Consider the following 112001-nt stretch of genomic DNA (forward strand, 5'->3'; position numbering starts at 1 on the left):
GGTCGATGCTCTTTACGATCATGGCCGCCCTCGGGCAAATGGAACACGAGATCAAGCGCGAACGTGTCACCGACTCCATCAATAAACGCAGAGAAGCTGGAAAGGACCTCGGCGGCCGACCCCGCCGGGTCACTGACAGTCAGATTCGAAGCGCAGTCCACCTGGTAGAAAATGGCGAGCCCGCGGCGCAGGTCGCCCGCGACTTCGGAATGTCTAGGGCAACGTTCTATAGACGCTCCCGAGCACTTATGAACCAACAGGGTGCCATTTAGCGCTGGCAAAACCGCGCCATTTGCCGCTGCGATTCACAGGGACTGTTCACATGTTGCTCATACCGTCTTGCCAAAAAATCCATAGATGAGACGGGATCGGGGCGTCGAACGGCCGACCCGCTACTGTCATGTATCACTGACAGGAGAACGGCGTACCGAAGGCGAAAAGCACCTGTGCAAGTAGCTACGCCGCGGGTACAAAGGAAGCCCGCCGATGGGGGACCGGCGGGCATTCCGGGTCAGAGGCTATCGGCGACTGATCTAGACACCGAGTGGAGCGATTTCCTCAGTTGGGGGACGACACCTGGAAGGCCCATATGCACGAGAACGGACCTCCCTACACGTCAGTAGAAAGAGATGAGTTCGACAAGTTCGCCAACTTTATCCTCCGGGTAGTTGCGAGCGACGTCCGCCTGGGTAAGTATCCCAACCAGGTCATGGCCGTCAATTACCGGCAGCCGGCGCACCTGATGCTCTCCCATTACCCTGATCGCTTCTTCGACGGAATCGCCGGCACCTATTGTCACCGGCTTGCCCTGACCAAACTCCCCGGCCTTCGCAGTACGTGGATCTCCGCCCTCCGCGAAGCATTTAATCACGATGTCCCGGTCCGTGATCATGCCCTTGAGGCGGTTGTCCTCTCCACAAATTGGCAGGGCGCCGACGTTTAGATCTTTCATCTTCCGTGCCGCTGCCTCCAAAGTCTCGTTTTCACCGATGCATTCAACGCCGCCGGTCATAATTTCACGTGCTGTGGTCATGGCATTCTCCTCTTTAGCTTGTGCCCGGGGGGCGCCAGGCATTCCAGGTATCGGGCGTTCCCCTGACTTCAGGATCCACGACCGGTCTCCTGCCGCGTGATTCGATGAAGTCGGTGATTTTCCGCAGGTGACCTCGACCTGCTTGGCAGTGCAATACAGCTCCGTCCCAGATCTCCTAAATAATTTGCCTCCTGTTCTTTTGCAGCTTCTGCTTCAGTTCGGCTCCGTACGGGCCTCGATTAAGGCATTGCTGAGCCTCCAGAGGGCCAGCCTGGCGCAGGCCGCCAACCGGCCCCGAGCAGGAAGGGACCATCAGGCTCTGGGGCGATGGTCCCGATTGCGCTGGACTGCTCGGCCTGGCCCCTGTAGATATGCAGGACGAAGGAGTTGATCAGGATGTATGCAAGGCCCATGAAGACGAATCCGGTGCGGGCCAGGATCCGCAGGGCGGGGCTTTGGTCTGCCGGGGCCCCTTCGGAGAGCACCTGACTAGCCTTCCCCGTTGCACTGCCCATGACTGGCCCTTCCCGACGTGTACCCGGTTTTCCGTGGTCCGCTCAGCAGCGCCAGCCCGTAAGCATCGCGGACTGCTCCAGTCTAGATCCGTGCGAATCGTCCCGACAGACCCTGCTGGCTGCGACAGCGGAACATGACGCCCACTGTTGCCCGCGGTCTTGAACCACTTGAGCCAAAGTGCGACTTCGCCGTTGGCTACTAGCCCCGCACGGGCTGCCTCGGGAAGTAGTGCCAATTGGGAGGAGCTTCCTGTCAGGCCAGTATCCGTATCTTTGCCCTCACGGTGTGGTTTCTTCGGCCAATCCCGGATCCGAGAAGACCTCCGACTCCGAAGTCGTCCCGGTCTCGGGGGCAGGCTCCATGCTCTGTTCGGTTTCGGGGGCTAGTTCCGCCGGCAGGGGGTCGCCTAATTCATTCGCTCCCGGCTCTTCGGTTCCGGTCGAGCCGCTGTCCCCGCCGGGGCTGCCGTTCGTGGTCAGGCCACCTTCTTCGTTGAAGCCGTCCTCAACTTGCCCAGGCACCTGCCCCACGTCCTCAGTCGATTTGTCTGTCTCGCGGGGAACAGTCGTATTGCCGCTCAGTGCTTTGCCGAGCGTCGTCGTGCGCTCGGCCGCACCGTCGTCGATGTTCGACGTCGAGGAGACAAGGCTGGAGATGGGCTGATTGGTTCCAAACTCGACCGCAGTAAGACCCACCATCGCGAGAACGAATGCGGCAGCACTGACTGCCCCGACCTTGATCCAGGTCTTGGGGGTGAGGCGTCTATTCGCAGGTTTGGCTCGAGGTTCATCGCTCCTGGCCCGAACGCCGGCGGCGAGCACGTCGCCGTCGTCAGCTCGCAGGCCCTGTCTGCCTCGCTGGGGGATTTTCGTGAGTGCCATGGTGGCGGCCGAACTGAGTGTTCGGGCATACAAAGCGGCGCCTACTGTGGCGACAATAGAGCCGAGTGCGGCGCCGATAAGTGTTCCGGCAACACCGAGAAAAGACCCCACCAAGGCAGAGGTCACCGCGGCCAAAGCTGAGCCAATAGTTTGAGTGCCACTTAGTCCAAGGAACTGTTTTGGCTTGTCTTCTTCTATAGCGGGGTCCGCAGGCATCTATTCACACGCAATTCAGTCGGGATTGTTACGAACAGATAACGATACCAGCCCTGGAGTTGGTTCCTGAGACGCCACACTTGCTGGAGGCGGGGCGGCCAGCCACTCGACGCCAACGGACCCCCGCGGTGACTTGGCGCGGGCGGGAACCCTTGGGGTTCGGGTTGCCGGGGACATCAGGGTGGGGGGACGAGGGGCTGGATGCACGTAAATTGTGCGATCGGAGCCCCCAATGTGGGTGGCTTCACACGCCAACCAGCCGCTGGCACAAGGTTTTTACGAGGATCCCATCGGACGATGGCACCGTTCTATCCCCCTCCTAGCGGTAGGTGTCCCTTGAAACTCTTTGGCTGGAAGTCAGACGGGGGCGCGGATCAAAGTCGATCCGGAGCCCTCACGGATCTACCTTTAAACCGGCGGCTACGACGCAACAAACGGCGTCAGCAGCCGGTTTCCTTCAGGGTGGTTGCTGCGGCAACCACCCTTGTGATGCCCGCGGCGATGGGATTGCCCGTGGTGGCGGCCAACGCGGTACAGGCACCCGTAGGCGCCGGATTCACCGTAACCCCCTCAGATCTGTCCTTCATCCTGAAACAGATCAAAATCGCCGAGGCCCACGTCGTGAACACGACGTCGGAAACGGGACCCTGCGGCGCCCTCGTGGGCACCGGCCCGAACCAGCTGGCCAGCCCGCTGCTGTCTTTCGGTCTCCGGACCGTGGACGGGAGCTGCAACAACCTCCAGCCGGGCCAGGAAACCTTCGGCGCCGCCGACCTGGTATTCCCGCGTCTGACCTCGAAGTCGTTCCGCGACGCTGAAAGCGGCACTGCCAATCCGCGCGGAACCGCGGTGGACACGAGCTACTCGCAGAAATCCGGGGACGTCTTCGACTCCCAGCCGCGCGTCATCAGCAACCTGATCGTGGACCAGACGTCGACCAACCCGGCCGCTGTTTCCGCTGCCGGCAATCCCGTCCGCACTCAGGGCAACGAAGGCGTCAAGCCCTGCGCCACGGACCCCGATCCGCTCGCAGAACCGCCGGTGGCCGCGAATCCGGCCGGTTGCGTCCCGTCCCACAGCACGCTCTTTATCCCCAACGTCACCACCGATGTCGGTTTATCGCCGCCCTACAACTCCATGTTCACCCTGTTCGGGCAGTTCTTTGACCACGGCATTGACCAGACGGTGAAGGGAGGAGGAACGGTTTACGTTCCACTGAAGGCCGATGATCCGCTGATCGCCGGTCCGGACCACAACATGGCCACGACGGCTGATAATCTTCCGCCCCAGCTCCGCTTCATGGTCCTGACCCGCGGCCAGAACCAGGACAACGGCACTCCGGGCGACACCAGCGACGACGTGCAGGACGCCCTGAACACGGACTCCCCATGGGTGGATCAGAGCCAGACATACACCTCGCACGCGTCCCACCAAGTCTTCCTGCGCGAATACGCCAAGAACGCTGCCGGCCAGCCTGTGTCCACCGGCAAGATGCTCGGGGGCATGCCCGGCACGCCGGAAGCAAGCGGTATGGCAACGTGGGAATCCACGAAGAAGCAGGCCCGCGACCTGCTCGGAATCCAACTGCTGGACAAGGACGTCCTGAACGTTCCGATGCTCGCCGTCGACCTTTACGGAAATTTCATTCCGGGAGCCAACGGTTACCCGAAGTTCGTAACGGCAACGGGGGAAGTGGAAGTCGACCCGGCTGCTAACGGAGGCGCAGGGACCCTTGTTCCGGCAAACGTGCGTTACTTCAACACCCCATTCCTGACCGATATCGCGCATAATGCCGACCCGTCGGCCAAGGACACGGACCACCGACCGGACACCCCGCCTGTTGCCCCGCAGCCGGACGGGGACACGGCGGCCTCGGCTGACTTCGCCAGCCAGCCCGCGGGTACGTACGACGATGAGATGCTCAACGCCCACTTCATTGCCGGTGACGGGCGTGTGAACGAGAACATCGGCCTGACGGCCATTCACCAGGTGTTCCATTCAGAGCACGACCGCTTGGTCGATGACGTCAAGGCCACGCTGGCGAAGCCGGAGAATGCCGCACTTCGCGCCAGCTATGAGGCGGTCGGCGATTCCACGTTCGACTACGGGGAGCGCATCTTCCAGGCAGCCCGCTTCATCACGGAGATGGAATACCAGCACATTGTGTTCGAGGACTTCGCCCGCAAGGTACAACCGGCCATCAACCCGTTCCAGCCATTCGCCTTCACCGAAACCGATATCAACCCGGCCGTCACGGCCGAGTTTGCCCACGCCGTCTACCGGTTCGGCCACTCGATGCTCACCGAGACCATCTCCCGACGCAACGAACACAAACCCGGAACCGACGGGACCTACGGGACCTCGGATGACGTCGCCGGTTCGGTGAATGACATCTCACTGCTGGAGGGTTTCCTCAATCCGCCGGCCTACTTTGACGGCGGCGATGCCGGCAAACTGACCCCGGACCAGGCTGCGGGCAGCATCGTCATGGGCATGTCCGACCAGACCGGCAACGAACTGGACGAATACGTCACGGATACACTACGGAACAACCTGCTGGGCCTCCCTCTGGACCTTGCCGCCATCAACATCACCCGCGCCCGCTCCGAAGGCATCCCCAGACTGAACGCGCTGCGTAAGGAAATCCACGAAGCCACCAACGACGGCCAGCTCAAGCCCTACGTGAACTGGATCGATTTCGGGGAGAACCTCAAGCACCCCCAGTCCCTGATCAACTTCGTGGCAGCCTACGGCAAGCACCCAACCATCACGGAGGCATCAACGCTGGCAGCAAAGCGCGCAGCTGCCCGCGCCATCGTCAACCCGGATACGATCGCAGGGGATGTTCCACCGGCGGACGCTGCAGCGTTCATGAACGGTACCGGCGAAACATGGGCCGATGCAGAAGGATCGACAAGGACGGGTCTTGAAGACGTCGACCTTTGGGTCGGCGGCCTGGCAGAGCGGACCAACCTGTTCGGCGGGCTGCTGGGCAGCACGTTCAACTACGTGTTCGAGAAGCAGATGACTGAACTGCAGAACGGGGACCGTTTATACTACTTGGCGCGTACCCCTGGCATGAACCTGCGGGCACAGCTGGAAGGCAACTCTTTCGCTGAACTGGTGATGCGCAACACCAATGCCCAGGCGCTGAAGGCTGACGCCTTCGCCACCGCCGACTGCAAGTTCGAACTGAAGAACCTCGCCGGCACCCGGGACGGCTTCAACAGCTTCGGCAACACCGTCGCGAACGACGCGGACTCGGAGTGCAACGAAACCGCGGTTCTTATCCGCATGCCCGACGGCACGATCAAGTACCGCGCCTCAAACACCGAGGACCCCGCCGGCATCAACGGCCAAGGGGTTTACAACGGCACTGCAGGAGCCGACCGTATCTACGGTGGCGTCGACAATGACACCTTCTGGGGTGGTGAAGGCAACGACATCATGGAGGGCGGCGACGGGGCCGACGTCGCGCTCGGCGGCGCAGGCAGCGACATCATCACTGACATCGCCGGGGACGACATCCACAAGGGCGGCCCGGGCAACGACGCGATCGACGGCGGCCCGGGACTGGACATCGTGATGGGCGGCGACGGCAGTGACTTCACCAACGGCGGGGAGAACGACAATGAAACCTTCGCCGGTGAAGGCAATGACTTCGCCATTGCCGGCAAGGGTCTGGACGCGGTCATCGCCGGAGGCGGCGACGACTGGATGGAAGGTGGCGAAAGCGCCGATCTGCTGATCGGTGACTCCAGCAACCTGTTCTTCCTGGACGATTCGGAAAAGCCGGGCCATGACATCCTGATCGGCCAGGGCGGCGACGATGACTACGACATGGAAGGCGGGGACGACATTGGACTCGCAGGCCCAGGCATCGAAAAGGCCGCTGGTGGTTCCGGCTACGACTGGGAAATCGGCCTGCACGATCCCCAGCCGCAGGACGCCGACCTCAGCCTGCCGATCCTGCCCCTGGATGTCCTTCAGATTGGCGTCCGCGACCGTTACAACGAAGTGGAGGCGCTCTCCGGAGGCCCCCTGAATGACAAGCTGCGGGGTGACGACATCATCCCGAGCGAACGCGGGGGCGAAGGCTTTATCGGCTGCAACGTCCTGGATGAGCACGGGGTGAACCGCATTGCCGGCCTCAGCGAACTGATCCCGGCAGAAGCGCGGACCACTCGCATCGCGGACGTTATTGCGGCCTCGGCCTCCCAGGGCTGCCCGGTTCTGGACTCCTCGGAGAACGCCATGGCTTGGGCTGACGGCAACATCCTCCTCGGCGGCGGCGGCAGCGACATCATCGAAGGCCGTGGAGGCAACGACATCATCGACGGTGACCGCTACCTGAACGTCCGGCTCAGCGTCAAGAACGACGCCGGCGAAGTGATCGGCAGTGCCACGGGAATGACCACGCAGTACCTGAAGAACGAGGCCGGTGCCCTGACCGGAGCGACCCTCCAAGCGGACGTATACGCCGGCAAGGTCGATCCGGGCAACATCCAGGTAGTGAGGGAACTCCTCTCCACCAGTGGTGGCACCGACAAGGCCGTGTTCTCCGACATCGAGGTGAATTACACCGTCACGGAACAGAACGGAGTAACCACGGTGACCCACAACAACGCGGGTCCTGACGGAACTGACACCCTTCGGAACATCGAAACCCTGGTCTTTGCGGACTCGGTTGCACCAAGCGCACCCACCGGCGTCTCCGCCGTCAGGGGCAACGGTGAGGCAACGTTGAGCTTCTCTGCTTCTGAAGCAGGCGGCATCACCGAAGCGTTTGAGATCAAGGTCGTCAACGTCGCAACGGGTGCCCAGGTCGGCGCGCTACGCAGTGCAGAAGGTGATGCCACCAGCCTGGTGGTTACCGACCTGACCAACGGTGTTGCGGTCCGCTTCGAGGTCACGGCCACGAACGTCCACGGATCCAGCCCGGTGGTGGCGTCTAACGCGGTAACTCCTGCCGTGCCGGTGCTGGTGACGGCTGCCCCGACTATTACGGGAGCTGCCGTCGTCGGAGGCCTGCTGAGCGCCAACACTGGTGTTTGGGGACCTGCTCCGGTGACGCTGACCTTCCAGTGGTTCGCAAACGGCACAGCAATCAGCGGAGCCACGGCATCCAGCTACACCCTGAAGGCAGGAGACGCGGGCAAGGCAATCACCGTCACGGTCACCGGTTCCAAGGCCGGGTATGCGACGGCAGCCCAGACCTCGGCCGCGGTAACGGCAGCCAACGTAGTGGGCATCACGACCGCACTCCGGGACTTCAACAGTGACGGCAACGCGGACCTGTTGGCCAGGGACTCGAGCGGAGTGCTCTGGACCTACCTGGGCAACGCAGCTGGAGCATTCCCGACGCGCGTCCGGGTTGGTGCCGGCTGGAACACCATGAATGTCATCAGCGCCTCCGGCGATGTGAACGGTGACGGCCGGGCTGACCTGTTGGCCAGGGACTCGAGCGGTGTGCTGTGGTCCTACCTGGGCAACGGCGCCGGAATCTTCCCGAACCGGATCCGCGTTGGTGCCGGCTGGAACACCATGAATGTCATCAGCGCCTCCGGCGATGTGAACGGTGACGGCCGGGCCGATCTGTTGGCGAGGGATTCGAGCGGTGTGCTGTGGTCCTACCTGGGCAACGGCGCCGGAATCTTCCCGAACCGGATCCGCGTTGGTGCCGGCTGGAACACCATGAACGCCATCACTTCCTCCCGCGACCTGAACGGCGACGGCCGGGCTGACCTGTTGGCCAGGGATTCGAGCGGCGTGCTGTGGTCCTACCTGGGCAACGGCGCCGGAATCTTCCCGAACCGGATCCGCGTCGGTGCCGGCTGGAACACCATGAATGTCATCAGCGGTGCCGGTGACCTGAACGGCGACGGCCGGGCTGACCTGGTCGCCAGGGACTCGAGCGGCACGCTCTGGTCCTACCTGGGCAACGGTGCCGGAATCTTCCCGACACGGGTCTCGGCCGGCACCGGATGGAACACCATGAACGCCATCAGCTAGTACGCTTACCAGCCGCCGCCCGGGCCCGGAAGGGCCCGGGCGGCGGCTCCACCCCGTATCTGTCTTCATTGCGTATGCGGGCCCAAGACGCCACGCCCGGACCTCCCACCACACCGCGCAGCCACAGCGCGGGGGAGGCCGGGTGTGTTTTGTGCCGCCGGGGTCCATGGAGGGACGTGGGTGGTAATAGTCATTTCCGCTTAGTAGAAAGCTCCCAATAAAAACCGATTGGCTGGGTCACCAGGAACCAGCTGCCCAGCCCCTCACCACCGGTGTCTGCTGCCTGTCCTGCCGGGCTTTCATCAGCTGCCGGGAGCGGAGCGATGGACGATCCCTAACACGCGCAGTGGGTTTGGGACGGCCTACTCTGGCCGGGTTCTTCCTTCGTTCGGTCGACGGCATCGCCACCAAGAGGGTGCCCACGCCGAAGTTCTGGGATCGCACCCAGTCGAAAAAGCTCATCGAGCCCAATGGCGGAACCTCAGAAAGCTGAGCAGTCTCTGCCGGCCGCACGGAAATTGCCATCGTGCCGAGAAATAGGTCCAGTGACCAAAAGGCGGTCTGGCAGGATCTCGAAGTTCGGGCAAGGCTACGAAGAAGGACCCGATGACGGCCGCAGGCATGATAGCCAGAATGGCATCCGCCGCCTACGGCCGCATTAGACGGTAGGTGTTGATCCACCATCCCAGAACAGAATGACGCAGCCCTGGATAAGGGCCATGGCAGCGAACCCTGCGGTGAACGCCGCAACTCGGCCGCTTTAAGCTCTCTGCGACGATGTACCTCGCCACACGGCAGTTCGGGATAGCGCCTCTAATGGAACGACTATTCCGTGGAGGTTCCCTCAGTTGGTACTCGCCCAAGGTCGTGTTTCTCCCACCGTTCAGCCCTTCAGAGCAGCGAATCTGGGTTGGGTGAGGGTAGCATCGTGATACTTGAGAGCCTGGAGGGGGCAGCGCCATCAAATACCGCAAATTTCCACTTCTAATTGCTGTGCTCTTACCGGGATTGTTTCTCAGCAGCTGTTCGGACGCCTCGGGGTTCAAAGCACTGGAGCGTCCCGCCACAGCTGACGACGCCCTTCCTAATGGCGCCAGCTTCGGTCCGGAGACAAAGCTGGACAAAGTCCTCCTTGTGGCCGAAGCCAACGGCAAGAAATACTTCCTCGGCCAGGACGATCAGAAACTTCGGGCATGCCTCGGCACCTTTCCTGTAGACAACCCAGCGGGGTGGCACAGCGGATGCGCAAGCGCCGGTACACCGAAGGGAGAGATCCTCAAAACCTATGGACCGGATCAGGAAGCGTCCATTCTTGTTACAGACGGGTACGACACGAAAGAGCTTGAAACGTCCGGCTGGACTCTAATCCATGACAATATTCTGGTCTCCGAGTCAGTGAGAAGCCCGTAGAGGGTTCGGTTTAAGTGGTGTCCGTTATCCCAAACGCAGTGTTCAGAAGGAGGTCTCGGTTGTTACGACAACGGCGAGCACCACAACGGTCAAGAACATCCCTTTCACGGACCGGACCAAGAAAGAATCGACGAGTTCCTGGATGAGTACCTCGTGGCAGCTGGGTTTGACCTCGCAAAACTCTATACGGACTGATGGTGCCTAGGCGAGGCATCCCAGGCAGCGTTCCTTCAGGAGGAACAGAATCGCAACTGAGAAGCTACTGCTCACGATCGCGAAATCGATCCACAGCTTGTAAACAAATAGCACAGCAAGGCGGCACATTAGGAGCATATTCCCAGTGACCGCGGGCTTTCTTGCCGGTCGGGTAAGGTGCGTAGGCGAGCACTTACCGGGGGGAATCATGAAACTGTTTAGGCTTGCCCTAATTTCAGGCGCCGTTTTTGGGTGCCTGACGGGCTGCACCTACTCCGACCCGCCGTCACCGGCAGTAACTCCCCACACGGATTCCCCTTCGTCTCCGAGTTTGGACCCGTCCATGACGCCCATGATTCTCCAGGGTAAGTTTGAGTCTCAAGCCTTTGTTACCAGTGGTTTGGCGACTATTCGCGTCAGCGAAACAGGTGCGGTGCTGCAGTTGGACGACTTTTCTACCGGTTCTGGTGAAAACCTCCGTCTCATGCTTAGCCCCGGTACCCTCAGCCCAAGTGACAAAGGGGAACCCGGACTAAGTTCTACCTCCCTTATCGACCTGGGGCCGCTTAATGAAGGGCCTAGTCAGCGGCTCGAGATGGACATCAAAATGTGGTCCGCGATCCAAACACCTGTTCGGAGTGTTGTTGTTTTCAACTACGCAGATAAGGTCGCGTACGGCACCGCCAACCTTACGGAGCTGCAGCCCGAAGCGGGCAGCGGCTTATGAGCAGGGCGACATCGTTTCACTCGCCGTCGGTCCAAACCAACCGCCGGCGGTTAACCTTCGGTTGCATGTCCGCGTTTACTTCCCTGTTCATAGGGGTCACCGCCCATGCGTGCCTTGCTTTGACTCTTGAAGCGGGTGTGGAGCGTCTGGTTTATGTCGTACTGCCGGATTGGGGCCTCATTTTCTGTGCGCATTTCATCAGCGGCGCGACAGCGGTGACAGCACTTGCCTTGCTGATACCACCCCTCATCAGACGAATATCGCGAACCTGGCTTCGCCGGCTAACTGCCGTTCTGGTGGGCTTGATCGCTGCCGCGGCGACCTTGCCGTGGCTCTTGTACTTCGTGGGTATCGGTATAAACGCTGCAACTTCTTACACTATGGTCACGGCTGAAAACGGCGAAAAAGTGCTCGTCCAAGGACCGGGCTTCGACCCAGCGGATTTCACCGTGTATCGACAGGAATCCTTTTTCGTGTACCAAAGGAGCGCGGTCGGGACGTCCGTCTCAGACATCTTCGAATCCGATGAGTGCACGCTCACAGCTCGCAGCGCCGAACTCCTGCTCACCTGCGCAGCCGACAGCATTCCTCGTCCGCCCCTCTCTTGATGCCACTCCCGTTGCCATCTGGACACGGGCAGGTCCTGGTGGGGTCCCAGAGATATGTCAGCAGCAGCAGCAGCTTCGCCGGCGACGGCCGGCTACAACAGGATGGCAGTCGTGTCAGTGGCTGTGCTTTGGTGGCCATGGCCGGATTCTTCTTCGGGAGCTTCACGACCCTGGCAGTCTTCGCCGTCGGCGCTGGTCACGTTGCCCTCAACCAGGTCAACCGTGACGGCGGCCAGGCGGCAGCTCGCGCGGGCTCCCTTGCTGTCGGTTATGCCATTGGTATCTTCCGTCTGCTCATCACCGTCATGTCCGTTTTCTGGGCCTACACCTAAGAATTCGCTGTAATTGTCCGGTCGCAACGGGATGCAAGCGGGCCTACCGAACCATGACCGGTCATGGTTCCCCTGCAGCCGCCGGCTGGAGCTAGTCGGCCTGGCTCGGTAACGTGCAACGCATGGCCATCAAATTTGAGAACGTCGGCATCGCCGTTCGCGACCTCGAAGCAGCGATCTCCTTTTTCACCGACCTCGGTCTCACGGTCATCGGCCGTGACACGGTCAGTGGCGAGTGGACCGACACTGCCGTCGGGCTTGACGGCAACCACGCCAACATAGTTATGCTCCAAACGCCTGACGGTCACGGTCGCCTTGAGCTCTTCGAGTACATTCACCCCGAAGCGATTGAGTCGGAGCCCACTCGTCCTAACGAGATCGGCATGCACCGCGTTGCGTTCTCAGTCGACGACATGGACCAGGCCTTGGAGATAGCCGCAAGGCACGGCTGCCATCCGCTTCGGGGCGTTGCGACCTATAAGGACGTCTACAAGCTCACGTATGTCCGCGGTCCCAGCGGCATCATCGTGATGCTCGCCGAGGAACTCAAGAAAAGCTGAGGACCGCGTACGCGCAAATAAGAGCGCCGCTGACAGCCTGATTCCTACCGTGTGGTTACAGCGGAGTGCCGTCAGCAGCCAATATGCCATCAAGCTGGGCGGCTTGATGTGCCTGAAACGCCTTGTCCGCATTGGCGTTTGTGCTCGCGAGCATCGGTATGTCGAGGCTCGCGTTGCAGCCTCGGCACCGGATCTCATCCGTCCACACCCAACTGTATGCCGCGTGCCATTCCTGTACTCGTCGCATGGCTGCGGTGATTGTTTCAGTTTTGGCCGCAAAGTGCGCTGCGTCCTCGCCGCTGAGGCTTGTCCCGATCTCGATATCGATGCTCATCTTGCCTCTTTCGCCGCGCCCCAAATGGTGCTGTTGACAGTAATGGGTACAGCACCACGAAGGAACAGGCCGAAGGTCACGGTTGCCTAACCCTTCAGGCAGAACCCCAACCGGCTGATGGAGCACGCCGTTCCTTCGGGAAGCGAACCCCAGAGCGACGGGTTCCGTGAGGGCAGTTGAAGTTGAGGTGATGCCCTTGAGTGCGCTGGCGTTCAGCTCTCGGAAATAGCGTTTGCCTCCTAAGATTATGTCTCGGAGCACGAACAGGGCGCCGCAACGGCAGAACGCCTCGAATGACGCGTTGATCGGGCACCGGGACCGCGGCTCACCCGCTTCGCCCATAGAGCTTGCAATCTGCTGCCGCCAGCTAATACCGTCTCGACCAGCGGGCTGCAAACAACAAGCGGAAGGCTTTTCATGCTGAAGGAAGTCGCTGAGGGCGTTCTAGTGCACGAGAGTGAGTTCATTCAGAGTAATTCCGTTGTCGTGCAGGGCCGGGACGGTGTGTTGCTCATCGACCCCGGGGCATAACGGGCGACGAAATGGCGGCACGCGCGTACGACCTTCGCAAGTTGGGCCAGCCCGTCGTAGCAGGCTTTTCGACACATTCTGACCGGGACCACGTGCTCTGGCACGCGAACTTCGGCGACGCGCCCCGTTACGGCACAGCCCGCTGCGCCGCCTCCATCCACGAGCTGCTGTCTCACGCGGACTGGAAGGGCCGCATAGCAGTGGGACTCCCGCCGGAGTACGCCGAGGAAATCCCGATGGATCTGCTCGGTCTCATCACCGGTTTGCCCGCCGAAGCTGCGCAATTTCCTTGGGACGGCCGGCGGAGCTGAGCAGCTACGAGCACGAATAGAACAGGATCGCGCGTACGTGCAGGACCTGCGAGACGGCGGTGTTCCTGAAGACCCGCGGGTCGGTCCATCGACCACGCTGGGATGGTTGCCCGACGTGCATAGATGGCAACTCCAGCGGCTTGCCCAAAGAGGGCAGAACGAGTCGTTCGAATAGCGGTCGCGTACGGCGCACTAAACCCATACATGGTTCGCTTACGAGGAACGGCGAGACCGCCCATGCTCACGCGCCGAAGTGAGCTAAGCCCTTTTAGCGTCCGGTTCGACTTCGGTAAGCAGGTGGAACAGAAACTCCGAAAGCACCGACCAGGTGGTGCTCTCGCGCGGGCGGATCCGTGATCTCCGATCACAGGCCACAAGACGCTGACTTTCCACCGGGGAGGGCGAGCTGGTCACCGGTGAGACTCTGGCCTGGACGAGGACGTCGTCCAGTTCTGCAGAAATTGGAACCTCTATACATCACCAAACTTCTCTTTATGCCTACAGGACCGAGTCATTACGAGTAAGACGCCCAGACAGCCCTGGCAGTGAGAACTACGTCTCGAAGAGGAAGATGGCAGGATCGGTTCAGTGTCCACTCGCGCGCCATACACATTTGGTTCCTGGCCTCGGTGTTTTCAACGCTGAAGAGGAACTGTTGCCCCAACTCGTCCATCAATTGATCGATGAGACGAGTAATCGATCCGAAGGCCAGCACGTTCTGCTGGAAATGTCCCCGCTTTCTGCTGGCGTCCGCAAGCATGTGCTGTTCAAGTACTCTCGTGGGAGCGTTCAGGCGAAGGATTCCAGAGAACCTGATGTCTGCCGTTTGAGAGGCGGCAGCCGTCTCCTCGAAAAGTTTTGTCAGCGCCGAATCGAGTCCGAACCGCAACTGCGCGAAGGCAAGCAGATACATGACGCCCGAATCGATTACAGCCCCTTCCCCGGCCAAGGCTGCTTGAGCGAGCACATGGTTGATCACGGCCTGCTGGCGCCCTATGCCAGGTTCAGCCGGAAGCCAGCGATGGTCTTCGGTAACGTGGCGCGGGATCCTGACCAGCCGGCGCTGATCGTCATTGTCCCGCCAGCCGGCGCCGTGGGCCGAGCCGATTCATTGTTGATCTTCTACCCCCTCTAAGACCAATGTCTTCTGTAGAAGGGATGCGAAGCGGGGGAAGGAAGTTCCCCAGGGCGCAACGCTGCGCGCGGGTAGTAGGAAGGCCACGCGGGAGGCCCGGAAGGGAATCTTGGTGTGGTGCTTTGAAATCGAGCAGTCCAGCGAGCTAGAGAACAAGTGGACGAGTGATGGAAGGGCAATCAATGACCAATAGCGGATGGGTGAACGTGCCCAATGCCAAAATCTATTGGGAAGCGGCTGGAGAACCTTCAAACATCCCAGTCCTTTTCCTTCACGGTGGCCCTGGTGGTTCCCTTGGCCAAGGCGGTTACCGAAAACGCCACGACCACAACCGGTTCCGTGTTATCGGCCTGGACCAGCGCGGTTGTGGCAAGAGCACTCCCGCCGCCCAGGACGACCTTGACCACTTGGCGGAGAACACGACGCAAGCGTTGATCAGGGACATCGAGGCCGTCAGAGAGCACCTGGGCATAGAAAGATGGATCGTCACCGGGGCTTCCTGGGGTAGCACGCTGGCGCTCGCCTATGCCCTGGAACATCCCGACCGGCTCCTCGGCGTCGCAGTGGTGGCGGTGACAACAAGCAGCCGGGAAGAGATCCAATGGATCACGGAAGATGTCGGCCGCATCTTCCCCGAAGCCTGGGACAACTTTGCGGAGGCGGCCAAGGCGGCACCCGGTGAACGTGTGGTGGAGGCCTACGCCCGTCGTATGGCAGGACAGGATCGCGACGACGCCCGGCTGGCGGCGCTGTCTTGGGACCGATGGGAATCCACCCACGTTTCGCTGGACCCCAACTGGTTTCCGGGCCCGTTGTTCAACGACGAGCGAGAGCGAATGACGTTCGCTCTGCTAGTTACCCACTACTGGGCGAATGACGGATTCCTCATCGACGGACAGGAGATCATCCCGCGGGTCCACAAGCTCAACGGCATCCCCGGTTACCTTATCCATGGCCGGCGGGACATCAGCGGTCCTGTAGTCACCGCGTGGCAGCTACACCGGCGGTGGAAGTCAAGCCAACTCGTTGTCATCGAGGAGGATGGGCATGGCGGGCCTGCCTCCATGGCGGCACTGACGCAGGCAGTCGAAGACATCGCTGCAACGATCTGAGTTCAGGCGGCATTCTGAGATGCCACACTCCTCGAAGCCGACGATCCGGCCTGGGCTCGCGGCAGCACCAGCATGTAGCCGGTCGGAAGGTCGCTGCTCCAGCGTCGCGGCTCGCGGACAACGAACTGCGCGGCCAACTGCTCAGGGGTAAGCAGGCTGTTGGGGGCGGGCGACGGACCCCATTGCCCGCTGCCGTGCGGGTACAGCGGATCCTGGACGCGGATTCCCGTGACCGAAAACTCCGGGAACTGCATCGGATCGCCAAGGGACTCGAACCCGCTCATCACCCACGCGTGACGGCCCCTCCACATAACCAGCCCTACTGGCCGGCCTGTCTCAGCGATGGCACGCGCCGCGGTCTGCAGCGCGTCGTCGTAGTCGGCGACGCTGACGACGGAGTACGGCCCCATTCCAACTTCGGTCAGTACCTGCGCCCAGCCCAGCGGGTTGGCACCGTTGAACGAGTTGGACGACCGTGTTCGGGCCATTTCCCACAGTTTGCCCTGATGTGCGGAATCCGTCCACGTGCCGCCCCCGGTGTCGTCGATGAGGTTATGCGCGATCTGGATGCTCGCCGCAACACACCAGTCGAAGGTGTACTGCGGCACGAAGTCACCCTCCTGGTAGAGGTTAAAAGCAAACGGCCGGGGCGGCACCAGAATAGGTGTGGTAACCGGCGCCGGGGCAGATTGGGGGGCGAGGGCTACGTCACTCGCGGCTGGCGGGGCAGGGGATGCAGTGGTGGGACGCTCAGTGTCCGCGTCATCAAGGCCGATCGGGGGCGCGCAGCCCGCGAGGAAGGCCGCCAGGGCGATGAGCCAGGCCAGAAGACGTGTACGGGCACCGATCATGGTCGGTCCAGTCTAGCGCGCTGCCACGGGCCCCGGGCAGGGGATGGGGTCCCAAAACTGGGGGCCACAGCGCCAATTCGGGAGGCGACGGCGCGGTACCGCAGGCCGTGAGGTGCCCCGGCGGGGCGGGGTAACGGCGTCGTCCGTTTTGAACATCAGAAGGCGTAGCGGATTCGGCAGTAGGGCGCTATGTCCTCAATAAGCGCGGTCAGTTGGCGCACATAGCGCCCCTTGCTTCCTGAACGGTAGCGGACGTTGGTGAAGCCGTTGGACGAGACCTTCGATTCCTGAAGGTCCGGACGCCACAGCACCTTCTCGGCCTGCGGATGCCACCCCATATTGACCTCGTGGAGCTGCTCGTTGTGGGTCAGGAAGATGACTTCAGCCGCGAGCTGGGCCTTTGCGGCTGCTGTGAGGGTGGCATCGAGCTGGCGCAGCAGCTGCTCCCAATCGCTGAGCCAGGTGTCCGTAATGATGACGGGGGAGAAGTTCACGTGCACCTCGTACCCGGCATCGACGAAGTCGTTGATGGCAGCCATGCGTTGAGCCACCGGCGAAGTCCGAACGTCAATGGACTTCGCCAGATCCGCGGGCATGAGGGAGAAGCGGACCCTGGTGTGGCCGCCGTGGTCCCAGTTGAGCATTGCCGGGTTCACGTACTTGGTGGCGAAGGACAATTTGGCGGTGGGCAGGTCGCGGAAGAGCGTGACGAGATCCTCCACGTTGTCGCTGATCAAGGCGTCCACTGAGCAGTCACTGTTTTCGCCGATGTCGTAAACCCACAGTTCCGGGTCGCACTGGTTGGGTTCCAGCTTCATGCCTTGGCGAGTGACGTGCCGCTCGAGCGCCCCGGCGATCTGGTCGATGTTCGCGAACACGGTTACCGGGTTGCTGTACCCCTTATGCCGGGGCACGTAGCAGTAGGCGCATGCCATCGCGCAGCCGTTCGCGGTTGACGGGGCAATAAAATCCGCGGACCGGCCGTTTGGCTTGACGGTCAGCGCCTTCTTGACGCCGAGGACCAGCGACTCCGTCTTTATCCGGGACCAGCGCGGAACATTCGTTTCATCACCGTGGACCTCGGGAATGTTCCAATGATTGTCGACCAGCACGACGCCGGCGTCCGGCCAGCATTCGACAATCTCCTTGCCCCTGGGAAGCTCCAGCGCAGCAGGCTGCGCATAGATGCGCCGTATCTGCAGAAGCCGGTTGAATTCCATCAGTTCATTCTCCCAAGACGGTGAAGATACCGCGGGAGATTAAGCCCACGGCATCATGTTTCCGCGCCTCTGGGCCAGAAGCCTGCCAGCTGATGTCCCGGTCCGAAGATTCGGAAAACCCGCAGCAGCCCCCCCCCGAAAATGACAACAGCTGAGCGGTTACTCGGCGGGTGGCCGCCTCCGTTGCTGCTTCGTTGCAGACCGCCTTTCCTTGGCCGCGAGCCGGCGACGGTTCGAGCCGCGGGTGGGTTTAGTCGCCCGGCGGCCAGGCGCTTCCGGGGCAAGGCCCCCTGCCACAAGGTCGGCGAGTTTGGCCAGGGCGATCTCGCGATTGCGCAGTTGGGAGCGGTACTCTGACGCCGTAACGGTAATTGCTCCGGAAATGAAACGCGATCCGAGACGCCGGACCAGAACCGTCCGTTGACTGCCCGAAAGAACCGCGGAGTCCCTGACGTTCCAAGAAAGTTGCACGCGGCTGTCCGAGGTGTTGACGTGCTGACCGCCTGGCCCGGACGAACGCGAAAACCGCCAGTCGAGTTCTGACGCGGGAATAGTGAGCGCGGGCGATACCTCCAAATCCATGCAATCAGCGTTGCACATAATCGAACCTTCACAAGGCGGTCAATCCACCATCGCTCTCTAACCTTCGTTGATATGGAAGTCCAAGGTGTTCATAACCGCGCCTCGTTCGTGGTTAGTGGCGGCAGCGCCAGCTGGTAGGTCCGGTCCTGCTGCTCGTCCGAGTAGTCCAGCTCCAGCTCCGGGGAATCACGCGGCGCCAGGTAACTGATCAGTAGGTGCTCCGAGGAGCGCGGTGCTATCGGTCCGGGATTGCGGTCGGAGTCCTGCGGAGTCACAGTTACAGCCGATGGACTCAGCTTCAACCGGAGCTGGCCCGGACTGAAAAGCACCGGCTCAGCCCCGGCATTCTGAAGTTGCACTTCGAGCACCACGACGTCGGCCCAGGTGAGGTTCAACGGTTCCGGCCCCGCGGGGTCACCCAACGACCCCTCGTCGTGGCCATGTGCGTCGGGGTCGGGCTGTCCCGCATTGCTGACACGCTGGATTTGCATGCCGCCTCCGACGCCCCCACCGGCCTTCATGCGCGAAGCAGCGGCCGCCAAGGTCTTGAAAGCTGGTTGCCCTTGGGCATCGAGCCGGGCAAGGCGTCCGGCCCTGACAATTGCCAGGGATCCAAATGCGGTGGCCACACTCGTGGTTGTGTTCTGCGGACTCCGTCCGGCAACTCCATAGGTACCTCCGGCCAGCAGCAGGAAAGCACCACCACTCAGGACCAACCCGAACTGGCGGCGGCTTAGGCCTCGATTAGTGAAATTGCTTGGTTGAGAGTTCATGTCGTCTCCATGTAGTCGCGGAGTAGGGTCATCCTGCTGGCCGGAAAGGGGGAAGGTTCGCAACGACATCGCGCCCCTTCCGCCGGTCTACTTGCCCTGATCCCGTGGTCTCAACACCGGGGCTCTAATGTTTTGTAATCTTGACCTGCGGCGCTTGGGAAATTCTTGGCACGGTCCTCGACTACTACGAGGTTCTTCCATGGCCGCAGGCGCTGGCGCAATTGGCGCCCTGGCTGCCACTCTGAGTCATGACCCCTGCTGACCACCCGTCGCCTGAACCGGGCGGGCTGCCCCGCCAACTTTCCGCCGGTGGTGTCGATGCCCTCCTGCAAAGGATCGCTTCGGCCGCAAACATTCCGGGAATGTCCATCGCGGTGGCCGCTCCGGACAGGGTCCTCTACGTCGGTGCCGTCGGTTACGCCGATCTGGCGCAACGGCGTCGAGCCCGGCCCGAGGACCAGTACCTGTGGTTTTCCATGACCAAAATTGCCACCGCGACTGCCGCGATGAAGCTGCACGCCGACGGCCACCTCGACCTCGACGCTCCCATCGGCACCTACCTGCCCGGCTACCGGCCGCACCGGAGGCACGGCCACCCCACCACACGCCAGTTGCCTACGCACACTGCCGGACCGGGGAACCCGCTGCCCGTACGCTGGGTCCGCCCCGAGCATCAACCGGCGGACCCGGGTTCGCTCACCCGCATCCTTAGCAAGCACGGCACGCCGCGCAGGAGGGTCGGCACACGGGCCGCCTACTCAAACATCGGCTACTTACTGGCAGGCGAGGTTATGCAGGCCGCTACTGGCGCCCCGGTTGAGGAGTGCGTCCAGGACCTGGTGCTCAACCCCTTGCGCATGACCGCGACGGGATACAACTACGACGGCGCCGCTCCCCGCGCCGTAGGGTATGTGCGAATGGCACGTGGGCTGCGACCAGTGCTGGTTCGGATCCTGCCCGAAGGGGTAGTTGGGCCGACGGTGGGGCGGTACACCAGCCTGAACCCGTTCCTGGTCAACGGCGCCGCGTACGGAGGTCTGGTTGGCACCGCCACCGACGCCTCCCGGTTGGCTGCGGCGCACGCAGCCGCGGCCGCGGACCCGCACCGTGTCCTGGGGCAGGGCCACATTGAGGAGATGCGAACCATAAAAGCCCGGGGCAAGCGGTTCGACCATGGCATCGGCTGGTTCCGCAGGCCCGCAGATGCCAACCGGTGCCCTGCATTCGTCGAGCACTATGGGACCGGAGGTGGCTTCTGGAACGCGATGCGCATCTACCCGGAGGACCGGCTCGCCATGGTCGCGATGGCCAACACAACTGCCGCTTGGGATGTGGACCGGCTCTTTACCCGGCTCAAAAGCCTGCCCTGGGCCTGATCCAGTTCGGTTAGCGCCACTCAGATCCCACGGATGGAAGCACCCGCCAGGTGGCGGTTGCGCGTCTCGATGAGTTTCTGAAGGTAGCGGGCCAGGACCAGCCTTTCGGCCAGCCGTCCCAGGAATCCGAGAGGAGCCGCGAACTCGATGCGGTCTATCATCACGGTTCCGGCGGGGTCGTCTTTGAACTCATGCACGTGGCGGAAGCGGCGAAAAGGGCCCTTGATTTGCTCATCCACAAAGTAGCTGGGAGCTTCCATCTCGGAGATGCGGCTCGTCATCCTGAGCGGAAAGCCGAAGTGCCACGCCCGCCACGTCACTTCCTCACCCAGGGAGATGAGGCCGGACGTCACACCGGCAACGGCTTCCTCGCGGGACCCCGCCATCGATTCCTTATGGGCGTCGACGCTCCGGGCCAGGTCAAACAGCTCCCGTCGGGACAAGCTGGTCCTCGTGATGCACTCAAAGTTGACGGCCATGATCAGAGTATTTCAGTTCTCCGGCTCGAAACGGGGCAGCCGCGGACGCCAATGGGTGTTCGACCCCGGAAACCGCACAGTCCTCACCAGCACCGCGGTTCTGCACTGAAGGCGCGGACGGTAGACTTGGGTGGGCCGTTCTCCGGCCATTGCCGCCCACGCCCACCACAGACGCTCTGGGCTGCGGCTTATCCCTGCTGTGAAAGGCTTTACCTGCTGTGATTACTGTCCAGGATCTTGAACTGCGCGCCGGCGCCCGGCTCCTGATGGACCAGGTGAGCTTCCGCATCGACAAGGGAGACAAGATCGGCCTGGTGGGCCGCAACGGTGCCGGGAAAACGACGCTGACACGGGTCCTGGCAGGGGAGGGGCTCCCTGCTGCCGGCAAAGTCACCCGCACCGGCGAGATCGGCTACCTGCCCCAGGATCCCCGCACCCCGGACATGGAGCAGCTCGCACGGGACCGCATCCTGTCCGTCCGCGGCCTGGACATCGCCGTCGGCAAGCTCCGCCTCGCCCACGAAGAGATGGCCAGCGAGGATGCCGCGGTCCAGCGCAAGGCGATGAACCGCTATGACCGGCTCGAATCTGAGTTTCTGGCGGCCGGCGGTTACGCGGCAGAAGCCGAGGCCGCGGCAATCTGCTCCAACCTCGCGCTGCCGGACCGCCTGTTGAACCAGCCTCTCAAAACCCTTTCCGGTGGCCAGCGGCGCCGCGTGGAGCTGGCCCGGATTCTCTACTCGGACGCCGAGACCATGCTCCTCGATGAGCCCACCAACCACCTCGACGCTGATTCCATCGCCTGGCTCCGTGACTTCCTGAAAAACCACCAGGGCGGGCTCATCGTGATCAGCCACGACACCGAGCTGCTCGAGGCCACCGTCAACAAGGTCTTCCTGCTCGATGCGAACCGCGCGCAGATCGACTTTTACAACATGGACTGGAAGCGCTACCTCACACAGCGCGAAACGGATGAGCGTGCCCGCAAGCGTGAACGCGCCAATGCCGAAAAAAAGGCCCAGGTCCTGTTCGACCAGGCCAACAAGATGCGCGCCAAGGCAACCAAGGCCGTGGCCGCACAGAACATGGCCAAGCGCGCCGAGCGCCTGCTGAGCGGACTGGAAGCTGTCCGCGAAAACGACCGCGTGGCAGCCCTGCGCTTCCCGGACCCGTCGCCCTGTGGCCGGACTCCGCTCACTGCCGAAGGCCTCAGCAAGTCGTACGGTTCACTGGAGATCTTCACCGACGTGGACCTCGCAATCGACCGCGGCTCCAAGGTGGTCATCCTTGGCCTCAACGGCGCCGGGAAGACCACGCTCCTGCGGATGCTGGCCGGCGTCGACACGCCTGACACCGGCGACGTCATCGCCGGGCATGGCCTCAAGGTGGGCTACTACGCCCAGGAACACGAAACGCTGGACGTCGACCGCACCGTCCTCGAGAACATGCGCTCCTCCGCGCCGGACATGAAGGACGCAGAGGTGCGCGGCATCCTGGGCTCCTTCCTGTTCTCCGGCGACGACGTGGACAAGCCCGCCGGTGTCCTCTCCGGCGGCGAGAAGACCCGCCTGGCCCTGGCCACCATCGTCGCCTCCAGCGCCAACGTCCTACTCCTGGACGAACCCACCAACAACCTCGATCCCGCCAGCCGCGCCGAAATCCTGGGCGCCCTCAGGAACTACAGCGGCGCCGTCGTCCTGGTCAGCCACGACGAAGGGGCAGTCGAGGCCCTCAACCCGGAGCGCGTCGTCCTGCTGCCCGACGGCATCGAGGACCACTGGAACGAAGACTACCTGGACCTGATCACGCTGGCTTAGGCGTTCCCCTTGGCTGGGTTCGTTGCGCAGCGGACGGAACACAGGCAGCGAACGCAACCGAAAGGGTTAACGCCACCGAGGAACGGCGCCTCAGAACCCCTGCGCGTCGAGCAGGGCGTCTTCCTCTTCTTCCGCCGTCGCCTTCTTCCGCTTCCGCGGGGCGGGCGGACGACGGCGGGCTGCCGCGGCAGCCGAATGGAGCACACCTTCAGATGACTCGGCGTCGGCCTCGGCGTCAATCTCAGCGTTGCGCGCCTGCTGGCGGGCAGCGTATCCAAAACCCACGAACATCAGCACGCCGAACGCGAACCACTGCAGCGAGTAGGACAGGTGCGTGCCCTCCTCGGTGGAAGGCTTCGGGAACGGCAGTGGCATCTCCGCGGCTGGCGGAGTCTCGGAGGCGAGCTGGCCGTATGCCCCGGTGAGCAGGGGATACCCGAGCTGCGTTGAGTAGGCGGCGAGATCGATGGAGGCCAGCTGGCCTTCCGGTGCGCCGCGCTGCAGTTCCGGCTCCGGATGCTTCAACCGGACGACGGCGGTGACGTCACCTGCCGGAGGGGCCGGCACCGAGTCGGGGCTGCCGGGATTATCGTTGCCGATCGGCAGCCACCCCCGGTCAACCACCACGGTTTCGCCCGTTGCGAGGCGGAACGGGACCACCACTTCGTAGCCGGGCTGGCCGTTGAGGGGACGGTTCCGGACTACACGCTGCCCGTCAACAAGGTACGAGCCCTTCAACTCCACCTGGGTCCACTCCATGGCGGGGTCCAGCCGGTTGAACTGTTCCCGGGCATCAGCAAAGGGGATCGGCGTCGCCGAGTAGTTGGTGACAACACGGTTGATCTCCGCCAGAGTCTCCGCGCGCCGGTCCATCTGCCAGCGGCCCAGGAAAACGCAGGCTGAGGCGAAGATGGCAGCCAGCAAAAGATAGCCCAGCCACTTGCTGGAAAAGAGGAAACGGTACATTCAGTTGTCCTGCTCAAGGGAACCGGGAGGGGGGACAGCGTCCAGCACGACTGTTTCCTTCCAGAGCCCCCGCGTCTGCAGGTAATCCTCCAGCCAGTCCCGGTGCTCTCCGCAGGCCAGCCAGATCTTGCGGCGCTCGGGGGTGTGGATCTTCGGGTTGTTCCACAGGAGCTGCCAGGAGGCCTGGGACCGGCACGCCTTCCGGGAGCAGACCGCCGCGGCTTCCACCGCGGTTGGACCCGTTCCTGCAGCGAAGTCGAAAATACTCATGATGCCCTCCGCTCCTGCCCGGATGTTGTTTCGTCGTCGTCAATAATTAACTCGCCCTGCAGGACCTCGCTGCCGTGCTCATCGTCTTCGGACGGAGCGGGCTGGCTTTCAATCTCTGCCAATGGCGCAGAATCCAGCAACAGGTCGCTGTGGCCTTCGGCTTTGTCATTGCCGTTAGCTATAACAACTGCAATCCAAGGCAGGAACACTGCACCGGCTACCGCAATAATCTTGAACCAGCCGTCCACCACAAAGATCATGATCAGGCACACCATACGGATTCCCATGGCCACCGCGTACTTGATCATGCGCTGGCGCATGTCCTCAGAATGGGCCGCCCCAGCATCTGTGATGCTGTGAACTTCCGCGTCACCGGAGAACCGGTCCGGTTCTCCGGGCGCGGTTTGTCCCGCATGGTTTTCAAGGGTCACGGCGATTATCACGCTCCAAAGGCTTGCGTTAATTCTCTCACCAACGGCAGTGGCACCCAAACCGGGCCGTGGGCGGACGCTAAGATCGAAGTCAGCCAAATCACCCCCTTCCACCGCGGCCCAGCGCGCCGCAGAAACCAGGAGATTTTTACATGACTGAAGCAGCCACCGCCCCCCGCAGTGTCCTTATCACCGGCGGCAACCGCGGCATCGGCCTGGCCATCGCCGAAGCGTTTCTGGCCAACGGGGACAAGGTTGCCGTGACCTACCGCAGCGAGTCGAAGCTGCCGGAGGGAATCCTGGGCGTCAAGGCCGACGTCACGGATGAGGCGTCCGTGGACGCAGCCTTTAAGGAAGTGGAAGCTGCCCACGGCCCGGTGGAGGTCCTGGTGGCCAACGCCGGCATCACCAAGGACACCCTGCTGCTGCGGATGAGCGAAGACGACTTCACCTCGGTCATCGACACCAACCTCACCGGCGCGTTCCGGGTTATCAAGCGAGCCTCCAGGGGCATGATCCGCCTGCGCAAGGGCCGCGTTGTCCTAATCTCCTCCGTGTCCGGCCTGTACGGCGCTCCCGGCCAAATCAACTACTCCGCCTCGAAGGCAGGCCTGGTGGGCATCGCCCGTTCCCTGACCCGCGAACTTGGTTCGCGCGGCATCACCGCAAACGTGGTGGCTCCAGGGTTTATCAACACGGACATGACCGCTGAACTCCCCGAAGCGACCCAGAAGGACTACCTGTCCAGCATCCCGGCAGGCCGTTTTGCCGAGGCCACCGAGGTTGCCAACGTGGTGCGCTGGATCTCCAGCGATGAGGCCGCCTACATCTCGGGCGCTGTCATCCCCGTGGACGGCGGCCTGGGCATGGGCCACTGACCCGGTTCCAAGCCCAGAATAAAGACCTTTAGGCGGCGGCCGCGAACGCTTCCGCCAGCCAACCGGCCACCTCGTCGTCCACCTCGGCCACCGTGCCCAGCTCAAGGTGGTGCATCCAGATTCCGGGGGACGGATTGACGATTTCCTTGAAGCGGCCGGATTCCAGGCGCCGCGGCAGGGCAATGGAGAGCACCGCCGGAACGTTGGTTTTAAGGTAACGGCGCGGGTTCCAGACGTAGGCGAACCCGCGCCGGTGACGAAAAGCCACTTGACTGGCGGTGGTCCGCGCCGTCGCCTGAAGATGGCGGGCGATGAGGCGTTGCACGGCCGAGCAGATCTGCAGCCCCTCAGGCGAGCCGTCGAAGACCTGCTCCGGAGTGGCCTCTGCACCGGGCAGACCGGCCTGCTTTCCCATAGGGGGAGCCTACGCCGGGTCACGGTTGGGAGTCGCGGCCAACCCGGACCTTGCGCCCGGCCGCGGTCCGCCGCACTAGCAGTCGCCGCCTTCTTTGTGGAACCCGGACAGGGGAATCAGCGCTGGCCGCTGGCATGATGGACTGCAGACCATCAGGAATTTAGACGTTTCGAACAAAGGGAGCCCGTATGGGACTGCTGGATAACAAGACTGCCATCGTCACCGGATCATCGCGCGGCATTGGCGCTGATGTGGCCAAGAACCTCGCAGGCCAGGGTGCCTCCGTCGTGGTCAACTACCGCCAGAAAGCGCCGCGTGCCAACAAGGTGGTTCAGGGTATTGAAGCCGCAGGTGGGCGTGCCGTAGCCGTCGGCGCGGACCTCACCACCCAGGAAGGCGTCCAGGCCCTTGCCTCCGCTGCCATGGAGAACTTTGGGACGCTGGACATCCTGGTGCTGAACGCCTCCGGTGGTATGGAAACCGGCATGGGGGAGGACTACGCACTCAAACTGAACCGCGACGCGCAGGTCAACATGCTCAACGCGGCGGTGCCCCTGATGAAGGAAGGCTCCCGCGTGGTGTTCGTCACCAGCCACCAGGCCCACTTCATCAACACCGTGCCCACCATGGAGGCGTACGAGCCTGTTGCCCGCAGCAAGCGCGCCGGGGAGGACGCACTGCGCGACCTCATCCCCAGCCTGGCTGAGAAGGGCATCACCCTGGTGGTTGTGTCCGGCGACATGATCGAGGGCACCGTCACCGCAACGCTCCTTGACCGCTCCACCCCGGGTGCCATCGAAGCGCGCCGGGCGGAAGCAGGCAAGCTGTACTCCGTGGAAGAGTTCGCGGACGTGGTGGCCAGCATGGTAACCGCCGACGTCGAGTCCGGCCACACCGAGTATGCGGGCGGCGCAGACTACTTCGGCAAGGGCGCCGGCAAGCCTACGAGCTAGCCTTCACGCTAAGCGGGTGCGCCCGTGCCGTCAGGGAACCCTGCGGCACGGGCGCATTTTGCGTTTGAGGGGGATCAGACGCCGGCGATGTGACGGACCGCGTCGAGGTACGGCATGGTGACGGCAGCATCAGCCGCGGCCAGCACGGCCGGCTTGGCGTTGAATGCCACACCGATTCCCGCAGCGCCGAGCATGTCGAGGTCGTTGGCGCCGTCGCCCACGGCGATGGTGTGTTCCAGGGCAATGCCCTCACCCGCTGCCCATTCGCGCAGGTACTTTTCCTTTGCTGCCCGGTCCACCACCGCACCGAGCACCTTGCCGGTCAACGCGCCGTCGACGATCTCCAGCTCATTGGCCTGCCAGTAGTCCAGGCCCAGCTCGCCGGCAATCGGCTCCAGGGTCTGGTTGAACCCGCCGGACACCACAGCCACCACGTGCCCCGCAGCCTTAAAAGCTGCCACAAGTTCGGCGGCCCCCTCGCTGAGTTTCACTTGGTCACTTACGGAATGGACGACGTCGGCCGGCAGCCCTGCGAGGACCTCAACCCGGGTGTGAAGGCTCTGGGTGAAGTCCAACTCTCCACGCATGGCAGCCTCGGTAACGGCCGTCACCTCTTCCTCCTTGCCGGCGTAGGCGGCAAGGAGTTCGATGACCTCCTGCTGGATCAGGGTGGAATCCACGTCCAGGATCAGGAGCTTGCGTTCGGCCGAACGGAGGCCGGCAGGAACCAGTGCTGTGTCGAGCCCGCTGATCTGCGCCTCGGCGACGGCCCGCCGGAGCACGGCGAGGCCTGCCGCGGTTGCGTCCGGAAGCTGAAGCTCGGCAACATGGACCTGGTACCGTTCGTCGCCGCCGTCGTTTTCGGTGACCACTGAGGCGCCGTGCGCCGTGAGGATGGAACGCAGCTGCTCCAGCGCGGTGGGGGTCACATTCAGGCCATAGCTGACAGCAGTCACGTTCGGAGTCATGCCTACAATCTTAGTCCGCGGGGGACGGGACCCTTGAATTCATTGCGGTCTTCCGGGCGATGATCGTGTAAGTACAAGGCACAAGAGCACGCTCTGATTCTGGCCATGCGAAGCCCTCCGGCACTTCCACCATGCGGGGCGAAAACTTCCACGGGAGGGTTGTGCCCTCGTCGACGCGAAGGATCTGAAGACCCGCCGCGATGAGGGCGTTCATGATTTCGGACAAAGCGTGCGCCCATTGGTACGTCCGGGAATGGGTCACCTTGCCGTCGCCTGCGTAGGTCGACTCGTCGTTCGATTGCTGCGGCCCGCCGTTGCCAAAGTACGGATATCGAAGCTGGAGTCCGTGGGCGTGCTCATCGATGGCGTAGAGAGCGGGGTGACCGTCGCGGATGTAGAACGTTCCGCCAGTCCTCAGGAGTCCTGCTACCTGAGCCGCCCAACGGTCCAGGTCCGGGAGCCAGTTGATGGTTCCTATGCTTGTGTAGACGAGGTCAAAGTCACCGTCTACAGCGGCGCGCGCCTCCAGAACGTCGGTCTCCACCATGTGGCGTCAAGGCCCAGGCGCCGCGCCAGCCGGCCTGCAGATGCCAATGCGCCGGGGGAGAAGTCCACGCCGGTGACGTTTGCCCCTGCTCTGGCGAGGGAAAGCGTGTCGGTGCCTATGTGGCACTGGAGATGACACACATCCAGGTCGGCGACCGTTCCGCGCGGGAGGAATGGTGCCAGGGCTGCCAAATCCGTGCGGATGACCTCAGTTAGATGATGAGGATCGTCCAAGTCACTGACCCGGTAGGCCACTTCGTGCAGGGGGACCCGGTCTTCCCAGTTGTCTCGGTTGGTGGCGCGCGCAGATTCCCAATCGACCGAAACACTGCTATCACTCATGGGGCGAGTTTATGCAAGGGCGCCGACATGACCATTTCTCTGTCCGTGTTGGGGCGTGGCGGGCCTGCTGCCAGGCGCGCGCTGATTGCCGCATGCGGCCAGTGGCCGGGGTCGGTTCGTCGCTCAATTGCGACGGTTTCAAAACCTGCCGCGGCAAGCATCTTCGTGAATTCTCCAACAGGCCAGGAGTACGCAGGCGCTACTGCATGCCGGAATTTCTCGACCTCTTCTCCTTCAAACATGCCGATTAGGAGAGCCCCACCAGGGACGAGGCGTAGCGCCAACTCCTGGAGAGCGGGAACAACCTCGTCAGGCCGAAAGTGGATCAGTGAGTACCAGGCAAGAATGCCCGAAGCATATGCTTTCGGGACCCCCAGACTGTTGAGCGAGGCGACTCTGAACGGGATACCGGGGAAGCGCGCCTTTGCGTGCTCTATGAATGACTGCACCACATCGATCCCTTCGACGGCTGCCCCCTGGTCCGCGAGGAACTTCGTCCACTGGCCTGGCCCGCATCCCACGTCCAGCACTGGGCCCACGATGGGTGCTGCCCAGTCACCTATAAGCGTCCGATCAGCTTGATGTGCAGAATTGATCGACCCGAACCTGGCAATGTACTCCGCAGCACGCTTTGAGTAGACGGCCTCGACTTCTGCGTCCGTCATGCAGCCACAGCTTGCGACAAGATCAATGTGTTCCCCCAAATCACCCGGCGATGCCGTAACCCTACATCCAGTGATTCTGCACCCACAGAGATCGGCGGGACTTCCGTAACCTAGGGTGCATGGAATCGTGGCACCGAAACCGCCTGGGCGTTGGACAGTCCGCACTTGTCCGGACCTGGCTGCCAGGCGTACGTGTACTGAATGATCTTTCTTGGGGACTGGTGGACACGGCGGTTCTTGAAGTGGCCAGCGAAGATCGCAGATACGTCGTCAAAGCTGCAGGAACTTCCAACACCCATATTGGGCGCGAGATCGCTGCCCATCAGTCCGCCGTTGGGGTGTGGGCCCGTGAGAACCGCGCGCCCAGGCTCATCCATGCCGACCGTGCCATGAACATCCTGGTCACCGAATTCCTGGAAGGTTCCCTTGTGCAGGGAACGTCAGCTGAGTATGAAGAGGAAACTTACCGGCAAGCCGGGAGGCTACTGGGCGAGTTTCACGCTCAAACCCAACACACCGACGCCCACTATGAAATGGAAGCCACTACTAAGGCGCTGTCTTGGCTGGACACACCGCACCGCATAGAGGAATCTGCTGCAGAGAGAACCAGGGCTGTACTCAACGGATATCAGCCCCGCCCCGTCTCAGTGGTTCCCACCCACGGCGACTGGCAGCCCCGCAATTGGCTCCTGGCAGGCAGGGATGTGAAAATCATCGACTTCGGCCGGTTCGACTTCAGGCCGGCCATGAGCGATTTCTGCCGGTTGGCCGCGCAGCAGTGGCACTCCCACCCTCATCTGGAGACCGCCTTTTTCGAGGGGTACTGCACCGACCCCAGAGACAGCGACCTCTGGAACATCGCGATGCTGCGCGAAGCCGTCTCGACGGCTGCCTGGGCTTACCAGGTGGGGGACGAGAAGTTCGAGAAACAGGGCCACCGGATGCTACATAAGGCTCTGGCCAACTTCTGAACGGCCATCCACCCTTCATCAGCCACGTGCCGCAACTCGCGGCACTGATCCTTCGCCGTTAGCGCTCAGCCCGTCGCTGGCGGGTCTTGACAACTGGCGAGCGGGCTTGCGGCGCTGTGCGACACCGGGTTATCAGTCAGCCTCTTTTTTGTCCTAGTGTCTACTCCTATGAGTGATGTTCTGGAATTGGCTTCCGTCAGCGTTGTCCGAGGTAAAAAGACCCTGCTGGACAAAGTCGACTGGGAAGTCAATGAAGGCGAACGCTGGGTCATCCTCGGCCCCAACGGCGCAGGCAAAACCACTCTCCTTCAGATTGCCGCCGCGCGCATGCATCCGAGCAGTGGCAAGGCCGGGATTTTGGACGAGATCCTGGGCAGGGTGGACGTCTTCGAACTCCGCCCCCGCATTGGCCTCTCCTCCGCCGCCCTCGCCACCCAGATCCCGGAACACGAAAACGTCCTCAACGTGGTGGTCACGGCCGCCTACGGCGTCACCGGCCGCTGGCGTGAGGGATACGAGCGTGACGACGAGCGGAGGGCTTTCCGCTTGCTCAACGACTGGGGGATGGGCCCGCTCCTGAACAGGACCTTCGCAACGTTGTCCGAGGGTGAGCGCAAGCGGGTCCAAATCGCCCGCGCCCTTATGACCGACCCTGAACTGCTGCTGCTTGACGAGCCCGCCGCCGGCCTGGACCTCGGCGGCCGGGAGGAGCTCGTCCACAAGCTGGGAGAACTGGCGCAGGACGAGGCAGCACCGGCTATGGTCCTCGTAACGCACCATCTTGAGGAAGTACCGCCGGGATTCACGCACGCCATGCTGCTGCGCGACGGCGGAGTGGTCGCCGCAGGCCCCATCACCGAGGTGCTGACGGCCGAACACCTCAGCACAACGTTCGGGCTGGACCTGGACGTGTCCGTCAACGCGGGCCGGTACACCGCCATCGCCAGCCGCTAGGCAGCAGCGCAGCACCTTGGACCTTCTCAGCAGCATCTTTGTGTCCATCGCCGGCCTGTGGGCCGGCACCATCAACGCCGTTGTTGGCTCCGGCACACTGGTAACCTTCCCCGTGCTCATCGCCCTGGGGGTTACCCCGGTGGTGGCTTCCATGAGCAACGCCATGGGGCTTGTCTTTGGTACCGCGGCCGGCGCCTTCGGCTACCGGCGTGAACTGAAGGGCCACGGCCGGCAACTGATGCGGCTGCTCCCTGCTTCGCTCCTGGGCGGCATCTCCGGCGCCTGGTTGCTCCTGCACCTGCCCGAAAAAGTCTTTCACTACGTTGCGCCCGTCCTTCTGGTGCTGGCCCTCCTGATGGTGGTGTTCCAGCCGCGCATGCAGGCCTGGGTCCGCAACCGGGAGGAGAACCCGGAGCACGCCGTGCGGGACAAGCGGCACGGTGTCCTCCTGGTGGTCCTGGTCTACCTCGCCGGTGTTTATGGCGGCTACTTCGTGGCTGCCCAGGGAATTCTGCTGGTGGGCATCCTGGGGGTCTTCCTCACCGGCACCATCCAGAACGCCAATGCCATGAAAAACATCCTGGTGCTCGGCGTAAACCTGGTGGCCGCCGTCTCCTATCTGCTGTTCGCGTTCGACCGGATCAACTGGCTCGTGGTGCTGCTGATCGCCGTCAGCTCGAGTATCGGCGGCATCCTGGGCTCCAAAGTGGGGCGGCGGCTGTCCCCGAAGGTGCTGCGCGCCGTGATCTTCGTCCTGGGGCTGGTGGCTCTGGGATTCATGATCGCGAATCTGCTGAAATAATCACCCGGTGACAATCCACTATCTCGAATCCGCCGCGGACCCCCGGGTCTCCGACTACACCCAGCTCACCGATGTGCACCTGCGCAAGCTCCGGGAGCCCGCGGAGGGCATGTACATCGCCGAGTCATCGCGCGTGCTGCGCCGCGCCCTGGCCGCAGGGCACCAGCCCCGGTCCTTTTTCCTCGCCGAAAAGTGGCTGGACGACCTTCAGGACATCCTCGGCGCCTACCCCCACGTCCCGGCCTTCATCGGCAGCGCGGCCTTGCTGGAGGAGATCACCGGTTTCCACCTTCACCGCGGTGCCATGGCCGCCATGCAGCGTCCTGAGCCGGTACCCCTGCCGGAACTGCTGGCAGGTGCGCGCAGGGTGGCCGTCCTGGAGGACATCGTGGACCACACCAACGTGGGCGCCATCTTCAGATCCGCAGCCGCCCTGGACATCGACGCCGTCCTGGTCTCGCCGCGCTGCGGCGACCCCCTCTACCGCCGGAGCGTCCGGGTCAGCATGGGCGCCGTCTTCCAGGTCCCGTGGGCCCGGCTCACCAGTTGGCCGGAAGACCTCCATGTGCTCAAGGAGCAGGGATTCACCGTTGCTGCCCTGGAGCTGACGCCGGACGCGCAGGACGTGGACAAGGTCGCTGGACAGAACCCCGGGCGGCTCGCTTTGGTGCTCGGCACCGAAGGCTCCGGCATGAGCGCTGAGACGCTCGCCGCCGTCGACCTCGCCGTCAAAATCCCCATGCGCAACGGCGTGGATTCGCTTAATGTTGCAGCGGCATCAGCCGTTGCTTTTTGGGAGCTACGGCACCGCGATTAGGCGACGCGCGCTGTTCGCGGGCACCCGAAGTTTCCGCTATTATTGATAGCTGGCTGCCCTGCGTCATTTGGGCACGGATGCGGCCATCCCATTCATACCTGGCAGCTGGCAAAATCCAGTTGTGCGAACAAAGGTCCCATTATGAAGTCTGATTCCCACCCGAAGTACGAAGCTGTTGTTTTCAACGACCTGGCTTCCGGCGTCAAGTTCCTGACCAAGTCCACCGTGTCTTCCAAGAAGACCATCGAGTGGGAAGACGGAAACACCTACCCGGTTATTGACGTCGAAATCTCCTCCGAGTCCCACCCGTTCTACACGGGCAAGCAGCGCATCATGGACTCTGCAGGCCGCGTCGAGCGCTTCAACGCTCGCTTCAAGGGCTTCGGCGGCAAGAAGTAATTCACTTCCCCCAAGCTTCAAAAGGAAAGCCCGCACCGGCAACGGTGCGGGCTTTTCGCGTTTACGGCAGGCCGCGTTTCAGGGCCCCGCCCTATCTGGGGCAGGATGGAACACATGACTGCCCCGCCCGTCCCAGCTGATGATTCCAACTTCCGCCGCCATGGGGAGTACAAAGTGCCCGGCGGCAAACTCGTGGTGGTTGACCTGGAAGTCGTGGACGGCCGGCTCGCCGATGTCTCCGTCAGCGGTGACTTCTTCCTGGAGCCCGACGAAGCGCTCCTGGACATCAACCGGGGACTGGCAGGCTTGCCGGACACGACGACGGCGTCCGAACTTTCCGCCGTCGTCACCGCTTCGCTGCCGGAGGGCGCAGCCCTGTTCGGCTTCTCTGCCGACGCCGTGGCCATTACGGTCCGGCGTGCCCTGGCGAAAGCCACGTCCTGGGCGGACCACCACTGGAACCTCATTCCGCCCACGGTCCTGCCCACCGAAATCAACGTGGCCCTCGACGAGGTCCTCACCGAGGAGGTGGGCGCCGGCCGCCGCAATCCTACGCTTCGTTTTTGGGACTGGCGGGAACCGTCAACAGTGATCGGCAGCTTCCAGTCCTACCGCAACGAGGTGGACCCCGCCGGCGTGGCCAAGCACGGCATCAACGTGGTCCGCCGTATCAGCGGCGGGGGAGCGATGTTTATGGAGGCGGGCAACTGCATCACCTACTCGCTGTACCTGCCACAGACCCTGGTGGACGGACTCAGCTTCGCCGACTCCTACCCCTTCCTCGACGCGTGGGTCATGGCGGCACTGGAAAAACTGGGCATCACGGCCTTCTACGTCCCGCTGAACGACATCGCCACGGACCAGGGCAAGATCGGCGGCGCGGCCCAGAAACGCCTCGCCAACGGCGGCATGCTGCACCACGTCACCATGAGCTACGACATCGACGCCGACAAGATGGTGGAGGTACTCCGCATCGGCAAGGAAAAGCTCTCGGACAAAGGCACCCGCAGCGCGAAGAAGCGGGTGGACCCCCTCCGCCGGCAGACCGGCCTGGCGCGCGCCGAGATCATCGCGGCCATGATCGAAGTCTTCAGCGAGCGGTACGGTGCCACTCCGTCAGAGCTCACCGAGACGGAACTGGCCACCGCCCGCGAGCGCGTGGGAACCAAGTTCGGCACCGAGGAATGGCTCCACCGGGTCCCCTGAGTTACGGAGCAGCGGACGGGGTTTTGACGACGGCGGCCTGCGCCGTCAGCGCCCGCAGCAGGTGGCTGCGCTGCTCGATGACAATCCGGCGCAGGGCGCGGGGTGCCTCGGCGTTCCCGGCCAGCCATTCGTCCGTCCGCAGAATGACCGGATGGTCCGCCGGTTCCGCCCCCTCGGCCAAGTCCCGCGCCAGCGGGTACAGGCCCCGGACGATCCGGCTCGCGATCTCGATGCTGCGCCCGTCCCAGACTGCGCGAAGGCAGTCAAAATACGGCTCCACGTACGGTTCAAGCAATTCCTGCGGGGCCGAGATGAAGCCGCTGATGGTGGCAGTCAGCAGCTGGTTGGACAGGTCGTTCCCGTGCACGGCCGCTTTCCATGCCGCTGCCTTAACTTCCGGATCGGGCCGGGCAGCGAGCGCAGTGGCGTGCCCGGCGCGTCCTGAGGCTGTGGTGTCGCGGGCCAGTTCGGCGTCGAGCTCGGCAACCGTTGCCTGTCCGTTGGCCGCCAAGGCGTGCCAGAGCTGCCAGCGCAGCTCGGCGTCCACTGCCAGGCCTGTTACCGGGGACGTTCCGTCCAACAGGCCGCTAAGCAGGTGCAGCATCGCGTCATCGTGCCTGCTAAGGGCGGCAAGCGTACGAGCCCACGCCAGCTGCTGGTCCGAGCCCGGCTGGGCGCCGTCCAGTTCTGCAGCAGCGGTTGCGAGGAAGGAGGCCCGCACGGCTTTCCGGTCGGCCGCAGAGGTGTAGCGTTCGACGGCGGTTCTTGCGTTGTCGAGGATGTTCAACAGGACACCGATGCCCGTTTCCGCAGGAGCGAAGTTGGCCACGGCGTCAACGTACCGCGCAGCCGGGCTTTCACCGTCCCGGACCGAGTTCCAGAGCGCCGTCCAGCACAGGGCGCGGGCCATGGGGTCCGTGATCCTTTCCAGGGAGGTCAGGACCGTGGCCTCGGATGCCGGGTCGAGCCGGGCTTTGGCATAGGTAAGGTCGTCGTCGTTCACGAGCAGGAGCGCGGGCCGCGGCTGTCCCGTCAGCTCTGCAAGCTCTGTCCGTGCACCCACAACGTCGGTTTCGATACTTCCGGTCCGCACCAAAGCGCCGTCGGCATCAAAATCATAGGAACCCACGCGCAGCCGGTGGGGACGCAGTTCTTCCCGCCCGGTGACCGGGTCCATCGCCTTCTGGAGGATTGCCACCCGGCCCAGCACGCCGTCGTCGGCTGCAGCATCCGCGGCGATGTCCAGGGACAGCGTGGAGATGCCCGAGGTCTGCAGCCACTGCTGCGCCCACCCGGCCAGGTCCCGCCCGGAGGAGGCGCTGAGGGCCGCCAGCAGATCGGCCAGGGACGTGTTTCCGTAAGCGTGCTTGCGGAAGTACTCGCGGGAGCCGGCGATAAACGCCTCGAACCCCACGTACGCCACCAGCTGCTTCAGAACCGAAGCCCCCTTGGCATAGGTGATGCCATCGAAATTCTGCTTAGCGGCCTCAAGGTCCGGGATGTCCGCCACAATCGGGTGGGTGGTGGGCAGCTGGTCCTGGACGTAGGCCCAGGCCTTGCGCTTGTTGGCGAAGTTGACCCATGCGGTGTCCCAATCGGTGGCCCGGTCAACGCCCAAAGTCCCCATGTAGTCCGCGAAGGATTCCTTGAGCCATAGGTCATCCCACCACTGCATGGTCACCAGGTCCCCAAACCACATGTGCGCCATCTCGTGCATGAGGGTGTTGGCACGGCCCTGGTACTGGGCCTCGGTTGCACGCGAGGTGAAGACGTAGTTCTCGGTGAAAGTCACGAGGCCGGGGTTCTCCATAGCGCCGAGATTGTATTCGGGAACAAAGGCCTGGTCGTACTTGCCCCAGGGGTAGGGGTAGTCAAAGAGCCGGTTGAAGAAGTCCAGGCCGTTCTTGGTGAGCCGGAAGAGCTCACCGGTGTCGAAGGAATCCGCCATGGACGCCCGGCAGTACAGGGCGAGCGGCACGTCGAGGTGGGTGCCGTCGTCGAGCCTTGCCTGCCAGCGGTCCTCTGCCTTGAAGTAGGGGCCGGCCAGCACGGTGGTGATGTACGTGGACATGGGTTCGGTTCTGGCGAAGTCCCAACCTGCCGCGGCCGGGTCATTGGAAAGGAGCGTCCGGTTCACTTCCGCGCCGTTGGAGGCCACGTGCCAGTCGGCTGGTGCCGTCACATGGAAGGTGAAGGTGGCCTTGAGGTCGGGCTGTTCAAAGTTCGCGAACACCTGGCGGGCATCCGCGGGCTCGTACTGTGTGTAGAGGTAGCACTGGCCGTCAGCGGGATCCACGAAGCGGTGCATGCCCTCGCCGGAGCGGCTGTACAAGGCGGTACCGGTGACGGTCACCTGGTTCTCTGCCTGCAGGTTGTCCAGCTTGATCCGGGCGCCGCCCACCACGTGCTCCGCGCAGAGTTCCTGGCCGTTCAGGAGCACACTCTGGACCTCGCCGATGAAATCCAGGAACGTCGAGGCACCCGGCTCGGCGGTGAAGTTGATAATGCTGCGGCTTGGATAACCTGCAACATCCGGGTCCGCGGCCCGGCGCACGTCCAGCGATACGTCGTACCGGGTGGTGCTGATCAGGGCTGAACGTTCGGCGGCTTCGTTGCGCTGCAGATTCTCATTTGACACCCAGCTATCTAAGCACGGGGCCGGTGTTCAAAATCACGCGGCAATCAGCAGGGCGGCCGCCAGCCCCAGGAGGGCAATCAGGAGCCAGGACATCAGGGCCGCCAGGAGCGCACGGCCACCGGTGTGCAGCAGTACGCGGATCCGCACCGCCGAGCCCAAACCAAACAGGGCGGCGCCCAGCAGGATGTCCTGAAGCGCCGCCCCCGCCCCCAGCCATCCTGCCGGCAGCCAACCGGTGGAGCGGAGGCCCACCATGGCGACGAAGCCCAGGACAAACAGGGGCACCACTGGCGGGAGCTTCGCCTTGCCATCCACCCCCGGGCCGGGCTTGGCAGTCAGGCGCTGGTGCGCTCCCGCGATGGCCACCACGGGTGCGAGCAGCAGCACGCGGGTGAGCTTGACGACGACGGCGATGCCGAGTGCCGCAGTCCCGGCGGTTTGCGCCGTGGCCACCACCTGGCCGACGTCGTGCACCGAGGCGCCAATCCAGGCTCCGAAAACCGGTGCGCTGAGCTGCAGGGGATGAACCAGCAGTGGCATGACACCGATAGCGAGGGTCCCGCAGAGCGTCACCAGCGCCACCGGCAGGACGGTGTCCACGTGCCGGATGCGGCGGACGGCTGCCATCGCGCCGATGGCGGAAGCCCCGCAGATCGAAAACCCCGTTGCCACCAGCAGCGACGTCACCGGCGGAAGCCGGAACAGCCGGGAGATGAGGTAGGTTCCGCCGAAGCCCGCGGCCACCACCGCCGCGATCAGCAACAGGGCAAGCCAGCCCAGTCCCAGTACGTCCATAACGCTCACCTTCAGGCCCAGCAGGACAATCCCGCCGCGCATAAGGTGCTTTCCGGCGAAGTCCAGCCCCGGGCGTGCCCTGCCGGCAGTCCAGACGCCCGTCGCCGGCAGGTTGGCCGCCAGGACGCCCAGGACCACGGCCAGGGTCATGGCCGGGAGGACTGGGACGAGCCAGTGGATCAGGAACGCGCATGCCATCGCAACAGCCGCCGTGGCAAGGCCCGGGAGCAGCCGGTCAGCGCCTCCGGGGACGCCCGGACCAGGGGTGAGGAGTCTTCTGCTGGCTGACACTCACCTACTGTGCCGGAAAAGACACGGGATGCACGAACCGGACCGCGTCCGCCAACACGCCAGAATGGATGGCAGTAATGAATTCGAAACAAAAAGATGGTTGGCTATTGGACATGTCAGACCTATTCCAGGATTACTCCGTGGCCGCCGGCCGGACCGGAGCCTACGACGAGATGTTCGCCCCCGGGCAACAGGCCCGTGACTCTTATGAGCAGGTGGCGGACGCCCTTCGGAAGCTCTCCCTTGCCGATGTCAGTGCCCGTGCCGACTCCATGGCGCGCACCTTCCTGGACCGCGGTGTCACCTTCGACTTTGCCGGCGAGGAGCGTCCCTTCCCGCTCGATATCGTTCCCCGGGTCATTCCCGCGGCCGAATGGGATGTGCTTGAACGCGGCGTCGCCCAGCGGGTGCACGCGCTTGAGGCGTTCCTCAACGACGTGTACGACAAGATGAACGTGGTGTCCGACGGCGTGATACCCCGGCAACTGGTGACCACCAGCGCACACTTCCACCGACAGGTCCACGGCTTCGAACCGGCAGGCGGCGTGCGGGTGCACATCTCCGGCATCGACGTCGTCCGTGATGCCGCCGGAACCTTCAGGGTCCTTGAGGACAACGTGCGTGTGCCTTCCGGCGTGAGCTACGTCCTGGAAAACCGGCGCGCCATGGCGAAGGGCCTGCCCGAAGCCTTCGGCCAGCAGCTCATCCGCCCGGTTGAGGAATACCCCCGCCGGCTCCTCTCGGCCCTGCGCAAAACCGCACCGGCAGGCGTGGACGATCCCACCGTCGTCGTCCTGACCCCCGGCGTGTTCAACAGCGCCTACTTCGAGCACACCCTGCTCGCCGGCCTGATGGGTGTGGAACTCGTGGAGGGCCGCGACCTTATCTGCCGTGGAAACCGCGTCTACATGCGCACCACCGCCGGAGAACAGCGAGTGGACGTCATCTACAAGCGGATCGACGACGACTTCCTGGACCCGCTGCAGTTCCGGGCCGACTCCATGCTCGGCTGCCCCGGGCTTGTCAACGCCGCCCGGGCAGGCGGGGTGACCATTGCCAACGCAGTGGGCAACGGCGTCGCGGATGACAAACTGGTCTACAGTTACGTCCCAGACCTCATCCGCTACTACCTCAACGAGGAACCCATCATCGCGAACGTGGACACCTTCCGCCTGGAGGAGAAGGAAGCCCGCGAGTACACCCTGGACAACCTGTCAGAACTCGTGGTCAAGCCTGTGGACGGCTCCGGCGGCAAGGGATTGGTCATCGGCCCGGACGCCTCCAAGGACGAACTGGACGCCCTCCGCCAGCGGGTCATCGCAGACCCCCGCGGCTGGATCGCGCAGCCGGTGCTTCAGCTCTCCACCGTCCCCACGCTGGGCGGAGACAAGTTTGGCCCCCGCCACGTGGACCTGCGGCCTTTCGCAGTGAACGATGGCGACAACGTCTGGGTGCTGCCCGGCGGCCTTACCCGCGTGGCACTCAAGGAGGGTTCGCTGATCGTGAATTCCAGCCAGGGCGGCGGGTCCAAGGACACGTGGGTCCTTGCCGATTCGCCCCAAGTGCCGGTGGAGACCCTGCCCCGGCCTTCCATTTCGGTGCGCGAACGCGTGTCCGTGTGGCCGGTTGAAAGCAACTGGCGCGACCGCCAGCCGGAGCAGCAGCAGTGAGCCGGGCCGTGATTCAACGAGTGTCTTTTCCAGTGTCGGGCCCGCAGGAGGTAGCCGCGAATGCTTAGCCGTATTGCCGAGTCCCTTTTCTGGATCGGCCGTTATGTGGAGCGTGCCGACGGCACGGCGCGCATTCTCGATGTGCACCTGGAGCGGCTGAACCACCTGCCCATGGACGAACGAAAAAGCGTGGCGCAGGAACTCCTGGCTGTTATGGGCGCCCGCCCGCAGAGCGAGGACTTCGGCCTGCCGGAACTGCTCCATGCCCTGGCGTACGACAAGACCAGCGCCACCTCCATTGCGGGATCCCTGGGAGCCGCTCGCGAGAACGCCCGCCGCGCCCGCGAGACGGTTTCCTCCGGCCTGTGGGAGAGCCTCAACACCACCTACTACGGGTTGAGCCAGCACCGCAAGGACGTGGTGGGCACGTACCGGTTCTGCAACTGGACGCTTGAACGCACCGCCATGGTAAGCGGCCTCGCGGACACGACGGTGAGCCATGACGAAAGCTGGCTGTTCCTGGTGCTGGGACGCTCCCTGGAGCGGGCCGACATGACCGCCCGCATGCTGTCCACCCGCGACGTCCTGTCCGCAGGCATGTCCTGGGTCAACATGCTCCGGTGCGCCGGCGCCTACGAATCCTTCCTGCGCACCCGCCGGGCCGCCTTCGGCGACCAACACGCCGCCGAATTCCTGCTCCTGGACCGGCTGTTCCCGCGGTCCATTGTGTACGCGCTGCGGGATGCCGACGAGTGCCTCGCAAAACTGGATCCCTCCGCCCAGCGCGTGGGCTTCATCAACGACGCCCGCCGGATCGTGGGGCAGGCCCGCACATTCCTTGAATTCCACCGCACGGACGACCTCATGTCCGAGCTCCCCGAACACATGGAACGCGTGCAGAAGGCAGTGTCCCAGGCTTCCGATGCCATTTCCCGTAAGTACTTCAATCAGGCGGACGAACTGGCCTGGGTGGGAGAAGTTTCATGACCCGGCTGAGCATCGTCCACAAGACGGCCTACAAGTACAACAAGCGGGTCACCCTGTCCTACAACGAGGCCCGCATGACGCCCCTGACGGATTCCCAGCAGGTGGTGCTCGAATCGGTGGTCAAGGTCTCACCGTCGCAGGCCGCAGTGAGCACCTACCGGGACTATTGGGGGACCAGGGTCACGGCCTTCGACATGCAGATGCCGCACGAACACCTGGAAGTGGTCTCCAACATCACGGTGGAAGTGCACCGGGCCGAAAAGATTCCCACCGAGGCGGACATTGCGGGCTGGGACGTCCTCGCCTCACCAGAGACCCTCAATACATTCAGCGACTGGCTTCCCCAGTCCAGGTTGAGCGGTCCCGGGGACGAAGTCCTGGGCATCATCCCTGGGGTGGTGGCAGGAAAGAATCCGCACGACGCCGCAATGGCTGTGTTTGAGTGGATGCGCGGCGAGATGACGTACATGTCCGGATCCACCGCCGTCACCACCAATGCCGAGGAGGCCTGGGGCCAGCGCCAGGGCGTCTGCCAGGACCTCGCCCACCTCGCCGTCGGTGCGCTGCGCAGCTGCGGCATCCCGGCCCGGTACGTCTCGGGCTACCTGCACCCGCGTTCCAGTGCCGGCATCGGTGAAACAGTGGCCGGGCAGTCGCACGCCTGGCTGGAATTCTGGGACGGCGACTGGCGGAGCTGGGATCCCACCAACCACAAGCCTGCCGGCGACTTCCACGTCACCGTGGCCCGGGGCAGGGACTACCGCGACGTGCCCCCGCTGAAGGGCATTCTGTCCGGCGGCGGCGGGTCAGCACTGAACGTCAGCGTGGAGATCACGCAGCTGGCCTGATGCCGCCCGGCTTTGGCCGGCAACTGTCCACGAGGCGTCCGCATCAGCGGACGCCTCGTGCGTTTATACGCCTACCAGGGGCTTGGCATGTAGTCCTTGAGGAACACTCCGTACTGGTCCTCGCCGTGCTCACCCATCACGATCGGATCGTAGACCCGCGCGGCCCCGTCCACCAGGTCCAGGGGTGCATGGAAGCCTTCCTCCATCAGCCGGACCTTGGTGAAGTGGGGACGCTCGTCGGTGATCCAGCCGGTGTCGACGGCGGTCATCAGGATGCCGTCGGTGTCCAGCATTTCCTGGGCACTGGTCCGGGTCATCATGTTCAGCGCCGCTTTGGCCATGTTGGTATGCGGGTGGCCGGGGCCCTTGTAGGCGCGCGAGAACTGGCCCTCCATGGCGGAGACGTTCACAATGTACTTCCGCTGCGCGGTGGACCGCTTCATGGCGGGGCGGAGCCGGCTGACCAGCAGGAAGGGGGCCGTGACGTTGCAGAGCTGGACCTCGAGCATTTCCAGCGGGTCCACCTCGTCCACTACCTGCGTCCAGCTGTTGATGGTGGCCAGATCCGGGACCAGCCCGCCGGCGTCGATCGCTGTTCCCGAGGCGATGCGTTCCAGCGAGGCGGAACCGGTGGAGAGCGCCAGTGAGGTGATGGCGTCGCCGGCGAGGACCGGATGCTCGGTGACGCTGCTGGCCAGGGCCAAGGGGTGCTTGTCGTGGGCGTGCCCGAAGGTCACGAGCTCCGGGCCGCCGTTGGCCTGGTCGAGGGCCGCGGGAAGCGGTTCGTCCTCAGCGTCCACCAATGGCTTGTAGGCGTTGCCGGACCGTCGCACCGTCTGGGCTGCGTTGTTGATGATGATGTCCAGGGGGCCGGCCTCGTTGAGCGAGTCGGTCAGTGCCATTACCTGGGCGGGGTCGCGCAGGTCGATGCCCACAATGCGGAGCCGGTGCAGCCACTCACCGCTGTCCTCCATGGCGGCAAAGCGGCGGGCTGCGTCCTTGGGGAACCGGGTGGTGATGGTGGTGTGGGCGCCGTCGCGGAGCAGCCGGAGCGCGATGTACATCCCGATCTTGGCGCGTCCGCCGGTGAGCAGGGCGCGGCGGCCCGTCAGGTCGGTGCGGGCATCACGTTTGCCGTGGTTAAACGCGGCGCACTCCGGGCAGAGCTGGTGGTAGAAGGCGTCAACCTGGGTGTAGTGCTGCTTGCAGATGTAGCAGGGGCGGGACCGGATGAGGTGGCCGGCGACCTTGCCGGTGGCGGAGGGGGCCAGTTTGTTCCCGCGGGTTTCGTCGTCGATCCGGTCAGGGGCTGCGGTGGCCGTCTGCGCGATCACTGCACGGTCGGCCTCGGAGATCAGGTCCCGCTTGGTGACGCGGCGGTGCCTCTTGACGGCCTTGAACATCTTGCCTGTGGCGCGGCGTACCGAGACGTAGTCCGGATGCTCCTCGTCATAGGCGTGGATGGAGTTGAGGACCTTGAGGCAGGCCTGGATTTCCTCAGGCGTCAGATCGGGGGAGCTCATTGTACCGATTTTACAGCCTGGGTAACCCTGCCGGCCCCACCATCAACGGGGCCGGCAGCAGGGGAGCGCCCGGCAGGAGCGCTCCCCGGGCAGCGATCAGGAGATACGTGCGCTGGGCGCTGTTTCTGCTGCAGCAGCAGCGTGGGTTGCAGCCACTTTGTCCACGGATGCGCGCACATCCGGGTATTGCGCGGCTGCGGCCTTCACGGCGTTGGGTACAAGGTGCAGATTGGCGGCCGAGAGCTTGCGCTCAGCTTCACCAGGCTCAGGAACTTCCTGGCCCTTGGACAGGACCGTGATCCCTGAATCGGTGACCTTGAAGCCGCGGGCGCGGTCCAGATCGGGATCCAGACCGATCGCGGCTCCCGCCGGCACCTTAACGTTTTTGTCGATGATGGCCCGGTTGATAACGGCGCCCTCGCCGATCTGCACCTTATCCATCAGGACGGAATCGATGACACGGCTGCTGGTTCCCACGAAGACGTCGTTGGAGAGGACCGAGCCCTCTACAACGCCCCCCGAAATCACCACGCCGCTCGACACGATCGAGTCCAGGGCGGTGCCCACCGTGTTGTTCTGGCCGCGGACGAACTTGGCCGGCGGGGAGATGCTCTGCCGGGTGTAGATGGGCCATTCCGAGTTGTACAGGTTGAAGACCGGCAGCGGGGAGATGAGGTCCATGTGGGCGTCGTAGAAGGAGTCGATGGTGCCGACGTCGCGCCAGTACGTGCGGTCCCGCTCGGTGGAGCCGGGGATGTCGTTGAGGGTGAAGTCGTAAACGTCGGCTTCGCCCTGGTTCACGAAGTAGGGGATGATGTCCCCGCCCATGTCGTGCTTGGTGTCGAGCCGCTCGGCGTCGACGTGCAACGCCGCCACCAGGGCGTCGGCGTCGAATACGTAGTTGCCCATGGAGGCCAGGAACTGCGACGGATCTGCCGCCAGGCCGGGGGTCGTGGCGGGCTTTTCCACGAAGGCAGCGATCTTCTGGGGATTGTTCTGGTCCACTTCGATGACGCCAAACTGGTCGGCCATGTTCAGCGGCTGCCGCACTGCGGCGACAGTTGCTTTGGCGCCGCTGTGGACGTGCTGCGCCACCATCTGGGCGAAGTCCATGCGGTACACGTGGTCAGCGCCGACCACCACCACAATGTCCGGATTGGCATCGTGAATGAGGTTCAGTGACTGGTAGATGGCGTTGGCGCTGCCGAGGAACCAGCTCTTGCCCACACGCTGCTGGGCCGGGACGGAGGCCACGTAATTGCCCAGCTGGGTGGACATACGCCACGTCTCGGAAATGTGGCGGTCAAGGCTGTGCGATTTGTATTGGGTGAGAACAACTATCTGCAGGTAGCGGGAATTCACCAGGTTGGACAGGGCGAAGTCGATCAGGCGGTAGCTTCCCGCAAACGGCACGGCGGGCTTCGCCCGGTCTGCCGTCAACGGCATCAGCCTGTTTCCCTCGCCGCCTGCAAGGACAATGGCCAGGACTCTTTTGTTCAACGGCATAATTGGTCGCTCCTGTACGCCTTCGTAACTCCCCAAGACAGTCCGGCATGTCCGGACTCCTTCACACTAGAACAGTTAAGCGTGAAGGACTACCTTGGTGCTTGTGCGAATAGACATTGTGACTAAAGAGTTCCCGCCGGAGATCTATGGTGGCGCCGGGGTCCACGTGGCCGAATTGAGCAGGGTGCTTAGTAAGCATGTTGACCTGCAGGTTCGTGCTTTCGGGGCTCCCCGCGACGCCGACTACCATGGTGCCGGGGTGACTTCCTACTCGGTGCCGGAGGACCTGGGTTCGGCAAACGCCGCTGTGCAGACGCTTGGCGTCGACCTGCGGATCGTCCCGGACGTCGAGGGCGCGGACGTGGTCCATTCGCATACCTGGTACGCCAACATGGCAGGCCACCTTGCGTCCCTGCTCCACGGGATTCCGCATGTCCTCAGCGCCCACAGCCTCGAACCGCTCCGTCCTTGGAAGGCGGAGCAGCTCGGCGGGGGTTACGCCTTGTCCTCCTGGGTGGAGAAGACCGCGTACGAGGCCGCTGCGGCCATCATCGCCGTCTCGGAGGGCATGCGGCAGGACATCCTGCGCAGCTACCCCGACGTGGACCCGGCCAAGGTGCGGGTGGTCCACAACGGCATCGATGTCGAGCTGTGGAACCGTGACGAGAACAGCGACGCCGTCCGCGCGCTGGGCATCGATCCGGACAAGCCGAGCGTGGTCTTTGTGGGGAGAAACACCCGCCAGAAGGGGGTTCCCTACCTCCTGCGGGCCGCTGCGAAGCTTCCCGCCGACGTCCAGCTGGTCCTCTGCCTGGGCGCCGCCGATACTCCGGAACTGGCCGCGGAGACCGCGCGCCTGATCGAGGACCTTCAGCGGGAGCGCACCGGCGTTGTCCTGATTGAGCGCATGCTGCCCCGCAACGAGCTCATCCAGGTCCTCAGCCACGCAACGGCCTTCGCCTGCCCGTCCATCTACGAACCGCTGGGCATCGTGAACCTGGAAGCCATGGCCTGCGGCGCAGCCGTTGTGGCCAGCGCCACCGGCGGCATCCCCGAGGTGGTGGAGCACGGCCGGACCGGGCTCCTCGTGGACCTGGAGCAGGTCACCGACGGTACCGGGACGCCCCTTGACCCGGAAAAGTTCGTCACCGAATTCGCCGCCGCCCTCACCGAGGTGGTTTCGGACCCCGAGCGGGCCCGCGCCATGGGACAGGCCGGCCGGCTGCGCGCCGAACAGCACTTCTCCTGGGAGTCAATCACCGAAACAACCCTCGAGGTGTACCGCTCGGTGCTTCCGGCCCAGAGCTAGCCGCCTCCTCTGAAGGAAAGACGACGGCGCCGCCCCCTCGCAAGGGGAGCGGCGCCGTCGTCGTCCCTGGTGTCACGTGACGGTCAGCTGCGCTTCCCTGCGGCGGTGCGGGCCAGCAGCACCTTCTCGTCCACGGGCGCCTGGCCGCTGGCGCGCTGGCTCCTGACGTAGGCGCGCGCCTCGTCCTGCCGCTCTTTCTCTGCGCCCGTGGCAATCCTCGCCCGCACGTGCTGTTCGCCGTAACCGAACGCGTCCACGAGGTCCACGGCATGCGGGCGGAGCTTCATAAGCAGCCGGTTAATGTACTCGCCCACCGTGCGTCCCCGCTGCATGGAAAGACGACCGTTCATGAGGTACCAGGATAGGTTCTTTTCGATCAGGGAAAGTCCGAACAGGTCGCGCAGCCAGGTCAGCACCGTTTTGGTGCCGGGGTCGGTGACATCGCGGAGCGCGTCCGTGAACGCCTCCCATTGAAGCAGTTCGGCGTGAGCCTGGGCAGCGTCGATGAGTTCGTTCTGGTGCCGGTTGAACAGGGCCGCACCCTTCTCCTGCGACAGCCGGCCCGTACCCTTGAGCGCTGTCGCAGCCTCGGCCACCATGGTCTGCACCCGGTCGGTGAGGAGAGCACGTTGGCCCTCCTCGTCCCGGAGGGCAATCGCGGCCTTTTGCACCGACCCCGTGTCAGCGACGAACTGGGCCACCTGGCGCAGGCCGGTACGGTGGATGGCCGCTCCGGTGGCCTGGCCCACCACGTAACGGGCCAGCACACCGAAGTCGACGCTCCGGAATTCCTTGGCATAGTCAGCCAGCAGCCGCTTGGCGACGAGCTGCAGCAGCACGGTGTTGTCGCCCTCAAAGGTGGCGTACACGTCGAGGTCGGCCCGCAGTGACGCGAAGCGGTTTTCGATCAGGAACCCGGCGCCGCCGCAGGCTTCGCGGCACTCCTGCAGGGTATCCAACGCATGCCAGGTGCTCAGCGGCTTCAGCGCCGCGGCGAGGGTTTCCAGGTCCTGGCGGTCTTCGTCTGTATCGTGGGCGCCTGAGAAAACGTCGTCGAACTTCTCCAGCAGCTGCTCGTGGGCGAAACTGGCAGCGTACGTGGTGGCCAGCCTCGTGAACAGGCGCTTCTGGTGGCGCTGGTAGTCCAGGAGCACTTCCTCTTCCGTGTGGGATGAGGCGTTGAACTGGCGGCGTTCGGTGGCGTACCGGATGGCCGCTTTCAAAGCCACTTTGGAGGCAGCCACAGCGGCGCCGTCGAGGGACACACGGCCCTGCACCAGGGTGCCCAGCATGGTGAAGAAGCGGCGGCCCGGGCTGGCGATGGGGGAGCTGTACCGTCCGTCGCCGTCCACGTCGCCATAGCGGTTCAGCAGGTTGGCGCGTGGGATCCGGACGTTGGTGAAGTGCAGCCTGCCGTTGTCGATGCCGTTAAGGCCACCCTTGATGCCGTCATCCTCACCGCCGATACCGGGCAGGAATTCCTTCGTTTCAGGGTCCCTCAGGTCCACGTAGAACGCGTGGACCCCGTGCTTGACGCCCCGGGTGACCAGCTGGGCAAACACCACTGCGCCCAGGCCGTCCGTGGCCGCGTTGCCGATGTAGTCCTTCCAGGCTGCCCGGAACGGGGTGTGCACTACGAATTCATCGGTGGAAGGGTCATAGGTGGCGGTGGTGGCGATGCTGGCCACATCAGAGCCGTGGCCCGTCTCTGTCATGGCGAAGCAGCCCGGGATCTCCAGGTTCATGATGCCTGGAAGCCACTTGGCGTGGTGTTCGGCGGTGCCGAGGTGCATCACCGCGGAGCCGAAGAGCCCCCATTGGACACCGGCCTTGATCTGCAGGGAAGGGTCCGCCACCACCAGTTCCTCAAAGCCGGCGATGTTTCCGCCGTGGTCATCGGAGCCGCCCAGCGACTCGGGGAACGCGCGGTGCACTGCCTCGTTCTCCACAAGGTACTTCAACTGCCCGAACACCCGGGCGCGGTGTTCAGTATGCGTCAGGCCTTCGATCTTGTGCAGCTCCGGTTGCGCTGCGAGGCTCCTAGCCTGGAGCCGGGTTGCGGCCCACTTGCCAAGGAGCTGCCCACCCAGCGCGTCGACGTCGACGGCGGGCTGTGCGGAGGCTGCTCCGGGGGCTGTTCCGGAGGAGGCAGCCGTTGTGGCGGGGCGTTGCCGGTTTCCGGCGGGACGGTCCACTAGTTCAGTCATGTCAATGTCCTTCGTTGGTGCTGACAGGTGGGTTGGTGGTGCTGCGGCTAAGCAAGGGGAATCAAGCGTCAGGGACGGACAGCTTGGGCAGTTCAGGAGCAATGCCGACGCACAGCCAGGCCGTAATCTGCCGTGCCATCGCTTCCTGCCCGGGTTTCGTTGCGGAGTCAGGGGTACTGAGCCACTGTTCGCCCGCATTCCGCACCAGTCCGATCGCAGCTTTGGGCCAGTAGCCGATCACGGCCTCCTTGCCATCGCCCAGGTGGGAACGCATGGGGGTGGCAATCATGTCCGCGACGGCGTCAAAAAAGTGTCCCAGGGCGGCGGATCCGGCTGCCGGCTCCTGGGCGCTGTCCGGTTCAGCAGCGGCATGCCGCGTGACAAAGGTGTAGACGTTGGGGCTCGTACTGGCCATCTGCAGATAGGCGGTGACCATTGCCAATAAGCCTTCGCGCGGGGTCACGGCGCTCTGCGCCGCCTCCTGGATCCGCCGCTGCATTTGGCTGAGGACAACTTCGCCCACTGCCTGCTGGAGTCCGGCCTTGTCCCCAAAGTAGCGGTAGAAGACGGACTTGGACGTCCCTGCTGCGGCAGCTATGTCCTCCATGGAGGCGTCGCTTCCCAGGGTGTGTACCGCTCGGCGCGCTGACTTGATCAGCTCCCTGCGCCGTTCCTCCCGGTGGCTCTGCCAGCGGGACGAGCGCCCGTCTCCTGTCGCGCCGGCAACGGGGGGAGCAGAGCGCGGTTGCTGGATATTCACGATACCCAGCGTATCAGGTACGCTGGGTATCGGTAACCGAACGTGACCCGAGGAGATACCCATGTCCATTGACGGACAGCCCACCACCGGACCTGATGCGGCCGGAACTCCCGCCGCAGCCTCCGCCCCTGCGCACCGCCGCGCAGTCATTGTCGGCGGCAACCGAATCCCGTTTGCGCGGTCGGGCGGCGCCTATGCCAAGTCCTCGAACCAGGACATGCTGACAGCCGCCCTTGACGGGTTGATCGCACGTTTTGGCCTGCAGGACGAACGCATCGGGGAAGTGGCCGCCGGTGCAGTGCTCAAGCACTCAAGGGATTTCAACCTCACCCGTGAGGCCGTTCTCGGTTCTGCCCTCTCCCCGGAGACTCCTGCCTACGACCTGCAGCAGGCGTGCGCCACAGGCCTGGAAACTGTGGTGGGACTGACCAACAAGATCAAGCTGGGCCAGATTGAATCAGCGATCGCCGGTGGGGTGGATTCCGCCTCGGATGCACCCGTGGTGGTCAGCGAGGGCCTCCGTGAGGTGATCCTTGACCTCAACCGGGCCAAGAGCCTTCCGCAGCGGCTGCAGATCCTCAGCCGCCTGCGGCCCAAGGACCTGGCTCCGTTGGCGCCCGGAACGTCCGAGCCCCGGACGGGGCTGTCCATGGGGGAGCACCAGGCGCTGACCACTGCGCAGTGGAAGATCCCGCGCGAGGCGCAGGATGAGGTGGCCCTGAACAGCCACAGGAACCTCGCGGCCGCCTATGACGCCGGATTCTTTGACGATCTGCTCACCCCTTACCGCGGGCTGACCCGGGACGGCAACCTGCGGCCCGACACCTCGCTGGTAAAGCTGGCAACCCTGAAGCCTGTCTTTGGGAAGAACCTCGGTGCCGACGCCACCATGACAGCCGGGAACTCCACGCCGCTGACCGACGGCGCGTCGACGGTCCTGCTGTCCTCGGAAGAGTGGGCCGACTCCCGCGACCTGCCCAAGCTTGCCGCCGTCGTGGACGCCGAAGCAGCCGCTGTGGATTTTGTGCATGGAAAGGACGGCCTGCTCATGGCGCCCGTGTTCGCCGTGCCCAGGCTGCTCTCCCGCCATGGGCTCACCCTGGACGACATTGATTTCTTTGAGATCCATGAGGCTTTCGCATCCACCGTCCTCAGCATGCTGGCCGCCTGGGAGGATGAGGAATTCGGGCGGACCAGGCTCGGTCTGCAGGGTGCCTTTGGCAAGGTCGACCGGTCAAAGCTGAATGTCACCGGATCCTCGCTTGCTGCGGGCCATCCATTCGCCGCAACCGGTGGCCGGATTGTTGCTTCCCTCGCCAAGACGTTGCACGAAAAGGCCGGCGCCGAGGGCCGTCCTGTGCGGGGCCTCGTCTCCGTGTGCGCAGCAGGCGGCCTGGGCGTCGCCGCGATTCTCGAATCACTGTAGGGGAACACGGATGACAGACAAGTACGCACAACTCGTAAACCAGGGCCTCGGCAGGAACGTGGCCAAAAAGCTTGGGCTGCCCCAGCCTGCAGTCCTGCGCCGGTACCAGCCCGGCGGACCGTTGATCACCGGACCGATTCTGGTCCTGGGAGGTACTGCGGGTGCCGACAGCCTGGCCGCCGAACTGCTGTCCTGGGATTTGGACGTCCGGCGGCACGCCGTTCCACGGGAGAAGCTTGGTGCCATCATCCTGGTGCTGGACGAAGTGACGCAGCCTGAAGACCTGGGGAAGCCGGTCCTCTCCGCTGCAGCCTCCCTCCGAGACCTGGCTCCCGGCGGCCGCGTCATCACGGTGTCCCGGCCGGCCTCGGACGCCACTTCCCCGGCGGCAGCAGCCGCGCGCCAAGGGGTTGACGGATTCCTGCGTTCCCTGGCAAAGGAACTACGGGCCGGTGCTACCGGCAACGGCATTCTCCTGGCCCCGGACGTGCACACGACGAGCCCGGGCGCACTGGCAGCAGCCCGGTTCTTCCTTTCCGGCCGCTCCGCCTTTGTGGACGGCCAGTTCATCACGGTTTCCACGGCTGCGGGAGCACCTCCCCAGGACCTGGAGCAGCCACTGAAGGGGAGGATCGCCGTCGTCACCGGAGCGGCCCGCGGCATAGGTGCGGCAATCGCCAAGACCCTGCACCGGGACGGCGCCACCCTGGTACTGGTAGACATTCCTGCCGCCGGCGACCAGCTGGCAGCGGTGGCCAATGAGGTCAGGGGAACAGCCCTCCAGCTGGACATCAGCAGGGAGGACGCCGGGCAGCGGATCCTCGAGCACGCCGTCCAGCGGCACGGGCGGCTGGATATTATGGTCCACAACGCCGGCATCACCCGGGACAAGCTCCTGGCCAATATGGACGAGGCCCGCTGGAACTCGGTGATCGAGATCAACATCGCCGCCCAGCTCCGGATTAACGAGGCACTTCTGGCGTCCGAACACTTCCGCACTTCTCCACGGATCGTCTCCGTTGCCTCCACCAGCGGCATCGCAGGTAACCGTGGGCAAACAAACTATGCGGCGTCCAAGGGCGGGGTCATGGGCATGGTCCGTGCTACCGCACCGCTGCTCGCTCCCCACGGGGGAAGCATCAACGCTGTGGCGCCCGGCTTCATCGAAACCGAGATGACAGCCAAGGTGCCCCTGGTCCTCCGGGAGATGGGCCGCCGCCTGAACTCGCTGCAGCAGGGCGGGCAGCCAACCGACGTTGCCGAAACCATAGCCTTCCTCGCCAGCGACGCCGCCGGCGGCATCAACGGCGAGGTACTGCGGGTGTGCGGACAGTATGTGATGGGGGCATGATGCCCGCACAACCGGTGATCCTCGGGGAGATGCCATCGCTTTCGAAGCTCTACGTGAATGCGGCAGCCCCGGCCGCCCGGCGCAGGCTGCTCGGGACGCATGACGGCTCCGTTCTCCCCGCCGAGAGCCACGAGGTCCGCGGGGTAACGGTGGACGTCGGGAACCTCACGGCGTACCAGCACCTCATCGGCGAAACAGCCAGTGATGTCCTGCCTGCCGGTTTCATCCATGCGTTGGCGTTCCCGCTTGCGATGAGCGTGCTGAACCGGGACGACTTTCCGCTCCCGCTGCTGGGCATGATCCATTTGCGGAACAGCGTGGAACAGAGGTCGCCGGTGCTTTTCACCGACGCCCTGGATATCACGGCGCACGTGGAAAACCTGCGCGGCCACCGCGCGGGGACACAAGTGGACGTGGTGGCCGAGGTGCGCCTTGCAGGGACGGCAGACATCTCCTGGCGTGGTACGTCAACCTACCTCGCCAAGGGTGTCTTCCTGCCGGGCATCGACAAACCCTCAGCCGCCACGGTCCGGACCGACTTCACGGCACCTGACCCCACCGGACTCTGGCAGCTGGGCGTTGATACCGGAAGGGCCTATGCCGCCGTGTCGGGTGACTTCAATCCCATCCACCTCAGCGTGCTCTCAGCCAAAGCGCTGGGGATGCGGCGCTCCATAGCCCACGGCATGTACCTTGCCGCCAGGGCGCTCGCCGACGTCGGGGCTGTCCGCGGAGACTCGTTCATTTGGGACGTGGACTTCGAGGCGCCGGTCTTCCTTCCCTGCCGGGTTGCCCTGGATATCAGTACTGTCCAGGGCACTGCGGGAACATGGGAGCGTTCGGACTTCGCCGCGTGGAATCCACGCTCCGGCCGCCGGCATTTCAACGGCTCCGTCAGGTCCTTCTAGGCCTTCGTTCTTACGACGGCGGTCCCTCGGCGCCGGGCCGGACAGCACGCAGGATCCGGTGAAGGCTGAGGAGGATGGATTCGGACGCGGGGACGGCGCCCTCTTCCGGCTCCCGGGCGGCGGTGGCAGCCATAGCGGCTTCCACGGCCGAGCCGGCGGCCTTAAGAAGTTCCTCCTGCTCGTCCGGGTCGGCGTCGTTGATTGAACCCAGCAAATTTCCGGTGGCCGTGATGGCATCGGCAAGCGGTTCATTGTCCTGCAGCGGAACGGTGTACGGTACGTCGCTGTCCCAGATGACGTCGGAGAGCACGTCCGTCATGTCCTGGATGTGGAAGGTCACCCGCTCCAGCTGGCGAAGGTTGCGATAGTCCTGATCAATGTCCCGGGGATAGAGTTTTCGCCGTGGGTTTGCCCGCCGGCTCGCGTCGGCTTCTTTGACGAGGTGCCGGACGGAGCGGGCGGCTGACGCCAGCTCCTCCGCGCGGCGGGACCAATCCTCGTGCTCGGGCGGCCACTCTTCCTTCAGCGCTGCTCCCATGTCTGTCAGTTGCCTGCCCAGGGCCAGTCGAAGGTCCTCCAGGCTGGCTGCCGCCGCCTTCAGGTGCAGCGGGGGAAAAACCAGGAAGTTTACCGCGATGCCTACGCCAACGCCGAAGCCCATCTGCACCAGGTAGCCAAAGGAAAAGTCGTCGGCGTTGTTGCCACCTACCAGGAGGACCAGCAGGGCCGCCGTCGGAATCCAATCACTGCCGGAGCCGAAACCGGGCAACCCGCCCAGCAGCACACCAATACCCATGAACAAAGCCACCGTCAGGGGCGAAGGATCGGCGATACTCACCAGGATGACAGCGAGGCCGATTCCCACAGTGAGCCCCGCAAGCGCCTGGAAGCCTTGCCGGACCGAGCCGGCCACGTTGTGGTACATCGCCACCAGTGCTCCCAGTGGCGCGTAGTAGGGGTAATTGGCGGCCGCCCCGGGCATCAGCGGGGCGATGAGGAAGGCCAGGCCCGCGGCCAGGGCGGCCTTGGCTGCCAGCTGCAGGCGTTGCGCAGCGAACGCCGCGGACAGTCCTTCCACAGCCTGCTTCAGATACTGGGTCCCCTTGGCCCACCGGACTGCCGGACGTGCTTTTGAGTTGCCCATCCGATCAACCCTAGGCCGCCTGCACGGCCGGGGACAAAGCTGCTGGTCAGGAGGGAAGGCAAAGCGCCCGGCCAGGAGGATTCAGCACAAAGCTGCCGCTGAGCGGCGCACGGCGGCGGCCAATTGGTGGGCTTTCCCGGACGTTCGTCCCTCCTCCGCCCGCCGGGGAATGTAACCAAATCCCAGGCCGTAGGCGGGGTCCGCGAACCCGAGGGCGGCATTGGCACCTTCGTGGCCGAAAGCGCGGTGGCTGCCGAAGTTCCGGGAGGGATGCGGCTTCATGAACACCACGGCAAAAGCGTTGTCCAGGCCGGAGGACCGGTCCAGTCCCCATACCTGTTCCTGGGACATCAGCTCCACCGTTGCAGGACTCAGGAAAGCCTTCCCGCCGTCGATCCCGGTGGTGGCCGCGGCGTAAAGCTTGGCTAAACCCTCGGCGGAGCCCACTCCGCCCGCCGCCGACATGCCGGCGCCGCGCACAGCGCGGATGTTCGGGAGCTCCATGATGGTGCTGACCGCCGCGTTGCTGTTCAGGCCGTCCAGGCTGAGCGGATCGAGCCAGGGCTGTTGCGGGTCTGTGGTGTACAGGACATCCCGGTAGCGGGGCTCCAGCTCCTCCGGCAGGCCCAGGAAGAAGTCGATGTCCATTGCAGCCCGGATCCGCCGGATGTACACGCCCTGAAGCGAGTCTCCTGCCGTACGGCGGCACAGCTCCTCCATGAGGATCCCGATGGTCAGGGCGTGATAGCCAAACTGCCGTCCGGGCTGCCAGGAGGGCCGTGCCGCGGCAAGGCGGGCGGCGGCACCCGGGGTGGTGAACTCGTCCAGGGCAAAACCGCCCTCCACTCCCGGAAGCCCTGCCTGATGGGACAGAGCCTCGCGGACCAGCAGCCGGTCCTTGCCATGGACCGCGAACTCCGGCCAGTAGTGGGCAACGGGGGCGTCCAGGTCAAGCAGTCCGTCCTGGACCAGGAGTCCCACCACCATGGCAGCCACTCCCTTGGAGCAGGAGTAGGCGCCGGTTATCGTCCGCTCATCCATGTCCGGTCCACCGGTGAGCCCTACCACCTGCTTCCCGTGATGGTAAGCGGCGAGTTGCGCACTGTAGTTCGGGTCCTCAACCAGGAACGATTCGAAGAGCTCCAGTACGTTTTCGTAGCCAGGCGCTACGCGGCATTGAGATATCTGCATCCGGCCAGTTTAGCCAGAAAGCGCTTTCCTTTAGTTCTGCGCTCCGTGCCCGGGGGCGACTTCTTCTCCCGGCTTCACGGGCCCCGGCGGGGTCCCGTTCCCGAAGGGGCGGCCACCCAAGGACTCACGCCCGTGGTCGTCCAGCCAGCCGCCGAGCGCAGGGCCGGCGGGGACGATGCCGGTGGGATTGATGTCCTCGTGCACGATGTAGTAGTGCTGCTTGATCTGCACAAAGTCGGTGGTGTCACCGAACCCGGGGGTCTGGAAGAGGTCGCGTGCATAGCCCCAGAGAGCCGGCATGTCGCTCAGTTTCTGGCGGTTGCATTTAAAGTGGCCGTGGTAGACGGCGTCGAACCGCGCCAGGGTGGTGAACAGGCGCACGTCGGCTTCCGTGATGGTGTCACCCACCAGGTACCGCTGCCGGGAGAGCCGCTCTTCCAGCCAGTCCATGGCCGCCCAGAGCCTGGCGTAGGCGGAGTCATAGGCTTCCTGCGAGCCAGCGAAGCCGCAGCGGTAGACCCCGTTGTTGACTTCAGTGAACACCCGCTTGTTGACCGCGTCGATCTCCTCCCGAAGGTGCTCGGGATATAGCTGGGGCGCGCCGGGGCGGTGGAACTTTGCCCACTCGGTGGAGAAGTCGAGGGTGATCTGCGGAAAGTTGTTGGTGACAACGGCGCCGGTGGCCACCTCGACAATCGCCGGTACGGTGATGCCCCGCGGGTAACCGGGGAAACGCCTGAAGTACGCCTCCTGGAGGCGCTCGATCCGCAGGACCGGATCAACGCCGTCGGGGTCCAGGTCAAACGTCCAGGACCGCGCGTCATGCGTCGGGCCGGGCTGCCCAAGCGAAATGGCGTCCTCGAGTCCCAGAAGGCGGCGGACTATAACGGTCCGGTTGGCCCAGGGGCACGCCCTGGCAGCGATGAGGCGGTAGCGTCCCGCCTCTGCGGGCCAACCTGGCTCCCCGTTGGGGCCCGGCCTCCCGTCATAGGTAATCCGGTCCTCGATGTAATTGGTGTCGCGGTTGAACTCCGCTCCACCCGTTACGTAGGCGCCGCGGGTGCTGTGCTCGGTGGTGCTGCCGCTTACCGCCTGTTGAGGGCTTTCCGTTTCCTGGCTCATGGATCCACCTTAAGCGCCCGGGGGCAGGATCGCAGAGATGGGTTGCCACGCCACCAGCCAGGACCCGGCAACCAGGACCGTGAACAGGACAATCCAGGCGCCCGAAGGAATAGCCGTCGCACGGTACAGCAGGTAGGCGTCCGAGCTGGCAAGCCGGTCCCTCCGCCGCAGGTGCACGTGGGTGAGCTTTATGAGGTCCCTGACAGCGCCCACCAGCAGCACCAGGCCCAGGATGACGGACACGTGGCCCACAAATCCGGCCGGCACCAGGAAAATGAGGGCGATATTGCCGGCGATCGCGGCGGAGGTGATCAGGAAGCCTGCGGGGTTGCGCAGGAACAGCAGTGTGGCTGCAAGGGCCACCGTGCTGACTGCAAGGGCAGCCGGCCCCCACCCGTTGAAACCGCACCACACAAACGCAGCGCCGACTACGGCAGGCACCGGATAACCCCAGAAGCAGGACCACACGGTGGCAAGTTTGCTGCGGCTGTATGTGGTGGTGGTGCCTGAATGGTCCAGCCGAAGCCGTATCCCGGACACCCGCTGGCCGCTCGTGACGGCCGCGAAGGCATGTCCCAGCTCGTGGGTGGCAGTTGCAAGCAGGCCAACGTACTTCCAGGACCGGCGGGGGATCGACAGGGCAGTCACTATGCAGACCGCCAGCACCAGCTCAGTGAACGTAATGACGGGAACCTCTGTGCGGCTGAAGGCACTGATGAACGTGTTCCAGGGGTTGTCCGGCAGGTTCATCGAATGGTGTCCGGGAATGAGTGGTCATTTTCAGCCATAAGCCCCTACGGTACTAGGGATGGGTGGACGCTGCCGCGGCGCCCCGTGCCGCCCCGTCCCACCGCAGCAGGAAACACAGGAACAGAGGAAACGTGTCATCTTTGAAGGAACGGCTGCAGGCCGACGTCGTCATCCATATGAAGGAGCGCAACAAAACTGCGCTGACCACCGTCCGGAACGTTCTGGGCGAGATTGAGACCCGTGAGAAGTCGGGTAAGGCACCCGTGCAGCTCGATGACGCGCAGGTGACATCCCTGCTTCAGAAGGAAGCCGCGAAACGCCGGGATACGGCCGGCATTTACGCGGAAGCGGGACAGCCGGACCGTGCGGCGGCGGAAATCGCCGAAGCGGAAGTCATCGAGTCTTACCTGCCCAAGCCGCTGTCCCTGGCGGAGGTTGAGGCAATTGTGGACGAGGTCATCGAGGGTCTCCGCGCCGAGGGCCGCGAGCTGACCGCCCGGCAGATGGGCGAAGTGATGAAGCCCGTAACCGCAAAGGTTGCAGGGCGCTTCGACGGCAAGGAAGTGAGCCAGCTGGTCCGGCAGAAGCTCGCTTAAAGCGGAAAGGCACGTCCACCAGATGGCGGGCGTGCCTTTTGCTCAGTTGGGGGAGCGGCTGCATGATCCGTCCCGCCTGACTGCCTGATTAGCCTTCGCACTCTGTGCAGTAGGTGTGGCCGTCCTTCTGGCGCGCAATCTGCGAGCGGTGGCGGACCAGGAAGCAGGAGTAGCAGGTGAATTCGTCCTCTGCCTGGGGGATGACCTGCACCACGAGCTCCTCAGCGACAAACTCGCCGCCGGGTACGCCCGCGCCGTCGAGGCCGTCAGCTTCGTCCAGCTCCAGGACAACGCTGCGCGCGTCGGGAGCGTTAGCTGACTGGAGCTGCTCGAGAGAGTTGTCCTGCGATTCCTTGACGTCGGAACGCAGTTCATCGTAATCGGTTGCCAATTTAGGTGCTTCTCTTTTCTTTGGTTCGTCTGTCGCGTATGAAACGTACAGCATCATCCGGGTATTCCCCAATAGCGGGAGTATATTGACTGCCGTTTGGGTAGAGGTTTAAAGGACGCGGCCTCAAGGTTCATCACCCTACTGTGGCTGCACGGGCAGGGGAGGTCGCGGCGAACGCTGCGGTCTCCGCACTATTCGAAGGGGTACATGTGGAGCAACTCACTGCAGAGTTCGGAGGCGCCGGGCGGGCCGGCACGGGCGTTGGTCCGGTTCTGGAAAAGTTCGAATCAGTATCAAGGATAGCCGTCCTGCGTGGCGGCGGTCTCGGCGACCTGATTTTCGCCATTCCCGCCATTGCCGCCTTGAAGACGGCATACCCTGAGGCCTCCATCACACTCCTCGGCACTCCGGCGCACAAGGCTTTGATTGCTGCTACGAAGAGCCCGGTGGATGAGGTTCAGGTCCTGCCCTTTTCGGAAGGTGTCCGGCCCGGCGCCGAGGACGAGGAAGAGCTGGACCGGTTTTTCGAGGAAATGCGCGCCCGCCGCTTTGACCTGGCAGTCCAGATCCATGGCGGCGGGCGGTATTCCAACCCTTTCCTGCTCCGGCTGGGGGCCCGGCATACGGTGGGGACGCGCACCCCGGACGCCGCGAGCCTGGAACGGACGGTGCCGTACCTCTATTACCAGCACGAACCCCTGCGGGCGCTGGAGGTGTCCGGGTTCGCCGGTGCCTTCCCCGTTGATCTTGAGGCGCGCCTGGCGCCGGCCGAGGGACTGCGCTCCACTGCCCAAACAGCCGACGACGATGGCCGGCCTTTGGTGGTGCTGCATCCCGGCGCTACGGATCCACGCCGCCGTTGGCCGGCTGAGCGGTTCGCTGAACTTGCCGTGGCATGCGCCGCGGACGGTTTCCAGGTGGTGGTAGTAGGGGACGGGAGCGAGAAGGGAATTGCCGACCGCATCGTCGAACTGGCCGCCTCAAGCCCTGTCCGGTCGTTTGCCGGCGAACTGGACATGGGAGGTTTGGTGGCGCTGCTGGCGAGTGCGTCGGTGGTAGTCGGCAATGACAGCGGTCCGCGACACCTCGCGCAGGCGCTCGGGGTTCCCACCGTGGGCATCTTCTGGGCCGGCAACGTCATCAATGCCGGCGCGCTGGGGCGGAGCCTGCACCGGATCCGCGCTTCCTGGGTGACCGCCTGTCCCACCTGCGGCATAGACGTAACCCAGGTGGGCTGGACAGCCCCGCGCTGCGCCCACGACGACTCCCTGGTGGCCAGCATTGAAGCGCGGGATGTGCACGAGGACGTCCGCAGCCTCGCAGCCACCGAGCTGGACAGGCAGCGCCCATGAGCGCCACAGAGAGTGCGGCACCACAGGAAGCCATGGGACTGCACGATGGAAAACCTGAGCTCCTGGTGCTTCGGGCGTTAAAGCTTGGGGACCTGCTCGTCGCAGTGCCGGCTTTGAAGGCACTCCGGCGCACGTTTCCGGAACACCGGCTGCGGTACGCGGCGCAGGGCTGGCTTTCGGAGGCGCTGGGGCTCGTGGGTGGTTACGAACTTTTCCCTACGCACGGTTTGGACGAACCCCTGGCCATGGAGCCCGGCGTCGTGGATGTGGCAGTGAACCTGCACGGCAGCGGACCGGAAAGCCAGGGCCGGATCGAGGCGTTGCAGGCCCGACAGACCATAGGCCACCGGAGCCAGTACCGGGACGGACCGCCGTGGCGGAACGAACTTCACGAGAGGGAACGCTGGGCGAAGCTCCTGGAGTGGCACGGCATCGAAGCGGACCCCTTGGACATCCAGCTGAACACTCCGCACGTGCCCAGCCCCGTTCCAGGTGCCACCGTCTTGCATGTGGGGGCCGCCTACGGCAGCCGCCTGTGGCCAGCCGAGCGCTTTGCAGCGGTGGCCTCCGCCCTTGACCAGGCCGGGCACAACGTCGTTTTCACCGGCGGTAGCGGTGAAAGGGACCGGGCGCTGGATGTGTGCCGGCGATCGGGTCTTGCGGAGGACGCGGTTCTGGCGGGGAGGCTCGGCCTGGCTGAATTTGCCGCGACCATTGCCGCGGCGCGCCTGGTCATCTCCGCGGACACCGGAGCTGCGCATCTGGCATCCGCGTACGGAACACCATCGGTGGTGTTGTTCGGGCCGGCTCCCCCAGAGATCTGGGGTCCGCCCCCGGGTCCGCACGTTGTCCTGACCCGCGCCGAACTGCGGCGGGGCGAGACCTTCGCTGTCGAGCCGGATCCGGCGCTGCTGGCAGTCACGGTGCAGGATGTTCTGGCTGCAGTGCGGGGGCTGGGAGTGTTGTAGGGCAGGGTCGTTAGCGTGGGCCCGGCCGAGTTTGGGGCTCTTGCTGGGCGCCATGAGATCCTAAGATTAGTCATGGGCGCTGAGCTGGAGATTACCTTGGTGTTAACGATGGCGTTCCTTTGGATCGCTGGCTCCCTCGCTATGCTGTCCGGTATAGACCGGCCGGAGAGGAAGGCCCGCCGCCAGGAGCGGAGGGCCGACCGGGCTGGAAGAGGCCGGGTCAAGTACAGGCCGGTGGCACGCGGCTCCCGGCTGACCGGGCGCAGCCGGCAAGCGCGGACCCATAGCCTAAGACCACACTAGGCACGGACACCACGCGAGTCTGCTCAACTGACTTGGTCTGGTGGGGTAGCAGATGTGGGCCGGGCCGGGCCGGCGAAAACCACTGAGTGGGGGTGGGGGCGCCCGGTTTGGACCAAAGTTGCTATGGCTTGTGCAATCTTCCGTCCGCCCTGTGATGACGGTTCGATGGGGTTGGCGTAGTCCCCGTCTTCACTGCAGATGAGGCGCAGGTCGATCAGCGGTGTGCCGCTGCCAAAGGCTGCCCGTGTAATGGAGTCGTTGAAGAGGGACAGTGCAGCTTTGATGACCTTCTGGTTCGGTTCTGACGGGGGTGTGTCGTAGATGCTGCATACCGCCGTCGGAAGGCCCTGTGCCAGGACTGCGGGCAGCATGGCCCGGTAGTCGGCGTCGAACCTGTCCCTTCCGGCATCAAGCAGGAGCAGGGCTTCGGCAACTGAGCCCGGACGCTCCTGCAACAATGGCGCATAGCCCAGGGCGTCGTTTCCGCCGACGCTCACCACAAGGTGGGTGGCGTCGGCGGGAAGGGCGTGGAGTTGGCGGGCGACGCCGGCGATGACGTCCCCGTCAATGGCCAGAAGCGAGCATTTCCAGCCCGGAAGTTCCTGCCGCAGTTGGTTGATGACGTCAGGACCACCGTCCACGTAGGCGGCGTTGTCAAAGATGGAATCGCCTAAGAGGACCACGTGGCCCGTTTCCCGGTCCTCATCTGCAGCAACGTTCATGAGGGTCATGTTCCACCCTTGCGCACCCGGCCGCTACCCGCCGGGCACGAAACAAAAGTGAGTATCGCCCTGCCCTCCCATTCAAAATTCATTGGGGTATAGTCGCCCCATGCTTTGTACGCGCCGATTTACTTGCCCCCGACCGTTTTTCGGTCGCGAGGGCTTACAGGCGCGCGCCTAGGTCCTGGCGCTGGAGTGGGTCGGGGGAGGAGACCACCACCCAAGCCCAATCCAAGGACCAACAATGCCCATTTATCTCAGCCCCGCTGAGCTTCATCAAGCTTTGACCATTCAGGATCTTACAAATCCTGACCATCAACCCCACGCGATGCAGGACCTCCTGCAGGGAGTCATCGGCGCGCTAAGCGCCAGATGGAAAGTGCCGGCACGGGTGGTTCGCCACAGCCCTCTGGTGAGCGTGGCCGACAACTACGATCTCTTGGGGTTCAACCATTCGGACGTAACGCGCGACCAGAGATACTCCCGCTACGTCAGCCCCACCGTTATGCTCCGCAGCCATACCTCGGCCTCCATTCCGTCGCTCCTGCGGGCGCTGGATCCCGACGAGCCGTTGGACGAGCTCTGGGCCATACCCGGGCTGGTTTACCGCCGTGACTCCATTGACCGAACCCATGTGGGAACGCCTCATCAGGTTGACCTGTGGCGTATCAGTTCGGGCAGAAGACTGGATGGCCTAGACCTGCAGGACATGATCGCGTCCGTGGTTCAGGCCGTACTTCCCGGAGCGCGGTGGCGGACAGTGCGGGCGGTTCACCCGTACACCACGCAGGGCTTGCAGGTCGACGTCTTGTTGGATGGCGAATGGCTCGAGCTGGCGGAGTGCGGGCTGATGGCGCCGCGTCTCCTGTCGGAAGCGGGGCTGGATCCTGCGCACTGGTCCGGTCTGGCCCTCGGCATGGGCATGGACCGGGCCTTGATGCTTCGCAAAGGCATTCCGGACATTCGGTTGCTGAGGCCGACGGACCACCGCATCCAGCGGCAGATGTTGAATCTGTCCCGTTGGAAGCCAGTCTCGCAAATGCCCACCATCCGTAGGGACATCTCCATTGTGGTCCCCGCAGACACCGATGCCGAGTTGCTCGGTGATCGGGTGCGCACAGTATTAGGCGATGAGGCCCACGACCTGGAAAGCGTCGAACTCCTGGCTCTGACTCAGTATGGAGAGCTTCCCAAAGCAGTGCAGGACCGGCTGCGGATCGGCGATGGACAGGCCAACGCGTTGATACGACTGGTGCTGCGCCCCCTCAGTGGGACGATGACTGACGGGCAGGCTAACCAGATTCGGGACGGCGTCTATCTCGCCTTGCACGAAGGGCCTGTCAAGGAACTCATCAGCGGTTAAGGTTTCGCGCGGAGTGCCGGCAGGCGGCTGCGTGTGCCGGCACTCCTTCCCCCTTGGTTCTGCTCACGGCCAACCGCTGCACAGGGCAACGAGTACTTGGGTAGAGTCTCGGAGTGGCCCCTTTGAAGAACACCTTGATTGGCAATATTGAGGTGCGAGTTTTGCGCTCCGGCGACGCCCTTCAATTGAAGGACGCGTACCTGCGGGACAGGGAGCACCTCGCCCCGTGGGAGCCGGAACATCCTATGCGGCCGGTTCTGAAGTGCCGTGGATACTTCTGGACGGAGACCGCGTCATCGGAGCAATAACGCTCACTGGAATAGTGCTTGGACCCTTTTGCAGCGCCCACGTTGGATATTGGGTAGACCACGAATACTCTGGCCGGGGAATCGGCTCGGCCGCCGTCATGTTTGCGCTGGCTTTCGCCAGGAACGAGATGGGGCTGCACCGCATCCAGGCGGCAACCCTTTTGCACAATGCCGCGTCTCAAAAGGTTCTTCAACGTTCCGGCTTCGATAGGGATGGCCCCCGCCTATCTGAACATCGCCGGTTCCTGGCAGGACCACAACCTGTACCAGCGCATTCTGTACTGAAAAGGCCAATGTCCAGGAAAACTTTGCGGGGCACTGCTGCCCCTGAAGACCCGCCTGGATGTGCAGTCGGGCCTCGGAAATGGCTACGCGTGAAGTTGTCCGATTGCTCCTAGTCCTCACCCGCACTCATGCGTAGAATCCACAGTGTCCCTACCCGGATAAACCGCGCCGAGGCATTGCTGGGGTGCAATGGCCAGGAATGACAAGCGGTCAGCTGAAGCACCGACGCGCCTGATCGCAGAATCAGGAGCGTGTGATGAAAACAGTTCGAAATGTCGCAGTCGGAGCTGCCCTGGCCGCGGCCGTGGCAGGTGGCGGCGTGTATCTCGCCATGGCCGTTCCGGACGGAGCATCGACCTCCACGGCGTTGTCCTCCTCCGATCGAAAAGGGTCTCATCGGGCCAACGGCATCACCGAGGAGCTTCTAACAGGTGACACTGCCGCCCGCGTCGAAGCTGCAGCGAGGGCCGCCCATCCAGGAGCGACGATAGTCCGTGTCGAAACCGACGCTGACGGTGCTGCCTATGAGGCGCATATCAGGAAAGCTGACGGAACGCCTTTGACGCTGAAGTTTGACGCCTCCTTCAACATCACCGGCACTGAAGAAGCGAAGAGACGCTAAAAACCTTGACCCATGAGTGACAGAAGAAGCCCCGGAAAAACAACGAGTTTCCCGGGGCTTCTTGGTGCGCTGAGGAGGAAGACCGCGCAGCAGGAAGCCGTCGTCGTCGGCTGGTCGATTTTCCTTTGGGCCGCTACCTGAAAGTGCGGAGAAACAAAACCGCCGTAGGGCGCGTCGTAGGTATAACAGGAGAAACCTGCGCCGGCGGGGAGTGCACGAAGAGGAAGACCGGGGCTGATAATGCGCTCAACTATCACCGTGCCGCCGAACTACCTGGAGCGGCCGATTTCCGAGAAGTCCAGCCGCAAACAGGTCACGGCGCTCGTGGCCGTGGCCGTCGCTGTTTGGGCCTTGACCGTCTATCTTTCCACTCTCGTCGATGTCGCCAGCCCCGTACGCTTTGTTGCTCTGGCGGCGCACATTCTATCCATGGTGGCAGCGTTTGGGGCGGTGCTGCTCGTCGACTGGCATGGGTTTCTGTGGCTTTTGGGACGCCGGGCGCTTAGCGAAACCGTTCGCCTCGACGGCGCCGCCACCCCCTTAATCTGGGGAGGGTTGGCCGGAATGATGCTGACAGGCATCTTCCTGGAGCCGAACCTCGCTTCGTCACTCACGCTGGTTAAGCTATGTGCTGTGCTGGTGCTGACGGTAAACGGTCTCATGCTGATACCGCTCATGCGCAGGCTGGTCAGGCTGTCACCAATGACGCCATTCAGTGGACTGCCCATGGGCCAGCGCCTGCATCTGATGTTTGGTGCAGCGATTTCCCTAGCGGCGTGGTGGACCGCGATCATTGTGGGCTTCATTAACGTCGCGACGTAGGAGTGCCGCCCGTTAGGGTCCAAGTTCCATTCGGCAGATCAGACAGCAAAGGTGCCCCGGTCCAGCCGCCCTTGGCGGGGACTACATAGACAAAAAAGCCCCGGAAAATCAGTGATTTTCCGGGGCTTCCGTTTGTGCGCGGAGGGGGACTTGAACCCCCACCCCCTTTCGAGGACTAGCACCTCAAGCTAGCGCGTCTGCCATTCCGCCACCCGCGCAGGTGGTACTTCGGGGACCGTTTCCGCCTTTCAGCGTTTCGAGTTTCTCCGAAGCAGCGAGAAAAACTCTAACACGAACTTTCCCGAAACATGGAATCGGGCCATGTGGGTAGGCTGAGGGCAGCGATCCAGCGCTGCAAACCCGTCTTTCCCAGTGAGGAGCCCTCAATGCCTGATGTCCTGCCCGAGGATGAAGTTGTCCGTATCTGCCAGGAACTCATTCGGATCGATACCTCCAACTTCGGTGACGGGTCCGGGCCGGGGGAGCGGGCCGCAGCAGAATACGCCGCAGGTCTCATGGAGGAAGTCGGCATGGAGGCTGAAATCTTCGAGTCGGCACCGGGGCGGGCGAACGTGGTTACCCGGATGGCAGGCGAGGATCCTTCCGCCAGCGCCCTGGTGGTGCACGGCCACCTTGACGTGGTTCCCGCCCTCAAGGACCAGTGGTCGGTAGACCCGTTCGGAGCCGAACTGAAGGACGGGCTCATCTGGGGCCGCGGCGCCGTCGATATGAAAGACATGGACGCCATGATCCTCGCCGTCCTGCGAAGCTTTGCCCGCACGGGTAAAAAGCCCAAGCGGGACATCATCTTCGCCTTCTTCGCAGACGAGGAAGCTGGCGGGGCGTACGGTGCCCGCTACGCCGTGGACAAGCGCCCGGAGCTCTTTGAGGGCGCCACCGAAGCCATCTCGGAAGTGGGCGGGTTCTCGGCGACCATCGGCGGGCAGCGCACCTATCTCCTCCAGACTGCCGAGAAGGGCATCTCATGGCTTCGCCTGGTGGCCCACGGCAGGGCCGGCCACGGCTCGCAAATCAACACCAACAACGCAGTAACCCGCCTCGCGGCCGCCGTGACCCGCATCGGTGAATACAAGTGGCCCATCGAACTGACGCCCACCACCAGGCAGTTCCTGGACGGAGTGACGGACCTCACCGGCGTGGAGTTCGACGCCGACAATCCCGACCTCCTGCTGAGCCAGCTGGGCACGGTGGCCCGGTTCGTCGGCGCAACCCTGCAGAACACCACCAATCCCACACTCGTGAAGGGCGGCTACAAGCACAACGTCATCCCGGAATCCGCAGAGGCACTCATCGACTGCCGCACGTTGCCCGGGCAGGAGGAGCACGTCCTGGAAATAGTCAAGGAGCTGGCCGGAACCGGGGTGGACGTCAGTTATGTGCACAACGATGTGTCCCTTGAGGTTCCCTTCGCCGGCAACCTGGTGGATTCCATGATCGACGCCCTGCACTCAGAGGACCCCGGCGCGAAGGTGCTGCCCTACACGCTCTCGGGCGGCACGGACAACAAGTCGCTCAGCAGGCTCGGGATCACCGGTTACGGTTTTGCACCGCTGATGCTGCCGGACGAGCTGGACTTCACCGGCATGTTCCACGGCGTGGACGAGCGCGTCCCGGCCGATTCCCTCAAGTTCGGCGCCAGGGTGCTCAATACCCTGCTCACCAACTACTGAGCACGCTGCCATGACGCCGGAAGAAGTCCTGCCGGATGCCCTCCTGGAGCGGATCCGTGGCCGGGCCGCCGGATACGACAGGGACAACGCGTTCTTCCACGAGGACCTGCAGGAACTTGCCGAGGCGGGGTACCTGAAGCTGTTTGTCCCCGCGGCCGACGGCGGGAAGGGACTTGGGCTTGAAGCGGCGGCGCAGTGCCAGCGGAGACTGGCAACGGCTGCCCCCGCCACGGCGCTGGCGGTCAACATGCACCTGGTGTGGACCGGCGTCGCGCAGGTCCTTCAGGCAAGAGGCGACGACTCCCTGAATTTTGTCCTGAAGGAGGCAGCCCAGGGCGAAGTTTTCGCTTTCGGCAACTCCGAGGCAGGAAACGATTCGGTCCTCTTCGACTCCCGCACCGTGGCAGAGCCGCAGCCCGGCAGCTACACCTTCACGGGCACGAAGATTTTCACCAGCCTGTCGCCGGCGTGGACCAGGCTGGGGATCTTCGGCAAGGACTCTTCGGCCCGGGACGGTGAAGGAGAACTCGTCCATGGCTTTATCGCACGGGAGACGCCCGGCTACCGAATTCTCGACGACTGGGACACCCTGGGCATGCGTGCCAGCCAGTCCAACACCACCGTCCTGGAGGGCGTTTTCGTCCCCGAAAATCGGATCTTCCGCAAGCTCCCCGTGGGGCCCAACCGCGATCCTCTGATTTTCGCCATTTTCGCCTGCTTCGAGACGCTGCTGGCCGCCGTCTACACCGGCGTGGGGGAGCGGGCGCTGGCAGTCGGGGTGGAAACCGTGAAGCGCCGGACATCCTTCAAAAACGGCGGACGGAGCTACGCCCAGGACCCGGACATCCGCTGGAAGGTGGCGGAAGCCGCGATGGCCATGGACAACCTGTACCCGCAGCTGGCCTCCGTAACTGCCGACGTCGACGTCCTCGCCGATCACGGCCCGCAGTGGTTCCCCAAGCTCGTGGGCTTGAAGGTCAATGCCACGGAGACCGCGCGTCGCGTTGTTGACCTCGCCATCCAGGTCAGCGGCGGATCAAGCTATTTCCGCGGCTCCGAACTGGAACGGCTCTACCGGGACGTTCTGGCCGGGATGTTCCATCCATCCGACGACGAATCAGCCCACAACACCGTGGCCACCGCCTGGCTGGGGCCACTCGAGGACTAGACCGTCCGCTGGCCCCTTGTTTCCTAGACGGTCCGCTGGACGCTTGTTTCCTAGACGGTCCGCTGGACCTGCATCACCCGGCGGCGGAGCCAGAACCGCCTGCCGCCGCCCACATACAGCTTGCTGCGCTGCAGCTCCCACTTGCCGTACTCGGAGTGTTCCACCAGGCGGCGCCTGGCCTCGTGCAGTGAATCGACAGGGCTGACCGTCAGTACAAGGTACTCGTACTGCTTCGCATAATCCCGTTCCCGCTGGACCGAGCTGGTGAGAAATTGTTCCTTCATTTGCTCTCCATTTTCGTCCTTTTCCGGCTAACGTGAAGGCATGAGCATCGATCCGCGTGTCGCGCTTCAGTCCTTGACCACCGCTTTGGAAGAACACCTTATAGCAGCATCGAACCGCCGCGGAGATGGGGACCCCTCCGTGGAGGCGGCGTTTTTCGCAGTCGCCGATGCTTTTGAAGTCTATGAGGACGCACTCTACGAGGCCTACAACGAGGTCACGCCGCTTCAGGTCTTTGATGACGAGGACGACGAGGAAGAGGAAAGCGACGTGGACGACGAGGACCTTGAAATTGTCGAGGACCGGAACGTCTGACCAGATGCGGGCACCGCTCAGATGGTGGCCAGCTGAAGCCCTATGCAAGGACTGAAGCGTCCTCCAGGGCGCAGGCTATCTCGGGCGGCAGCGGCGACAGCTGCGCATCCAGGAGTTCCTTAAGCTGAGCAGGCGTACGCGGGCCTACTATCGCCGTCGCGACCCCATGCTGCGACAGCAGCCAGCTCAAAGACACGTCCTGCGGCGTCCGGCCCAGTCCCTTGGCCGCCATGCACACCGCCTCGACCGTCCTGGACGCCTTCCCGTCGAGGTAGGGCTCCACGTAGCCGGCTTCCGCGGCAGATGCTCCCCGCGAACCGGTGGGGATACTGCCGCGGTACTTCCCGGTCAACACCCCACGGCCCAGTGGCGCCCATGCCATCAGGCCCAGGCCTGCATCCTCAACTGCCGGAATCAGCTCAGCTTCCGGCCGCCGCTGCAGGAACGAGTACTCGGCCTGGGCGGCCACGAGGGGAAACCCTGCGATGGCTGCAGCCTTGGCCGTCTGCCAGCCATTGAAGTTCGACACACCGGCGTACCTGGCCCTGCCGGTCCGGACGGCATACTCCAACGCTGACAGCGTTTCGTCCAGGGGCACGTTGCCGTCCCAGGCCTCAGCGAACCAGATGTCCACATAGTCCGTGCCCAGCCTGGCCAGACTGGCCTCCAGGCCGGTGAGCATTGCGTTCCGTGACGTGTCCACACCGCGGCGCCCGTCCGGCGTCGTCAGTCCCGCTTTGGTGGAGATGGAGATCTCCGTGCGGGCGACCACGTCGCCCAGCATGGACCCCACCATTGCCTCCGACCGTCCGTCGGCATAGGAGGCAGCCGTGTCCACATGGCGGCCGCCTGCGTTCAGGAAGGTGCGCAGGAGCTCCGAGGCGTCCTGTTCGTCGGTCTCGCCGGCCCACGACATGGTGCCAAGGGATAGGGCGGAAACTCGCAATCCACTGTTGCCGACGTAACGCTGCTGCATAGCAGCAAGCTTACGGGCAGAACCAACAGTGCCCATGCCGTAGGGTCTTAGCGTGAACTGGTTTGAGGCGGCCCTGCTGGGCCTTGTGCAGGGACTGACCGAATTTCTACCGATCTCATCAAGCGCCCATCTGCGGATTGTGGGGCAGTTCCTGCCCAATGCGGCCGACCCCGGCGCAGCTTTCACCGCCATCACCCAGCTGGGTACCGAAACAGCGGTAGTGATCTATTTTTGGCGGGATATCGTCCGGATTGTGAAGGCGTGGGCCGGTTCCCTTGCCGGAAAAGTCTCCAGGCAGGACCCTGACGCCAGGATGGGCTGGCTCGTGATCCTGGGTAGCCTGCCCATTGTTGTCCTGGGGCTGCTGTTCCAGGACCAAATCGAGTCGGTGCTCCGCAGTATGTGGATTGTTGCCACCATGCTGATTGTGTTCGGCCTATTCCTTGCCGTCGCGGACGCGGTGGGCAAGCAGGAACGGGACCTCAGCCGACTCACGTACAAGCACGGCATCCTTTACGGCTTCGCCCAGGCAATGGCGCTCATCCCCGGCGTGTCCAGGTCCGGCGGCACCATTACCGCAGGCCTCCTGATGGGCTACACCCGCGAAGCGGCCGCACGGTACTCGTTCCTGCTGGCCATCCCCGCGGTGTTCGGCAGCGGGCTCTTCCAGCTCTACAAAACTGTGTCCAATGAGGGCATCACCGGCCCCTACGGACTGCCGGAAACAGCCCTGGCAACAGTGATCGCCCTTGTGGTGGGCTACATCATCATCGGCTGGTTCCTGAAGTTCGTCTCCACCCGCAGCTACCGCCTGTTCGTCTGGTACCGGATTTTCCTGGGCCTCGCCCTGTACCTCCTTCTCGGTTTCAATGTCATCAGTGCCTAGCACTAGGCTTGGCGTGTGAAATCCTGGATCTCCCGCCCTGTTCCCGACGTGCCCGGCAGCATGCCAGCCATCCTGTTGTTCGACACCGCTGTGGGCCGGGAGGTGGCCCTGGAAACAGATGGCCGGCCCTCCATGTACGTTTGCGGCATCACGCCGTACGACGCCACGCATATGGGCCACGCTGCAAGTTATGTGGCGTTCGACCTCCTCAACCGGGTTTGGCGGGACGCCGGCCATGACGTGTCCTATGTACAGAACGTGACGGACGTTGACGATCCTCTGCTGGAACGCGCCACTGCCACCGGAGTGGACTGGCGGGACCTGGCGGCCAGCCAGACCGAGCTGTTCCAGACAGACATGCAGGCACTCAACGTCCTCGCACCCGACCACTACGTGGGCGCCGTCGAATCCATCTCCCTGATCGTGCCCGAGGTCGAACGGCTCGTCAGCCTGGGGCTGGCTTACAAGGTGCAGGGCACCAACGGGGAGCCGGATGGGGATGTTTATTACGACGTCGAAGCGGCCGGCAAGCAGTCCGCGTCACCTGACGCGTGGTCCCTGGGATCGATCTCCGGCCTTTCGGAAAGCGAGATGCTCGAGCTCTTCGCGGAACGCGGGGGTGACCCCGGCCGTTCCGGGAAGCGCCAGGCACTGGACCCGCTGTTGTGGCGGGTGGAGCGGGAAGGCGAGCCGAGCTGGCCCGGCGGGAGCCTGGGAGCCGGCAGACCTGGCTGGCATATTGAATGCACGGTCATCGCACAGAAGTACCTGCCCTCACCCTTCACGGTGCAGGGGGGCGGCTCGGACCTGATTTTCCCGCACCACGAAATGGGTGCCGGCCATGCATACTCCCTCGCCGGGGTCCCGCTCGCCAAGCACTACGCCCACGCGGGAATGGTGGGCCTGGACGGCGAAAAGATGAGCAAGTCCAAGGGCAACCTGGTGCTGGTATCAAAGCTGCGCGCAGCGGGGGAGGACCCGTCAGCCATCCGTCTCGCCATACTCGCGCACCACTACCGTTCGGACTGGTCCTGGACGGACGAAGGATTTGAGGCCGCCAAGGCCGACCTTGCCGCTTGGCGCACAGCGCTCGGCCACGCCCCCGCCGATTCAGGGCCGGCCCTCATCACAGAGATGCGCGCCGCGCTGGCTGCCGACCTTGACGCCCCCGCCGCGGTTGCGGCCGTTTCCCGCTGGGCACAGCAGGCCAACTCTGCCGCTGGCCCCGCAAGCGGTGAGGATCAAGTATTGGTGCGGGACGCCGTCGACGCCCTTCTCGGCATCCGCCTCTGACTAAGCCGTCTGTCAGGGGGACTGCCGCCGAGGAGCCTGCTGCGTGAGAGGCTTGGCGGGCGGCCGCCGGAGCGGCCTCGTTAAGGCCTGTCCTGCCCGCGGCGTTTGAGGTAACGCTCAAACTCGCGGGCGATGGACTCGCCGGTCGCTTCCGGAAGGTCTGCGGTGTCCTTTGCCTCTTCAAGCTGGCGGACATACGCGGCAATCTCCGGGTCCTCGGTGGCCAGCTCGTCCACGCCCCGCTCCCACGCGTCGGCTTCCTCAGCCAGCTCATGGGTGTCGAGCGGAACCTGGAGCAGCTCCTCTATCCGGTGGAGAAGGGCCAGCTGCGCCTTCGGCGACGGCGCCTGGGCCACATAGTGGGGGACGGCGGCCCACAGCGAGACCGTGGGGATGCCGGCCAAGAGCGCGACCTCAGAGAGCACTCCCACAATTCCCACCGGGCCTTCGTACTGTGAAGCTTCCAGGTTCATGCGTTCCCGCAGTGGCCCATCGTCGGAGGACGTGCTTACGGGAATGGGCCGGCTGTGCGGTACATCTGCCAGCAAGGCGCCCACCAGGACAACGTAGTCAACGTTCAGCGCTTCTGCGTGCACCAGGAGTTCGGCGGTGTAGGCCCGCCATTTATAGGACGGCTCGGTGCCCTGGACAAAGATGACGTCCACGTTTGAACCAGGCGCGCTGGCCTTGTAGATCCGCGTGGAGGGCCATTTGATCTTGCGTTCGCCCGCGGCGTTCCTGCGGACAGTAGGGCGGGTGAACTGAAAGTCGTAATACTCGTCTGCGTCTATGGAGGCCACCTTCTTGCCGCCCCACAGCTTGTTCAGGTACCGGAGCGAGTCGCTTGCGGCCTCCCCGGCGTCGTTCCAGCCTTCAAAGGCGGCCAGCATCACTGTGACGCGCTGCCCGTCAGCCACAGGCTGCAGGAACCGCTCACGGGCGGGTTCGGCACCCGGTTCGGTGGTGTCTCCCTCGAAGCTATTCATTTCTTCACCCTACGTCCAAGGAGCAGGGTCTTGCATTGAATGAAGCGCCGAAAAGTGCTCCGCACTGTGGCCAAACGGCAGCAAACCCGGCCGTATTCGCCGAGGGCGTAGCCACAGCCCCGGTCCAGACTGTCCCCGTAGACTGGGGGCATGCGATTGCCAGCCTCCAGTTCCCCGCTCAAAGCCGTCCTTTGGGACATGGACGGCACCATCGTGGATACGGAGCCCTACTGGATAGCGGCTGAACATGCGCTGGTGGAAGCCCATGGTGGAACCTGGTCCCATAAACAGGCCATGCAGCTGGTAGGACAGTCCTTGACGTTCTCCGCCGGCATCCTCCAGCAGGCCGGCGTGGATCTTGAGATCCGCCAAATCATTGACACCCTCACTGCTGAAGTGGTGGCCAGCGTCAGGAAGAGTGTTCCGTGGCGCCCGGGTGCCCGTGAACTCCTGGAAAACCTCCACCTTGCCGGTGTCAGGTGCGCCCTTGTCACCATGTCCGAGGGGCCTCTCGCCCGGGAAGTGGTGGCCAGCCTGCCGAGGCCGTACTTCGAGGTGGTGGTCACCGGGGACACCGTGTCGCAGGGAAAGCCGCACCCCGAGGCGTACCTGAAAGCGGTGGAACTGCTCCGGCAGGAGGACCCCGACCTGGGTATCCACCACTGTGTGGCGCTGGAAGATTCGGAACCCGGCGTGGCGGCGGCAGTTGCGTCCGGGGTGGCCACCGTTGCCATTCCCCACATCGTCCCGCTCCCGGAGGACCGCCGGTATACATTGTGGGAGTCCCTGGCGGAACGCTCCCTGGCTGACCTAGAGGACCTGGTTGTGGCCCGCTCAGCAGCGCCGTCCGCTGCAACACCGGCCGGAGTCCCGGTGAGCTCCCATGACTGAACCGGCGGCTCCGGTTCGCCGCGAAGGCATTCCGCTGGGAAGGATTGCCGGTGTTCCTGTTGTGCTGGCATATTCGTGGTTCCTCATCGCTGCCTTCACCGTGATTGTTTACGGGCCGGTACTTGACCGGAGCAACCCGGCCCTTGGTGCCAGCGCTTATGTCGTTGCGTTCGCCTACGCCGTCCTGCTGCTCATCTCGGTCCTGGTCCACGAACTGGCCCACGCCCTGACGGCCAGGATCTACGGGTGGCCCACCCAGAGAATCGTGCTCAACCTCTGGGGCGGGCATACGCAGTTCGAAAGCTTTACGGCCACCCCGGGACGGTCCGTCCTGGTGGCCCTTGCCGGCCCCGCCGCCAACTTTGTCCTGGCCGCCGGCGCCTGGCTGATGCTCAACGGCGCCACCCTCGGCAGCGTCGCCGAAATCCTCACGAACATCTTTATGTGGGCGAACTTCCTCATTGCCGTCTTCAACGTCCTGCCGGGGCTTCCGCTGGACGGGGGCAGGATGGTGGAGTCCGCCGTCTGGAAGGCTACCGGCAGCCAGGCCAAGGGGACGGTGGCAGCAGGATGGGGCGGCCGCCTGATTGTCATTGCCCTCGGCTACTGGTTCATCCTGCGGCCCCTGCTTGCCGGTGATTCGCCAGAGTTCAGCCTGCTCATGATCACTATCCTCGTAGGTGGTTTCCTGTGGATGGGTGCTTCGGCCGCCATTCAGCAGGGAACGCTGCGCGGGCGCCTTCACCTGGTCAGTGCGGCCGGGTTGTCGACGCCGGCCGTAGGGTTGCCTGCCACGGCATCGGTCCAGGACGCCCTGCGGCTTGGTGCACCGGGCTCAACCGCTGTAGTGGTCTGCGGTGTTGACGGACGCCCAGAGGCCGTGGTTGATCCTTCGGCGCTGGCATCGGTTCCCGCCGCAGCGGCGGGGACAACTCCCATCACTGCTGTTTCGTATGCCCTTGCCGCCGGCGCGTATGTGCCGGAATGGTCAAAAGGACAGGAACTTCTCCATTTCCTGTCCCAGCTCGAAGGTCGGGACTACGCCGTGGTGGACCACAACGGCAGGGTCACCGGGCTGCTCTCCCAGGACGCAGTACTGTCCGCGATTACGGGCAGGCGCCAGCAATCCGGTAGGCAACCGCAGGGCCGGAACGGGTAGAGTTACCTGCCGGTCGTGCATTGCCGCCGCAGAAGCACAATGTCTTCACGGTCATTGACGCGGGGGCGCAACAGTTTTACAGGAGCGAGGAAAATCATGAGCAGCGAAACTGCCGTCAATGAAGCCACAGCAGCAGCCCAAGCCGGTGTTGCCGCCAGCGGCTCGCAGCCGGTGGGAGCTGCCCGTCGCCGCGGACCCTTCCGGGAAGGCGAACGCGTCCAGCTGACTGACGAGCGGGGACGCATGAACACTGTCACGCTCGAAAGCGGCGGCGCCTTCCACACCCACCGCGGCTTCCTGAACCACGATGAGATCATCGGCAAGATGGACGGCTCAGTAGTGGTAAACAACGTGGGCCAGCAGTACCAGACCCTGCGCCCCCTCCTCTCTGACTTTGTTCTCTCCATGCCTCGCGGCGCAGCCGTGGTGTACCCTAAGGACGCCGGGCAGATCGTCACCATGGCCGACATCTTCCCGGGCGCCCGGGTAGTTGAAGCGGGCGTTGGCTCCGGTGCCCTCTCCATCTCCCTGCTCCGCGCAGTGGGCGACAACGGATACCTGCACTCCTTCGAACGGCGTGAAGAGTTCGCGGACATCGCCCGCGGAAACGTCGAGACAATCTTCGGCGGCCCGCACCCCGCCTGGCAGATCTCCCTGGGTGACTTCCAGGAGGAAGTTGTGCGCAGCGAGGCGCCCGGCTCCGTGGACCGCGTGGTCCTGGACATGCTCGCGCCATGGGAGTGCCTCGATGCCGTGGCCACAGTCCTGGCGCCGGGCGGCGTGTGGATCAACTATGTGGCCACCGTTACCCAGCTCTCCCGTACCGCCGAGGCCATCCGCGCCGACGGCCGCTTCACGGAGCCCGACGCCTGGGAGTCCATGGTCCGCGGCTGGCACCTCGAGGGCCTCGCCGTCCGCCCGGACCATCGCATGGTGGCCCATACCGGCTTCCTGCTGGTCACGCGGCGGCTGGCTGACGGCGTCACCGGCATCTCGGTTAAGCGGCGTCCGTCCAAGACAGACTTCAACGAAGAGGACGTCAACGCCTGGACGCCGGGTGCTGTGGGGGAGCGGCTGGTCTCCGACAAGAAGCTTCGTCGCGCCGCCCGCGATGCCATTGCGGGCACCAACGTCAAGGACGCCCCGGAGATCACGAACTAGTCCATATTTCGGGAGTCTCCCTCCCTACCTGCCATCTTGGGACTAAGGTCTTAATAGAAGCGCAGGAAGGGGCTGATACATCATGGAGACGCCAAACCAGGACTCCGGACGTACACCGGCAGAGCAGTCTGCCGCCAACGACCTCTCGGTTGCGGACCGCCAGGTCAACATCCTCAGGGACAAGCTCAGGCACATCGACCGCCAGCTGGCTGCGGCAACGCAGAACAACACCAAGCTGGTCACGATGCTCGAGGCCGCGAAGGCCGAGATTCTTCGGCTTAAGAACGCGTTGGACCAGGAAGGACAGCCTCCTTACAGCTTCGGCACCGTTCTTCAGCTGAACCCGCGCAGGCAGCCCTCACCGGGCAGCAGCGGTCAGGCCGCCACTGAAGAATCAGTGGACATCTTCAACGCTGGCCGGAAAATGCGCGTGGGCATCAGCCCGCTGGTAAATATCAACCAACTGGCTGTGGGCCAGGAGGTCCTCCTGAACGAGGCGCTCCTCGTCGTCGCCGGTCTCGGTTACGAGCGTGCAGGCGAGCTGGCCACGCTGAAGGAGATGCTCGGTTCCGACCGCGTCCTCGTGGTGGGGCGTGCCGATGAGGAGCGGGTGGTCCGGCTTTCCGGTGCCCTCCTGGCCGAAAAGCTCCGGGTGGGAGACGCGCTCTCCATCGACTCGAGGACCGGCTACGCACTTGAAAAAGTGCCGCGGTCCGAGGTGGAAAACCTGGTCCTCGAAGAGGTCCCGGACATCACCTACGAGGACATCGGCGGACTGGGACCGCAGATTGAACAAATCCGCGATGCCGTCGAACTGCCGTTCCTGCACCCGGACCTTTACCGGGAACACGGCCTGAAAGCCCCCAAGGGCATCCTGCTGTATGGGCCTCCCGGCTGCGGTAAAACCCTGATCGCCAAGGCCGTCGCCAATTCGCTTGCTGCCCGTGCCGCCGAACGCTCCGGAAACGTGGACCTGAAGAGCTACTTCCTGAACATCAAGGGCCCCGAGCTTCTGGACAAGTACGTGGGCGAGACGGAGCGCCATATCCGGCTCATCTTCTCCCGCGCCCGTGAAAAGGCGTCAGACGGCAGCCCCGTAGTGGTGTTTTTCGATGAGATGGACTCGCTGTTCCGCACCCGCGGCACCGGCATCTCGTCCGACGTCGAAACAACCATTGTGCCCCAGCTGCTGAGTGAGATCGACGGCGTAGAGCGGCTGGACAACGTCATCGTGATCGGCGCGTCCAACCGCGAGGACATGATTGACCCCGCCATCCTTCGGCCCGGACGGCTGGATGTTAAGGTCAAGATCCACCGCCCGGATGCCGAGGCTGCTGCGGACATCTTCAACAAGTACATCACCACGGATCTGCCATTCCACGAGTCTGACCTTGCAGAGCACGACGGCGACGTGCAGGCCACGGTGGACGCCATGGTCCAGCGCACGGTGGAAGCCATGTACTCCACGGACAAGTCCAATGAATTCTTGGAAGTCACGTATGCCAACGGCGACACCGAAATGCTCTACTTCAAGGACTTCAACTCCGGCGCGGTGGTGCAGAACGTGGTGGACCGGGCCAAGAAATACGCCATCAAGGATCTGCTGACCACGCAGCAGAAGGGGCTGCGGATCGAGCACCTGCTGCGGGCAGTGGTGGACGAGTTCCGCGAGCACGAGGACATGCCCAACACCACCAATCCGGACGACTGGGCCCGGATTTCCGGTAAGAAGGGTGAGCGGATCACCTACATCCGCACCATCGTCCAGGGCAAGGCCGGCCAGGAGCCTGGAAAGTCCATCGAAACGATGCCAAACACAGGGCAGTATCTGTGACGGCTGCGCCGGAACCGTCCGCCGGGGGCGCCCTCCCCGCAGGCGGGGCCATGCGGGTCATGGGAGCAGAAACCGAATACGGGATCCATGCCCCGTCCGCGCCATCGGCGAACGCCACCATGATGAGCGCGAGGGTGGTCCAGGCATATGCCCAGGTGACGCGCCAGCGTGCGGCCGGCGGAGCGGAAACGCGGTGGGACTACACCGACGAGGAGCCCCTCCACGACGCAAGGGGCTGGACCGTGGACAGGGGCTCGGCCCACCCGAGCCAACTGACCGACCAGCCGCCGGTGCTGGACGCGGAAGCAGTAGCACTGGCCTACGGCCGGGAGGAACTGGAGCTCGACGGGCAGGATGAGTCCGGAACCCTCCTGATGAACATGGTCCTGGGCAACGGCGCAAGGCTGTACGTCGACCACGCCCACCCCGAGTACTCAAGCCCTGAGGTCACGAACCCCCGTGATGCCGTCACGTGGGACGCCGCGGGTGACCTCGTCGCGCTGGCAACCGTACGGCGTCTGGGCTCAGATCCCGACCTGCCACCGGTGAACCTCTACAAAAACAACACAGACAACAAATCGGTGTCCTACGGGTCGCATGAGAACTACCTCATGCCACGCTCCGTTCCATTTGGGGACATCGTCCGCGGTTTGACGCCATTCTTCATCAGCCGCCAGATCCTCTGCGGGTCCGGCCGGGTGGGGATCGGCCAGGACGCTTCCACCCCGGGCTACCAGATCAGCCAGCGGGCCGATTTCTTCGAAGCCGAGGTGGGCCTCGAGACCACCATCAGGCGTCCCATCATCAACACCCGGGACGAGCCGCACTCGACGGCGGACAAATACCGCCGCCTGCATGTCATCATTGGCGATGCCAACCTCAGCCAGGTCTCCAATTACCTGAAGTTCGGGACCACGGCCTTGGTCCTCAGCCTCATCGAAGCGGGGCTCGCGCCAAAGATTGAGGTCTACGAGCCGGTGGCCGCCCTCCAAACGGTGAGCCATGATACGTCCCTCACCGCAACCATGCGGCTGCTGGACGGCCGTCGCGTCACGGCACTCGACCTCCAGTGGATGTACCACGAAGCGGCCGCCAAGCTGGCGCAGGATACAGGTGTTGGTGATGCCATCGACGGCGACGGGCACACCCATGACGTCCTGGACCGGTGGGCCACCGTACTTACGCAGCTGGACAGCGACAGGGCCGCGGCGGCCAGCTCGGTGGAATGGCTGGCCAAGCTCTCGCTCCTCGAGGGTTACAGGGATCGCGACCGCCTGGAGTGGAATGACGCCCGGCTCGGGCTCATTGATCTCCAGTGGGCGGACATCAGGCCGGAAAAAGGGTTGTACTACCGGTTCCTTGCCAGGAACCGCATGGACAGGATTGTCGACGACGGCGCCATAGCGGCTGCCGTGGGCGAGCCACCGCCGGACACCCGCGCTTTCTTCCGCGGAAAGTGCATCAGCAACTTTGGCAAGGACGTAGTGGGTGCCAGCTGGGACTCAGTGATCTTCGATGTCCCGGGTTACGGCAGGCTGCAGCGCGTGCCCACCCGTGAGCCCCTTCGGGGAACCAAAGCCCTGACCGGAGCGTTGTTCCAGCGCTACCGGGAAGCGGGTCCATTCCTCGCGGAGCTCCTGGGACACAACAGCGCTCCGCCTGCGGCATAAACCGCGCCGGACGGCCTGCATCGTGGCAGGATGGGCATATCGGAGGATCCGCCGGATCCGACGGCAGGAAAGGGAGAGGTAACAATGGCAGGCCAGGAGCAGCAGCAGCCGCAATCGCGCGACAGCCAGGTCGACGAGGACATTCCCGAGGCCCCACCGGCGCCGCCTGAAGCGCAGGCATCAGCATCAACCGAAGGCGTGGACGACCTCCTTGATGAAATCGACGGAGTGCTTGAATCCAACGCCGAGGAATTCGTGCGCGCATTCGTCCAAAAAGGCGGTCAGTAACCCGGACCCGGCGGGTGGCGGAAGCCGCGGACGGCCGGAATCTGTACCGACGTTGAAGAACTACGTTCAAGGAGTGCATGAGTGCAGGAATCAACCGCCCACCAGGTAGCCGCCAACGCCACCTCGTCCTTTACGGAACATCTGCAGCGGGACCGGCCCGAACTCCTGCCATACAACGGGGGACTTCAGGCTGCTGCGTCCGGGACCGTACCGCTGCAGGTTCCGCACGCCACCACCATTGTGGCCATGAGCTACGCCGGCGGTGTGCTGATGGCAGGGGACCGGCGGGCCACCATGGGCAACGTGATTGCCAGCAGGCACATTGAGAAAGTCTTTCCCGCTGACCGCTACTCGGTCCTGGGCATCGCAGGCACTGCCGGCATTGCCATTGACCTCACCCGCCTCTTCCAGGTGGAACTCGAGCACTACGAGAAGATTGAGGGCACCCTCCTCAGCCTGGAAGGCAAGGCCAACAGGCTGGGAGCGATGATCCGCGGCAACCTTCCCCTCGCCATGCAGGGACTCGCCGTGGTGCCGCTCTTCGCCGGGTTCGACACCAGCGCCGGTGTGGGAAGGCTCTTCTCCTATGACGTCACCGGTGGCAGGTACGAGGAACACGAGCACCACACGGTCGGCTCCGGCTCCGTTTTTGCCCGGGGCGCCTTGAAGAAGCTGTGGCGGCCAGACCTTAGCGAGGCTGAAGCAGTCTCCGTCGCCGTCGAGGCCCTCTTCGACGCGGCCGACGACGACTCCGCAACCGGAGGACCTGATACCGTCCGAAAGCTATGGCCGGTGGTCTACACCGTGGACCGGGCTGGTGCACGGCGGGTTGCCGAGAACGTGCTCGCCGCGGCCGCCGTAACTGTCATCGAAGCCCGCACCACCGCCGGACGTGAGGCCTGAGATGACCCAGCAGTTTTACGTATCGCCCGAACAACTGATGAAGGACCGTGCGGATTTCGCACGGAAGGGCATAGCCCGCGGCAGGTCCGTTGCTGTCATCAGTTGCGCCGACGGCATCGCGCTGGTGGCCGAGAACCCATCGCCGTCCCTGCACAAAATCGGCGAGATTTACGACAAGATAGCGTTCGCCGCCGTCGGAAAATACAACGAATTCGAAAGCCTTCGGCAGGCCGGTGTCAGGTACGCGGACGTCCGCGGCTACTCGTACGACCGGGAGGACGTCACCGCCCGCGGCCTCGCCAGCGTTTATGCACAAAGCCTCGGCGCTGTATTCACCGCCGAGCAGAAGCCGTTCGAGGTTGAACTGGCAGTGGCGGAAGTAGGTCCCACCCAGGCGGAGGACCATCTCTACCGCCTGACTTTTGACGGTTCCATCGCCGACGAGCACCAGTTTGTAGTGATGGGCGGACAGGCAGACAAGGTGTCTGCAGCCATCGAGGAAGGCTGGCGCAGTTCGCTGAGCTTTGCCGACGCCCTGCACCTTGCCATGGGCGCACTGGTTCCCGCGGCCGAGACAGGCGAACAGCCGAAGGCACTGCCCGCAAAGGCTGTGGAAGTTGCCGTCCTGGACAGGTCGTCGGAGACCTCGCGCGGCTCGCGGCGCGCCTTCCGCCGGCTTGACGACGCGGATATCACTGCACTGCTGGCCTAGGAGGACAGATGGACAAGAGAATCTTCGGCATCGAAACGGAATTTGGGATCTCCTATTCCAGCCCCGACTCGAGGCCTCTTGCCCCGGAGGAGGTGGCCCGGTACCTTTTCCGCAAGGTGGTCAGCTGGGGCCGTTCATCCAACGTTTTCCTGACGAACGGCTCCAGGCTGTACCTCGACGTAGGCTCCCATCCCGAGTACGCCACGGCCGAGTGTGACGACCTCGCGCAGTTGATCGCCCACGACCGGGCCGGGGAGCTGATCCTCGATGACCTCGTGGACGAGGCACAGGCCCGCCTCGCAGCCGAGGGCTTTAACGGCACCGTCTACTTGTTCAAGAACAACACGGACTCCGCCGGGAACTCCTACGGCAGCCACGAGAACTACCTGATTCCGCGTCGCGGAGAGTTTTCCCGGCTGGCCGAGATCCTGATCCCCTTCCTGGTTACGAGGCAACTCATAGCCGGCGCCGGAAAGATCCTGAAAACCCCGCACGGGGCAACCTTCGCCTTTTCACAGCGGGCGGACCATATCTGGGAGGGCGTGTCCTCGGCCACCACCCGGTCCCGGCCTATCATCAATACCCGGGATGAACCGCACGCGGATGCCGAGTTCTACCGCCGGCTACACGTCATCGTCGGCGATTCCAACATGTCTGAAGCCACGGCCCTGATGAAGGTGGGCACGGTGGACCTGGTCCTGAGAATGATCGAGGCCGGGGTGATCATGCGTGACATGCGGATGGAAAACCCCATCCGCAGCATCCGCGAAATTTCCCACGATCTCAGCGGCCGGGCACTGGTCCGGCTCGCCAACGGACGCCAGCTTACCGCACTGGAGATCCAGCAGGAGTACCTCACAAAAGTAACCGCGTTCGTCAAAGAACACGGCGCCCACAACCCCCACGTCCCGGTGATCCTCGACCTCTGGGAACGTACGCTGAAAGCGATCGAAAGCGGCGATACCCGCAGCATCGACACCGAGATCGACTGGGCCATCAAGAAGAAGTTGATGGACAGATACCGGGAACGCCACGGCCTCGGCCTGGACGCCCCCCGGATAGCCCAGCTTGACCTGACGTACCACGACATCTCCAGAAGCCGCGGCCTCTACTACCTGCTTCAGTCCCGTGGGGCCGTGCGGCGCATCGTGGACGACACGGTCATCAAGGACGCCGTCGACGCGCCGCCCCAGACCACCCGCGCGAAGCTCCGCGGCGACTTTGTCCGGCGGGCGCAGGAGTTGGGCCGGGACTACACCGTGGACTGGGTGCACCTAAAACTGAACGACCGGGCGCACCAGACCATCCTGTGCAAGGATCCGTTCCGCAGCGTCGATGATCGCGTGGATGCCCTTCTCGACTCTATGGGCTGACACCCAGCTTCAGGGGCTACTCTGGATAGAGCCCTTTCGAGGGCCTGCCGCGGTGCCGCCCGCCGAGTTGCGGATCACCGCCTCCACCTTGCCCCGACGAAAGTTCTCTTACGTGCGCCGACTACTAGCACTCCTTCTTCCCGCTTTGCTGCTGCTGACCGCCTGCGGCGGTTCGAGCGCAGAACCGGAACCCACCAGCAAGTCTGCTGGTGAGACTGCAAAGTTCGACTCCCTCAAACTAACCGACAACGGGGACAAAAAAGCTCCCGGCGTGGAATTCGCCAAGCCGCTCGAAGTCGCTGAACCCACCATCAAGGTGGTCACCGAGGGCGACGGCGACACGGTGAAGGCAAACCAGGTTGCCAACATCTCCATCCTTGCCCTGAACGGCACGGACGGATCCACGCTCGAGGACACCTTTCCCAATGAGCCCGAGCCCCTGGAACTCAATGAGGAATTGAAGACCGGCAGCGAGGTCATCTACAACGCATTGGTTGGCGCCAAGGTTGGCTCCAGCCTTGCTCTCGCCGTTCCCGGTCAGGCCGCTGCTGCCCCCAGCCCCTCCGGCGGTGCCAGCCCGAGCCCGTCCGCCGCAGCCCAGCCCACGCAACTGCTGATCATCAAGGTGCTTTCCGCTTCCGACGTAACCCCTGCGCTGGAGAAGCCCGAAGGTGAAACGGTGACCCCGCCGGCCGGCCTGCCTACCGTCACCGAGAAAGACGGCATCCCCGAGATCAACGTCAAAGGTGTTGCCGCTCCCACCGCGCTGGTATCCCAGGACCTCATCAAGGGCAACGGCGCCACCGTCAAGGAGTCCGACACCCTGACAGTGAACTATGTTGGCGTCACCCTCGTGGGCGGCACAAAATTCGACTCGAGCTTCGACCGGGGTGAACCCGCAAGCTTCCCGCTGACCGGCGTCATCAAGGGCTGGACCCAGGGCCTGGCCGGCAAGACCGTGGGCTCACGCGTCCTGCTGGTCATTCCCAAGGACCTGGCCTACGGCGACGCCGGCCAGGGCGCGGCTAAGGGCGACCTTGTCTTCGTAGTGGACATCCTCGGAGCCAAGTAGCAACAATGGCAACAGGCCCGGCCCCCGCCGCGGCATCCAACAGCAGCACATCACCTGCCAAACACCAAGGAGCAACCCATGTCTTTTGGACAGCGGGACTTTGACCGCCAGAAGCCCGAAATCGATTTCCCCGAGGGCGGTGTCCCTACGGAACTCGTCATCACAGACCTCATCGAAGGCGACGGCCGCGAAGCCAAAGCCGGAGACACCGTCTCCACCCACTACGTGGGCGTAGCCTGGTCCACCGGTGAAGAATTCGATGCCTCCTGGGGCCGCGGCGCGCCGCTGGACTTCCGCGTCGGAGTCGGACAGGTCATCCAGGGCTGGGACCAGGGCCTCCTGGGCATGAAGGTAGGTGGCCGCCGCCGCCTCGAAATCCCCTCCGAGCTTGCTTACGGCTCCCGTGGCGCCGGTGGGGCCATCAAACCCAACGAAGCCCTGATCTTCGTGGTTGACCTCGTGGGCGTTCGCTGACCAAAGGCGCTGCAATCCGCCGGGAGCGCGGCAGTAACAGGACCATCACATCCTGTTGCTGCCGCGCTTCCTGCGTTCCGGCACGGAGTTTAGTAACGTAACGAGGGTGTCCGCATCCCGTACTGAACGCCTCCTGAATTTGCTGATCGCCCTGCTCAACACAAGGTACGGCCTGCGCCGCAGTGAGCTGCGCGAAACGATCTACCGCGACACCCCGGGCAATGAGGCATCCTTCGGCCGCATGTTCGAACGGGACAAAAGCGATCTTCGCAAATTCGGGTTCGACGTCGAAACGCTGACCGACCTGGGCTGGAGCGAGGACGATCCCGCCACCACCCGCTACCGAATCGGCAAGGAATCCAACCGCCTGCCGGATGTCCAGCTCGGACCGGAGGAATGGACAGTACTTCTCCTGGCCTCCCAACTCTGGGAGCGCGCAGCGTTAGGCACAGCTGCCCAGAGCGCACTGCGTAAGCTGCAGGCGTCCGGCGCGATGGCCGACGTCCAACTGCCCGCAGGGGTCCAGCCAAGGATCAAACCCGCGGGCCAGGCTTTTGACGACCTGGTTGCAGCGATGCATGCCAAGCACCCCGTCACGTTCACCTACCTTGCCGGCAGCACCGGTACCGAGGAACAACGGACCGTGGAGCCTTGGGGCCTGGGAAGCCGCTTCGGGCACTGGTACCTCGCGGGCTATGACCGGGTCCGGAAGGCACCACGCCATTTCCGGCTCTCCCGCTTCACCAGTGCGGTCACCACCCTTGAACGGGAGCAATTCACGCCTCCGCGCGACTTCAACATCCGGCAGGAACTGAACCGCCTGCCGGAGCTGCCGCTGCGCACCGCCGTCGTGTACGTCCGGGAGGGGCGCCTTGTGGCTTTGCGCCGCCGCGGCGTTGAGGGTGGCAATGCGCTGGACGCTGCCCAGGACAGCACCCCGTACCAGCAACCCGCGGCCGGCTACGAGCCGATCAGCCTGCAGTATCGGGACCCGGAGGTCCTGGCCGAAGAGCTCGCTTCCTACGGCCCTGACGCCCTGGCTGTGGCTCCAGCAGAACTTGCCTACGCCGTCCGCCGCAGGCTTCGCGCCGCAGCAGAGTTCGGCGCGGCCCCCGTTCCCCAATTCCAGTTCGCTGCCGCGCCCGCCCGTCCCGTCCGCGCGCGCACCTCGGAGGACCAGCTCAAGCGGATGCTCCAGCTGGTGCCGTTCCTGGTACACAATCAGGGGCTGCACATCCAGGACGTTGCTGAGCACTTTGGCATCAGCAGGAAGGACCTGGAGGACGATCTGCAGATCCTCATTTGTTCAGGCCTGCCGGAGGGATACCCCGACGACCTTCTGGACATCCAGTGGGAGGACGACCACGTCTACATCACCCAGGACCTGGACCTGACCCAACCCGTCCGCTTCACCGTGGAGGAGGCCTGCGCCCTCCTGACCGGGCTGGAGACTCTGAACGGCCTGCCGGAGATGGCGGAGGGCGGCGCCCTGGAATCAGTAACGCTAAAGCTCCTGGCGGCCGCCGGCGAGGAGGGGTTAGGTGCAGCCTCCCTTGCCGGACCGGAAGTGGCGCCTGCTGATGCCGCAACGCACGCCACAGTACGGCAGGCCATCGGGTCGGGGTCCCAGCTGCGGCTGAGGTACCTGGCTCCGCAGCGGGACAACGTCTCGGAACGCGACGTGGACCCACTGCGCCTCTACTCGCTGGACAACATCTGGTACTTCGAAGCCTACTGCCACTCCGTGGAAGGGCTGAGGAACTTCCGCCTGGACCGCGTTCAGGACATTCACCCGAACGGCCGGCCCGTGCCGCCAGGGACCACGCCCGCCAAGGGGGTTCCGGCAAAACTCTTCACCGCCAAGGACGACGATACGATCGTCACCGTCCAGCTCACCCGGCAGGGGAGGGGGCTGGCGGACGACTACTACGCGGAGCGCACGGCAGAGCTCGACGACGGCGGGCTGGTGGCTGAGATACGGTTCGGCAACACGGCATGGCTTCCGATGTTCGTGGCCCAGCACGGCGGTTCCGCCCGCATCCTGGCGCCCGCGGAGCTTGCCGACGCGGCCCGCACCTGGCTGGCGGCATCGCTGGCCAGGTACGGCGGCTAGACTTCTCAGCATGCCTTGGTGGTCCTGGATCCTGATATGGGTGGCGCTCGTTGCGCTGTCACTGCTCCTCTATGTCCTTTTGGGCATCCGGCTGTTCCGCCAGGTCATGGGCACCCTTAAGGATCTGGGGGCAGCTGGCGAGAAACTGGGACAGTTAGGCCCCATTGAGCAGCCCGCAGCAGACGCGAACCCGCCGAAGCCGCACCCGGGTTCGGCAGTTTTTGCCTCGCCGACCGTCATGCGACATGATTACGAGGCATCCAAGTCGTCCCGACGGGAAGAACGCCGCCTCAAGCGAGTGCAGCGCAAGACCGACCGGGGTCAGCCGCAGGCGCTCGGCGATCTGGACTTCACCTAGAAGTAAAATGTACTTAGACGAAAGGATTTCCCGTGGGAAGACTCTTTGATGGCCCCTGGCCCATCGTAATTATCATCGTTGTTGCTTTGCTTCTTTTTGCCGCGCCCAAACTTCCGGCCATGGCACGCAGCCTCGGCCAGTCCATGCGGATCATCAAATCCGAAGTCAAGGAAATGAAGAACGACGGCAAGACCGACTCCGCTGACGCCTCAGGGCCGGTGGAAGGCACCATCGTCAACCACCCCAAGGCGACGCCCGGCGAGCCGACAGACGGCACTGACGTTCCGCCGTCAAACCGCGCCTGACCCCCAGTGGCACTGTCGCGGGCCCGTAAAGCCAACCCCGAGGGGCGGATGGCTCTTTGGGACCACCTCAAAGAGCTGAAGAACCGGCTGATCAAGTCGGCTATCGGCGTCGTCATTGGCGGCATCGGAGGCTGGATACTTTACAACCCACTGCTGACGGCGCTTAAAGAACCGGTCGACCGGATAGCCCAGCAGACCGGCGGCGTGTCTTCGGTCAACTTTTCGAACATCGGGTCGGCCTTCGACTTCCAGCTTCAGATGTCGTTAGTCATCGGGCTCGTTATCTCCAGCCCGATTTGGATCTACCAGCTGTGGGCCTTCATAACGCCCGGGCTCACGAGCAAGGAGCGCCGTTACACGCTGGGCTACATGGCCGTAGCGGTCCCGCTCTTTCTAGCCGGTATCTGGGCGGGATGGCTCGTGGTGCCCCAGGTGGTCCGGGCCCTGACGCAGTTCACCCCGTCCGGGTTCTCCAACATTATTGACGCCCGCGACTACATCGACTTTGTTACGCGCATGGTCCTCGTCCTCGGGTTTGCCTTCCTGGTCCCCGTGGTCCTGGTAGGCATCAACATGGCCGGGGTTATCTCCGGCCAAACCATCCTCAAGGCCTGGCGCATCACCGTGTTCCTGGTGTTTGTCCTGGCGGCCATCGCTGCCCCGGGTGCTGACGCCATCTCCATGTTTATGCTGGCCGGCCCGCTGCTGGTGCTCTTCTTCGCGGCCATCGGGGTCTGCCTGATGAACGACAAGCGCAGGGCACGACGCCAAGCCAAGCGGATGGCCGAGACCGAGGCCACAGCGGACGTCGCCACCCCGGGCAGTGAGCTGAAGAACCTCTAAGCGCCTATTAGGCTTGGGGTATGTCCTCCAACGACGGTTCGTTCCAGCCCAGGCCATTCCCTACCGGTCCGGACGATCCTGAAGAGCTTTCCCCGGCAGAGAAGTACCGTCTCAGCGCCGAACGCAGGGCGGAGGCAGCCACCTACCTCGGAGCCTTCGCCCGCACCCTCGACTTTGAACTGGATGACTTCCAGCGTCAGTCGTGCCTTTCCCTGCAGGAGGGCAGGGGAGTGCTGGTGGCAGCCCCTACCGGGGCCGGTAAAACCATTGTTGGTGAGTTCGCCATCTACCTGGCGCTCGAACGGGGCCTGAAGGCGTTTTACACCACACCCATCAAGGCGCTGAGCAACCAGAAGTTCACCGAGCTCAGCGACAAATACGGACCCGACAGCGTGGGCCTGCTGACCGGTGACACCAGCATCAACGGTGATGCTCCCGTGGTGGTGATGACCACTGAAGTCCTGCGCAACATGCTTTACGCCGACTCAGCAACCTTGGGCGACCTGGGCTACGTGGTGATGGACGAGGTGCACTACCTTGCCGACCGTTTCCGCGGTGCCGTCTGGGAAGAAGTCATCATCCACCTCCCCAGCGAAGTGCAGGTGGCCTCCCTCAGCGCCACCGTCTCCAATGCTGAAGAGTTCGGCGCGTGGCTTGATACGGTCCGCGGCGACACGGACATCATTGTGTCCGAGCACCGGCCCGTGCCGCTCTGGCAGCACGTCATGGTGGGCCGCCAGATCATGGACCTCTTTGCCGGCGAAACCACCTTCGACGAGATCGCCCCACCGGTGGACTCCGACGAAGCACAGCCGGACTTCAAAAAGGACACCTCCACAAGCCGGGGCTTCGACGTGAACCCCGACCTCCTCACCGTGGCCCGCAGCGAAAGCATGCAGAGCTTCCGTGCGAGGTCCGCCGCCGGCGGTCCCGGCGGCCGCGGCCAGCGCGGCAGGCGTGGCAATGACCGGCCCGGCAGGGGCGGCGACGAACGGGGAGTACGCCCGGCCGGCCGGCCGCAGGTGATCGCAAGCCTTGACCGCATGGACCTCCTCCCGGCCATCACCTTCATCTTCTCCCGGGCCGGTTGTGACGCTGCCGTTGCACAGTGCGTCGGCTCCGGGCTGTGGCTCACCACTGAAAAGGAACAGCGGATTATCGCAGAGCGGGTGGATGAAGCCGGCCGCGACATTCCGCCGGACGACCTGGACGTCCTGGGCTTCTGGACCTGGCGGGATGGCCTGCTCCGCGGTTTTGCGGCGCACCATGCGGGCATGCTGCCCACCTTCAAGGAGGTCGTGGAAAAGCTCTTCGCAGACGGTCTGGTCAAGGCCGTGTTCGCCACGGAGACGCTTGCCCTCGGAGTCAACATGCCGGCGCGCTCGGTCGTGCTCGAAAAGCTGGACAAGTTCAACGGTGAAGCCCATGTGGACATCACTGCGGGGGAGTACACCCAGCTGACCGGCCGCGCCGGACGGCGGGGCATCGACGTCGAAGGCCACGCGGTGGTGCTGTGGCAGCCGGGGACGGATCCGACGGCGGTCGCCGGCCTGGCGTCACGGCGCACCTACCCCTTGAACTCAAGCTTTCGGCCCACCTACAACATGAGCATCAACCTCCTGGCCCAGTTCGGCCGGGCGAGGGCACGCGAGATTCTGGAATCCTCCTTCGCGCAGTTCCAGGCGGACCGCTCGGTGGTGGGCCTGGCCAAGCAGGTCCGCAGCCGCGAGGAATCGCTGGCCGGCTACGCAAAATCGATGACCTGCCACCTCGGGGACTTTACCGAGTACGCCCGGTTGCGCCGGGAGCTGTCCGACGCCGAAAACACGACTTCCCGGACCAAGTCACGCGCCCGGAAGTCACTCAGCGATGACTCGTTGGCACGCCTGCTTCCGGGCGACGTCGTGCATGTCCCGGGCGGACGGGCTCCTGGGCCGGCCATTGTGCTGAGTTCGGACCACAGCAGCCGGGAACCGCGGCCGGCTGTGCTGACGCTGGACAACCAGCTGCGCCGCATCGGCACCGACGACCTCGAAGGCCCCATCGCGCCGGTGACGCGCATCCGCATTCCCAAGTCCTTCAACGCCAAGGTTCCCAAGTCCCGTCGGGACCTCGCATCTTCCGCACGGAACGCGCTGCGGGAGAACCGCCCGCCGGCCCCGGGCAATAACCGGAACAACGACTTCGGCCTCGCCACGTCCCTGCCGAACCAGGAAAAGCGCATCGCGGACCTTCGACGCGCCCTCCGCGCCCACCCGTGCCATGGGTGCAGCGAACGGGAGGACCACGCACGCTGGTCCGAACGCTGGTGGAAGCTCCGGCGGGAGACGGACGGGCTGGTCCGGCAGATCCAGGGCCGCACCAACACCATCGCCAAGACCTTCGACCGGGTTTGCGATGTCCTGTCCTCTTACGGCTACCTGGAACCGACCACGGACGGCAGGCTGATCATCAGCCCGGACGGACAGAAGCTGAGGCGGATCTACGGTGAAAAGGACCTGCTGATTTCGCAGTCCCTCCGGCTGGGCGCCTTTGATGACCTTGACGCCGTGGAAGTCGCAGCCCTCGCCAGCGTCCTGGTGTACCAGGCCAAGCGCGAGGACCGCGGCATGCGGCCGAGGATGCCCAGTGTGTCCCTGGAGACCTCGGTGGACATTGTTGTCCGGGAATGGTCCGCCCTTGAGGATACGGAAGAGGAAAACAAGCTTCCGCTGACCGGCGAGCCCGAGCTGGGCCTGGTGTGGCCAATCTACAAGTGGGCGCGTGGCCGGCACCTGCAGGACGTCCTGAGCGGTACGGACCTCGCAGCGGGGGACTTTGTCCGCTGGGTGAAGCAGGTGGTTGACCTGCTGGACCAACTGGCAAAGATTCCAGGCCTGGACCCCCGCCTCGCACGCCTTTGCTCCGACGCCATAGCGCTGATCCGCCGCGGCGTAGTGGCCTATTCTTCCGTCCTCTGACCCATCGGCTGCTGCTGCCGGCCTTCCTATCTCCAGGAGTTTTGCTTACCTATGCCCCTCCCCGAAGCCCTGCCCGGATCCCGCTCCAAGACCAGCCCGGTGCTTTACCGCAACGGCTCCGTTTACACAGCCGCTGACCCCTTTGCCACTGCCATGCTGGTGGACGGTGACACGGTGGCGTGGGTGGGATCGGAACAGGCAGCGTCTTCCATTGCAGACAGCTCCATGGAGATCATCGACCTCCGCGGTGCCCTGGTTGCCCCCGGCTTCGTGGACTCACACCTGCACCTGACGGAAACCGGTATTGCCTTGGATTCCCTGGCCCTGCAGGACCTGAACTCGGCAAAAGAGCTTTTGGACGCCGTGGCCGCCGCGCCCGGCGACGGCCCGGTCCTTGGCCACGGCTGGGATGACACCACCTGGGCCGACGCCACCTTGCCCAGTGCGGAGGAACTGGACCGGGCTGCAGGAGGCCGCCCTGTCTATCTGTCCCGCGTTGACGTCCACTCAGCCCTGGTCTCGGCGTCCCTGGCAGCCTCGGCCGGCCTCCGCGGGCTTGATGGTTTCGACGGCGGCGCAAGGGTTCGGCGGGCCGCGCACGCGGCAGCCCGGCAGGTAACGCGCCGGCTCCCGGCAGAGGTGCTCCGCCGTCACCAGGGCCGCGCCCTGGCCGAGGCTGCCGCCAACGGCTACGTGGCAGTGGCGGAGATCGGAGCTCCCCACATCGGGGGTGCGGAGGATCTTAGACTGGCGGGAAGCTGGAACAGTGACGGGGGAAATCCCGCTCCTGAAGTATTGCCTTACTGGGGTGAACTGGCGTCATCGGAAGAACACGCCCGCAGCATTCTTGACCAACTGGGCGTCGGCGTCCGGGGCCTGGCAGGAGACCTGAACATCGATGGGTCCGTAGGATCACGGACGGCGGCCCTAAGGTCCGGTTACAGTGACGCCCCGGACGAGTCCGGCAGCTTGTACCTGAGTGTCGAGCAGGCAGCGGCCCATCTTGCAGCCTGTTCACTGGTCGGGATCCAAGGCGGTTTCCACGTCATTGGCGACGCCGGGCTGGACGCCGCACTGGAAGCTTTGGAGCTGGCGGCTGCCGAGGTGGGGGAGCAGAGGATCCGGGCCGCCGGCCACCGGTTTGAGCACGTGGAGATGGTGGACGCAGCAGCCGTTGCAACGCTTGCCCGCTACTCCGTGACGGTTAGTGCCCAGCCTGCGTTTGACGCTGCCTGGGGTGGTCCGGGAGGACTGTACGAGCAGCGGCTGGGGGAGCGAAGCCGGTCCATGAATCCGTTTGCCAGCCTGTACTCTGCCGGGGTTCCGGTCTGCTTTGGCAGCGACAGCCCCGTGACACCGCTGCGCCCCTGGTCCAGCGTCAGGGCTTGCCTGGAGCACCACAAAGAAGATGAGCGGATTTCGGCCCGCGCGGCTTTCCTGGGACACACCCGTGCCGGGTGGCGGGCCGCCAGGTATCCCAATCCCATGGCGGGCCAGCTGGTCCCCGGAGCTCCCGCCAGCTTCGCTGTTTGGGAGGTCGAGGAGCTGATGGTGCAGGTGGCCGACGGCAGGGTGCAGTCGTGGAGCACCGATCCCAGGGCACGGACACCGTTGCTGCCTGCGCTGGACACCGGCTCGGACCCGGTGTGCCTGCAGACCGTAAGGGACGGCTTGGAGCTGCACGCCAACCCTGCCCTGCGTTCCTGACCCCCGCGACCTCCGCCCTATAATGGGTAGCTGCGCCTGCCAGCGATTTCGTTCGTCAGCGGGTGCACCGACCGTTCCCTTCAGGAAGGCCTTCTGTGCGCGTCCTTACCATCATCCCCACCTACAACGAGCTGGAATCGCTGCCCATCACGCTGCAGCGGCTCCGCGCAGCCGTCCCGGCATCGGACGTGCTGGTAGTGGATGACAACAGCCCCGACGGCACGGGCCGGCTCGCAGATGGAATCGCTGCCGAGGACTCCCAAGTGCACGTCCTGCACCGCAAGGGTAAGGAAGGGCTGGGCGCCGCCTACATCGCCGGCTTCAAGTGGGGCCTCGATGCCGGCTACGACGTCCTCGTGGAGATGGACGCGGACGGTTCCCACCAGCCCGAGCAGCTTCCCCAGCTCCTCGAAGCCATCGACCAGGGCGCCGATCTTGCCATGGGTTCCCGCTGGGTCCCCGGCGGAAGCGTCGTCAACTGGCCGCTGTACCGGCAGGCCATCTCGCGGGTGGGAAGCACGTACGCCCGCCTCATGCTGGGCCTGAAGATCAAGGACGTTACCGGCGGCTACCGCGCGTTCCGCCGGACCACCCTGGAAAAGCTCAACCTGGATCAGGTGGACTCGGTCGGCTACGGCTTCCAGGTAGACCTCGCCTGGCGGGTTGCCCGCATGGGCCTGCGGATCGAGGAACGCCCCATCACCTTTGTGGAGCGCGAACTCGGCGCCTCCAAAATGAGCGGCAACATCGTAGTGGAGGCAATGATCAACGTCACCAAGTGGGGACTCCAGGCCCGCTGGAACACCCTTACCCGCAAGAAGTCGCCGGCCCAGCCGTAAAGCGCTTCCGCCGCCAAGACCCGATGGCGCCAAAAGCAAGGGCCGTCTCCCACAGCGTGGGGGACGGCCCTTGTTGCATCTCGACAGTTTTATGCGGAGCGGCTCTTTATGCGGAGCGGCGTTCTCCGCGGCGTTCGCGCAGGATGGTCAGCCGATCCTCAAGGATCTGCTCCAGTTCCGGAAGCGAGCGGCGTTCCAGCAGCATGTCCCAGTGCGTGCGGACAGCTTTGTCGTTGCTGGTGTCCGGGCGTTCGCCGTCGACCAGGAGCGCTTCCTTGCCGGTCTTGGAAACCCAGACCGGGGGAATCTCGGCCTCGGAGGAGAACGTAACAAAGACCTGCTCGCCGTCCTCGCACCGGTACTCGACGCGCTGGCGCGGAGCCGGCTCGACTCCGGACTCGGTCTCCATGCTCTGCGCACCAAGGCGCATGCCCCGCAGGCTGCGATCGCTCATGTTTTCTCCCTCTGGTCGGTTCGCGGAGTAAAACCCCGCGCTAGCCGGTGGCTAAGAAGCACCTCCGGACTACTGTGTGCTCAGTGCTGCATCGTAAGATTCAACGCGTTGCGAAGCTCGCTTGTTCCAACGGATTGCTCCTGCCGGACAAATACCCAATTATACGGGTGTCATGCCTCCCCGGCCAAAATCGAGGGGATCCGCAGCAGCTGCGGATCCCCTCGATGTGCCTTTCCCGGCCTCGAACTAAGGCTCGGAGGTTTTGGCTCCCACTTCGTCGAACAACCCCGCCACAGCAGAATCAGGGTTTGTTCCGCCGAGAGCGTTGCCAATCCCCTTCAGAGCTTCGCCGACTTCGCTCGGAATGATCCAGAGCTTGTTGGAGGAACCCTCTGCGAGCTTCGGAAGGGTCTGCAGGTATTGGTATGCCAGTAGTTTCTGGTCCGGGTTGCCCTTGTGGATGGCGTCGAAGACCTTCTGGATGGCCTGCGCCTCGCCGTCGGCGCGGAGGATGGCAGCTTTGGCGTCGCCTTCCGCCGCCAGGATGGACGCCTGCCGCTGGCCTTCGGCGGTCAGGATGGCTGACTGCTTGGTGCCTTCGGCAGTAAGGATGGCGGCACGGCGGTCACGCTCTGCGCGCATCTGCTTTTCCATGGAGTCCTGGATGGAGTGGGGCGGGTCGATGGCCTTGAGTTCCACCCGGGAGACACGGATGCCCCAGCGGCCGGTGGCCTCGTCCAGGACTCCGCGCAGCTGGCCGTTGATCTGGTCGCGGGAGGTGAGTGCTTCTTCGAGGTTCAGGCCGCCCACAACGTTGCGCAGCGTGGTGGTGGTCAGCTGTTCGACTGCCTGGATGTAGTTGGCGATCTCGTAGGTGGCGGCCCTCGGGTCCGTGACCTGGAAGTACACAACGGTGTCGATGGAGACCACCAGGTTGTCCTCGGTGATCACCGGCTGCGGAGGGAACGAGACCACCTGTTCGCGGAGATCCAGCAACGGCAGGAGCCGGTCCACGAACGGAATCAGAATGGTCAGCCCTGGATTCAGCGTCCGCTGGTACTTGCCCAGCCGTTCCACCACGCCTGCACGGGCTTGTGGAATGATCCGCACGGACCGGACCAGAACGATTATCACAAACACGATCAGGACCACCAGCACAATGGCCAATGCAGTTCCTCCTGCGTTATCCATACATCTCCTTGTTCCCCATTTGTTCAGGCTGTATCAGGACTGGCTTGCTGCTTCCGGCGGCGCTGTTACCACTGCGGTGGCCCCGTCGATGGCGGAAACCACTACTCTTTGGCCGGCGGGAAGGACGCCCCCGGCAGAACGGGCCGTCCAGATGTCGCCGCCGATCTTGACCAGGCCGCCGTCGGACGTCACCGGCTCCATCACCACGGCCTGCTCACCGATGAGCCGGTCCACGTTGGTGCGCTGCTCGGACGGCCCGTTCTTTAGATGGGCCAGGGCCACTGGCCGGACGAAGGCGATCATGAGCAGGGACACCACGCAGAAGACCACGATCTGCAGCCAAAGGTCGGCGCCAGCGAAGTCCGCTACCAGTGCAGCCAGGGTTCCTCCGCCGAGCATGATGAAAAACAGGTCAAGCGTGATCATCTCGATCACTGCAAACGCCAGGAAGGCGGTGAGCCACAACGCCCACCAGTTTTCCCCGAGCCATTCGAACAACGTGCTCCCCCTTCGCTACGGGGAGCCGAACGTGCGCACCCGCCAGTAACTGTCCTCCAATCTTAGTGCGGCACCGTCCGCTGTGGGCTGGCTCTCACCGGTCGTGCGGGGATAGTGGCCAAGTCGTTACGTCGCAGCGGGTTTACTGGGCCGGAAGGCAGCGGGTTTACTGGATCGGAAGACCGTCAGCCGGAAGTGCGCTTGGGCCTGAACCGGCTCGGGCTGGCCCGCCAGTCGTTCCGAAAGGTCCTTCCGCCCGAGGTGGTGGCCCGCCGGCCCCATAAAAGCGAGATTTGCCGCTTCCTGCCGGGTCAGTGCCAGCGGAATCTCGACGTCGGTACTTGTTTCTGCGTCGAAATGGCTGCCCATCGCTTCGGCCAGCCGGGTTTCCTTGCCTTCCTCGATGCCAAGCATCCCGGTGACAGCGGCGATGCCAGCGAGGTGACCGGTCCGTGGTGTGACCACCACCAGCCGTCCGGCAGGCCGCAGGACGCGTGCAAATTCCGCGGCATTGCGGGGCGCAAATATAACCGTAATGGCGTCCACCGACTTGTCCGCCAGCGGCAATGGCTGCCAGACATCGGACACCAGGTTCACGGCCTCGGGGTTGAGCCGCGCGGCCCGGCGCAGCGCGAATTTGGAGATATCCAGGCCCACGGCAGCCACCCGGCGGCGGCGCTGCGCCGCTGCAGCGTCGAGCACCGCCCTCAGGTAGTGTCCGGTTCCCGTTCCGGCGTCCAGGACCGCGCCGCGTTCTTCGGGCAGGCAGGGTACGACGGCGGCTGCCACCGCAGCTGCCAGCGGCCCGAAATGCCCCGCCTCCAAAAAGTCGGAGCGAGCCTGGACCATGTCGGCAGTGTCGGATTCGAAGGCAGTGCCCTTCCCGACCAGCAGGTTGAAGTAGCCCTGGCGCGCGGCGTCATAACTGTGGCCGGAAGGGCAGACGAGCCGGCTCTGACCCATTGGGGCTGCGGCAAGCAGTTCCAACGGCTCCCGGCACACCGGGCACAGCAGCGGAAGGTCGGTGGTGGAGGGCATGGGACCATCCTATGGCTCCCGCATCCGGGTCTTTCCGGCGCAGGGTGCGCTGGAAGGTCAGCCGGCACTGATGCCGGCGGGGCCGGCGTCGAAACCGAGCCCCTGCTTCGCTTTGCTGATGCCTGGCTCGGCCCAGTGGGCTGCGTATTCGGCGTTGCTGGTCAGGGACCTGAGCTGGGCCCGGTCCACGTACAGCACACCGTTCAGGTGGTCGGTTTCATGCTGCACGATCCTGGCCTGCCAGCCGGAAAACTCCCGCTGCACAGCGGCCCCGTCCGGAGTCTGGAACTCAAGAAGCACGTTTTCGTGGCGGGCCACCACGGCCTGAAGCCCGTTGAGTGAAAGGCAGCCTTCATAGAAGGACGCCAAGTCGGGGCCCAGCGGCGTGTAGCGGGGGTTCAGGACGGCGAGGAAGTCCATCGGGCTCCGGTGACGGAGGGCAGCAGCCTCAGGGTCGACGTCGTACTGGTCCTCCATAACGGCCAGCTGCAGCGGTATGCCGAGTTGGGGCGCTGCCAGCCCCACGCCCGGAGCTTCGTGCATCACCTGCCGCATCAGGGTTATCAGTCGCTCGAGCTGGTCGTCCGGCAACTGCCCGTCAAAGGCGGCGGCGCGCTGCCTGAGCGCCGGATGGCCTGCCTGCACAATGGGCGGGAGAGCGCCGGCTGAGAGGATCCCCTCCACGGTTTCGCGGATCCGCTCCGGAGTGCAGGCGGTCTCGGGCAGGCTTTGGTTCATGGGGAAAGCCTAGCGGCCGGGCCGCGGACGGGCCTTCGGCTCGGCTAGTGTCTATGTCGTGCCTGAAGACCCCTCCCTGCAGACCCCGCCGCTGGACCGTGTCCTTGACTTCTTCCGCGTCCTGGAATCGGGCGGGGGAGCGGCAGCCATCAGGCCATTCCTCGCCGATTCGTTCGTCCTGGTGGAAGCCCCGCATCTGCTGGCCCCGGAAGGCTCCACGCGCACGCTGGTTGATGTCCTGGCCGGTGCGGACCAAAGCTGCACAGTAGTGGCGGACCAGAAGTTTGTGGTCCGCCGGACCACCTGTGAGGGCGGACGGGTGGTGGTGGAAGCCGACTGGTCTGCGACGGTGTTGATGGACCTGCGTTACTGGGACCGGGGGGAAGTAATCCGGGCCAGGACGTCGTCAGTATTTGAAGTCAGCAACGGACTGATCGTCAGCCAGGACAGCTACGACTGCTACTTCCGGTAAGCGAGCGGACGGCTCCACAATGGCTGCCTGTCCAGTTCCTGCATGGTGAAACGCCGTGCGACCCAGCGGTTCACCGCCGGAGCGGCAGCAGCGGCGCTCATCCCCAGGTTCCGGAGGTTCAGCAACGGCCGGGGCAGGGGCCGACCCAGCATCATGTTGATTTCGGACTGCCGTTTCGCCATGGCAGCCGCACGTTGCCGCCGCGCCTGGAACTCCTTGACCTGCGCATGTAGGTGGTCAAGGTTTCCGCCCGCCGATGCCGCCCGGATGATCGGGGAGAGGGCCTGGGCATCCAGCCAGCCCAGGTTCATGCCCTGGCCGCCAATGGGACTGATCTCGTGGGCAGCATCGCCGAGTAGGAACACCCGCCCGGCCACCATGGTCCTGGCCACTGTGGAACGGACGCTGAAGGCGCTCACCATGGTGTTGGTGCCGGCGTCCGGGAGGATCCCGGTGCGGGTCCGGACCAGCTGTGCCAACTCATCCGGCCCGGCAGTACCGGCCCGGGTTCCCAGCCGCACCACCCACCGCCTCAATCCGCCGGGCAAGGGAAAGGACTCAACTATTCCGCCTGGTTCAAGGAACAGCACCGCCCGCTCTCCGTAAACCCCGGAGTCCCGGAAGTCGCCCATGAGGTAGTGGTCGGGATAAATTCTCCGGCACACCGGCACGCCTAACAGGCCGCGCATGGGCGACCGGGCGCCGTCGGCCGCCACCACGAGGGACGCCGTCAAGGAAGCCATTCCTCCCGGCGTGTCCCCGGCATGTTCGGCGACAATGGTGACTGACCCGCCGTCGTCCTTCACTGCGGTGGCCCGCACGCCCCTGACCAGGGCGCCGCTGTCCAGGAGGCGGACCCGCTCTTCCAGCAGCTGTTCGGTCCTGAACTGGGGCAGGGCCAGCACGAACGGATATGTGTCCGAAGCCGGGGCAAATGGCATGATGCCTACGGTTTTTCCGCCGCTGACCGCTAAACCTTCGCGGATTTTTACCCCATCTCTAACCGCAGAGGACGCAATGCCTACTTGCTGCAGAGCCTCAAGGGCAGGTGGATGGATGCCGATCGCCCGGGAATGCCGGTTAATGGCCTGTCTCTGTTCAAGAACCTTGACGCTGACGCCGTCCTGAAGCAGCAGGGCTGCCAGGTAGAGGCCCACCGGGCCCCCACCGATGATCAGAACGTCCGTTGCTGCTGCCATGTCAGGTCCTGCGCAGGGCCAGCACCTGATGGAAGGTGGTGGTGGCTTCGACGTGCCAGCCCGGGGGAGCGAGGACGGTCAATTCGGACGGCGTGTAGCTCCTGCGGATGGACGTCAGTCCGTCCACCCGGATGTAGGAATGGGGAAATGGCAGGGCTGCGGCTGCGAAGAGCGCGTACGCGGCGGGGCTGCGCCTCAGGTCGTTGTGCAGCACTTTCCTGGTGGAAAGGACTAGCGAGTCGGCGAGCAACTGCTGGAGTTCGTCCGCCGAGAGGTGGTGCAGGACGTGGTTTGAAATGACGAAGTCGTAGCGAGCGCCCTCCCGGACAAGATCGGCGCTGTGCGCCTGCCGGAACTCGACACCAGGTATGGGCAGGCGTCCCCGCGCGTAGGCGGTCGCCCGTGCATCAGGGTCTATGCCGGTGATCCGGAGCGGAAGTCCGTCACGGCGGGCCCAGCGCGCCAGCAGCTGCGCAAGGTCGCCCCCACCGGAGCCGATGTCCAACAGCGTGACTGGAGTATTATTCACGGCCAGGGACGGACGAAGCTCCCGCACGTAGAGCCTCCGCCACCCGGACAGTGCGCGGTTGATCACTCCGAACTGGCGGTAGGTGTTCTGCAGGCGCCGGGCGTCGCAGTCCGGGGCGTCCATCAGTTCCGCGGCGTCGACAGCGCGCTTCCGCATCAGCAGGTCCAAGGGGCTCAGGCTACGGGTACTTCTGCCGCGGCGCGTCCGGGCGCCTGACCCATTTCTGCGGCCACAGCCTGGCGCAGTTTGGTGAACAGCGCAGTCTCCACCGTAAGTCCCGGGCCGAAGGCCATGGAGCAGATGCGTTCGTCCCCGTCCTCCGGGTCCTGTTCCAGGATGTGTTTGAGGACAAACAGCACTGTGGCGCTGCTCATGTTTCCGTAGTTGCGCAGGGTCTCGCGCGCCGGAACCAATTGCTCGTCCGTGAGGCCCAGCCGGGACTGGACTTTGTCCAGAATGCTCCGGCCACCGGGGTGGATGGCCCAGTGCCGGATCGACGTATAGGGGAGTGCCTCCAGTTCCGGGTCCCGGGCAAGGAGGGGCTGCAGGGCGCCCACGATGTGGTCATCAATAATGTGCGGCACATAATTCCCCAGGATCATTTCGAATCCGTGGTCGCCGATGTTCCACGCCATCGCATCCTCACCGACCGGTGTGAGCACGGTTTCGAAGTGGTCAAGCTGGAGCAGCGACTTTTCCTCCGACCCGCTGCGTGCAGTGACGACGGCGGCCGCCGCACCATCGGCGAAAAGGGCTGAGCCCATGATGGTGTCCGGATCGTTTGAGGTGCGGACGTGCAGCGAGCACAGCTCGGCGCACACCACAAGGACAACGGCCTGCGGGTCAGCCTCGCAGAACAGTTTTGCGGCCCGGAGTGCGGGGAACGCTGCATAGCAGCCCATGAATCCCAGGTGGTAGCGCTGGACGGAAGGATCCAGGCCCAGCTCCCGGACGATTTTGTAGTCGGGGCCGGGGTTAAAAAAGCCGGTGCAGGACACGGTCACGAGATGAGTTATGTCAAGTAAATCCAGTTCCGGGGCGGCGTTGACCGCGGCACGGGCGGCTTCAACAAAGAGTTTTGTCGCCTCGCGGCCGAAGACGTCGTTGCGGACCTTCGTGCTGGGATTCAGCAGCAAGCCGGTTGCAGGATCGAAGAACTGCGGATCGTCGGAGCGGAAATCCGTTGTGAGTTCGTCCACGGCGGTGAAGCGCGTGTCAATGGCAGCAGAATCGAAACAGGTATTGACCAGCCGTGAGCCGAGCCTCGTCAAACCTGGCTGGGCCGCAAACACGTCACGGGCTTCTGTCTGGATCAGTATCGTTTTCGGAACTGCAGTTTCTAGTGATCGCACATAGACCGTCATTGACTCATTCTTAACGAGCGCCCGGAATAAGACAATGACCTGCGGATTCATGGATTTCGGCTGAAGCCGCAGGGGCGCCGATTACTTGCTTGCCAGTGGGCACGTTCCGGCCCCTCCCGGGCCCACTCCCAAACGCCGATAATCTACATTATGTCAAGTAAAGTCGAAGGGGCCCTCCCCGCGGGTCAGCGACGCGGCCCGATCCCAGCGCCCACAACAGCGCCAACGCCCAGTCCCAGGGCGAAACCAAAAAAGGGACTGTCGAAGACAGCAAGGCCCAAAGTGATTCCGATTGCGGCACCCACGAGGCAGCAAATCCAAAGCGGTTTATTCATCGGACCCGATGCTACCGCCAGGACGTCCGGGAGCAGCGCCCGGACCGGAGCGAATATTCAGACACGAGCACTGCGCCGACGTCAGCCGTCGTACGCCTTCTGCAGCTCTCCGATGTCCAGCTTTCGCATTCCCAGCATCGCCTGCATCGCCCGTTGCGAACCTTGCGGATCAGGCCCAGCAATCAGGGAACTCAGTACAGACGGAACGATCTGCCAGGACACTCCGAAGCGGTCCTTGAGCCAGCCGCACATGCTTTCACTGCCGCCGTCGGTCAGTGCTGTCCAGTAGCGGTCCACAGCGTCCTGGTCCTCGCAATCAACCACAAACGAAACGGCCTCAGTGAAACTGGAACCCCTCGCACCATTCAGCGCCGTGAAACCGCGGCCCTCCAACTCGAACTCGACGGCGATCGCCTGGCCTGCCGGACCGGGCGCATCTTCGCCAAAGCGAGAAACGTTCAGTATCTTCGAATCATCAAACACCGTGGTGTAGAACTGTGCGGCCTCTTCCGCCTGGTTCTCGAACCAGAGGCATGTCCCGATGGTGCGTGCCATAGTGCTCCCTTCCGGCTTGAGCCTAGTGCTGCAGCCACGGCTGGACAATCGACATCAGGCGCAGGGGTTTCAGGCGCCTGGCCCTCCGGGGGCCGGTTGTCCTGTCGCCAGCTGGCTGACGAGCCCCAGCGTATTGCCCTCGCTGTCCCGGATAAATGCCATCCACTCATCCGTACCTGCCGGACCAAGGCGGCCGTCCGTGTGGCTGTAGATCACATGCGGCGCATCCACCACCTCCACTCCCCTGCCCTGGAGTTCGTCCACGGACGCCCTGACATCGGGAACCTGGAAGTACAGAAGAGCCCGCGGGGCGCCCGGTTCCAGCAGCAGCCGCACGCCCCCAAGATCGAAGAAGACAAGACCGGGCGGATCGAACACCGCAGTGGGTTGCACCGCCAGCAGTTCGGCGTAAAAATCAGACGCCCGTCGGAGATCTTCCGCGTGCTGGGCAACCTGGATCAACCGCATGGTTCCGCCTTCCTTTTCCCGGTTTGTCCATCCTGCTCAAACATCAAGGGACGGGCAAGGGGCTGCACCGGCGCCCCCTTCCCATTGCTAGGCTCGAAACCATGACGCCTTCCATTCCGCGGCCCCTTCCTGCATCCCCCGGGCGGCACATAGCAGCCGCCGCCATAGCCGACACCGTGCTGATCCTGGTGTTCGCCGCCGTCGGACGTGATGCCCACCAGCGCGGCGACGTGGTTACCGGCGTCCTGCAGACCGCCTGGCCCTTTCTGGCCGGGGCAGCGCTTGGATGGCTTGCTGCAAGGGCATGGCGGAACCCGCTGTCCGTCAGCCGGACCGGGCTGGCGGTATGGCTTGGAGCCCTGGCGGGTGGCATGGTGCTCCGGCTACTGACCGGACAGACCGTGGTGCTGCCGTTTATCATCGTGGCATTGCTGAGCCTGGGGCTGCTGCTGGTGGGGTGGCGGCTGGCATGGGCAGGGGTCAGGCGGCTGAGGAGCGCCTGAGAAGTTAGCTTGGGTGGCTGGAGGGCCGGCTGCCAGCGCGCCCGGATGTAATAGGCTGGCAGCACTGAAAAGCTTGCCGGGCCCTGCTACGGCGCAACAGATCCGGAAGGATTTATCGTGATCACCGCATTCGTTCTGATCAAGACCGACGCTGCCCGTATTCCTGAAACGGCTGAGGAGATCTCAGCGATCGAGGGCATTAGCGAGGTGTACTCCGTTACGGGCGAATGGGACCTGATCGCAGTGGCAAGGGTGCCCCGGCATGAGGACCTGGCGGACGTGATTGCGGACCGCCTGTCCAAGGTGCCCGCAGTGGTCCACACAACAACGCACATCGCGTTCCGCGCCTACTCCCAGCACGATCTGGACGCAGCCTTCGCCCTGGGCTTCGAGTAGTAGCCGGGAATCACCGGCGGGTCAGCGACACCCATTTCTCCAGGACCGCTGCGGCAGCGCCCGAACCAATCGATTCGGCTGCACGGCTGAATGCCTTCTGCATGCGGTCGAGGAACGGACCGTCTGCACTGGTGTCGAATGCAACGAGGCCGGCGGCGGCATTTAGGAGGACGGCATCGCGTGCCGCACCTTCCTTGCCCGCGAGAACCTCGCGGACCACGGCGGCGTTGGCCTGCGCATCCCCGCCGCGGAGCTGCTCCACGGTTGCCGGTTTGATCCCAAGGTCCGCCGGCGAGAAGGTCAACTCAGACACAGCGCCGTCGCGGATCTCCCAGACGGTTGAGGGACCCGTGGTGGTCAGTTCGTCGAGCCCATCATTTCCGCGGAACACAAGGCCACGGCTCCCGCGCTGGGCCAGGACACCCGCCACCAGCGGCGCCATCCTGGCGTTGGCAACACCCACTGCGGAGGCCTGGACCTTGGCCGGGTTGGTCAGCGGGCCGAGGAAGTTGAAGGCTGTGGGTATGGCCAGCTCCTTCCGCGGCACGGCGGTGTGGCGGAAGGACGGATGGAACACCTGGGCGAAGCAGAACGTGATTCCTGCCTCCTCCGCGTTGCGCGTCACCTGTTCTATGGACAGGTCAAGGCGAACCCCCAGGGCTTCCAGCACATCTGCCGAACCGGACGACGACGACGCCGCCCGGTTGCCGTGCTTAACCACCTTGGCGCCTGCTCCGGCAGCCACCAGCGCCGCCATGGTGGAGATGTTGACGGTGTTCAATTGGTCACCGCCCGTCCCGACGATGTCCAGCTTCTCACCCGAAATTGAGACTGGATTAGCATGGGCAAGCATGGCATCCACCAGGCCGGAGAGCTCCTCAACGGTTTCTCCCTTGGCCCTAAGGGCAACCAGGAATCCCGCGATCTGGGCGGGCGTCGCTTCCCCGGACATGATGGTGTCCATGGCCCAGGCGGTGCTGTCCGCCGTGAGGTCCTTGCCGTTGATCAATGCCGAGATCAGCCGCGGCCAGGTGTTGCCCGCCGACGCTGCAGATGCCTGTGAAGTCACCTACTGATGCTATCGAGGGTGGCCGGGACTGACCAATGTGAACAGGCGCGGGAACTTTTTGGTGCGATTTCGCGTCTTTGTAGAAAAAGTCCTCCGAAAAGGCGGTTTGCGTTGGGCAGCACGGACTTTTACAGACATAATGTCTATGTGACATCTGCGACCCATGCCCCCAGTTCCCCGGCGCACCCCACGCTGAACCGCCCCAATATGGTTTCCGTTGGAACCGTAGTGTGGCTGTCCAGTGAGTTGATGTTCTTCGCCGGTCTCTTCGCCATGTACTTCACTCTGCGCTCAACGAGCGGTGAGATGTGGGCGGCTGAGACAGCCAAGCTCAACTTCCCCTTTGCGCTCGTCAACACGATCGTCCTCGTGGCAAGTTCGTTTACTTGCCAGATGGGCGTCTTCGCCGCCGAGCGGCTGCAGCCGCGCCGAACCGGAGGGGCCTTCCAGTTCGCCCGCTGGGGCATGAACGAGTGGTTTACCTTGACCTTCCTCATGGGGGCGTTCTTCGTTGCCGGCCAGGCCACGGAATACGCGATGCTGGTTTCCGAGCACGTCTCGCTCTCCTCCAACGCCTACGGTTCCGCCTTCTACATGACGACCGGTTTCCACGGCCTCCACGTGATCGGCGGCCTGGTGGCCTTCCTCCTGATCATGGGCCGTTCCTTTGCCGCGAAGAAGTTCGGGCACTTTGAGGCAACGTCCGCAATTGTCACCTCGTACTACTGGCACTTCGTGGATGTCGTCTGGATCGGCCTCTTCCTGGTCATCTACGTACTCAAGTAGCCAGCTTTGATTCTTTTTCTACAAGAGGCAGAATTTCAGGTAGCGGCTCCAGGAGCCGGCGCAGGATCGAATAAAGGAACCACCACGTGAAGGCACTCTCGCAAAAGCGGCGTCACCCACTGGCAGCAATCGCGCTGCTTCTGATGGGGCTCCTCATCACTGGTGGGCTGTACGCCGTGGCCACCACCGTCAACGAGGCCAAGGCTTCCACCACCACCTTCAGCGCAACTGACGCAGAGGAGGGCGGCAAGCTCTTCGCCGCCAACTGCGCCACCTGCCATGGCATGGGTGCCAGCGGTTCCAAGGATGGCCCCTCCCTGGTCGGCGTGGGCGCCGCAGCTGTTGATTTCCAGGTGGGAACCGGCCGCATGCCGATGCAGATGAACGGCCCCCAGGCCCTGGAGAAGCCCGCTCAATTCAATGACGAACAGACCCACCAGCTTGCAGCATATGTTGCTTCGCTGGGTGCCGGCCCGGCGATCCCTGAGGAAAGCCTGCTCGACGAAAAGGGCGACGCAGCCGCCGGTGGCGAACTCTTCCGCACCAACTGCGCCATGTGCCACAACGCTGCTGCCGCGGGCGGCGCGCTGACCCGGGGCAAGTTCGCCCCCGCCTTGGCAGACACATCCGGCAAGCACATCTACGAGGCCATGGCCACCGGTCCGCAGAACATGCCGGTTTTCAGCGACTCCAACATCACGCCTGAAGGCAAGCGCGACATCATTACCTTCCTGAAGCAGATCGAAAGCAGCGGCTCCCCCGGCGGCGCCGACCTGGGTTCACTCGGCCCCGTGGCCGAGGGCCTGTTCGTCTGGATCGCAGGCCTCGGCGTCATCATCGCTTTCACCATCTGGCTGACCTCGCGGACGTCCTAGGACCTCCGCGGACCACTGCACAAACTTCTGCTGATCCGTCAGCAGTTTGATATTAGAAACTAACCCGGCACCCGCCGGGACGAGAGAAGGATGAGGCGAATTATGGGCAACCATAGTGACGGCAGTCCGAGCCACTCGGGCACCGTAGCTACGGCTGGTCAGAATGAGGTGGAGAAGTTCCAGGACCCTGGAATTCCTCCGCACCGTTTGCGCCTGGCTGACACGGACCCGAAGGCCGCCAAGCGGGCAGAACGGCAGGTCGCCTTACTATTTGGCATCTCTGTTGTTGGAACCCTGATCTTCCTGGTGGCGTACTTTGCCATTGATCTGGGCGGTGCAGATTCAACCATTGCCAACATCCGGCTCCAGAACATGCTGCTGGGCCTTGGCACGGCATTCGCAATGCTCGGCATCGGTACCGGCATCGTCCACTGGGCCAAGGCCCTGATGCCGGACCATGAAGTCTCCGAAGAACGCCACGCGATCCGCTACGAAGAGGACCGCCAGGCGGCAGTCCGGATCGTTGACGACATCGTTGAAGAGACGGGAATCAAGCGCCGTCCGCTGATCCGGAACACCCTTCTGGGTGCAGTTGCGCTTGCGCCACTGCCGGCAGTTGCCATCTTCGGCGACCTCGGTCCGCGCCCTGACAACAAGCTGTCCCACACCATGTGGGCACCCGCGGAAGGCAAGCTCAAGCGCCTCGCCCGTGACCCTGACGGAACCCCCATCAAGGCCTCGGACGTCACCATCGGTTCTGCATTCCACGTCATCCCGGAAGGCCTGAACGAACTTCACGAAGGCAAGCTCAACGAGAAGGCCAAGGCCGTTGTGCTGCTCATGCGCCTGGATCCGGAATCGCTGAACCCCTCCGCGGGCCGCGAGGACTGGGGCTACAACGGCATTGTTGCCTACTCCAAGATCTGCACCCACGTTGGTTGCCCCGTTGCTCTGTACGAGCAGCAGACGCACCACCTGCTGTGCCCGTGCCACCAGTCCACCTTTGACCTCACGCAAGAGTGCAAGGTGATCTTCGGCCCCGCCAGCCGTCCTCTCCCCCAGCTGCCCATCGCAGTTGATGACGAGGGCTACCTGGTCGCCACCAGCGACTTCAAAGAACCTGTAGGACCAAGTTACTGGGAGCGTGATATGCATGAGCGCAGCATCAACAGCTGAGCCCGCTTTCGTCGCCAAGACCAAGACAGGCCGGGTCACCGACTTCGTCGATGCCCGTGTTGGCGGTTCCGGAATCCTCCGCGAATTCGGCCGCAAGGTCTTCCCGGACCACTGGTCCTTTATGTTCGGCGAAGTGGCACTGTACTCCTTTGTCATCCTGCTCCTGTCCGGTACGTTCCTGACGTTCTTCTTTGATCCGTCCATGGCGGAGACCCACTACGACGGCTCCTATGTTCCGCTCAAGGGCGTTGAAATGTCCGTGGCGTACAGCTCGTCACTGGACATCTCCTTCGACGTCCGCGGCGGCCTGTTTATGCGCCAGGTCCACCACTGGGCGGCCCTGCTGTTCGTGGCTTCCATCGCCGTGCACATGCTAAGGGTCTTCTTCACCGGAGCCTTCCGCAGGCCGCGCGAAATGAACTGGGTTGTGGGCAGCGTCCTGCTGATCCTGGCGATGGCCGCCGGCTTCACCGGCTACTCCCTCCCCGATGACCTGCTCTCCGGCAACGGCCTGCGCATCATCGACGGTGTAATCAAGTCGATTCCGATCGTCGGCACGTACATCTCGTTCTTCCTCTTTGGCGGAGAGTTCCCGGGCACTGCCATCATCGGCCGCCTGTACATGCTGCACATCCTGCTGGTGCCGGCACTGATCCTGCTGATGATCGTCCTGCACCTCTTTATGGTGGTCGTGCACAAGCACACCCAGTACCCCGGCCCCGGCCGCAACGACAACAACGTGGTCGGCTACCCTTTGGGCCCCGTCTACGCCGCCAAGGCCGGTGGATTCTTCTTCATCGTCTTCGGTGTACTGGCACTGATGGCCGGTTTCTTCACGATCAACCCGATTTGGAACTATGGTCCTTACGACCCCTCCCCCGTGTCCGCCGGAACCCAGCCTGACTGGTACATCGGTTTTGTTGACGGCGCGCTGCGCCTGATGCCGGGCGTCATTGGAGACTTCCACTTCGAGTACGTGATCTTCGGCTACACCCTTACCCTGAACGTCCTGCTCCCGGCCCTGGTGCCGGCCGGCATCCTGTTCACCGTGATGTTTATGTACCCGTGGATTGAACGCTGGATCACCAAGGACGACCGTGAGCACCACGTCCTGGACCGTCCCCGCAACGCCCCGACGCGCACAGCCATTGGTATGGCCGGATTCGTTTGGTACTGCGTGATGTGGGCTGCTGCAGGCTCCGACCTCATCGCCACCCACTTCGGCGTTTCGCTCAATGACGTCACGTACTGGCTGCGCGCCTTGTTCTTCATTGGCCCGATCATTGCCTTCATCGTCACCAAGCGGGTGGCCCTGGCCCTTCAACGCAAGGACCGGGAAATCGCCCTCCACGGCCGCGAGACCGGACGCATTGTCCGCCTCCCGCACGGGGAGTTCATCGAGGTGCACGCACCGCTGGACGAGTACAAGCGCTACAAGCTGGTGGGCTTCGAGTCACCGAACGTTCTTCCGGCTGTGCCGAACGAGCACGGTGTAGTGACCCGCAAGGAGAAGCGCCGCGCGTTCCTCTCCAAGTGGTTCTTCGAGGACCGCGTTGCCCCGGCTACCCCTGCCGAGCTGGAAGCCGCCCACGGTCACGGCCACGCGGCAGTGGAAGCTCCTGAGGCTGCGAAGAGCCTGAGTCACTAGGCACAACGCTTCGTTCGAACACGGAAGGACCGGTCCAAAAGGACCGGGCCTTCCGTGTTCCCGCTCCCACGGCGGGGGCTGTTGTGGCGCGGGAGGGCCTTACGATCCCTGCAAAGCGGTGCTCAGTGGCTACGGGACCGCCGCGCACCCGGGCGCTGCAACGGGACCCACAACTTGTACCGGTCGGCACGGTAATAGGAGACGGAATAGTCCACCATTGTCCGTGCAACAAATGCGTGGCGCTGGATCTTAAGCAACGGTGATCCGACTTCCACGTTGAGCAGCCGTGCCGTGGACGGCGAAGCTGCGGTCGCCTCGATCATGTCCTCCCCCCACTCCATCACCAGGCCGTACTGCTCGCTTAGCACGTTGTACAGCGAGGTGGGCGGCTCGCCGTCCAGCAGGCCGGGAACACGGTGGGCAGGAATGAAGTTCTCGTCCACGCTCATGGGCTCGCCGTCAGCCAAGAGCAGCCGCCGGAAGCGGACCAGAGGCGTTCCCTCGTCCAGTTGGAGCTCCCGGGCCAGGAAAGCGCTGGCGCCGATCTGTTCGAAGCTGAGAACTTTCGCCGCAGGAACCATGCCGCGGCGCTGCATCTCCTCGCTGTATGACGTCAGCTTCACCTGCAGGTCCAGCTTTGGCCGGCGCACAAAAGTGCCAAGGCCCACTACGCGCTCAATGACTTCTTCACCCACCAGCGCATCGATCGCCTGCCGCACGGTCATCCGCGCCAGGCCAAAGCGCTCGGCGAGGTCACGCTCGGAAGGCAGCGCAGAACCCGGCCGGCATGATTCGGCAATGTAGGTGCGGAGGATCTCCCGCAGCTGGACGTAAATCGCAGTTCCGCTGGTACGGTCGATTTCGCCGGTTATGGCCCCGGCGCTACCTGCCATGGCTTGTCTCCCCTGGGTTCAAGTTCACCTTGCCATTTTAGGGCAGGTCTAGACCACCGTCTGCCAGAGGCGGTGCCCATTCGGGGAACCGGCATTCAGCCCGCTATATTGGACAGGAAAATTTCATCACCCGACGGATGGGGCCGTCATAAAGAAGGAGTCCCGTTGCCTACATACAAGGCCGTGGTCGCAGCCCCTATCGGGCTGCATGCACGCCCGGCAGCAGTATTCGTCAGGGCGGTTACTGATACCGGGCTTCCCGTGACCATCACCAAACCGGGCACCTGTGGAGTGGATGCCCGTTCGCTTCTTCAAGTGATGACGGCTGACTTTCATCATGGCTGCGAAGTGGAACTGGGCATCGAGGATTCGGTGCTTAGCGGCGCCCTGAGTGAGGCCAAGGCAGAGAAGGCCCTCCGGGCCCTCGGCGAGCTGCTGGAGTCACAGGGGGCCGAATAGGCCCCGTGTGAGGTGCCATTCTGTCTTCGGCCCGTGCCCGGCTGGCCGTTCCAGGTATCAGGCACGGGACAACACCAAGAATAACGACGACGGGCCCCACCAAAAGGTGGGGCCCGTCGTCGTTATTCTTGTTTTGCCTAGTGGGCGTGGTCGCCGCGGCTGTATTCGTAAACCCAGCCAATGAGTGCCACAACAGCCAGGCCGGCCCCGATGTACACGATCCAGAAACCTACTGCCAGGCCCAGGAAACCTGTCGCGCAAGCCAGGCCGAGGACCAGCGGCCACCAGCTCCAGGGGCTGAAGTGCCCCTGCTCACCGGCGCCCTCGTGGATCTCGGCATCGCTCCGGTCTTCCGGGCGAAGTCCGACGCGCTTGCCGGTGAAACCGAGGTACCCGCCGATCATGCCGGCGAGGCCGCCGACCAGGAGGATTCCGAGGATACCGACCCATTCACCCCAGTCGGTGAGGAAGCCGTAAATCACCGAGACCGGTACGAAGAAGAAGACTCCGGAACCAAAGATCCATGACTCAATTTTCACTGTGCAGTGTCCTTCTGGTCGGCGTTACCGAGCGTTGAGGCTGCGGGAGCCGGTGACTCGACAGTGTGGACCTGTCGAAGCTCGGGGTGGTGCAGGTCCAGCGCTGGGCGCTCCGAACGGATCCGGGGCAGCGAGGTGAAGTTGTGCCGCGGCGGCGGGCAGGACGTGGCCCACTCCAGCGAGGCGCCGAAGCCCCAGGGATCGTCGACCTCTACCCGTTCGGCGCTGCGCCAGGTGATGTAGACATTCCAGAAGAATGGAATCAGTGAGGCTCCGAGGACAAACGAGGCAACCGTAGAGAACTGGTTCATCCAGGTGAAGTTGTCCTCCACCAGGTAGTCCGCGTAACGACGGGGCATGCCCTCAACACCAAGCCAGTGCTGGATCAGGAACGTGCCGTGGAAGCCCAGGAACAGCATCCAGAAGTGGATTTTGCCCAGGCGCTCGTTCAGCATCTTGCCGGTCCACTTGGGCCACCAGAAGTAGAACCCTGCGAACATCGCGAACACCACGGTGCCGAACACCACGTAGTGGAAGTGTGCCACCACGAAGTAGGAGTCAGAGACGTGGAAGTCCAGCGGCGGAGAGGCCAGGATGATGCCGGTGAGGCCGCCGAAAAGGAACGTGATCAGGAACCCGATACTCCACAGCATTGGGGTCTCAAAAGTGATTGAGCCCCGCCACATGGTCCCGATCCAGTTGAAGAACTTCACGCCCGTCGGAACCGCGATAAGCATGGTCATAAACGCGAAGAACGGCAGCAGCACCGCGCCAGTGACGTACATGTGGTGGGCCCACACCGTTACGGACAAGGCAGCAATCGCGATCGTGGCGTAGACCAGGCCCTTGTAACCGAAGATCGGTTTGCGGCTGAACACCGGGAAGATCTCCGAGACGATGCCGAAGAACGGCAGCGCGATGATGTAAACCTCGGGGTGGCCGAAGAACCAGAACAGGTGCTGCCAGAGCACTGCACCGCCGTTTTCCGGATCGAAGATGTGCGCACCGAAGCGGCGGTCTGCACCAAGGGCGAACAATGCAGCGGCCAGCGGCGGGAATGCCATGAGCACGAGGATGGCCGTGACCAGGGTGTTCCAGGTGAATATCGGCATCCGCCACATGGTCATGCCGGGAGCACGCATGCAGATGATGGTGGTGATGAAGTTGACCGCACCGAGGATCGTTCCGAACCCGGACAGCGCCAGGCCGAACACCCACAGGTCCCCACCAATGCCGGGGCTGAAGGTGGTGTTGGACAGCGGAGCGTAAGCGAACCAGCCAAAGGAGGCTGCACCCTGCGGGGTGATGAAGCCGGACACCGCGATGGTGGAGCCGAACAGGAAGAACCAGAAGGCCAGCGCGTTCAGGCGCGGGAAGGCAACGTCCGGCGCACCGATCTGCAGCGGCATGATCACGTTTGCGAAGCCTGCGAAGAGCGGGGTGGCGAACATCAGGAGCATCACGGTGCCGTGCATCGTGAACAGCTGGTTGTACTGCTCTTTGGTCTGCAGGATCTGCATGCCGGGTTCAAACAGCTCAGCGCGGATGAGCAACGCCATCACGCCGCCAAGGCAGAAAAACACAAACGAGGCAATCAGGTACATGTACCCGATGGTCTTGTGGTCGGTGGAGGTGATCCAGTTGACGACGATGCGTCCCTTGGATTTGGGAACCACGGGAGCGGTGAGCACTCCGGTGGGTGCGGATTGAGTGTACGTAGCCACGTCGCTCCCCTTACTTAATTTCGTTCAGGTTCGGATTGCGGTCGTACTCCACACCGAGGAGGCCCGTGTTGCCAGCTGCCT

The 112001-nt window shown here is 63.9% G+C and carries 111 protein-coding genes, 1 tRNA gene and 1 pseudogene (1 of these 113 running past the window's edge); 65 read left to right on the plus strand and 48 right to left on the minus strand.

Features of this window, described 5'->3' with window-relative positions:
* A partial coding sequence (locus CXQ88_RS09375; RefSeq protein ID WP_104043907.1) for a recombinase family protein occupies positions 1-272 on the plus strand: 272 nt, incomplete at its 5' end.
* Positions 273-616: 344 nt separating this feature from the next.
* Here CXQ88_RS09375 and CXQ88_RS09380 read toward each other — a convergent pair.
* The 3 genes from CXQ88_RS09380 to CXQ88_RS09390 all read right to left on the minus strand — a co-directional run bounded on the left by CXQ88_RS09380 (position 617) and on the right by CXQ88_RS09390 (position 2556).
* Positions 617-1033 (minus strand): CBS domain-containing protein, encoded by a 417-nt coding sequence (locus CXQ88_RS09380; RefSeq protein ID WP_104043908.1) that lies wholly within the window; start codon positions 1031-1033, stop codon positions 617-619.
* A 239-nt stretch (positions 1034-1272) separates the two neighbouring features.
* Positions 1273-1518, minus strand: a complete 246-nt coding sequence (locus CXQ88_RS09385) for a hypothetical protein (protein WP_104043909.1) — start codon at positions 1516-1518, stop codon at positions 1273-1275.
* Between the two features lie 309 nt (positions 1519-1827).
* Complete coding sequence (locus CXQ88_RS09390; RefSeq protein ID WP_146069177.1) at positions 1828-2556, minus strand: hypothetical protein; 729 nt, start codon at positions 2554-2556, stop codon at positions 1828-1830.
* Between the two features lie 591 nt (positions 2557-3147).
* Between CXQ88_RS09390 and CXQ88_RS09395 the strand changes: the two genes are divergently transcribed.
* The 6 genes from CXQ88_RS09395 to CXQ88_RS09420 all read left to right on the plus strand — a co-directional run bounded on the left by CXQ88_RS09395 (position 3148) and on the right by CXQ88_RS09420 (position 12490).
* Positions 3148-8658, plus strand: a complete 5511-nt coding sequence (locus tag CXQ88_RS09395; protein ID WP_258061791.1) for a peroxidase family protein — start codon at positions 3148-3150, stop codon at positions 8656-8658.
* Between the two features lie 1134 nt (positions 8659-9792).
* Positions 9793-10068 (plus strand): hypothetical protein, encoded by a 276-nt coding sequence (locus CXQ88_RS22280; protein ID WP_258061792.1) that lies wholly within the window; start codon positions 9793-9795, stop codon positions 10066-10068.
* A gap of 538 nt (positions 10069-10606) precedes the next feature.
* Positions 10607-10990 (plus strand): DM13 domain-containing protein, encoded by a 384-nt coding sequence (locus CXQ88_RS09405; protein ID WP_258061793.1) that lies wholly within the window; start codon positions 10607-10609, stop codon positions 10988-10990.
* 65 nt (positions 10991-11055) lie between these two features.
* Positions 11056-11598 (plus strand): hypothetical protein, encoded by a 543-nt coding sequence (locus tag CXQ88_RS09410; RefSeq protein WP_146069179.1) that lies wholly within the window; start codon positions 11056-11058, stop codon positions 11596-11598.
* A 38-nt stretch (positions 11599-11636) separates the two neighbouring features.
* Positions 11637-11930, plus strand: coding sequence for a hypothetical protein (locus tag CXQ88_RS09415; RefSeq protein WP_146069180.1), 294 nt, complete (start codon positions 11637-11639; stop codon positions 11928-11930).
* Between the two features lie 122 nt (positions 11931-12052).
* Positions 12053-12490, plus strand: a complete 438-nt coding sequence (locus CXQ88_RS09420) for a VOC family protein (RefSeq protein WP_104043915.1) — start codon at positions 12053-12055, stop codon at positions 12488-12490.
* Between the two features lie 55 nt (positions 12491-12545).
* Here CXQ88_RS09420 and CXQ88_RS09425 read toward each other — a convergent pair whose 3' ends face one another.
* Positions 12546-12824: a hypothetical protein gene (locus CXQ88_RS09425; RefSeq protein WP_104043916.1), complete on the minus strand. Its 279-nt coding sequence runs from the start codon at positions 12822-12824 to the stop codon at positions 12546-12548.
* Between the two features lie 542 nt (positions 12825-13366).
* Between CXQ88_RS09425 and CXQ88_RS22285 the strand changes: the two genes are divergently transcribed.
* The 3 genes from CXQ88_RS22285 (at position 13367) to CXQ88_RS09440 (ending at position 15913) form a co-directional block, all read left to right on the plus strand.
* Positions 13367-13666 carry a hypothetical protein gene (locus CXQ88_RS22285; RefSeq protein ID WP_258061794.1) on the plus strand — a complete coding sequence of 100 codons (300 nt, stop codon included), beginning with the start codon at positions 13367-13369 and terminating at the stop codon, positions 13664-13666.
* A gap of 571 nt (positions 13667-14237) precedes the next feature.
* Positions 14238-14801, plus strand: a complete 564-nt coding sequence (locus CXQ88_RS22110) for a hypothetical protein (protein WP_146069181.1) — start codon at positions 14238-14240, stop codon at positions 14799-14801.
* 182 nt (positions 14802-14983) lie between these two features.
* Positions 14984-15913, plus strand: a complete 930-nt coding sequence (locus CXQ88_RS09440; protein WP_258061795.1) for an alpha/beta fold hydrolase — start codon at positions 14984-14986, stop codon at positions 15911-15913.
* Between the two features lie 2 nt (positions 15914-15915).
* Here the strand turns inward: CXQ88_RS09440 and CXQ88_RS09445 are convergent, their stop codons facing one another.
* The 4 genes from CXQ88_RS09445 to CXQ88_RS09460 form a co-directional block, all read right to left on the minus strand.
* Positions 15916-16764, minus strand: a complete 849-nt coding sequence (locus CXQ88_RS09445; RefSeq protein WP_104043919.1) for a hypothetical protein — start codon at positions 16762-16764, stop codon at positions 15916-15918.
* A gap of 155 nt (positions 16765-16919) precedes the next feature.
* Positions 16920-17984 carry a spore photoproduct lyase family protein gene (locus CXQ88_RS09450; protein WP_104043920.1) on the minus strand — a complete coding sequence of 355 codons (1065 nt, stop codon included), beginning with the start codon at positions 17982-17984 and terminating at the stop codon, positions 16920-16922.
* 159 nt (positions 17985-18143) lie between these two features.
* Complete coding sequence (arfB, locus tag CXQ88_RS09455; RefSeq protein ID WP_104044065.1) at positions 18144-18566, minus strand: alternative ribosome rescue aminoacyl-tRNA hydrolase ArfB; 423 nt, start codon at positions 18564-18566, stop codon at positions 18144-18146.
* Positions 18567-18655: 89 nt separating this feature from the next.
* A complete protein-coding gene (locus CXQ88_RS09460; protein ID WP_146069182.1) occupies positions 18656-19339 on the minus strand; it encodes a hypothetical protein in 684 nt (227 codons plus the stop codon).
* A gap of 248 nt (positions 19340-19587) precedes the next feature.
* Between CXQ88_RS09460 and CXQ88_RS09465 the strand changes: the two genes are divergently transcribed.
* On the plus strand, positions 19588-20715 hold the full coding sequence (locus tag CXQ88_RS09465; RefSeq protein ID WP_104043922.1) for a serine hydrolase domain-containing protein: 1128 nt from the start codon (positions 19588-19590) through the stop codon (positions 20713-20715).
* A 20-nt stretch (positions 20716-20735) separates the two neighbouring features.
* Here the strand turns inward: CXQ88_RS09465 and CXQ88_RS09470 are convergent, their stop codons facing one another.
* Entirely contained in the window at positions 20736-21194 is a 459-nt protein-coding gene (locus CXQ88_RS09470; RefSeq protein WP_104043923.1) for an SRPBCC family protein, read from the minus strand.
* A 218-nt stretch (positions 21195-21412) separates the two neighbouring features.
* Between CXQ88_RS09470 and CXQ88_RS09475 the strand changes: the two genes are divergently transcribed.
* Complete coding sequence (locus CXQ88_RS09475; RefSeq protein WP_104043924.1) at positions 21413-23011, plus strand: ABC-F family ATP-binding cassette domain-containing protein; 1599 nt, start codon at positions 21413-21415, stop codon at positions 23009-23011.
* Between the two features lie 90 nt (positions 23012-23101).
* Here CXQ88_RS09475 and CXQ88_RS09480 read toward each other — a convergent pair whose 3' ends face one another.
* The 3 genes from CXQ88_RS09480 to CXQ88_RS09490 are packed head-to-tail and all read right to left on the minus strand — an operon-like array spanning position 23102 to position 24678.
* On the minus strand, positions 23102-23977 hold the full coding sequence (locus CXQ88_RS09480) for an SURF1 family cytochrome oxidase biogenesis protein (RefSeq protein ID WP_104043925.1): 876 nt from the start codon (positions 23975-23977) through the stop codon (positions 23102-23104).
* Positions 23978-24247 carry a hypothetical protein gene (locus CXQ88_RS09485; protein ID WP_104043926.1) on the minus strand — a complete coding sequence of 90 codons (270 nt, stop codon included), beginning with the start codon at positions 24245-24247 and terminating at the stop codon, positions 23978-23980.
* A complete protein-coding gene (locus tag CXQ88_RS09490; RefSeq protein WP_104044066.1) occupies positions 24244-24678 on the minus strand; it encodes a DUF3099 domain-containing protein in 435 nt (144 codons plus the stop codon). The genes CXQ88_RS09485 and CXQ88_RS09490 overlap by 4 nt, the downstream gene beginning before the upstream one ends.
* 152 nt (positions 24679-24830) lie before the next feature.
* Here CXQ88_RS09490 and CXQ88_RS09495 point away from each other — a divergent pair, with 152 nt between their 5' ends.
* A complete protein-coding gene (locus CXQ88_RS09495; RefSeq protein ID WP_104043927.1) occupies positions 24831-25556 on the plus strand; it encodes a beta-ketoacyl-ACP reductase in 726 nt (241 codons plus the stop codon).
* Positions 25557-25584: 28 nt separating this feature from the next.
* On the opposite strand, the gene CXQ88_RS09500 is transcribed toward CXQ88_RS09495, so the two are convergent.
* Entirely contained in the window at positions 25585-25971 is a 387-nt protein-coding gene (locus CXQ88_RS09500; RefSeq protein ID WP_104043928.1) for a DUF5655 domain-containing protein, read from the minus strand.
* Between the two features lie 188 nt (positions 25972-26159).
* Between CXQ88_RS09500 and CXQ88_RS09505 the strand changes: the two genes are divergently transcribed.
* Positions 26160-26924 carry an SDR family oxidoreductase gene (locus CXQ88_RS09505; protein ID WP_104043929.1) on the plus strand — a complete coding sequence of 255 codons (765 nt, stop codon included), beginning with the start codon at positions 26160-26162 and terminating at the stop codon, positions 26922-26924.
* A 74-nt stretch (positions 26925-26998) separates the two neighbouring features.
* On the opposite strand, the gene serB is transcribed toward CXQ88_RS09505, so the two are convergent.
* From serB to CXQ88_RS09520, 4 genes are read right to left on the minus strand one after another with little or no spacing between them, the layout of a single operon-like run.
* On the minus strand, positions 26999-27892 hold the full coding sequence (gene serB / locus CXQ88_RS09510) for a phosphoserine phosphatase SerB (RefSeq protein ID WP_104043930.1): 894 nt from the start codon (positions 27890-27892) through the stop codon (positions 26999-27001).
* A gap of 10 nt (positions 27893-27902) precedes the next feature.
* Entirely contained in the window at positions 27903-28439 is a 537-nt protein-coding gene (locus CXQ88_RS22290; RefSeq protein WP_258061796.1) for a hypothetical protein, read from the minus strand.
* Positions 28400-28780 (minus strand): class I SAM-dependent methyltransferase, encoded by a 381-nt coding sequence (locus CXQ88_RS22295; protein WP_258061797.1) that lies wholly within the window; start codon positions 28778-28780, stop codon positions 28400-28402. The genes CXQ88_RS22290 and CXQ88_RS22295 overlap by 40 nt, the downstream gene beginning before the upstream one ends.
* Positions 28777-29445, minus strand: a complete 669-nt coding sequence (locus CXQ88_RS09520) for a class I SAM-dependent DNA methyltransferase (protein ID WP_104043931.1) — start codon at positions 29443-29445, stop codon at positions 28777-28779. The genes CXQ88_RS22295 and CXQ88_RS09520 overlap by 4 nt, the downstream gene beginning before the upstream one ends.
* 119 nt (positions 29446-29564) lie before the next feature.
* Between CXQ88_RS09520 and CXQ88_RS09525 the strand changes: the two genes are divergently transcribed.
* The 6 genes from CXQ88_RS09525 (at position 29565) to CXQ88_RS09550 (ending at position 34594) form a co-directional block, all read left to right on the plus strand.
* Complete coding sequence (locus CXQ88_RS09525; RefSeq protein ID WP_104043932.1) at positions 29565-30416, plus strand: phosphotransferase; 852 nt, start codon at positions 29565-29567, stop codon at positions 30414-30416.
* Positions 30417-30584: 168 nt separating this feature from the next.
* Entirely contained in the window at positions 30585-31370 is a 786-nt protein-coding gene (locus CXQ88_RS09530) for an ABC transporter ATP-binding protein (RefSeq protein ID WP_104043933.1), read from the plus strand.
* 16 nt (positions 31371-31386) lie between these two features.
* A complete protein-coding gene (locus tag CXQ88_RS09535; RefSeq protein ID WP_104043934.1) occupies positions 31387-32172 on the plus strand; it encodes a sulfite exporter TauE/SafE family protein in 786 nt (261 codons plus the stop codon).
* Between the two features lie 7 nt (positions 32173-32179).
* Positions 32180-32989, plus strand: coding sequence for a TrmH family RNA methyltransferase (locus CXQ88_RS09540; protein ID WP_104043935.1), 810 nt, complete (start codon positions 32180-32182; stop codon positions 32987-32989).
* 141 nt (positions 32990-33130) lie between these two features.
* Complete coding sequence (locus CXQ88_RS09545) at positions 33131-33388, plus strand: type B 50S ribosomal protein L31 (RefSeq protein WP_104043936.1); 258 nt, start codon at positions 33131-33133, stop codon at positions 33386-33388.
* A 114-nt stretch (positions 33389-33502) separates the two neighbouring features.
* On the plus strand, positions 33503-34594 hold the full coding sequence (locus CXQ88_RS09550; RefSeq protein ID WP_104043937.1) for a lipoate--protein ligase family protein: 1092 nt from the start codon (positions 33503-33505) through the stop codon (positions 34592-34594).
* 1 nt (position 34595) lies between these two features.
* Here CXQ88_RS09550 and pepN read toward each other — a convergent pair whose 3' ends face one another.
* Positions 34596-37232, minus strand: coding sequence for an aminopeptidase N (gene pepN / locus CXQ88_RS09555; protein ID WP_104043938.1), 2637 nt, complete (start codon positions 37230-37232; stop codon positions 34596-34598).
* 33 nt (positions 37233-37265) lie between these two features.
* Complete coding sequence (locus CXQ88_RS09560; protein WP_104043939.1) at positions 37266-38318, minus strand: YeiH family protein; 1053 nt, start codon at positions 38316-38318, stop codon at positions 37266-37268.
* 113 nt (positions 38319-38431) lie between these two features.
* Here CXQ88_RS09560 and CXQ88_RS09565 point away from each other — a divergent pair, with 113 nt between their 5' ends.
* The 3 genes from CXQ88_RS09565 to CXQ88_RS09575 are packed head-to-tail and all read left to right on the plus strand — an operon-like array spanning position 38432 to position 41823.
* Positions 38432-39988 (plus strand): circularly permuted type 2 ATP-grasp protein, encoded by a 1557-nt coding sequence (locus tag CXQ88_RS09565; RefSeq protein WP_104043940.1) that lies wholly within the window; start codon positions 38432-38434, stop codon positions 39986-39988.
* Between the two features lie 60 nt (positions 39989-40048).
* Positions 40049-40975: an alpha-E domain-containing protein gene (locus CXQ88_RS09570; protein WP_102975536.1), complete on the plus strand. Its 927-nt coding sequence runs from the start codon at positions 40049-40051 to the stop codon at positions 40973-40975.
* Positions 40972-41823, plus strand: a complete 852-nt coding sequence (locus CXQ88_RS09575) for a transglutaminase family protein (RefSeq protein WP_104043941.1) — start codon at positions 40972-40974, stop codon at positions 41821-41823. The genes CXQ88_RS09570 and CXQ88_RS09575 overlap by 4 nt, the downstream gene beginning before the upstream one ends.
* A 71-nt stretch (positions 41824-41894) precedes the next feature.
* Here CXQ88_RS09575 and CXQ88_RS09580 read toward each other — a convergent pair whose 3' ends face one another.
* Both CXQ88_RS09580 and glgC read right to left on the minus strand, forming a co-directional pair.
* Positions 41895-43346, minus strand: coding sequence for an SDR family NAD(P)-dependent oxidoreductase (locus tag CXQ88_RS09580; RefSeq protein WP_104043942.1), 1452 nt, complete (start codon positions 43344-43346; stop codon positions 41895-41897).
* A 96-nt stretch (positions 43347-43442) separates the two neighbouring features.
* Positions 43443-44852, minus strand: a complete 1410-nt coding sequence (gene glgC / locus CXQ88_RS09585; protein WP_104043943.1) for a glucose-1-phosphate adenylyltransferase — start codon at positions 44850-44852, stop codon at positions 43443-43445.
* A gap of 103 nt (positions 44853-44955) precedes the next feature.
* On the opposite strand from glgC, the gene glgA reads away from it, so the two are divergent.
* On the plus strand, positions 44956-46161 hold the full coding sequence (gene glgA, locus CXQ88_RS09590) for a glycogen synthase (RefSeq protein WP_104044067.1): 1206 nt from the start codon (positions 44956-44958) through the stop codon (positions 46159-46161).
* Positions 46162-46244: 83 nt separating this feature from the next.
* Here the strand turns inward: glgA and CXQ88_RS09595 are convergent, their stop codons facing one another.
* Together CXQ88_RS09595 and CXQ88_RS09600 are read right to left on the minus strand one after the other, a co-directional pair.
* A complete protein-coding gene (locus CXQ88_RS09595; protein WP_104043944.1) occupies positions 46245-48368 on the minus strand; it encodes an acyl-CoA dehydrogenase family protein in 2124 nt (707 codons plus the stop codon).
* A gap of 61 nt (positions 48369-48429) precedes the next feature.
* Entirely contained in the window at positions 48430-49191 is a 762-nt protein-coding gene (locus tag CXQ88_RS09600) for a TetR/AcrR family transcriptional regulator (protein WP_104043945.1), read from the minus strand.
* Here CXQ88_RS09600 and CXQ88_RS09605 point away from each other — a divergent pair.
* Genes CXQ88_RS09605 through CXQ88_RS09615 form a run of 3 tightly spaced genes read left to right on the plus strand, consistent with a single transcriptional unit; the run spans position 49190 to position 52813 of the window.
* Positions 49190-50554: an acetyl-CoA C-acetyltransferase gene (locus tag CXQ88_RS09605; RefSeq protein ID WP_104043946.1), complete on the plus strand. Its 1365-nt coding sequence runs from the start codon at positions 49190-49192 to the stop codon at positions 50552-50554. The two genes, CXQ88_RS09600 and CXQ88_RS09605, sit on opposite strands and share 2 nt — an antisense overlap.
* Before the next feature lie 10 nt (positions 50555-50564).
* Positions 50565-51905: a 3-oxoacyl-ACP reductase gene (locus CXQ88_RS09610; RefSeq protein ID WP_104043947.1), complete on the plus strand. Its 1341-nt coding sequence runs from the start codon at positions 50565-50567 to the stop codon at positions 51903-51905.
* Positions 51902-52813: a MaoC family dehydratase gene (locus CXQ88_RS09615; protein WP_104043948.1), complete on the plus strand. Its 912-nt coding sequence runs from the start codon at positions 51902-51904 to the stop codon at positions 52811-52813. Before CXQ88_RS09610 ends, CXQ88_RS09615 begins: the two co-directional genes overlap by 4 nt.
* 10 nt (positions 52814-52823) lie before the next feature.
* Here the strand turns inward: CXQ88_RS09615 and CXQ88_RS09620 are convergent, their stop codons facing one another.
* The 4 genes from CXQ88_RS09620 to CXQ88_RS09635 all read right to left on the minus strand — a co-directional run bounded on the left by CXQ88_RS09620 (position 52824) and on the right by CXQ88_RS09635 (position 57020).
* Entirely contained in the window at positions 52824-53957 is a 1134-nt protein-coding gene (locus CXQ88_RS09620) for an FUSC family protein (RefSeq protein WP_373637740.1), read from the minus strand.
* Between the two features lie 81 nt (positions 53958-54038).
* A complete protein-coding gene (locus CXQ88_RS09625; RefSeq protein ID WP_104043949.1) occupies positions 54039-55148 on the minus strand; it encodes a serine hydrolase domain-containing protein in 1110 nt (369 codons plus the stop codon).
* A 30-nt stretch (positions 55149-55178) separates the two neighbouring features.
* A complete protein-coding gene (locus CXQ88_RS09630; protein ID WP_104043950.1) occupies positions 55179-56270 on the minus strand; it encodes a glutathione S-transferase family protein in 1092 nt (363 codons plus the stop codon).
* Between the two features lie 9 nt (positions 56271-56279).
* The gene (locus tag CXQ88_RS09635) at positions 56280-57020 is read right to left on the minus strand and encodes a M50 family metallopeptidase (RefSeq protein ID WP_104043951.1); all 741 of its coding nucleotides are present in this window, start codon (positions 57018-57020) and stop codon (positions 56280-56282) included.
* A 131-nt stretch (positions 57021-57151) separates the two neighbouring features.
* Between CXQ88_RS09635 and CXQ88_RS09640 the strand changes: the two genes are divergently transcribed.
* Positions 57152-57616, plus strand: a complete 465-nt coding sequence (locus tag CXQ88_RS09640) for a GatB/YqeY domain-containing protein (RefSeq protein ID WP_104043952.1) — start codon at positions 57152-57154, stop codon at positions 57614-57616.
* An 88-nt stretch (positions 57617-57704) separates the two neighbouring features.
* On the opposite strand, the gene CXQ88_RS09645 is transcribed toward CXQ88_RS09640, so the two are convergent.
* Positions 57705-58007: a DUF4193 domain-containing protein gene (locus CXQ88_RS09645; RefSeq protein ID WP_104043953.1), complete on the minus strand. Its 303-nt coding sequence runs from the start codon at positions 58005-58007 to the stop codon at positions 57705-57707.
* A gap of 209 nt (positions 58008-58216) precedes the next feature.
* Between CXQ88_RS09645 and CXQ88_RS09650 the strand changes: the two genes are divergently transcribed.
* Complete coding sequence (locus CXQ88_RS09650) at positions 58217-59359, plus strand: glycosyltransferase family 9 protein (protein WP_104043954.1); 1143 nt, start codon at positions 58217-58219, stop codon at positions 59357-59359.
* A complete protein-coding gene (locus CXQ88_RS09655) occupies positions 59356-60327 on the plus strand; it encodes a glycosyltransferase family 9 protein (RefSeq protein ID WP_181037462.1) in 972 nt (323 codons plus the stop codon). The genes CXQ88_RS09650 and CXQ88_RS09655 overlap by 4 nt, the downstream gene beginning before the upstream one ends.
* A 326-nt stretch (positions 60328-60653) precedes the next feature.
* On the opposite strand, the gene CXQ88_RS09665 is transcribed toward CXQ88_RS09655, so the two are convergent.
* Positions 60654-61361, minus strand: coding sequence for an SGNH/GDSL hydrolase family protein (locus CXQ88_RS09665; protein ID WP_258061798.1), 708 nt, complete (start codon positions 61359-61361; stop codon positions 60654-60656).
* A 235-nt stretch (positions 61362-61596) separates the two neighbouring features.
* Here CXQ88_RS09665 and srmL point away from each other — a divergent pair, with 235 nt between their 5' ends.
* From srmL to CXQ88_RS09685, 4 genes and pseudogenes are all read left to right on the plus strand, one after another.
* Complete coding sequence (srmL, locus tag CXQ88_RS09670; protein WP_104043956.1) at positions 61597-62715, plus strand: PheS-related mystery ligase SrmL; 1119 nt, start codon at positions 61597-61599, stop codon at positions 62713-62715.
* Positions 62716-62977: 262 nt separating this feature from the next.
* Positions 62978-63169, plus strand: a pseudogene (locus CXQ88_RS22595) (GNAT family N-acetyltransferase); the annotation flags it as partial.
* Positions 63170-63564: 395 nt separating this feature from the next.
* Positions 63565-63930: a hypothetical protein gene (locus CXQ88_RS09680; RefSeq protein WP_104043957.1), complete on the plus strand. Its 366-nt coding sequence runs from the start codon at positions 63565-63567 to the stop codon at positions 63928-63930.
* Positions 63931-64170: 240 nt separating this feature from the next.
* A complete protein-coding gene (locus tag CXQ88_RS09685) occupies positions 64171-64752 on the plus strand; it encodes a hypothetical protein (RefSeq protein WP_104043958.1) in 582 nt (193 codons plus the stop codon).
* A 135-nt stretch (positions 64753-64887) separates the two neighbouring features.
* Here CXQ88_RS09685 and CXQ88_RS09690 read toward each other — a convergent pair.
* Positions 64888-64970: transfer RNA gene (locus tag CXQ88_RS09690), tRNA-Leu, on the minus strand.
* Between the two features lie 168 nt (positions 64971-65138).
* Between CXQ88_RS09690 and CXQ88_RS09695 the strand changes: the two genes are divergently transcribed.
* Both CXQ88_RS09695 and CXQ88_RS09700 read left to right on the plus strand, forming a co-directional pair.
* A complete protein-coding gene (locus tag CXQ88_RS09695) occupies positions 65139-66443 on the plus strand; it encodes a M20/M25/M40 family metallo-hydrolase (RefSeq protein WP_104043959.1) in 1305 nt (434 codons plus the stop codon).
* Positions 66444-66453: 10 nt separating this feature from the next.
* The gene (locus tag CXQ88_RS09700) at positions 66454-67611 is read left to right on the plus strand and encodes an acyl-CoA dehydrogenase family protein (RefSeq protein WP_104043960.1); all 1158 of its coding nucleotides are present in this window, start codon (positions 66454-66456) and stop codon (positions 67609-67611) included.
* 50 nt (positions 67612-67661) lie between these two features.
* On the opposite strand, the gene CXQ88_RS09705 is transcribed toward CXQ88_RS09700, so the two are convergent.
* Complete coding sequence (locus CXQ88_RS09705; protein ID WP_104043961.1) at positions 67662-67895, minus strand: DUF5703 family protein; 234 nt, start codon at positions 67893-67895, stop codon at positions 67662-67664.
* 40 nt (positions 67896-67935) lie between these two features.
* Between CXQ88_RS09705 and CXQ88_RS09710 the strand changes: the two genes are divergently transcribed.
* Positions 67936-68208, plus strand: a complete 273-nt coding sequence (locus CXQ88_RS09710) for a hypothetical protein (RefSeq protein ID WP_104043962.1) — start codon at positions 67936-67938, stop codon at positions 68206-68208.
* A gap of 40 nt (positions 68209-68248) precedes the next feature.
* On the opposite strand, the gene CXQ88_RS09715 is transcribed toward CXQ88_RS09710, so the two are convergent.
* A complete protein-coding gene (locus CXQ88_RS09715) occupies positions 68249-69184 on the minus strand; it encodes an aldo/keto reductase (protein ID WP_104044071.1) in 936 nt (311 codons plus the stop codon).
* A 52-nt stretch (positions 69185-69236) separates the two neighbouring features.
* Here CXQ88_RS09715 and CXQ88_RS09720 point away from each other — a divergent pair, with 52 nt between their 5' ends.
* Positions 69237-70070, plus strand: coding sequence for an undecaprenyl-diphosphate phosphatase (locus CXQ88_RS09720; protein ID WP_104043963.1), 834 nt, complete (start codon positions 69237-69239; stop codon positions 70068-70070).
* Between the two features lie 15 nt (positions 70071-70085).
* Positions 70086-71363, plus strand: coding sequence for a cysteine--1-D-myo-inosityl 2-amino-2-deoxy-alpha-D-glucopyranoside ligase (gene mshC / locus CXQ88_RS09725; protein WP_104043964.1), 1278 nt, complete (start codon positions 70086-70088; stop codon positions 71361-71363).
* Between the two features lie 80 nt (positions 71364-71443).
* On the opposite strand, the gene CXQ88_RS09730 is transcribed toward mshC, so the two are convergent.
* Positions 71444-72349 carry a PAC2 family protein gene (locus CXQ88_RS09730; protein WP_104043965.1) on the minus strand — a complete coding sequence of 302 codons (906 nt, stop codon included), beginning with the start codon at positions 72347-72349 and terminating at the stop codon, positions 71444-71446.
* 150 nt (positions 72350-72499) lie between these two features.
* Between CXQ88_RS09730 and CXQ88_RS09735 the strand changes: the two genes are divergently transcribed.
* The 18 genes from CXQ88_RS09735 to CXQ88_RS09820 all read left to right on the plus strand — a co-directional run bounded on the left by CXQ88_RS09735 (position 72500) and on the right by CXQ88_RS09820 (position 93011).
* The gene (locus tag CXQ88_RS09735) at positions 72500-73240 is read left to right on the plus strand and encodes an HAD family hydrolase (protein WP_104043966.1); all 741 of its coding nucleotides are present in this window, start codon (positions 72500-72502) and stop codon (positions 73238-73240) included.
* On the plus strand, positions 73233-74399 hold the full coding sequence (locus CXQ88_RS09740) for a site-2 protease family protein (RefSeq protein ID WP_104043967.1): 1167 nt from the start codon (positions 73233-73235) through the stop codon (positions 74397-74399). The genes CXQ88_RS09735 and CXQ88_RS09740 overlap by 8 nt, the downstream gene beginning before the upstream one ends.
* Before the next feature lie 96 nt (positions 74400-74495).
* Positions 74496-75560 carry a tRNA (adenine-N1)-methyltransferase gene (locus CXQ88_RS09745; protein ID WP_104043968.1) on the plus strand — a complete coding sequence of 355 codons (1065 nt, stop codon included), beginning with the start codon at positions 74496-74498 and terminating at the stop codon, positions 75558-75560.
* A gap of 82 nt (positions 75561-75642) precedes the next feature.
* A complete protein-coding gene (gene arc, locus CXQ88_RS09750) occupies positions 75643-77394 on the plus strand; it encodes a proteasome ATPase (RefSeq protein WP_104043969.1) in 1752 nt (583 codons plus the stop codon).
* Positions 77391-79064 (plus strand): depupylase/deamidase Dop, encoded by a 1674-nt coding sequence (dop, locus tag CXQ88_RS09755; protein WP_104043970.1) that lies wholly within the window; start codon positions 77391-77393, stop codon positions 79062-79064. Before arc ends, dop begins: the two co-directional genes overlap by 4 nt.
* 84 nt (positions 79065-79148) lie before the next feature.
* Positions 79149-79352 (plus strand): ubiquitin-like protein Pup, encoded by a 204-nt coding sequence (locus CXQ88_RS09760; protein ID WP_015937113.1) that lies wholly within the window; start codon positions 79149-79151, stop codon positions 79350-79352.
* Positions 79353-79433: 81 nt separating this feature from the next.
* The gene (gene prcB, locus CXQ88_RS09765; RefSeq protein ID WP_104043971.1) at positions 79434-80255 is read left to right on the plus strand and encodes a proteasome subunit beta; all 822 of its coding nucleotides are present in this window, start codon (positions 79434-79436) and stop codon (positions 80253-80255) included.
* A gap of 1 nt (position 80256) precedes the next feature.
* Complete coding sequence (prcA, locus tag CXQ88_RS09770; RefSeq protein ID WP_104043972.1) at positions 80257-80967, plus strand: proteasome subunit alpha; 711 nt, start codon at positions 80257-80259, stop codon at positions 80965-80967.
* Between the two features lie 8 nt (positions 80968-80975).
* Entirely contained in the window at positions 80976-82340 is a 1365-nt protein-coding gene (pafA, locus tag CXQ88_RS09775; protein ID WP_104043973.1) for a Pup--protein ligase, read from the plus strand.
* Positions 82341-82452: 112 nt separating this feature from the next.
* Positions 82453-83412 carry an FKBP-type peptidyl-prolyl cis-trans isomerase gene (locus tag CXQ88_RS09780; protein WP_104044072.1) on the plus strand — a complete coding sequence of 320 codons (960 nt, stop codon included), beginning with the start codon at positions 82453-82455 and terminating at the stop codon, positions 83410-83412.
* 78 nt (positions 83413-83490) lie between these two features.
* Positions 83491-83886: an FKBP-type peptidyl-prolyl cis-trans isomerase gene (locus tag CXQ88_RS09785; RefSeq protein WP_104043974.1), complete on the plus strand. Its 396-nt coding sequence runs from the start codon at positions 83491-83493 to the stop codon at positions 83884-83886.
* 106 nt (positions 83887-83992) lie between these two features.
* On the plus strand, positions 83993-85999 hold the full coding sequence (locus CXQ88_RS09790; protein WP_104043975.1) for a helix-turn-helix transcriptional regulator: 2007 nt from the start codon (positions 83993-83995) through the stop codon (positions 85997-85999).
* Positions 86000-86009: 10 nt separating this feature from the next.
* On the plus strand, positions 86010-86357 hold the full coding sequence (locus tag CXQ88_RS09795; protein ID WP_104043976.1) for a hypothetical protein: 348 nt from the start codon (positions 86010-86012) through the stop codon (positions 86355-86357).
* 32 nt (positions 86358-86389) lie between these two features.
* Positions 86390-86662: a Sec-independent protein translocase subunit TatA gene (tatA, locus tag CXQ88_RS09800; protein ID WP_104043977.1), complete on the plus strand. Its 273-nt coding sequence runs from the start codon at positions 86390-86392 to the stop codon at positions 86660-86662.
* 48 nt (positions 86663-86710) lie between these two features.
* Positions 86711-87505, plus strand: a complete 795-nt coding sequence (gene tatC, locus CXQ88_RS09805) for a twin-arginine translocase subunit TatC (protein ID WP_104043978.1) — start codon at positions 86711-86713, stop codon at positions 87503-87505.
* 20 nt (positions 87506-87525) lie between these two features.
* Entirely contained in the window at positions 87526-90465 is a 2940-nt protein-coding gene (locus CXQ88_RS09810; protein ID WP_104043979.1) for a DEAD/DEAH box helicase, read from the plus strand.
* Between the two features lie 51 nt (positions 90466-90516).
* On the plus strand, positions 90517-92172 hold the full coding sequence (locus CXQ88_RS09815; RefSeq protein WP_104043980.1) for an amidohydrolase: 1656 nt from the start codon (positions 90517-90519) through the stop codon (positions 92170-92172).
* Between the two features lie 95 nt (positions 92173-92267).
* Positions 92268-93011, plus strand: coding sequence for a polyprenol monophosphomannose synthase (locus tag CXQ88_RS09820; protein ID WP_104043981.1), 744 nt, complete (start codon positions 92268-92270; stop codon positions 93009-93011).
* 106 nt (positions 93012-93117) lie between these two features.
* On the opposite strand, the gene CXQ88_RS09825 is transcribed toward CXQ88_RS09820, so the two are convergent.
* From CXQ88_RS09825 to CXQ88_RS09845, 5 genes are all read right to left on the minus strand, one after another.
* Positions 93118-93465 (minus strand): RNA polymerase-binding protein RbpA, encoded by a 348-nt coding sequence (locus CXQ88_RS09825; protein ID WP_013600997.1) that lies wholly within the window; start codon positions 93463-93465, stop codon positions 93118-93120.
* A 246-nt stretch (positions 93466-93711) separates the two neighbouring features.
* Positions 93712-94656 carry an SPFH domain-containing protein gene (locus CXQ88_RS09830; protein ID WP_104043982.1) on the minus strand — a complete coding sequence of 315 codons (945 nt, stop codon included), beginning with the start codon at positions 94654-94656 and terminating at the stop codon, positions 93712-93714.
* A gap of 33 nt (positions 94657-94689) precedes the next feature.
* On the minus strand, positions 94690-95154 hold the full coding sequence (locus CXQ88_RS09835) for an NfeD family protein (RefSeq protein WP_104043983.1): 465 nt from the start codon (positions 95152-95154) through the stop codon (positions 94690-94692).
* A 126-nt stretch (positions 95155-95280) separates the two neighbouring features.
* The gene (locus CXQ88_RS09840) at positions 95281-96192 is read right to left on the minus strand and encodes a methyltransferase domain-containing protein (protein ID WP_104043984.1); all 912 of its coding nucleotides are present in this window, start codon (positions 96190-96192) and stop codon (positions 95281-95283) included.
* A gap of 57 nt (positions 96193-96249) precedes the next feature.
* On the minus strand, positions 96250-96930 hold the full coding sequence (locus CXQ88_RS09845) for a peptide deformylase (RefSeq protein WP_104043985.1): 681 nt from the start codon (positions 96928-96930) through the stop codon (positions 96250-96252).
* A 58-nt stretch (positions 96931-96988) separates the two neighbouring features.
* On the opposite strand from CXQ88_RS09845, the gene CXQ88_RS09850 reads away from it, so the two are divergent.
* Entirely contained in the window at positions 96989-97402 is a 414-nt protein-coding gene (locus tag CXQ88_RS09850; protein WP_104043986.1) for a nuclear transport factor 2 family protein, read from the plus strand.
* Here CXQ88_RS09850 and CXQ88_RS09855 read toward each other — a convergent pair.
* From CXQ88_RS09855 to CXQ88_RS09875, 5 genes are all read right to left on the minus strand, one after another.
* On the minus strand, positions 97390-98601 hold the full coding sequence (locus tag CXQ88_RS09855) for an FAD-dependent oxidoreductase (RefSeq protein WP_104043987.1): 1212 nt from the start codon (positions 98599-98601) through the stop codon (positions 97390-97392). The two genes, CXQ88_RS09850 and CXQ88_RS09855, sit on opposite strands and share 13 nt — an antisense overlap.
* A gap of 1 nt (position 98602) precedes the next feature.
* A complete protein-coding gene (locus CXQ88_RS09860) occupies positions 98603-99286 on the minus strand; it encodes a methyltransferase domain-containing protein (RefSeq protein ID WP_104044073.1) in 684 nt (227 codons plus the stop codon).
* A gap of 17 nt (positions 99287-99303) precedes the next feature.
* Positions 99304-100494 carry a type III polyketide synthase gene (locus CXQ88_RS09865; protein WP_104043988.1) on the minus strand — a complete coding sequence of 397 codons (1191 nt, stop codon included), beginning with the start codon at positions 100492-100494 and terminating at the stop codon, positions 99304-99306.
* 416 nt (positions 100495-100910) lie between these two features.
* Positions 100911-101384 (minus strand): VOC family protein, encoded by a 474-nt coding sequence (locus CXQ88_RS09870; protein ID WP_104043989.1) that lies wholly within the window; start codon positions 101382-101384, stop codon positions 100911-100913.
* Positions 101385-101453: 69 nt separating this feature from the next.
* Positions 101454-101852, minus strand: coding sequence for a VOC family protein (locus CXQ88_RS09875; protein WP_104043990.1), 399 nt, complete (start codon positions 101850-101852; stop codon positions 101454-101456).
* 101 nt (positions 101853-101953) lie between these two features.
* Between CXQ88_RS09875 and CXQ88_RS09880 the strand changes: the two genes are divergently transcribed.
* Together CXQ88_RS09880 and CXQ88_RS09885 are read left to right on the plus strand one after the other, a co-directional pair.
* On the plus strand, positions 101954-102355 hold the full coding sequence (locus CXQ88_RS09880) for a DUF3054 domain-containing protein (RefSeq protein ID WP_104044074.1): 402 nt from the start codon (positions 101954-101956) through the stop codon (positions 102353-102355).
* 117 nt (positions 102356-102472) lie between these two features.
* The gene (locus tag CXQ88_RS09885) at positions 102473-102751 is read left to right on the plus strand and encodes an Lrp/AsnC family transcriptional regulator (RefSeq protein ID WP_104043991.1); all 279 of its coding nucleotides are present in this window, start codon (positions 102473-102475) and stop codon (positions 102749-102751) included.
* Positions 102752-102761: 10 nt separating this feature from the next.
* Here CXQ88_RS09885 and trpD read toward each other — a convergent pair whose 3' ends face one another.
* A complete protein-coding gene (gene trpD, locus CXQ88_RS09890; protein WP_104043992.1) occupies positions 102762-103820 on the minus strand; it encodes an anthranilate phosphoribosyltransferase in 1059 nt (352 codons plus the stop codon).
* Positions 103821-103967: 147 nt separating this feature from the next.
* Here trpD and ctaE point away from each other — a divergent pair, with 147 nt between their 5' ends.
* From ctaE to qcrB, 4 genes are all read left to right on the plus strand, one after another.
* A complete protein-coding gene (gene ctaE, locus CXQ88_RS09895; protein WP_181037463.1) occupies positions 103968-104606 on the plus strand; it encodes an aa3-type cytochrome oxidase subunit III in 639 nt (212 codons plus the stop codon).
* A gap of 86 nt (positions 104607-104692) precedes the next feature.
* On the plus strand, positions 104693-105481 hold the full coding sequence (gene qcrC / locus CXQ88_RS09900) for a cytochrome bc1 complex diheme cytochrome c subunit (RefSeq protein WP_104043994.1): 789 nt from the start codon (positions 104693-104695) through the stop codon (positions 105479-105481).
* 102 nt (positions 105482-105583) lie between these two features.
* Entirely contained in the window at positions 105584-106657 is a 1074-nt protein-coding gene (gene qcrA / locus CXQ88_RS09905) for a cytochrome bc1 complex Rieske iron-sulfur subunit (RefSeq protein WP_104043995.1), read from the plus strand.
* The gene (gene qcrB / locus CXQ88_RS09910) at positions 106635-108305 is read left to right on the plus strand and encodes a cytochrome bc1 complex cytochrome b subunit (protein WP_104043996.1); all 1671 of its coding nucleotides are present in this window, start codon (positions 106635-106637) and stop codon (positions 108303-108305) included. Before qcrA ends, qcrB begins: the two co-directional genes overlap by 23 nt.
* 122 nt (positions 108306-108427) lie before the next feature.
* Here the strand turns inward: qcrB and CXQ88_RS09915 are convergent, their stop codons facing one another.
* Positions 108428-109198: a GntR family transcriptional regulator gene (locus CXQ88_RS09915; protein WP_104043997.1), complete on the minus strand. Its 771-nt coding sequence runs from the start codon at positions 109196-109198 to the stop codon at positions 108428-108430.
* Positions 109199-109363: 165 nt separating this feature from the next.
* On the opposite strand from CXQ88_RS09915, the gene CXQ88_RS09920 reads away from it, so the two are divergent.
* The gene (locus CXQ88_RS09920; RefSeq protein WP_104043998.1) at positions 109364-109657 is read left to right on the plus strand and encodes an HPr family phosphocarrier protein; all 294 of its coding nucleotides are present in this window, start codon (positions 109364-109366) and stop codon (positions 109655-109657) included.
* Between the two features lie 137 nt (positions 109658-109794).
* On the opposite strand, the gene CXQ88_RS09925 is transcribed toward CXQ88_RS09920, so the two are convergent.
* The 3 genes in view from CXQ88_RS09925 to ctaC are tightly spaced (at most 10 nt apart) and all read right to left on the minus strand, a layout consistent with a single transcriptional unit that may run on beyond the window.
* Entirely contained in the window at positions 109795-110196 is a 402-nt protein-coding gene (locus CXQ88_RS09925) for a cytochrome c oxidase subunit 4 (RefSeq protein WP_104043999.1), read from the minus strand.
* Entirely contained in the window at positions 110193-111920 is a 1728-nt protein-coding gene (gene ctaD, locus CXQ88_RS09930) for an aa3-type cytochrome oxidase subunit I (RefSeq protein ID WP_104044000.1), read from the minus strand. The genes CXQ88_RS09925 and ctaD overlap by 4 nt, the downstream gene beginning before the upstream one ends.
* Before the next feature lie 10 nt (positions 111921-111930).
* Positions 111931-112001 carry the end of an aa3-type cytochrome oxidase subunit II gene (gene ctaC, locus CXQ88_RS09935; protein WP_104044001.1) on the minus strand. Its footprint extends 802 nt past the window's final position, so 71 of the gene's 873 nt are visible here — the last part of the coding sequence; its start codon lies off the right edge, out of view; it ends in the stop codon at positions 111931-111933.

It is taken from the genome of Arthrobacter sp. ZGTC412, assembly GCF_002929215.1.
In the GTDB taxonomy this organism is placed as follows: Bacteria; Actinomycetota; Actinomycetes; order Actinomycetales; family Micrococcaceae; genus Arthrobacter.

Coding starts and splice junctions, on each gene's coding strand:
- CXQ88_RS09495 (WP_104043927.1), top strand. CDS start 24,831: ATGACTGAAGCAGCCACCGCCCCCCGCAGTGTCCTTATCACCGGCGGC.
- CXQ88_RS09745 (WP_104043968.1), top strand. CDS start 74,496: ATGAGCAGCGAAACTGCCGTCAATGAAGCCACAGCAGCAGCCCAAGCC.
- CXQ88_RS09655 (WP_181037462.1), top strand. CDS start 59,356: ATGAGCGCCACAGAGAGTGCGGCACCACAGGAAGCCATGGGACTGCAC.
- CXQ88_RS09470 (WP_104043923.1), bottom strand. CDS start 21,194: ATGGCCGTCAACTTTGAGTGCATCACGAGGACCAGCTTGTCCCGACGG.
- prcA (WP_104043972.1), top strand. CDS start 80,257: ATGACCCAGCAGTTTTACGTATCGCCCGAACAACTGATGAAGGACCGT.
- CXQ88_RS09815 (WP_104043980.1), top strand. CDS start 90,517: ATGCCCCTCCCCGAAGCCCTGCCCGGATCCCGCTCCAAGACCAGCCCG.
- CXQ88_RS09500 (WP_104043928.1), bottom strand. CDS start 25,971: ATGGGAAAGCAGGCCGGTCTGCCCGGTGCAGAGGCCACTCCGGAGCAG.
- CXQ88_RS09485 (WP_104043926.1), bottom strand. CDS start 24,247: ATGAGTATTTTCGACTTCGCTGCAGGAACGGGTCCAACCGCGGTGGAA.
- CXQ88_RS09695 (WP_104043959.1), top strand. CDS start 65,139: ATGCCTGATGTCCTGCCCGAGGATGAAGTTGTCCGTATCTGCCAGGAA.
- pafA (WP_104043973.1), top strand. CDS start 80,976: ATGGACAAGAGAATCTTCGGCATCGAAACGGAATTTGGGATCTCCTAT.
- CXQ88_RS09380 (WP_104043908.1), bottom strand. CDS start 1,033: ATGACCACAGCACGTGAAATTATGACCGGCGGCGTTGAATGCATCGGT.
- CXQ88_RS09705 (WP_104043961.1), bottom strand. CDS start 67,895: ATGAAGGAACAATTTCTCACCAGCTCGGTCCAGCGGGAACGGGATTAT.
- CXQ88_RS09710 (WP_104043962.1), top strand. CDS start 67,936: ATGAGCATCGATCCGCGTGTCGCGCTTCAGTCCTTGACCACCGCTTTG.
- CXQ88_RS09445 (WP_104043919.1), bottom strand. CDS start 16,764: ATGATCGGTGCCCGTACACGTCTTCTGGCCTGGCTCATCGCCCTGGCG.
- CXQ88_RS09855 (WP_104043987.1), bottom strand. CDS start 98,601: ATGGCAGCAGCAACGGACGTTCTGATCATCGGTGGGGGCCCGGTGGGC.
- CXQ88_RS09525 (WP_104043932.1), top strand. CDS start 29,565: ATGGAATCGTGGCACCGAAACCGCCTGGGCGTTGGACAGTCCGCACTT.
- CXQ88_RS09595 (WP_104043944.1), bottom strand. CDS start 48,368: ATGACTGAACTAGTGGACCGTCCCGCCGGAAACCGGCAACGCCCCGCC.
- CXQ88_RS09840 (WP_104043984.1), bottom strand. CDS start 96,192: ATGCCCTCCACCACCGACCTTCCGCTGCTGTGCCCGGTGTGCCGGGAG.
- serB (WP_104043930.1), bottom strand. CDS start 27,892: ATGACTCCGAACGTGACTGCTGTCAGCTATGGCCTGAATGTGACCCCC.
- CXQ88_RS09760 (WP_015937113.1), top strand. CDS start 79,149: ATGGCAGGCCAGGAGCAGCAGCAGCCGCAATCGCGCGACAGCCAGGTC.
- arc (WP_104043969.1), top strand. CDS start 75,643: ATGGAGACGCCAAACCAGGACTCCGGACGTACACCGGCAGAGCAGTCT.
- CXQ88_RS09615 (WP_104043948.1), top strand. CDS start 51,902: ATGATGCCCGCACAACCGGTGATCCTCGGGGAGATGCCATCGCTTTCG.
- CXQ88_RS09440 (WP_258061795.1), top strand. CDS start 14,984: ATGACCAATAGCGGATGGGTGAACGTGCCCAATGCCAAAATCTATTGG.
- CXQ88_RS09530 (WP_104043933.1), top strand. CDS start 30,585: ATGAGTGATGTTCTGGAATTGGCTTCCGTCAGCGTTGTCCGAGGTAAA.
- CXQ88_RS09520 (WP_104043931.1), bottom strand. CDS start 29,445: ATGACGGACGCAGAAGTCGAGGCCGTCTACTCAAAGCGTGCTGCGGAG.
- tatC (WP_104043978.1), top strand. CDS start 86,711: ATGGCTCTTTGGGACCACCTCAAAGAGCTGAAGAACCGGCTGATCAAG.
- CXQ88_RS09865 (WP_104043988.1), bottom strand. CDS start 100,494: ATGACGGTCTATGTGCGATCACTAGAAACTGCAGTTCCGAAAACGATA.
- CXQ88_RS09795 (WP_104043976.1), top strand. CDS start 86,010: ATGCCTTGGTGGTCCTGGATCCTGATATGGGTGGCGCTCGTTGCGCTG.
- qcrB (WP_104043996.1), top strand. CDS start 106,635: ATGAGCGCAGCATCAACAGCTGAGCCCGCTTTCGTCGCCAAGACCAAG.
- CXQ88_RS09395 (WP_258061791.1), top strand. CDS start 3,148: ATGGGATTGCCCGTGGTGGCGGCCAACGCGGTACAGGCACCCGTAGGC.
- CXQ88_RS09715 (WP_104044071.1), bottom strand. CDS start 69,184: ATGCAGCAGCGTTACGTCGGCAACAGTGGATTGCGAGTTTCCGCCCTA.
- CXQ88_RS09570 (WP_102975536.1), top strand. CDS start 40,049: ATGCTTAGCCGTATTGCCGAGTCCCTTTTCTGGATCGGCCGTTATGTG.
- CXQ88_RS09620 (WP_373637740.1), bottom strand. CDS start 53,957: ATGGGCAACTCAAAAGCACGTCCGGCAGTCCGGTGGGCCAAGGGGACC.
- CXQ88_RS09735 (WP_104043966.1), top strand. CDS start 72,500: ATGCGATTGCCAGCCTCCAGTTCCCCGCTCAAAGCCGTCCTTTGGGAC.
- glgC (WP_104043943.1), bottom strand. CDS start 44,852: ATGCCGTTGAACAAAAGAGTCCTGGCCATTGTCCTTGCAGGCGGCGAG.
- CXQ88_RS09575 (WP_104043941.1), top strand. CDS start 40,972: ATGACCCGGCTGAGCATCGTCCACAAGACGGCCTACAAGTACAACAAG.
- arfB (WP_104044065.1), bottom strand. CDS start 18,566: ATGGATTTGGAGGTATCGCCCGCGCTCACTATTCCCGCGTCAGAACTC.
- CXQ88_RS09625 (WP_104043949.1), bottom strand. CDS start 55,148: ATGCAGATATCTCAATGCCGCGTAGCGCCTGGCTACGAAAACGTACTG.
- CXQ88_RS09665 (WP_258061798.1), bottom strand. CDS start 61,361: ATGACCCTCATGAACGTTGCTGCAGATGAGGACCGGGAAACGGGCCAC.
- CXQ88_RS09880 (WP_104044074.1), top strand. CDS start 101,954: ATGACGCCTTCCATTCCGCGGCCCCTTCCTGCATCCCCCGGGCGGCAC.
- CXQ88_RS09685 (WP_104043958.1), top strand. CDS start 64,171: ATGCGCTCAACTATCACCGTGCCGCCGAACTACCTGGAGCGGCCGATT.
- CXQ88_RS22110 (WP_146069181.1), top strand. CDS start 14,238: ATGGCAGGATCGGTTCAGTGTCCACTCGCGCGCCATACACATTTGGTT.
- CXQ88_RS09915 (WP_104043997.1), bottom strand. CDS start 109,198: ATGGCAGGTAGCGCCGGGGCCATAACCGGCGAAATCGACCGTACCAGC.
- CXQ88_RS09630 (WP_104043950.1), bottom strand. CDS start 56,270: ATGAGCCAGGAAACGGAAAGCCCTCAACAGGCGGTAAGCGGCAGCACC.
- CXQ88_RS09860 (WP_104044073.1), bottom strand. CDS start 99,286: ATGCGGAAGCGCGCTGTCGACGCCGCGGAACTGATGGACGCCCCGGAC.
- CXQ88_RS09545 (WP_104043936.1), top strand. CDS start 33,131: ATGAAGTCTGATTCCCACCCGAAGTACGAAGCTGTTGTTTTCAACGAC.
- CXQ88_RS09845 (WP_104043985.1), bottom strand. CDS start 96,930: ATGAACCAAAGCCTGCCCGAGACCGCCTGCACTCCGGAGCGGATCCGC.
- CXQ88_RS09480 (WP_104043925.1), bottom strand. CDS start 23,977: ATGTACCGTTTCCTCTTTTCCAGCAAGTGGCTGGGCTATCTTTTGCTG.
- CXQ88_RS09830 (WP_104043982.1), bottom strand. CDS start 94,656: ATGGATAACGCAGGAGGAACTGCATTGGCCATTGTGCTGGTGGTCCTG.
- CXQ88_RS22290 (WP_258061796.1), bottom strand. CDS start 28,439: ATGGTGGAGACCGACGTTCTGGAGGCGCGCGCCGCTGTAGACGGTGAC.
- CXQ88_RS09425 (WP_104043916.1), bottom strand. CDS start 12,824: ATGAGCATCGATATCGAGATCGGGACAAGCCTCAGCGGCGAGGACGCA.
- CXQ88_RS09465 (WP_104043922.1), top strand. CDS start 19,588: ATGACCCCTGCTGACCACCCGTCGCCTGAACCGGGCGGGCTGCCCCGC.
- CXQ88_RS09600 (WP_104043945.1), bottom strand. CDS start 49,191: ATGGGTATCTCCTCGGGTCACGTTCGGTTACCGATACCCAGCGTACCT.
- CXQ88_RS09730 (WP_104043965.1), bottom strand. CDS start 72,349: ATGAATAGCTTCGAGGGAGACACCACCGAACCGGGTGCCGAACCCGCC.
- CXQ88_RS22285 (WP_258061794.1), top strand. CDS start 13,367: ATGGCGGCACGCGCGTACGACCTTCGCAAGTTGGGCCAGCCCGTCGTA.
- CXQ88_RS09785 (WP_104043974.1), top strand. CDS start 83,491: ATGTCTTTTGGACAGCGGGACTTTGACCGCCAGAAGCCCGAAATCGAT.
- CXQ88_RS09405 (WP_258061793.1), top strand. CDS start 10,607: ATGACGCCCATGATTCTCCAGGGTAAGTTTGAGTCTCAAGCCTTTGTT.
- CXQ88_RS09810 (WP_104043979.1), top strand. CDS start 87,526: ATGTCCTCCAACGACGGTTCGTTCCAGCCCAGGCCATTCCCTACCGGT.
- CXQ88_RS09605 (WP_104043946.1), top strand. CDS start 49,190: ATGTCCATTGACGGACAGCCCACCACCGGACCTGATGCGGCCGGAACT.
- CXQ88_RS09825 (WP_013600997.1), bottom strand. CDS start 93,465: ATGAGCGATCGCAGCCTGCGGGGCATGCGCCTTGGTGCGCAGAGCATG.
- srmL (WP_104043956.1), top strand. CDS start 61,597: ATGCCCATTTATCTCAGCCCCGCTGAGCTTCATCAAGCTTTGACCATT.
- CXQ88_RS09460 (WP_146069182.1), bottom strand. CDS start 19,339: ATGAACTCTCAACCAAGCAATTTCACTAATCGAGGCCTAAGCCGCCGC.
- CXQ88_RS09420 (WP_104043915.1), top strand. CDS start 12,053: ATGGCCATCAAATTTGAGAACGTCGGCATCGCCGTTCGCGACCTCGAA.
- CXQ88_RS09875 (WP_104043990.1), bottom strand. CDS start 101,852: ATGCGGTTGATCCAGGTTGCCCAGCACGCGGAAGATCTCCGACGGGCG.
- CXQ88_RS09610 (WP_104043947.1), top strand. CDS start 50,565: ATGACAGACAAGTACGCACAACTCGTAAACCAGGGCCTCGGCAGGAAC.
- qcrA (WP_104043995.1), top strand. CDS start 105,584: ATGGGCAACCATAGTGACGGCAGTCCGAGCCACTCGGGCACCGTAGCT.
- CXQ88_RS09635 (WP_104043951.1), bottom strand. CDS start 57,020: ATGAACCTGCCGGACAACCCCTGGAACACGTTCATCAGTGCCTTCAGC.
- CXQ88_RS09680 (WP_104043957.1), top strand. CDS start 63,565: ATGAAAACAGTTCGAAATGTCGCAGTCGGAGCTGCCCTGGCCGCGGCC.
- CXQ88_RS09450 (WP_104043920.1), bottom strand. CDS start 17,984: ATGGAATTCAACCGGCTTCTGCAGATACGGCGCATCTATGCGCAGCCT.
- CXQ88_RS09580 (WP_104043942.1), bottom strand. CDS start 43,346: ATGAGCTCCCCCGATCTGACGCCTGAGGAAATCCAGGCCTGCCTCAAG.
- CXQ88_RS09565 (WP_104043940.1), top strand. CDS start 38,432: ATGTCAGACCTATTCCAGGATTACTCCGTGGCCGCCGGCCGGACCGGA.
- CXQ88_RS09870 (WP_104043989.1), bottom strand. CDS start 101,384: ATGGCACGCACCATCGGGACATGCCTCTGGTTCGAGAACCAGGCGGAA.
- CXQ88_RS09550 (WP_104043937.1), top strand. CDS start 33,503: ATGACTGCCCCGCCCGTCCCAGCTGATGATTCCAACTTCCGCCGCCAT.
- CXQ88_RS09410 (WP_146069179.1), top strand. CDS start 11,056: ATGTCCGCGTTTACTTCCCTGTTCATAGGGGTCACCGCCCATGCGTGC.
- CXQ88_RS22295 (WP_258061797.1), bottom strand. CDS start 28,780: ATGAGTGATAGCAGTGTTTCGGTCGATTGGGAATCTGCGCGCGCCACC.
- CXQ88_RS09505 (WP_104043929.1), top strand. CDS start 26,160: ATGGGACTGCTGGATAACAAGACTGCCATCGTCACCGGATCATCGCGC.
- CXQ88_RS09700 (WP_104043960.1), top strand. CDS start 66,454: ATGACGCCGGAAGAAGTCCTGCCGGATGCCCTCCTGGAGCGGATCCGT.
- CXQ88_RS09740 (WP_104043967.1), top strand. CDS start 73,233: ATGACTGAACCGGCGGCTCCGGTTCGCCGCGAAGGCATTCCGCTGGGA.